The 112,764-nt window shown below is 69.4% G+C and carries 105 protein-coding genes (2 of these 105 running past the window's edge); 55 read left to right on the forward strand and 50 right to left on the reverse strand.

Translation table 11 applies throughout. The annotated features are described in order from the left end of the window. The 6 genes from glyS to glmM form a co-directional block, all read left to right on the forward strand. Positions 1–490 carry the final stretch of a glycine--tRNA ligase subunit beta gene (gene glyS / locus BLQ77_RS01060; protein WP_089954374.1) on the forward strand. It extends 1,733 nt beyond the left edge of the window, so only the last 490 of its 2,223 coding nucleotides appear in the window; the start codon falls outside the window, past its left edge; the stop codon is at positions 488–490. Between the two features lie 186 nt (positions 491–676). After that, positions 677–3,232: a putative PEP-binding protein gene (locus BLQ77_RS01065; protein ID WP_089954376.1), complete on the forward strand. Its 2,556-nt coding sequence runs from the start codon at positions 677–679 to the stop codon at positions 3,230–3,232. 164 nt (positions 3,233–3,396) lie between these two features. Then, entirely contained in the window at positions 3,397–4,032 is a 636-nt protein-coding gene (locus BLQ77_RS01070; RefSeq protein WP_040383859.1) for a cell wall hydrolase, read from the forward strand. A gap of 198 nt (positions 4,033–4,230) precedes the next feature. Further along, a complete protein-coding gene (locus tag BLQ77_RS01075; RefSeq protein WP_008885544.1) occupies positions 4,231–5,151 on the forward strand; it encodes a dihydroneopterin aldolase in 921 nt (306 codons plus the stop codon). Positions 5,152–5,199: 48 nt separating this feature from the next. Then, positions 5,200–6,210 carry a dihydropteroate synthase gene (folP, locus tag BLQ77_RS01080; RefSeq protein ID WP_089954379.1) on the forward strand — a complete coding sequence of 337 codons (1,011 nt, stop codon included), beginning with the start codon at positions 5,200–5,202 and terminating at the stop codon, positions 6,208–6,210. Further along, positions 6,200–7,543 (forward strand): phosphoglucosamine mutase, encoded by a 1,344-nt coding sequence (gene glmM / locus BLQ77_RS01085; RefSeq protein ID WP_089954383.1) that lies wholly within the window; start codon positions 6,200–6,202, stop codon positions 7,541–7,543. Before folP ends, glmM begins: the two co-directional genes overlap by 11 nt. 88 nt (positions 7,544–7,631) lie before the next feature. Here glmM and BLQ77_RS01090 read toward each other — a convergent pair whose 3' ends face one another. Together BLQ77_RS01090 and proS are read right to left on the reverse strand one after the other, a co-directional pair. Next, on the reverse strand, positions 7,632–8,270 hold the full coding sequence (locus BLQ77_RS01090; RefSeq protein WP_089954386.1) for a DUF2937 family protein: 639 nt from the start codon (positions 8,268–8,270) through the stop codon (positions 7,632–7,634). Positions 8,271–8,335: 65 nt separating this feature from the next. Then, a complete protein-coding gene (gene proS, locus BLQ77_RS01095; protein ID WP_089954389.1) occupies positions 8,336–9,679 on the reverse strand; it encodes a proline--tRNA ligase in 1,344 nt (447 codons plus the stop codon). A gap of 237 nt (positions 9,680–9,916) precedes the next feature. Here proS and BLQ77_RS01100 point away from each other — a divergent pair, with 237 nt between their 5' ends. The 5 genes from BLQ77_RS01100 (at position 9,917) to BLQ77_RS01120 (ending at position 17,160) form a co-directional block, all read left to right on the forward strand. After that, positions 9,917–10,990, forward strand: coding sequence for an AI-2E family transporter (locus tag BLQ77_RS01100; RefSeq protein WP_040383858.1), 1,074 nt, complete (start codon positions 9,917–9,919; stop codon positions 10,988–10,990). Next, entirely contained in the window at positions 10,987–11,688 is a 702-nt protein-coding gene (locus BLQ77_RS01105; protein ID WP_008884042.1) for a P-loop NTPase family protein, read from the forward strand. Before BLQ77_RS01100 ends, BLQ77_RS01105 begins: the two co-directional genes overlap by 4 nt. Positions 11,689–11,739: 51 nt before the next feature. Further along, the gene (locus BLQ77_RS01110) at positions 11,740–13,914 is read left to right on the forward strand and encodes an RNA degradosome polyphosphate kinase (RefSeq protein WP_008886243.1); all 2,175 of its coding nucleotides are present in this window, start codon (positions 11,740–11,742) and stop codon (positions 13,912–13,914) included. A gap of 284 nt (positions 13,915–14,198) precedes the next feature. Next, complete coding sequence (locus BLQ77_RS01115; protein ID WP_089954392.1) at positions 14,199–15,497, forward strand: flagellin N-terminal helical domain-containing protein; 1,299 nt, start codon at positions 14,199–14,201, stop codon at positions 15,495–15,497. 106 nt (positions 15,498–15,603) lie between these two features. After that, complete coding sequence (locus BLQ77_RS01120; protein WP_008884392.1) at positions 15,604–17,160, forward strand: Ppx/GppA family phosphatase; 1,557 nt, start codon at positions 15,604–15,606, stop codon at positions 17,158–17,160. Positions 17,161–17,179: 19 nt separating this feature from the next. On the opposite strand, the gene BLQ77_RS01125 is transcribed toward BLQ77_RS01120, so the two are convergent. Next, positions 17,180–17,602, reverse strand: coding sequence for a hypothetical protein (locus BLQ77_RS01125; RefSeq protein ID WP_089954395.1), 423 nt, complete (start codon positions 17,600–17,602; stop codon positions 17,180–17,182). A 102-nt stretch (positions 17,603–17,704) separates the two neighbouring features. Beyond that, complete coding sequence (locus BLQ77_RS01130; protein WP_089954826.1) at positions 17,705–18,808, reverse strand: THUMP domain-containing class I SAM-dependent RNA methyltransferase; 1,104 nt, start codon at positions 18,806–18,808, stop codon at positions 17,705–17,707. A gap of 153 nt (positions 18,809–18,961) precedes the next feature. Here BLQ77_RS01130 and hisF point away from each other — a divergent pair, with 153 nt between their 5' ends. Beyond that, the gene (hisF, locus tag BLQ77_RS01135) at positions 18,962–19,723 is read left to right on the forward strand and encodes an imidazole glycerol phosphate synthase subunit HisF (RefSeq protein ID WP_008883564.1); all 762 of its coding nucleotides are present in this window, start codon (positions 18,962–18,964) and stop codon (positions 19,721–19,723) included. Further along, complete coding sequence (locus BLQ77_RS01140) at positions 19,720–20,031, forward strand: phosphoribosyl-ATP diphosphatase (RefSeq protein ID WP_089954397.1); 312 nt, start codon at positions 19,720–19,722, stop codon at positions 20,029–20,031. Before hisF ends, BLQ77_RS01140 begins: the two co-directional genes overlap by 4 nt. 116 nt (positions 20,032–20,147) lie before the next feature. On the opposite strand, the gene BLQ77_RS01145 is transcribed toward BLQ77_RS01140, so the two are convergent. From BLQ77_RS01145 to BLQ77_RS01155, 3 genes are all read right to left on the reverse strand, one after another. Continuing rightward, positions 20,148–20,615, reverse strand: a complete 468-nt coding sequence (locus BLQ77_RS01145; protein WP_089954400.1) for a CoA-binding protein — start codon at positions 20,613–20,615, stop codon at positions 20,148–20,150. Positions 20,616–20,860: 245 nt separating this feature from the next. Then, positions 20,861–23,152: a xanthine dehydrogenase family protein molybdopterin-binding subunit gene (locus tag BLQ77_RS01150; RefSeq protein WP_089954403.1), complete on the reverse strand. Its 2,292-nt coding sequence runs from the start codon at positions 23,150–23,152 to the stop codon at positions 20,861–20,863. Positions 23,153–23,236: 84 nt separating this feature from the next. Further along, a complete protein-coding gene (locus tag BLQ77_RS01155; RefSeq protein WP_089954406.1) occupies positions 23,237–24,364 on the reverse strand; it encodes a type III PLP-dependent enzyme in 1,128 nt (375 codons plus the stop codon). Between the two features lie 87 nt (positions 24,365–24,451). Here BLQ77_RS01155 and BLQ77_RS01160 point away from each other — a divergent pair, with 87 nt between their 5' ends. Further along, positions 24,452–24,910 (forward strand): Lrp/AsnC family transcriptional regulator, encoded by a 459-nt coding sequence (locus BLQ77_RS01160; protein ID WP_089954408.1) that lies wholly within the window; start codon positions 24,452–24,454, stop codon positions 24,908–24,910. Positions 24,911–25,060: 150 nt separating this feature from the next. Here the strand turns inward: BLQ77_RS01160 and BLQ77_RS01165 are convergent, their stop codons facing one another. After that, complete coding sequence (locus BLQ77_RS01165; protein ID WP_446000275.1) at positions 25,061–27,052, reverse strand: hypothetical protein; 1,992 nt, start codon at positions 27,050–27,052, stop codon at positions 25,061–25,063. A gap of 141 nt (positions 27,053–27,193) precedes the next feature. On the opposite strand from BLQ77_RS01165, the gene BLQ77_RS01170 reads away from it, so the two are divergent. Then, positions 27,194–27,883, forward strand: coding sequence for a thiamine diphosphokinase (locus BLQ77_RS01170; RefSeq protein WP_040383857.1), 690 nt, complete (start codon positions 27,194–27,196; stop codon positions 27,881–27,883). On the opposite strand, the gene BLQ77_RS01175 is transcribed toward BLQ77_RS01170, so the two are convergent. Further along, positions 27,804–28,745 (reverse strand): DMT family transporter, encoded by a 942-nt coding sequence (locus BLQ77_RS01175; protein ID WP_089954411.1) that lies wholly within the window; start codon positions 28,743–28,745, stop codon positions 27,804–27,806. The two genes, BLQ77_RS01170 and BLQ77_RS01175, sit on opposite strands and share 80 nt — an antisense overlap. 239 nt (positions 28,746–28,984) lie before the next feature. Between BLQ77_RS01175 and secG the strand changes: the two genes are divergently transcribed. The 3 genes from secG to BLQ77_RS01190 all read left to right on the forward strand — a co-directional run bounded on the left by secG (position 28,985) and on the right by BLQ77_RS01190 (position 31,851). Then, positions 28,985–29,365, forward strand: a complete 381-nt coding sequence (gene secG, locus BLQ77_RS01180; RefSeq protein WP_089954414.1) for a preprotein translocase subunit SecG — start codon at positions 28,985–28,987, stop codon at positions 29,363–29,365. Between the two features lie 171 nt (positions 29,366–29,536). Then, positions 29,537–31,180 carry a CTP synthase gene (pyrG, locus tag BLQ77_RS01185; protein ID WP_008885452.1) on the forward strand — a complete coding sequence of 548 codons (1,644 nt, stop codon included), beginning with the start codon at positions 29,537–29,539 and terminating at the stop codon, positions 31,178–31,180. A 62-nt stretch (positions 31,181–31,242) separates the two neighbouring features. After that, positions 31,243–31,851, forward strand: coding sequence for a polysaccharide deacetylase family protein (locus tag BLQ77_RS01190; protein WP_089954418.1), 609 nt, complete (start codon positions 31,243–31,245; stop codon positions 31,849–31,851). 45 nt (positions 31,852–31,896) lie between these two features. Here BLQ77_RS01190 and BLQ77_RS01195 read toward each other — a convergent pair whose 3' ends face one another. After that, positions 31,897–32,727, reverse strand: coding sequence for a DUF1353 domain-containing protein (locus BLQ77_RS01195; protein ID WP_089954420.1), 831 nt, complete (start codon positions 32,725–32,727; stop codon positions 31,897–31,899). 189 nt (positions 32,728–32,916) lie between these two features. Here BLQ77_RS01195 and BLQ77_RS01200 point away from each other — a divergent pair, with 189 nt between their 5' ends. Beyond that, positions 32,917–33,102 carry a CTP synthetase gene (locus BLQ77_RS01200; protein ID WP_089954423.1) on the forward strand — a complete coding sequence of 62 codons (186 nt, stop codon included), beginning with the start codon at positions 32,917–32,919 and terminating at the stop codon, positions 33,100–33,102. On the opposite strand, the gene BLQ77_RS01205 is transcribed toward BLQ77_RS01200, so the two are convergent. Beyond that, positions 33,087–33,542 (reverse strand): low molecular weight protein-tyrosine-phosphatase, encoded by a 456-nt coding sequence (locus BLQ77_RS01205; protein WP_089954426.1) that lies wholly within the window; start codon positions 33,540–33,542, stop codon positions 33,087–33,089. The genes BLQ77_RS01200 and BLQ77_RS01205 overlap by 16 nt on opposite strands. A gap of 53 nt (positions 33,543–33,595) precedes the next feature. Between BLQ77_RS01205 and BLQ77_RS01210 the strand changes: the two genes are divergently transcribed. Next, entirely contained in the window at positions 33,596–34,285 is a 690-nt protein-coding gene (locus BLQ77_RS01210) for an NAD-dependent deacylase (protein ID WP_089954428.1), read from the forward strand. Positions 34,286–34,360: 75 nt separating this feature from the next. On the opposite strand, the gene BLQ77_RS01215 is transcribed toward BLQ77_RS01210, so the two are convergent. From BLQ77_RS01215 to meaB, 5 genes are all read right to left on the reverse strand, one after another. Next, entirely contained in the window at positions 34,361–34,825 is a 465-nt protein-coding gene (locus BLQ77_RS01215) for a copper chaperone PCu(A)C (protein WP_089954431.1), read from the reverse strand. 39 nt (positions 34,826–34,864) lie between these two features. Continuing rightward, complete coding sequence (locus tag BLQ77_RS01220; protein WP_089954434.1) at positions 34,865–35,182, reverse strand: hypothetical protein; 318 nt, start codon at positions 35,180–35,182, stop codon at positions 34,865–34,867. Positions 35,183–35,317: 135 nt separating this feature from the next. Then, positions 35,318–35,608: a 50S ribosomal protein L28 gene (rpmB, locus tag BLQ77_RS01225; protein WP_008884930.1), complete on the reverse strand. Its 291-nt coding sequence runs from the start codon at positions 35,606–35,608 to the stop codon at positions 35,318–35,320. Between the two features lie 206 nt (positions 35,609–35,814). Continuing rightward, positions 35,815–36,618 (reverse strand): alpha/beta hydrolase, encoded by an 804-nt coding sequence (locus BLQ77_RS01230; protein WP_089954437.1) that lies wholly within the window; start codon positions 36,616–36,618, stop codon positions 35,815–35,817. Then, entirely contained in the window at positions 36,615–37,604 is a 990-nt protein-coding gene (gene meaB, locus BLQ77_RS01235) for a methylmalonyl Co-A mutase-associated GTPase MeaB (RefSeq protein ID WP_008883748.1), read from the reverse strand. Before meaB ends, BLQ77_RS01230 begins: the two co-directional genes overlap by 4 nt. A 255-nt stretch (positions 37,605–37,859) precedes the next feature. On the opposite strand from meaB, the gene hrpB reads away from it, so the two are divergent. Further along, positions 37,860–40,319 (forward strand): ATP-dependent helicase HrpB, encoded by a 2,460-nt coding sequence (gene hrpB, locus BLQ77_RS01240; RefSeq protein ID WP_089954832.1) that lies wholly within the window; start codon positions 37,860–37,862, stop codon positions 40,317–40,319. Between the two features lie 85 nt (positions 40,320–40,404). On the opposite strand, the gene gnd is transcribed toward hrpB, so the two are convergent. From gnd to truA, 4 genes are all read right to left on the reverse strand, one after another. Then, complete coding sequence (gene gnd / locus BLQ77_RS01245; RefSeq protein WP_089954439.1) at positions 40,405–41,805, reverse strand: NADP-dependent phosphogluconate dehydrogenase; 1,401 nt, start codon at positions 41,803–41,805, stop codon at positions 40,405–40,407. A 200-nt stretch (positions 41,806–42,005) separates the two neighbouring features. Further along, positions 42,006–42,932, reverse strand: a complete 927-nt coding sequence (argF, locus tag BLQ77_RS01250; RefSeq protein WP_040383856.1) for an ornithine carbamoyltransferase — start codon at positions 42,930–42,932, stop codon at positions 42,006–42,008. 100 nt (positions 42,933–43,032) lie between these two features. Next, positions 43,033–44,208, reverse strand: coding sequence for an aspartate aminotransferase family protein (locus BLQ77_RS01255; protein WP_089954835.1), 1,176 nt, complete (start codon positions 44,206–44,208; stop codon positions 43,033–43,035). A gap of 256 nt (positions 44,209–44,464) precedes the next feature. After that, the gene (truA, locus tag BLQ77_RS01260) at positions 44,465–45,232 is read right to left on the reverse strand and encodes a tRNA pseudouridine(38-40) synthase TruA (RefSeq protein WP_089954442.1); all 768 of its coding nucleotides are present in this window, start codon (positions 45,230–45,232) and stop codon (positions 44,465–44,467) included. Positions 45,233–45,384: 152 nt separating this feature from the next. Here truA and BLQ77_RS01265 point away from each other — a divergent pair, with 152 nt between their 5' ends. The 6 genes from BLQ77_RS01265 to BLQ77_RS01290 all read left to right on the forward strand — a co-directional run bounded on the left by BLQ77_RS01265 (position 45,385) and on the right by BLQ77_RS01290 (position 51,172). Further along, positions 45,385–45,849 carry an NUDIX hydrolase gene (locus tag BLQ77_RS01265; RefSeq protein ID WP_008884778.1) on the forward strand — a complete coding sequence of 155 codons (465 nt, stop codon included), beginning with the start codon at positions 45,385–45,387 and terminating at the stop codon, positions 45,847–45,849. 55 nt (positions 45,850–45,904) lie between these two features. Further along, positions 45,905–47,386, forward strand: coding sequence for an inorganic phosphate transporter (locus BLQ77_RS01270; RefSeq protein ID WP_089954444.1), 1,482 nt, complete (start codon positions 45,905–45,907; stop codon positions 47,384–47,386). Positions 47,387–47,470: 84 nt separating this feature from the next. Next, on the forward strand, positions 47,471–48,898 hold the full coding sequence (locus BLQ77_RS01275; protein ID WP_089954447.1) for a YcjX family GTP-binding protein: 1,428 nt from the start codon (positions 47,471–47,473) through the stop codon (positions 48,896–48,898). Next, on the forward strand, positions 48,895–49,374 hold the full coding sequence (locus tag BLQ77_RS01280) for a GNAT family N-acetyltransferase (protein ID WP_089954450.1): 480 nt from the start codon (positions 48,895–48,897) through the stop codon (positions 49,372–49,374). The genes BLQ77_RS01275 and BLQ77_RS01280 overlap by 4 nt, the downstream gene beginning before the upstream one ends. Then, the gene (locus tag BLQ77_RS01285) at positions 49,371–50,405 is read left to right on the forward strand and encodes a YcjF family protein (RefSeq protein ID WP_089954452.1); all 1,035 of its coding nucleotides are present in this window, start codon (positions 49,371–49,373) and stop codon (positions 50,403–50,405) included. The genes BLQ77_RS01280 and BLQ77_RS01285 overlap by 4 nt, the downstream gene beginning before the upstream one ends. An 83-nt stretch (positions 50,406–50,488) precedes the next feature. After that, complete coding sequence (locus BLQ77_RS01290) at positions 50,489–51,172, forward strand: VIT1/CCC1 transporter family protein (protein WP_089954455.1); 684 nt, start codon at positions 50,489–50,491, stop codon at positions 51,170–51,172. A 27-nt stretch (positions 51,173–51,199) separates the two neighbouring features. Here the strand turns inward: BLQ77_RS01290 and BLQ77_RS01295 are convergent, their stop codons facing one another. Then, positions 51,200–51,403 (reverse strand): hypothetical protein, encoded by a 204-nt coding sequence (locus tag BLQ77_RS01295; protein WP_008885243.1) that lies wholly within the window; start codon positions 51,401–51,403, stop codon positions 51,200–51,202. Between the two features lie 318 nt (positions 51,404–51,721). Continuing rightward, entirely contained in the window at positions 51,722–52,045 is a 324-nt protein-coding gene (locus BLQ77_RS01300) for a hypothetical protein (protein WP_089954457.1), read from the reverse strand. A gap of 460 nt (positions 52,046–52,505) precedes the next feature. On the opposite strand from BLQ77_RS01300, the gene ileS reads away from it, so the two are divergent. From ileS to BLQ77_RS01315, 4 genes are all read left to right on the forward strand, one after another. Further along, positions 52,506–55,508 (forward strand): isoleucine--tRNA ligase, encoded by a 3,003-nt coding sequence (ileS, locus tag BLQ77_RS01305; protein ID WP_089954461.1) that lies wholly within the window; start codon positions 52,506–52,508, stop codon positions 55,506–55,508. Positions 55,509–55,700: 192 nt separating this feature from the next. Beyond that, the gene (locus BLQ77_RS29595) at positions 55,701–55,823 is read left to right on the forward strand and encodes a hypothetical protein (RefSeq protein ID WP_278184669.1); all 123 of its coding nucleotides are present in this window, start codon (positions 55,701–55,703) and stop codon (positions 55,821–55,823) included. A gap of 274 nt (positions 55,824–56,097) precedes the next feature. Continuing rightward, the gene (gene cobA / locus BLQ77_RS01310) at positions 56,098–56,871 is read left to right on the forward strand and encodes a uroporphyrinogen-III C-methyltransferase (protein ID WP_089954838.1); all 774 of its coding nucleotides are present in this window, start codon (positions 56,098–56,100) and stop codon (positions 56,869–56,871) included. A 120-nt stretch (positions 56,872–56,991) separates the two neighbouring features. Further along, positions 56,992–58,248 (forward strand): malonyl-CoA decarboxylase, encoded by a 1,257-nt coding sequence (locus BLQ77_RS01315; protein WP_089954464.1) that lies wholly within the window; start codon positions 56,992–56,994, stop codon positions 58,246–58,248. Positions 58,249–58,413: 165 nt separating this feature from the next. On the opposite strand, the gene ureG is transcribed toward BLQ77_RS01315, so the two are convergent. From ureG to BLQ77_RS01400, 18 genes are all read right to left on the reverse strand, one after another. Next, positions 58,414–59,046 (reverse strand): urease accessory protein UreG, encoded by a 633-nt coding sequence (gene ureG, locus BLQ77_RS01320; protein WP_089954466.1) that lies wholly within the window; start codon positions 59,044–59,046, stop codon positions 58,414–58,416. Positions 59,047–59,057: 11 nt separating this feature from the next. Then, entirely contained in the window at positions 59,058–59,693 is a 636-nt protein-coding gene (locus BLQ77_RS01325) for an urease accessory protein UreF (protein ID WP_089954469.1), read from the reverse strand. Beyond that, entirely contained in the window at positions 59,683–60,237 is a 555-nt protein-coding gene (locus tag BLQ77_RS01330) for an urease accessory protein UreE (RefSeq protein ID WP_089954471.1), read from the reverse strand. The genes BLQ77_RS01325 and BLQ77_RS01330 overlap by 11 nt, the downstream gene beginning before the upstream one ends. Before the next feature lie 136 nt (positions 60,238–60,373). Beyond that, positions 60,374–60,592, reverse strand: a complete 219-nt coding sequence (locus tag BLQ77_RS01335; protein WP_008885750.1) for a hypothetical protein — start codon at positions 60,590–60,592, stop codon at positions 60,374–60,376. A gap of 153 nt (positions 60,593–60,745) precedes the next feature. Then, positions 60,746–61,330 (reverse strand): hypothetical protein, encoded by a 585-nt coding sequence (locus BLQ77_RS01340; RefSeq protein ID WP_089954473.1) that lies wholly within the window; start codon positions 61,328–61,330, stop codon positions 60,746–60,748. A 10-nt stretch (positions 61,331–61,340) separates the two neighbouring features. Further along, positions 61,341–63,089 (reverse strand): urease subunit alpha, encoded by a 1,749-nt coding sequence (ureC, locus tag BLQ77_RS01345; protein ID WP_089954476.1) that lies wholly within the window; start codon positions 63,087–63,089, stop codon positions 61,341–61,343. Positions 63,090–63,108: 19 nt separating this feature from the next. Beyond that, positions 63,109–63,489 carry a hypothetical protein gene (locus BLQ77_RS01350; RefSeq protein WP_089954479.1) on the reverse strand — a complete coding sequence of 127 codons (381 nt, stop codon included), beginning with the start codon at positions 63,487–63,489 and terminating at the stop codon, positions 63,109–63,111. Between the two features lie 38 nt (positions 63,490–63,527). Next, the gene (locus BLQ77_RS01355) at positions 63,528–63,839 is read right to left on the reverse strand and encodes a hypothetical protein (protein ID WP_008886057.1); all 312 of its coding nucleotides are present in this window, start codon (positions 63,837–63,839) and stop codon (positions 63,528–63,530) included. Then, a complete protein-coding gene (locus BLQ77_RS01360) occupies positions 63,840–64,145 on the reverse strand; it encodes an urease subunit beta (protein ID WP_008884221.1) in 306 nt (101 codons plus the stop codon). It abuts the gene before it with no gap. Next, a complete protein-coding gene (locus BLQ77_RS28625; RefSeq protein ID WP_165616998.1) occupies positions 64,142–64,315 on the reverse strand; it encodes a hypothetical protein in 174 nt (57 codons plus the stop codon). The genes BLQ77_RS01360 and BLQ77_RS28625 overlap by 4 nt, the downstream gene beginning before the upstream one ends. 19 nt (positions 64,316–64,334) lie before the next feature. Next, the gene (locus tag BLQ77_RS01365; protein ID WP_008884617.1) at positions 64,335–64,637 is read right to left on the reverse strand and encodes an urease subunit gamma; all 303 of its coding nucleotides are present in this window, start codon (positions 64,635–64,637) and stop codon (positions 64,335–64,337) included. Between the two features lie 3 nt (positions 64,638–64,640). Next, positions 64,641–65,477, reverse strand: a complete 837-nt coding sequence (locus tag BLQ77_RS01370; RefSeq protein ID WP_089954480.1) for an urease accessory protein UreD — start codon at positions 65,475–65,477, stop codon at positions 64,641–64,643. A 108-nt stretch (positions 65,478–65,585) separates the two neighbouring features. Then, positions 65,586–66,065 carry a tRNA (N6-threonylcarbamoyladenosine(37)-N6)-methyltransferase TrmO gene (gene tsaA, locus BLQ77_RS01375; RefSeq protein WP_089954482.1) on the reverse strand — a complete coding sequence of 160 codons (480 nt, stop codon included), beginning with the start codon at positions 66,063–66,065 and terminating at the stop codon, positions 65,586–65,588. 93 nt (positions 66,066–66,158) lie between these two features. Next, entirely contained in the window at positions 66,159–67,019 is an 861-nt protein-coding gene (locus tag BLQ77_RS01380; RefSeq protein WP_089954484.1) for a 2-dehydro-3-deoxygalactonokinase, read from the reverse strand. Positions 67,020–67,088: 69 nt separating this feature from the next. Next, positions 67,089–68,078 carry a beta/alpha barrel domain-containing protein gene (locus BLQ77_RS01385; protein WP_165616999.1) on the reverse strand — a complete coding sequence of 330 codons (990 nt, stop codon included), beginning with the start codon at positions 68,076–68,078 and terminating at the stop codon, positions 67,089–67,091. A gap of 150 nt (positions 68,079–68,228) precedes the next feature. Further along, positions 68,229–69,107 carry a transglutaminase family protein gene (locus BLQ77_RS01390; protein WP_089954487.1) on the reverse strand — a complete coding sequence of 293 codons (879 nt, stop codon included), beginning with the start codon at positions 69,105–69,107 and terminating at the stop codon, positions 68,229–68,231. Positions 69,108–69,125: 18 nt separating this feature from the next. Further along, positions 69,126–71,531, reverse strand: coding sequence for a circularly permuted type 2 ATP-grasp protein (locus BLQ77_RS01395; RefSeq protein WP_089954488.1), 2,406 nt, complete (start codon positions 71,529–71,531; stop codon positions 69,126–69,128). Between the two features lie 27 nt (positions 71,532–71,558). After that, the gene (locus BLQ77_RS01400) at positions 71,559–74,990 is read right to left on the reverse strand and encodes a transglutaminase family protein (protein WP_089954490.1); all 3,432 of its coding nucleotides are present in this window, start codon (positions 74,988–74,990) and stop codon (positions 71,559–71,561) included. Between the two features lie 294 nt (positions 74,991–75,284). Between BLQ77_RS01400 and BLQ77_RS01405 the strand changes: the two genes are divergently transcribed. From BLQ77_RS01405 to pepT, 3 genes are all read left to right on the forward strand, one after another. Next, entirely contained in the window at positions 75,285–76,241 is a 957-nt protein-coding gene (locus tag BLQ77_RS01405; protein WP_207545800.1) for a helix-turn-helix domain-containing protein, read from the forward strand. 287 nt (positions 76,242–76,528) lie between these two features. Then, positions 76,529–77,731 (forward strand): MFS transporter, encoded by a 1,203-nt coding sequence (locus tag BLQ77_RS01410; RefSeq protein WP_089954491.1) that lies wholly within the window; start codon positions 76,529–76,531, stop codon positions 77,729–77,731. 72 nt (positions 77,732–77,803) lie between these two features. Then, entirely contained in the window at positions 77,804–79,048 is a 1,245-nt protein-coding gene (gene pepT, locus BLQ77_RS01415; RefSeq protein WP_089954494.1) for a peptidase T, read from the forward strand. Positions 79,049–79,087: 39 nt separating this feature from the next. On the opposite strand, the gene BLQ77_RS01420 is transcribed toward pepT, so the two are convergent. After that, positions 79,088–80,347 carry an Hsp70 family protein gene (locus BLQ77_RS01420; RefSeq protein ID WP_089954496.1) on the reverse strand — a complete coding sequence of 420 codons (1,260 nt, stop codon included), beginning with the start codon at positions 80,345–80,347 and terminating at the stop codon, positions 79,088–79,090. Between the two features lie 230 nt (positions 80,348–80,577). Here BLQ77_RS01420 and BLQ77_RS01425 point away from each other — a divergent pair, with 230 nt between their 5' ends. The 8 genes from BLQ77_RS01425 to BLQ77_RS01460 all read left to right on the forward strand — a co-directional run bounded on the left by BLQ77_RS01425 (position 80,578) and on the right by BLQ77_RS01460 (position 90,626). Beyond that, positions 80,578–82,374 (forward strand): peroxidase family protein, encoded by a 1,797-nt coding sequence (locus tag BLQ77_RS01425; RefSeq protein WP_089954499.1) that lies wholly within the window; start codon positions 80,578–80,580, stop codon positions 82,372–82,374. Further along, positions 82,371–83,216 carry a hypothetical protein gene (locus BLQ77_RS01430; RefSeq protein ID WP_089954502.1) on the forward strand — a complete coding sequence of 282 codons (846 nt, stop codon included), beginning with the start codon at positions 82,371–82,373 and terminating at the stop codon, positions 83,214–83,216. Before BLQ77_RS01425 ends, BLQ77_RS01430 begins: the two co-directional genes overlap by 4 nt. Beyond that, positions 83,213–84,547, forward strand: a complete 1,335-nt coding sequence (locus tag BLQ77_RS01435) for an NADH:flavin oxidoreductase (RefSeq protein ID WP_089954846.1) — start codon at positions 83,213–83,215, stop codon at positions 84,545–84,547. The genes BLQ77_RS01430 and BLQ77_RS01435 overlap by 4 nt, the downstream gene beginning before the upstream one ends. Further along, positions 84,544–86,043, forward strand: coding sequence for a c-type cytochrome (locus BLQ77_RS01440; RefSeq protein ID WP_089954505.1), 1,500 nt, complete (start codon positions 84,544–84,546; stop codon positions 86,041–86,043). Before BLQ77_RS01435 ends, BLQ77_RS01440 begins: the two co-directional genes overlap by 4 nt. A gap of 10 nt (positions 86,044–86,053) precedes the next feature. Continuing rightward, a complete protein-coding gene (locus tag BLQ77_RS28630; protein WP_165617000.1) occupies positions 86,054–86,473 on the forward strand; it encodes a hypothetical protein in 420 nt (139 codons plus the stop codon). A gap of 31 nt (positions 86,474–86,504) precedes the next feature. Continuing rightward, positions 86,505–88,541 (forward strand): helix-hairpin-helix domain-containing protein, encoded by a 2,037-nt coding sequence (locus tag BLQ77_RS01450; RefSeq protein WP_089954507.1) that lies wholly within the window; start codon positions 86,505–86,507, stop codon positions 88,539–88,541. Further along, a complete protein-coding gene (locus tag BLQ77_RS01455; RefSeq protein ID WP_089954510.1) occupies positions 88,541–89,407 on the forward strand; it encodes an alpha/beta fold hydrolase in 867 nt (288 codons plus the stop codon). The genes BLQ77_RS01450 and BLQ77_RS01455 overlap by 1 nt, the downstream gene beginning before the upstream one ends. Positions 89,408–89,600: 193 nt before the next feature. Beyond that, on the forward strand, positions 89,601–90,626 hold the full coding sequence (locus BLQ77_RS01460; RefSeq protein ID WP_040383851.1) for a hypothetical protein: 1,026 nt from the start codon (positions 89,601–89,603) through the stop codon (positions 90,624–90,626). 84 nt (positions 90,627–90,710) lie between these two features. On the opposite strand, the gene BLQ77_RS01465 is transcribed toward BLQ77_RS01460, so the two are convergent. The 8 genes from BLQ77_RS01465 to mutY form a co-directional block, all read right to left on the reverse strand. Continuing rightward, positions 90,711–92,129, reverse strand: a complete 1,419-nt coding sequence (locus BLQ77_RS01465; protein WP_089954513.1) for an SPOR domain-containing protein — start codon at positions 92,127–92,129, stop codon at positions 90,711–90,713. 66 nt (positions 92,130–92,195) lie between these two features. After that, positions 92,196–92,828 carry a uracil phosphoribosyltransferase gene (gene upp, locus BLQ77_RS01470; RefSeq protein ID WP_008885230.1) on the reverse strand — a complete coding sequence of 211 codons (633 nt, stop codon included), beginning with the start codon at positions 92,826–92,828 and terminating at the stop codon, positions 92,196–92,198. 128 nt (positions 92,829–92,956) lie between these two features. Next, positions 92,957–93,955 carry an adenosine deaminase gene (locus BLQ77_RS01475; protein ID WP_089954516.1) on the reverse strand — a complete coding sequence of 333 codons (999 nt, stop codon included), beginning with the start codon at positions 93,953–93,955 and terminating at the stop codon, positions 92,957–92,959. Next, positions 93,955–95,160, reverse strand: a complete 1,206-nt coding sequence (locus BLQ77_RS01480; RefSeq protein WP_089954519.1) for a phosphopentomutase — start codon at positions 95,158–95,160, stop codon at positions 93,955–93,957. Before BLQ77_RS01480 ends, BLQ77_RS01475 begins: the two co-directional genes overlap by 1 nt. Next, positions 95,157–96,446 (reverse strand): thymidine phosphorylase, encoded by a 1,290-nt coding sequence (locus tag BLQ77_RS01485; protein ID WP_008885362.1) that lies wholly within the window; start codon positions 96,444–96,446, stop codon positions 95,157–95,159. Before BLQ77_RS01485 ends, BLQ77_RS01480 begins: the two co-directional genes overlap by 4 nt. Then, positions 96,446–96,898, reverse strand: a complete 453-nt coding sequence (locus BLQ77_RS01490) for a cytidine deaminase (protein ID WP_511227839.1) — start codon at positions 96,896–96,898, stop codon at positions 96,446–96,448. Before BLQ77_RS01490 ends, BLQ77_RS01485 begins: the two co-directional genes overlap by 1 nt. A 146-nt stretch (positions 96,899–97,044) precedes the next feature. Continuing rightward, on the reverse strand, positions 97,045–98,187 hold the full coding sequence (locus BLQ77_RS01495) for an alkane 1-monooxygenase (RefSeq protein ID WP_089954525.1): 1,143 nt from the start codon (positions 98,185–98,187) through the stop codon (positions 97,045–97,047). Positions 98,188–98,310: 123 nt separating this feature from the next. After that, positions 98,311–99,357, reverse strand: a complete 1,047-nt coding sequence (mutY, locus tag BLQ77_RS01500; RefSeq protein WP_008885143.1) for an A/G-specific adenine glycosylase — start codon at positions 99,355–99,357, stop codon at positions 98,311–98,313. A gap of 84 nt (positions 99,358–99,441) precedes the next feature. Between mutY and BLQ77_RS01505 the strand changes: the two genes are divergently transcribed. The 9 genes from BLQ77_RS01505 (at position 99,442) to BLQ77_RS01545 (ending at position 108,405) form a co-directional block, all read left to right on the forward strand. After that, positions 99,442–99,951: a DUF721 domain-containing protein gene (locus BLQ77_RS01505; RefSeq protein WP_008884374.1), complete on the forward strand. Its 510-nt coding sequence runs from the start codon at positions 99,442–99,444 to the stop codon at positions 99,949–99,951. Positions 99,952–99,995: 44 nt separating this feature from the next. Beyond that, positions 99,996–100,646, forward strand: a complete 651-nt coding sequence (locus tag BLQ77_RS01510) for a DsbA family protein (protein WP_089954529.1) — start codon at positions 99,996–99,998, stop codon at positions 100,644–100,646. Then, on the forward strand, positions 100,643–101,764 hold the full coding sequence (locus BLQ77_RS01515; protein WP_089954531.1) for a CaiB/BaiF CoA transferase family protein: 1,122 nt from the start codon (positions 100,643–100,645) through the stop codon (positions 101,762–101,764). The genes BLQ77_RS01510 and BLQ77_RS01515 overlap by 4 nt, the downstream gene beginning before the upstream one ends. Positions 101,765–102,032: 268 nt before the next feature. Beyond that, on the forward strand, positions 102,033–102,707 hold the full coding sequence (locus BLQ77_RS01520; protein ID WP_089954534.1) for an SURF1 family protein: 675 nt from the start codon (positions 102,033–102,035) through the stop codon (positions 102,705–102,707). Then, complete coding sequence (thrC, locus tag BLQ77_RS01525; RefSeq protein WP_008885256.1) at positions 102,707–104,095, forward strand: threonine synthase; 1,389 nt, start codon at positions 102,707–102,709, stop codon at positions 104,093–104,095. Before BLQ77_RS01520 ends, thrC begins: the two co-directional genes overlap by 1 nt. Next, positions 104,092–105,354, forward strand: coding sequence for a M16 family metallopeptidase (locus BLQ77_RS01530; protein WP_089954537.1), 1,263 nt, complete (start codon positions 104,092–104,094; stop codon positions 105,352–105,354). Before thrC ends, BLQ77_RS01530 begins: the two co-directional genes overlap by 4 nt. Beyond that, entirely contained in the window at positions 105,354–105,938 is a 585-nt protein-coding gene (locus BLQ77_RS01535; RefSeq protein WP_008885100.1) for a GNAT family N-acetyltransferase, read from the forward strand. The genes BLQ77_RS01530 and BLQ77_RS01535 overlap by 1 nt, the downstream gene beginning before the upstream one ends. 156 nt (positions 105,939–106,094) lie before the next feature. After that, positions 106,095–106,922: an MBL fold metallo-hydrolase gene (locus tag BLQ77_RS01540; RefSeq protein WP_089954539.1), complete on the forward strand. Its 828-nt coding sequence runs from the start codon at positions 106,095–106,097 to the stop codon at positions 106,920–106,922. Positions 106,923–106,989: 67 nt separating this feature from the next. After that, positions 106,990–108,405: an FAD-binding oxidoreductase gene (locus tag BLQ77_RS01545; RefSeq protein WP_089954542.1), complete on the forward strand. Its 1,416-nt coding sequence runs from the start codon at positions 106,990–106,992 to the stop codon at positions 108,403–108,405. A 96-nt stretch (positions 108,406–108,501) separates the two neighbouring features. Here BLQ77_RS01545 and BLQ77_RS01550 read toward each other — a convergent pair whose 3' ends face one another. Beyond that, positions 108,502–109,350, reverse strand: coding sequence for a lytic transglycosylase domain-containing protein (locus tag BLQ77_RS01550; RefSeq protein ID WP_089954544.1), 849 nt, complete (start codon positions 109,348–109,350; stop codon positions 108,502–108,504). Between the two features lie 364 nt (positions 109,351–109,714). Between BLQ77_RS01550 and BLQ77_RS01555 the strand changes: the two genes are divergently transcribed. The 4 genes from BLQ77_RS01555 to BLQ77_RS01570 all read left to right on the forward strand — a co-directional run. After that, positions 109,715–109,912, forward strand: coding sequence for a Flp family type IVb pilin (locus BLQ77_RS01555; protein ID WP_008885896.1), 198 nt, complete (start codon positions 109,715–109,717; stop codon positions 109,910–109,912). Positions 109,913–110,042: 130 nt separating this feature from the next. Beyond that, positions 110,043–110,189 carry a hypothetical protein gene (locus BLQ77_RS01560; protein WP_008886205.1) on the forward strand — a complete coding sequence of 49 codons (147 nt, stop codon included), beginning with the start codon at positions 110,043–110,045 and terminating at the stop codon, positions 110,187–110,189. A gap of 229 nt (positions 110,190–110,418) precedes the next feature. Next, positions 110,419–111,279 (forward strand): Flp pilus assembly protein CpaB, encoded by an 861-nt coding sequence (cpaB, locus tag BLQ77_RS01565; protein WP_089954547.1) that lies wholly within the window; start codon positions 110,419–110,421, stop codon positions 111,277–111,279. 203 nt (positions 111,280–111,482) lie between these two features. Beyond that, positions 111,483–112,764 carry the 5' portion of a type II and III secretion system protein family protein gene (locus tag BLQ77_RS01570; protein WP_089954549.1) on the forward strand. Its footprint extends 140 nt past the window's final position, so the window shows 1,282 of its 1,422 coding nt (coding positions 1–1,282); its start codon is at positions 111,483–111,485; its stop codon lies beyond the right edge, outside the window.

A 112,764-nucleotide genomic window follows, 5' to 3' on the forward strand; every position in this document is an offset into this window, starting at 1 on the left:
GGTCTACCTCCGCGACGAGGGCATCCGCCACGATGTCATCGACGCCGTGCTGGCGATGCCGAACCGCGACGACCTCGCGCTGGTGGTAGCCCGCGCGCGGGCGCTGATGGAGGTGCTGAACACCGAGGACGGGGCGAACCTCGTGCAGGGGTTCAAGCGCGCGAACAACATCCTCACCCAGGCCGAGGAGAAGGACGGCGTCGAATACAGCTTCGGGGCAGACGTCAAGTTCGCCGAGACCGAGGAGGAGAAGGCGCTCTTCGCGGCGCTCGACACCGCCGATGCCAGCATCAAGCCGGCGATGGCCTCCGAGGAGTTCGCTGCCGCGATGACGGCGATGGCCGCGCTGCGCGGGCCCATCGACGCCTTCTTCGAGGCGGTGCAGGTGAACGCCGAGAACGCCGTGGTGCGCCGCAACCGGCTCAACCTGCTGTCGCGAATCCGCCACACCTGCCTTCAGGTCGCCGACCTCACCCGGGTCGAAGGCTAACGCGGGAGTCGCCGGAGCCCCCCGTGTTTACGGGAATTTGGCGACACAAACTCGCGTAACGGGTGAAGGGGCGCGCAACAATTGCGCGGCCCCGCCAGCGGTATTAACCTCGGCTTCGCAACTAAAGGTGATATTACGCACAGCCTTTTTGCGTTATGCTGCAGTGCGGAAAAATCAGGAATCCCCGTGCCAGACACGCTTCGACAGGACCAGGACCCGGAGGTCACGCTCATCACCCCCTCGGCGCCGATTTCGACGCCGACGCACGGGGGCCGGGCGAAGTGTCTGCAACGGCTGGTGCGGCTCGACATGCCGGTGCCGCGCACGGTGGCGCTACGCTTCGACACGGTGCACAGGATCGCCCGCGGCGCGATGCCCGACATCGACCGCATCCTCGCCGAATTCCCGCGCGGCGCCCTGCTCTGCGTGCGGCCCTCGTCCGAGGATCCGGACTGGGGCGGCCCCGGCTCGGTGCTCAATATCGGCATGAACGACGCCGCCTATGTCGAGCTTTCCGACAGTATCGGTGCCGATGCCGCGTCGTCGCTCTACCAGCGCTTCGTCATGGCCTACGCGATCCACGTGGCGCGGCTCGATCCCGACGTGTTCGAGGAAATCGACGGCACTGGTCAGGACGGGCTGAGCGAGGCGCTGCGCTGCTACGAGGAAGAGGCGGAAGAGCCCTTCCCGCAGGATCCAGCGCGGCAGCTTGCCGAGGTGCTGCGCTCGATGGCGCGCGCCTGGGACGGCACCACCGCACGGCTTCTGCGCCAGGCCAAGGGGGCGCCGGTCGATGCGGGGCTCGGGCTTATCGTGCAGCAGATGGCGCTGGGGCTCGGCATCGGCGAATGCGGCTCGGGCGTGCTGCAGCTGGTCAACTCCGAGACCGGGCTGCCGCAGATCACCGGCCGCTACCTGAGCCAGAGCCAGGGCCGCGAGGCCCTGCAGCGCGGGCAGAAGTCGCTGTTCCTCGAATGCGATCCGCGCGGCCCCTCGCTCGAGGAGATTGCGCCGGAGGCCTTCGAACAGCTCAAGCAATACGCCGCCTTCATGCGGGAAAAGCTCCGCGCCGAAATGCAGATCGAGTTCACGCTCGAGAACGGCAGCGTGCACATCCTCGACGGCGTGCGCGTCAAGCGCAGCGCCCGGGCCGCCCTGCGCATCGCCGTGCGGCTGGCCGAAGAGGGAATCATCTCGCGGCAGGAAGCGGTGATGCGGGTCGAGCCCCGCGGCCTTTCCGAACTGCTGCACCGCCAGATCGACCCCGAGGCCGAGCGTGACGTGCTCGGGCGCGGCGTCGCGGCCTCGCCCGGGGCCGCAACGGGGCGCATCGTGTTCTCCTCGTCCGAGGCGCAAGCCAGTGCCGCGCGCGGCGAGCCCTGCGTCCTCGTCCGGCGCGAGACCTCGCCCGAGGACGTGCGCGGCATGCACGCCGCCGTGGCCGTGCTGACCGAGCGCGGCGGCATAACCAGCCACGCGGCGGTGATCGGGCGCGGGCTCGGCCTGCCCTGCGTGGTGGGCGCGGTGCGCATGGGCTTCCGCCTGCACGACAAGCTCTTGCTGGCCGAGGACGGCCGCCGCTTCCGCGAAGGCGACATCATCACCGTCGACGGCAGCTCGGGACAGATCCTCGCCGGTGCGCCCAAGACCATCGAGGCGGCGCTCGACGACGCCTTCCAGACCTTCATGTCCTGGGCTGACGCCGAGCGCGACATCGGCATCCGTGCCAACGCCGACACCCCCGCCGACGCCACCACCGCGCGCAACTTCGCGGCACAGGGCATCGGGCTGTGCCGGACCGAGCACATGTTCTTCGAGGCCGAGCGCATCACGCCGATGCGCGAGATGATCTTCGCCGACAGCCCCGACGACCGGAAGGCGGCACTGGCCCGGCTGCTGCCGATGCAGCGCGCCGATTTCATCGAGCTTTTCCGCATCATGGAGGGGATGCCCGTCTGCATCCGGCTCTTCGACCCGCCGCTGCATGAATTCCTGCCCTCGGACCGCGCCGGGATGCGCGATCTGGCCGAGGCGCTGGACCTGCCGGTTTCGGACGTCACCCGCCGGGTCGAGAGCATGGGCGAATACAACCCGATGCTGGGGATGCGCGGCGTGCGTCTCGGCATCGCGGTGCCCGAGATCTACGACATGCAGGCCCGCGCCATCTTCGAGGCGACGCTCGAGGCCTCACGCGATGGGGCGCCGGTGGTGCCCGAGATCATGCTGCCGCTGGTCTCTGCCTGCCGCGAGGTCGAGCTGGTGCGTTCGCGCATCGACGCGGTGGCCGCCGCCGTGCGCCATGAGCGCGGGCGCGACTTCGACTACTCGCTCGGCGTCATGGTCGAGACCCCGCGCGCCTGTCTGCGCGCCGACGAGATTGCGCAGCACGCGCATTTCCTCTCTTTCGGCACCAACGACCTGACGCAGATGACCTACGGGCTCTCGCGCGACGACGCGGGCCGGTTCATGTCGGACTACGTGCAGCAGGGCGTCTTCCCCGAGGATCCCTTCCACCGGCTCGATGCCGAGGGCGTGGGTGAGCTCATCCGCATCGGTGTCCGACGCGGCCGGCAGGGCAATGGCGGCGTCATGCTGTCGGTCTGCGGCGAGCACGGAGGGAACCCCGAATCGATTGCCTTCTGCCGCAGCGTCGGAATCGACTACGTGAGCTGCTCGCCGTTTCGCGTTCCGGTAGCAAGGCTGGCTGCAGCACAACTCGCCATTCAGGACAAGATGGGGTAGCCCCTCACCTCTCACCCACTTCATATTGTAGGTTAGTGGTAAATTTGAGCCGGATTCTGCCGGTTCATTTTTCGTCTGCTGGACCCATAGTCACATTTTTATTAAAGACGCCCGGGTTTTGAGCGGTTTGGGGCAGCCGCACCTGGGACGTAACTGAGGGACAGATGATCAAAGCTATCGTGATAGCGCTTGCAGCGCTTTCCGTAGCCGTGCCTGCGGCTGCCGAAGTGAAACAGGATAACATCCGCCGCCTGGTCCGGTTGGAACAACGCGGATTGAAGTCCGCCCAACAGGCCCATCTCAACGGCTTGATTACCCCGGTCTCGACCGGTGCCGTGCGTGGGTTCAACTACGACAGGGCCTGGCTCGCAAGTCAACCCGAGGCAAGCGGCGGTGCGCAATTCCAGTGCCTGGCCGAGGCGCTCTATTTCGAGGCACGCGGCGAATCGCTGAAAGGCCAGTTCGCCGTCGCCGAGGTGATCCTGAACCGGGTCGACTCGCCACGCTTTCCGAACTCGGTCTGCGGCGTGATCAACCAGGGCACCGGGCGCAAGTACGCCTGCCAGTTCACCTACACCTGCGACGGCCTGCCCGAGCACATCAGCGAGCCCGCCGCATGGGACCGGGTCGCCAAGGTCGCCAAGGCGATGCTCTCGGGCGCGCCCCGGGCGCTGACCAACGGCGCGACCTTCTACCATACCCACGCGGTGCGCCCCTCGTGGTCGCGCAAGTTCACCAAGACCGCGTCGATCGGCGACCACTTCTTCTACCGCGCCGGTTACCGGGTCAGCAGCAACTGACGCCGCACGAGGGCCGGGAAGTGCCGCTTCCGGCCCTCGCGCAAGTGCTCTGCCTGCGCTATAGGCAGCGACACGCTCCGCGACGGCGGGCGGGCGCAGGGGTCTTCGGCAGACGCCAGCAGGGCCCGTCCGGCAGCTTCGGCCTTGTGCCGGCCCCGGGAAACAGACACTTGCCGATCCGCGCCGGGGGACCCTGCCATGGCCAATGAAATCCGCCTCGCCTTTGCACATCCGTCGGAGCGCGCCATCGCCACCGAGGGAGAGGCCCCGCGCGACCGGATCAGCCTGCGCGAGCACGTACGCGAGGTCGAGATCGGCGCCTTCCAGGCCGAACGCGGCCACACCCAGCGCATCCGCTTCGACATCGTGGTCGAGGTCACCCCCGCCGGCGGCCCGCTCGACGACGACGTCGACCGCATCCTGTCCTACGACCGGGTGACCGAGGCGATCGGCATCGAGCTCGCCGCCGAGCGGGTGAACCTGCTCGAGACGCTGGCCGAACGCATCGCCGAGCGCATCCTGCTCGAGCCGCAGGCGATGCGCGCCTTCGTCCGCATCGAGAAGCTCGACCGCGGGCCCGGCGCGCTTGGCGTCGAGATCGTCCGAACCCGTGGCGACTATGGCAAGCACCTGCAGGAAGTGGCGCAGCCGCGCCCGCATCCGCGCGTGCTGTACCTCTCGAACGAGGCCATCGCCTCGGACGAGCTGCCGGGCTGGATCGACCGCTACGCCTCGGAGCCCGCGCCGCTGATCCTATGCGTCGGTCTCCCCGACGTGGCGCGTCCACAAGCCTCGCACCCGCTGGCACAGCGCCGCGTCGACCTGCTCGCCATCGAGCAGAACGGCTGGCTGCTCGCCGCGCGCGACCCGCGTTGCAAGGTCGTCGCCACCCGGACCGAGCTCGACTGGGCGGTGAGGAACGGCCAGATCTGCGTCTGGGCGCCGTCGAAGATCGTGCTCGACGCGACGCAGGGCCCGTCCACGCAGCCGCGGGATTCCGTGGCGCTTGCGGCCTGGTTCGCCGGGCTGGTCGAGGCCTGCGAGCTGGTCGCCATCGGCGAAACGCCGCCCGCCGAGGTCACCGTCCCGGTCCGCACCGTAACACTCGGAAACGGGTAGGACCGCGCCCGCTTGCCAAGGAGGCAGCGGCAGGGCTACAGACCCGGTATGCGTGATTATTATCGCCCCCTGGTTCGATCCGATTTCCCCCGTCCCGACACGGCGCTGTCGCTCGCCGGGGGTCCCCGCTGGTTCACCCACGTCGCCCGGCACCGGCGCGACGGCAGCGTGACCCGGCTTGCCGCGACCGAGGTTCCGCCCGAGGCGCTGGCCCGTCTCACCGCGCGGCGGCCGTCGCTGCTCGGCCTGCCGATGGACCGGGCCCAGATCATGGGCATCCTCAACGTCACCCCCGACAGCTTCTCGGACGGCGGCAGCGACCGCAACGCCGCCGAGGCGGCCCTGCGCGGACGGCGGCTGATCAACGAGGGTGCCGACATTCTCGACATCGGCGGCGAAAGCACCCGCCCCGGCGCCCCCGAGGTGCCGAGCGGCGAGGAGATCGCCCGCACCGAGCCGGTGATCCGCGCGCTGGCGGGCGTGCCGATCTCGATCGACACCCGCAAGGCCAAGGTCGCCCGCGCCGCGGTGCGCGCCGGCGCCTCCATCGTCAACGACGTCTCGGGCCTGACCCACGATCCGGCGCTGGCCGGCTACTGCGTCGAGAACGGCCTGCCGGTCTGCGTCATGCATTCGCAGGGCGACCCCGAGACCATGCAGGACGATCCGGTCTACGAGAACGTGCTGCTCGACATCTACGATTTCCTTGAGCGGCAGGTCGACATGCTCGAGGCGCAGGGCCTGGCCCGCGGCAAGATCATCGTCGACCCGGGCATCGGCTTCGGCAAGACGCAGGCGCACAACCTCGCGCTGCTGAACGGGCTCTCGCTGTTCCACGGGATTGGCTGTCCGGTGCTGCTGGGCGTGTCCCGCAAGGGCTTCATCGGGCGCATCGGACGCGCCCCCGAGCCCGCGTCACGCGCGCCGGGCTCCATCGCCGTGGCGCTCGCCGGGATCGCGCAGGGCATCCAGATCATCAGGGTTCACGACGTGGCCGCAACCCGCCAGGCGCTCGCGCTGTGGCAGGCCGTCGAGCAGGGAGGCAAAGATGACGCGTAAGCTTTTCGGGACCGACGGGGTGCGCGGCACCGCCAACGCCTTTCCGATGACCGCCGAGATGGCGCTGATGATCGGCGCCGCCGCCGGCCGCTACTTCCGCCGCGAACGCGCCGGGGTGCACCGGGTGGTGATCGGCAAGGACACCCGGCTCTCGGGCTACATGTTCGAGAACGCGCTGACCGCGGGCCTGACCTCGACCGGCATGAGCGTGCTGCTGCTGGGCCCGGTCCCCACCCCCGCGGTGGGGCTGCTGACACCGGCGATGCGCGCCGATCTGGGCATCATGATCTCGGCCAGCCACAACCCGGCAGACGACAACGGCATCAAGTTCTTCGGCCCCGACGGGTTCAAGCTCTCGGACGAGGTCGAGGCCGAGATCGAGGCGCTGGTCGAGGCCGGCGTGCAGCCGGCGCAGGCCCACAACATCGGCCGCGCCAAGCGCATCGACGATGGCCGCTTCCGCTACATGGAGCGGGTGAAATCCACCCTGCCCCACGGCATGCGGCTCGACGGGATGAAGGTGGTGGTGGACTGCGCCAACGGCGCCGCCTACCGCACCGCCCCGGAGGTCCTGTGGGAGCTCGGCGCCGACGTGATCCCCGTGGGCACCTCGCCCAACGGCCTCAACATCAACGCCAACTGCGGCTCGACCAGGCCGCAGGCCGCCGCCGAGGCGGTGGTGGCCCATGGCGCTGACGTCGGCATCTGCCTCGACGGCGATGCCGACCGCATCATCCTCATCGACGAGACCGGCACCATCGCCGACGGCGACCAGATCATGGCGCTGATGGCCGCCCGCTGGGCCGAGGAGCAGCGCCTGCACGAGGGCACGCTGGTCGCGACCGTGATGTCGAACCTCGGGCTCGAGCGCTTCCTCGAATCGCGGGGGCTGCGGCTCCAGCGCACCAAGGTCGGCGACCGCTACGTCGTCGAGGCGATGCGTGCGCATGGCTGGAACCTTGGCGGCGAGCAGTCCGGGCACATCGTGATGACCGATTACGCCACCACCGGCGACGGTCTGATGGCGGGGCTTCAGTTCCTCTGCGAGATGGTGCGCACCGGCCAGCCCGCCTCGGACCTTGCGCGCAACTTCGCGCCGGTGCCGCAGCTGCTGAAGAACGTCCGCTTCGGCGCCGACAAGGCCCCGCTCGAGGCCGCCTCCGTACAGGGCGCCATCGCCGAGGCCGAGGCCGCGCTCACCGGCAAGGGCCGGCTGCTGATCCGCAAGTCCGGCACCGAGCCGCTGATCCGCGTGATGGCCGAGTGCGAGGACGAGGCGCTGCTGGCACAGGTCGTCGACGGCATCGTGGCCGAGGTCCAGGCCGCGGTCTGACCGCCTGCCCGGGCCGCCCCCGGCCTGCATCCCGACCGAAAAAGGCAGCCCTGCCCACCCGGGAACGGCCCCTGCCCTTCCTTTGGCCTCAAATATCCCGGGGGAGACGCGCGGAACGCGCGGCGGGGGCAGAGCCCCTCACGGCGCGCAGCGGCGTTCCGCACCGATGACGGGGCACTGGGCGGCTCAGCACCGGCTCACGGCGCCGGGCCGCGGCCCGCTTCCTGCGGCGCGGGCGGAAGGGCAGCGCCAGAAGCGACAGCACGAAGGTCAGCGCCAGCCAGCCGCTGACGAAGCCCACCCCGGCAAAGGCCAGCCCCTCGGGCGTCGTGGGCACCGCCGGGCGATAGGCCTGCCACGTCCGCTCCATGATCTCCGGGTCTCCGAAATGCCGGGCCAGTGCCACGCGCTGGAAGGCGCCGCTGCCCGCAAGCGCCTCGAGATCCGCGGCCAGCCGGTCGTGGCGGGCGATGGTCTCGGCCATGCGCTCGGCGCGGGAGGCGCCGAAATCGCCGCCGGTGGCGAGCTGGTCGAGCGCGGTGTCGCGGCCAAGACCCAGCTCCGCCGCATCCGCGTCGAAGTCGCGGATCAGCCGCGACAGCTCGTCGACCGCGCCACCGAGGCGCTGGACGTATTGCTGCGTGAATTCGGGGAACTGCGAGAACCCCACCGCACCGGTCAGCCCGGCGGCGAGGGCAACGGCCCTGATGACCATACCTGCGAACATGCCTGCCTCCTGCGGCCCTCTTGCGGGGCCGACAGGGGACAGTCTAGCGCGAATCGCGGGGCCTGTCAGGCCGCCGCGACGCCGTAGATCTCCGCGATCTTCGCGACGGCCGCCTCGGGCGGCATCTCTTCGCTCTCGCCGGTGCGGCGCGAGGTCAGCTCGACCACGCCGTTCTTGAGCCCGCGCGGGCCCACGGTGATGCGCCACGGCAGGCCGATCAGGTCCATGGTGGCGAACTTGGCGCCGGCGCGCTCGGTGGTGTCGTCGTAGAGCGGGTCCAGCCCCAGCGCGATCAGCGCCGCGTGGATCTTCTCGCAGGCGGCATCGGCCTCGGCGTCACCGGTCTTGAGGTTGACGATCCCGCAATGGAACGGGGTCACGCCCTCGGGCCAGATGATGCCCTTGTCGTCGTGGCTGGCCTCGATGATCGCGCCCAGCAGGCGCGAGACGCCGATGCCGTGCGAGCCCATGTGCACCGGCACCTGGTTGCCGTCCGCATCCGCCACGGTGGCGCCCAGCGGCTCGGAATACTTGGTGCCGAAGTAGAAGATCTGGCCGACCTCGATGCCGCGCGCCACGCGGCGGCGCTCTTCGGGGACCTGGTTGAAGACCGCCTCGTCGTGGGTCTCGTCGGTGCGGGCATAACGCGAGGTGAATTCCTCAAGCACCGCCTGACACTGCTCGCGCGAATCATAGTCGATCTCGCGGTCGCCGAACTTCAGGTCGGTGATCTGGCTGTCGTAGAACACCTCGGACTCGCCGGTTTCTGCCAGCACCAGGAACTCGTGCGTGTCGTCGCCGCCGATGGGGCCGCTGTCGGCGCGCATCGGGATCGCCTGCAGGCCCATACGCTCATAGGTGCGCAGGTACGAGACGAGGTGCCGGTTGTAGGCGTGCAGCGCGTCTTCCTTGGTGAGGTCGAAGTTGTAGCCGTCCTTCATCAGGAATTCGCGCCCGCGCATCACGCCGAAGCGCGGGCGGATCTCGTCGCGGAACTTCCACTGGATTTGGTACATAGTCAGCGGCAGGTCGCGGTAGGACGAGACGTTGGCGCGGAAGATGTCGGTAATCAGCTCTTCGGCGGTCGGCGTGAACAGCATCTCGCGGTCGTGGCGGTCGGTGATGCGCAGCATCTCGGCGCCGTAGGCGTCGTAGCGGCCGGACTCGCGCCACAGATCGGCGGACTGGATCGTCGGCATCAGCATCGGGATGTGGCCCGCGCGCTGCTGCTCCTCGTGGATGATGTTCTCGATCTTGCGGAGAACCTTGAAGCCCATCGGCAGCCAGGAGTAGATCCCGGCGCTCGCCTGCTTGATCATGCCGGCGCGCAGCATGTAGCGGTGCGAGACGATCTGCGCCTCGGCGGGCGTCTCCTTGAGAACGGGCAGGAAGTAGCGGCTCAGGCGCATCAGGGCGGGCCTCCCGGTAGAAATCAGGTCCGGAACGGCCTATGCGATGGGCCGCGCAAGAGCAAGAGCCGCATGTGTGACGGCGCGCACGCCGTTGCCCTGCCCCGCCGGCGGCGGAGGCCGCGCCGGGGCCACTGCGCAAACCGGCCACGACCACGCCCTGCAAGGCGTTCACAGCCTTGCAACCGCTGCTGCGACACGCGATGAAGGGACAGGGTCCTACGCGAAAGGCAGGAGATGGCGTTGCCGGTGCGCGCACAGCTGAAATACTGGGGCATCGCGGCCATCGCCTTTGCGGTGGTGCTGTGGTTCCTGGGCGACGTGCTGCTGCCCTTCGTGCTTGGCGGCGCGATCGCCTATTTCCTCGACCCGGTCGCCGACCGTCTCGAGCGGGCGGGCATGAGCCGCGCCATGGCCACGGGCACCATCACCATCGGTGCCGTGGTGCTCTTCGTCATCCTCGCGCTTGCGGTGGCGCCGGCGCTGGCGCGGCAGACCAGCCAGCTCATCGACACCGCGCCCGAGCTCTTCCGCCAACTCCAGAGCTTCCTGACCACGCATTTCCCCTCGATCATGGTCGAGGGCAGCCCGGTGCGCGAGACGCTGGTCTCGATCGGCGAGACCATCAAGGAGCGCGGCGCGCAGCTCTTCGATACGGTGCTGACCTCGGCGATGTCGCTGCTCAACATCCTGCTGCTCTTCGTCATCGTGCCGGTGGTGGCGGTCTACATGCTGCTCGACTGGGACAACATGGTGGCCCGCGTGGACGAGCTGCTGCCGCGCGACCACGCCCCGGTGATCCGCGGCCTCGCCCGCGAGATCGACGCGACGCTGGCGGGCTTCATCCGCGGCATGGGCTCGGTCTGCCTGATTCTCGGCACCTACTACGCCGTTACGCTGTGGCTGGTGGGGCTGAACTTCGGCCTCGTCGTCGGCGTGGTTGCGGGCATGCTCACCTTCATCCCCTATGTCGGCGCCATCGTCGGCGGCGCGCTGGCCATCGGGCTGGCGCTGTTCCAGTTCTGGGGCGACTGGGTCTGGATCGCGGTGGTGGCCGGGATCTTCTTCTTCGGCCAGTTCCTCGAGGGCAATTTCCTGACACCGAAGCTGGTGGGCGAATCCGTCGGGCTGCACCCGGTGTGGCTGATCCTCGCGCTGTCGGTGTTCGGCTCGCTCTTCGGCTTCATCGGCATGCTGGTGGCGGTGCCGCTGGCTGCGTCGCTCGGCGTCATCATGCGTTTCCTCGTGGGCCAGTACACCGACAGCAAGCTCTATCGCGGGCTGTCCGACGGGGACCATATCGGCGAATGACCGGACCGGACCAGCTTCCCCTTCCCCTGCCGGTCCGCCCCGCGCTGGGGCGTGAGGACTATTTCGTCAGCCGCTCGAACGGCCTGGCGGTGGCGCTCATGGACGACTGGCGCAACTGGCCGAATCGCAAGCTGGTGCTGGTGGGCCCGCATGGCGCCGGCAAGACCCACCTCGCGCACGTCTGGGCGGCCGAGACCGGCGCCGTGATCGTCCCCGCCAAAGGGCTCGAGACCGCCGACATTCCGGCGCTGGCCAACGGGCCGCTCTGCGTCGAGGACGTGCCCGCGATCGCCGGGGACCGCCCCGCCGAGGAGGCGCTCTTTCACCTGCACAACCTCACGCTGGCGCAGGGCCAGCCGCTGATGGTGACGGCGCAGACACCGCCGGCGCTCTGGCCGCTGGTGATTCCCGACCTCAAGAGCCGGATGGAGGGCACCCAGACCGCCACCCTGCCCAACCCGGACGACACGCTGCTGTCGGCGGTGCTGGCCAAGCTGCTGGCCGACCGGCAATGCGTGCCCGCGCCTGACGTCATCCCCTATCTCGTGCGGCACATGCCACGCAGCTTCGCGATGGCGCGCGAGCTGGTGTCGGCGCTCGACGCCCATGCCATGACGCGGCCCAAGGGCATCACCCGGGCACTTGCGCGCGAGGTCCTGTCGCGACTTGAACCGCCCCCGCCCAACTTGCCAGAATGAGCCTCGCCGACCGTCACGAATCTGTTTCAACCCTTAGCGCATAAGCCCCTCATGAGCATTGCAGATTTCCTCAAGGCCCCGATGCCCGCGCCGAGCGAGCTCGCGGAGGTCGACCTCACCGGCCCCGGCCGTTTCTACAACCGCGAACTCAGCTGGCTGGGGTTCAACTGGCGCGTCCTCGAAGAAGCCGAGAACCCGCGGGTGCCCCTGCTCGAGCGGCTGCGCTTCCTGTCGATCTCGGCGACCAACCTCGACGAGTTCTACACCGTGCGCGTCGCCGGTCTGCGCGAGCTGGCCCATGCCGGCAACACCAACCCGGCCGCCGACGGGCTGACCCCGGCCGAACAGCTCGTGCTGATCAACGAGGACGCCCGCCGCCTGATGGCGCACCAGCAGAAGGTGCTGCACACGCTCGAGGCCGAGATGGCCGCCGCCGGCATCGACATCGTGCCCACGGCCGAGCTTACCGACGAGGACCGCGCCCACGTCGAGACCGAGTTCCTGAGCCAGGTCTTTCCGGTGCTGTCGCCGCTGGCCATCGACCCGGCGCACCCGTTCCCCTTCATCGCCAACATGGGCTACTGTCTCGCGATAACGCTGGAGCGCAAGAAGGACCGCCGCTCGCGCAACGCGCTGCTGCCGATCCCGCACCAGGTCGCCCGCTTCATGGCGCTGCCCGCCCCCGACGGCCAGAACCGCTTCATCTACCTCGAGCACGTGCTGCTGCTGCACATCGAGAGCCTGTTCCCCGGCTACCGGATCAAGGATCACTTCGGCTTCCGCGTGCTGCGCGACAGCGACCTCGAAGTCGAGGAAGAGGCCGAGGATCTCGTGCGCGAGTTCGAGGTGGCGCTGAAGCGCCGCCGCCGGGGCGAGGTCGTGCGCCTCACCGTCACCACCGGCGCGCCGCAGGGCCTGCGCGACATCGTGCAGCGCGAGCTGCACGTGCAGGACGACGAGGTCATCGAGCTAGACGGCATGATCGGCATTGCCGACCTCAAGGAGCTGGTGCTCGACAACCGTCCCGACCTGCTCTGGCCCACGTTCACGCCGCGCGTGCCCGAGCGGGTGCAGGACCACGAGGGCAACATGTTCGCGGCCATCGCGCAGAAGGACATGCTGCTGCACCACCCCTACGAGACCTTCGACATGGTGGTGCGCTTCCTGCAGCAGGCGGCACTGGATCCCAACGTCGTGGCGATCAAGCAGACGCTCTACCGCACCTCGCGCAACTCGCCCATCGTCGAGGCGCTTTGCGAGGCTGCCGAGGAAGGCAAGTCGGTCACCGCGCTGGTCGAGCTCAAGGCGCGCTTCGACGAGGCTGCCAACATCCGCCAGTCGCGGCGGCTGGAGCGTTCGGGCGCCCACGTGGTCTATGGCTTCCTCGACTGGAAGACCCACGCCAAGATCAGCCAGGTGGTGCGCCGCGAGGGCGACAAGCTGGTGACCTACACCCACTGGGGCACCGGCAATTACCACCCGATCACCGCGAAGATCTACACCGACCTGTCGTTCTTCACCTGCGATGCCGCGCTTGGCCGCGACGCCGCGAAGATCTTCAATTACCTCTCGGGCTACGCCCAGCCGGAAGGGCTCGAGAAGCTGGTGATCTCGCCGCATTCGCTGAAGCCGAAGATGCTCGAGCTGATCGCCGCCGAGGCCGAGCACGCCCGTGCCGGCCGTCCCGCGAAGATCTGGCTCAAGATGAACTCGCTCATCGAGCCCGACATGATCGATGCGCTCTATGCCGCCAGCCAGGCGGGCGTCGAGATCGACTGCGTGATCCGCGGCATCTGCGGCCTCAAGCCCGGCGTGAAGGGCCTGTCCGAGAACATCCGGGTGAAGTCCATCATCGGCCGCTTCCTCGAACACTCGCGGATCATCTGCTTCGGCAACGGCCACGGGCTGCCGCACAAGAAGGCGCGGGTGTTCATCTCCTCCGCCGACTGGATGGGGCGCAACCTCAACCGCCGGGTCGAAACCGGCGTCGAAATCGAGAACCCCACGGTCAAGGCGCAGATCGTCAGCCAGGTGATGGCAGCGAATCTCGCCGACAACATGCAGAGCTGGGTCATGGAGCCCTCGGGCAAGTTCACCCGGCACCCGGTGCCCGAGGATGCGACCCCCTTCAGCTGTCACCGCTTCTTCATGGAGAACCCGTCGCTGTCGGGCCGCGGTTCGGCCGGCGCCAGCGACGTGCCCAGCCTCACGCACAGCGAGGACTGATCCTTGCGTCCCGGGCCCCTCGCAGCCCGGGATTTGCTTCCGCAGCCACCGGCTGGCGCCCAGAAACCGCCACGAAATGACCGCGGCAGCGCCCCGGTCACTTAAGCGGTTCGCAACCCCGAATTGGCAAGAGTCTAGGTCGCACTTGGGGGCAAGTGGCGCGGGCCGTGCTGTATCCCGAATTCGATACGGTCCCGCGGACCGGCTGAATCGCCGGATCGGATGCCCCTCGAGTCCGGGGCCGACCGCGCGAACGGCGCGTCCCTCCCCGAACAGGCAGACCCATGTCCAGCATCCTCACAAACGACAGCGCGTCGATCGCGCTGATGACGCTTCAGTCCATCAATTCCAACATCGCCGACGTGCAGAGCGAGATCTCGACCGGGCGCAAGGTCGCCGGGGCCGACGACAACGCCGCCGTCTGGGCCATCGCCAAGACCATGGAGGCCGACGTGCTCGGCTACCGCAAGGTCTCGGACAGCCTCGCGCTCGGAGGCTCGACCCTGAGCGTGGCGCGCAACGCGGCAGAAACGATCACCGACCTGCTCACCAAGATTAAGGGCCACGTGGTCACCGCGCAGGGCGAGAACGTCGACCGCAGCAAGATCCAGGCGAACATCGGCGCACTGCGCGACCAGATCGCCGCCGTGGTCGGTGCGGCGCAGTTCAACGGCATGAACCTCCTGCAGAACACCGAGGCCACCGAGGGCAGCGGCAGCGAGGCGGTGCTCGGCTTCCTGCAGCGCGACGCCTCCGGGGTCCGCGGCGTCGACATCGCCATCACCAAGCGCGATCTCGGCCAGGGCGCGGGGGCCATCTCGGCCTCGGGCGGGACCTATGTCGCCGCCGTCGCCAGCGCCACGCTTAACGCCACTCAGTCCGGCACGCTCAATGCCAGCGCCGTGACGGTCACTGCGGGCATGGCCTTCTCGCTCAACATCTTCGGCACCGACGCGGATGATTCGACCTTCACCCAGGCCGACCTGCGCTTCACCACCGCCGCCAGCGAGACCCGCGCCGAGATGACCAACGCGCCGATCTTCTACGTGGCGCGCGACGGCGACACGACCTCGGACGTCATGACACAGCTCGTGCGCCGGTTCGAGAGTTACGCCGCGCAGAACGACATCGACGAATCGGTGCTCTCGATGACCGCCTCGGGCAGTTCCATCAGCATAAGCTCCGGCGTCACCGACGGCACCGACACCATCGCCATGAGCCTCAACACCCTGACCGCGGACGCCGGCAACACCGTCGGCGGCGGGCTCGAGCTGCTCTCGGGCTTCGACGTCACCACCACCAGCGGCGCCTCCGACGCGCTCAGCCAGATCGAAGGGCTGCTCACCACCGCCACCGATGCCGCCGCCGGTTTCGGCTCGGACCAGAATCGGCTCGAGACCCAGACCGCCTTCAACGGCAAGCTCACCGACGCGATGCGGGCCGGTATCGGCACACTCGTGGACGCGGATCTCGAGGAAAGCTCGGCACGGCTTCAGGTCCTCCAGGTGCAGCAACAGCTTGCCATTCAGGCACTGTCGATTGCCAATGGCTCGCCACGGGCGCTTCTAGGCCTCTTCCGCTGACGCAGCAGCCGACGCGGCGGAAGCTCTGGCGGAACCCCATCGGAAGCACTTTCGCCCGACTGGGTTCGCGTGGTAGAGGAGTCGCGCAGAAAAGCCGAGGAAGCACATGGACGGACAAGGCGACTCCGCCCAGAGCGACTGGGGCCCGTTCGGGCGCCCGCTCTTCGACGATCCGCAGGCGCGGCGCTTGTCGCGCGTCGGAGTCGTGGACATCGGATCGAATTCGGTTCGGTTGGTGGTCTTCGACGGCGCGGCGCGCAGCCCGGCGTATTTCTACAATGAAAAGATCATGTGCGGCCTCGGCGCGGGCATGCCCGAGACCGGGCGCCTGAACCCCGAGGGCAAGGAACGTGCCCTTGCCGCGCTGGCGCGGTTCAACACGCTCGCCCGCGGCATGGACCTGCCGCCGCTGACCACCGTCGCGACCGCCGCAATGCGCGAGGCCGAGGACGGCCCCGCCTTCCGCGCCGAGATCGAGCAGAAGACCGGGCTCAAGGTCTGGGTCATCGACGGCGAGGAAGAGGCCCGGCTCTCGGCGCAGGGCGTGCTGCTGGGCTGGCCCGGCGCCAACGGCCTGATCTGCGACATCGGCGGCTCGTCGATGGAGCTGGCCGAGCTCTCCGACGGCCAGGTCGGGCGGCGGGTGACCTCTCCGCTGGGACCGCTGCGCTTCAAGGATCTCGAGGGCGGCAAGAAGGCCCGCGAGAAGCACATCCGCAAGAGCATGGCCAAGCTCACCGAGAAGATCGACACCACCGGCTCGCGCCTGTTCCTCGTCGGCGGCTCGTGGCGCGCCATCGCGCGCATCGACATGGAGCGGCGCAACTACCCGCTTCACGTCCTCCACGAGTACCGCATGGACACCGCCGCGGTCGAGGAAACGCTGAAGTTCATCGAACGCGCCGATCTCGAGACCCTGCGCAACGCCTGCTCGATTTCCGCCGCCCGCATGAGCCTCGTGCCCTACGCCTCCGAGGTGCTGGGCGTGCTGCTCGAGACCTACCAGCCGTCCGAGATCGCCATCTCCTCCTACGGGATCCGCGAGGGCCTGCTCTACGAGCAGATGCCGCAGATGCTGCGCGACCGCGATCCGCTGGTCGAGGCCTGCCGCTTCTCCGAGGCCAAGGACGCCCGCCTGCCCGGCTTCGGCAAGACGCTTTACAAGTTCGTGCTGCCGCTCTTCGCGACGTCCGGCGAGGCCCGGCTGCGCCTCGTCAAGGCCGCCTGCCTGCTGCACGACGTCAGCTGGCGCGCCCACCCGGACTACCGGGCGCAGACCTGCTTCGACAACGCCACCCGCGCCAACCTCGGCGGGCTCGGCCACCCCGAGCGGGTGTTCCTCGGGCTCGCCCTGCTGCACCGCTACAAGAACAAGCGCGAGGGCACCGGGTTCGAGGATTTCTACTCGCTCATCGACGAGGCGGAACAGCGCGAGGCCGAGGTGCTCGGCAAGGCGATGCGCTTCGGCTCAATGCTGTGGATGTCCGACGCCAAGAAGGAAGACGGGGCGGATCTCGACTGGAACCCCGAGACGCGCAGCCTCGTGCTTAACCTGACCGCCGAGGCGGCCCCGCTCTACGGCGAGGTGGCCGAGGCCCGGTTCAACTCTCTGGCGCGGGCGCTGGACGCGGAAGAGGTCCGGGTGGAACTGGCACCGGCCTGAGGCCGGTCGTGCGGCGACGCTAGAGTTCGATCTCGGACCCGTCGGAGGGGCTGTCGAAGGGCGACGGCGCCTCTTCCTCCTCCTCCTCGCCCGGCAACCGCTTGCGCAGGATGATGTCGCCATTGGGCAGCATCTCTGGCGGATGGTAGTCCGACCAGTCCCGCACCTTCCCCATGAGCTCGTGCAGGGCCGGCCCCATCTCCTTGGCGAAGCTGCGCAGCGCCGGCTGCATCTCGCCGGCAAGATCCTCGAGCCCGCGCAGCGCCGGGTCGAGCTCGTCCATCAGGCCGCGCAGGAACATCTCCGCCCCGCGCTTCATCAGCCCGTCTTCCTCGGCAGGCGCCTCGGTCTCGGGCGCCTCCTCGACCTGTGCGACAGCCAGGCCCGCGCCGGATCCGGCGACAAGGGCGGTGGAAAGGATCAGGGCAGCGATGCGTCTCATGCCCCCAATATAGGCGCAGAGCGTCTCCCGTTTAAGACGATTCGTCGCGCGACACGTCCGGGGGCCGCTTTCCGCCGCCCCCCCGCAACGCGCCAAGAAGGCCTAGAGCGGGTTCGTGCGATAGAGCCGGATCTTCAGCGAGCCATGTGCCACCGGCGGTCCCGGCGGCAGGAACGGCAGCCCGGTCGCGCGCGCCAGCCCCGCCTCCGGCGTCACCAGACCCACGCGCCAGCCGCGGAAACGCTCCTTGAGCACATCGCCAAGGCTCCGGTGCAACGCGTGCAGCGGCCCCGGCTTGCCGATACGCGCGCCCCAGGGCGGGTTCACGATGACCAGCCCCGGTTCCCCCTCGGGCCGCTCCAGCGCGCTCACCGGCTGGCAGGCAAACACCGCCGTGCCGTCGACGCCCGCCCGCTGCGCGTTGGCGCCCGCCATGCGCACCGCCCCCGCGTCGCGATCGTACCCCCGGAACAGCAGCCCGGTCTCGCGCCGCGCGGCACCGCGCTTCATCGCCTCCCACGCAGCCGCATCGAAGCTCGCCAGACGCTCGAAATCGAACCTACGGGTCCGCCCCGGCAACAGGCCCATGGCGATCTCCGCCGCCTCCAGCACGAAGGTGCCCGAGCCGCACATCGGGTCGATCACCGGCTCTTCGCCGGTGTACCCGCACTCGCGCAGGAACATCGCCGCCAGCGTCTCGCGCATCGGCGCCTTGCCGACCTCTTCCTTGTGCCCCCGCCGGTGCAGCGGCTCGCCCGAAGTGTCGACCGAGAAGCTCACGAGGTTCTCCTCGATCCGCACCAGAAGCCGCACCCCGTCATCGCTGACCGGCGCGCCCAGCGTCTCGGAAATCGCCCGTTCGACCCGCTCCCTGGCGGCGCCGCCGTGATAGATCCGGGACTTCCGGCTGATCGCCTCGACCCGCACGCCCTGGTCCGGGCGCAGCACCTCGCCCCACGGGAACTTGCGCGCCCGCTTGTCGAGCTGCGCGAGATGCACCGCCGGGAACCCACCGATCCGCGCCAGCACCCGCGCCGCGCCGCGCAGCACCAGGTTGGCACGCCAGACGTCGGGCCAGCCGCCGTCGAAGGCCACCCCGCCCGCATCCGGCCGCAACGGCCCGAAGCCCGCGGCCTTGGCCTCGCCCACCAGCGTCGTCTCCAGCCCCGGCGCGCAGGCCAGGAAGATCTCGAATCTCTCGTCCATCCGGCCCGAATAGCGCCTTTGGACCATCGCGACGAGTCCGTCCCTTCATCTTGCCCGACAAACTCCGGGGGAGCCGCGCAGCGGCGGGGGCAGAGCCCCCTGCCACGCCCATTCCCCCTTCCATAGCCACGGATTCCGCGCCATAAGCGGGCCATGCTCAAGACCCGCATCATACCCTGTCTCGATGTCGCCGACGGCCGCGTGGTCAAGGGCGTCAATTTCGTCGACCTGCGCGATGCGGGAGACCCCGTCGATGCCGCCCGCGCCTACGATGCCGCCGGCGCCGACGAGATCACCTTCCTCGACATCCACGCCACCCACGAAAACCGCGGCACCATGTTCGACGTGGTCACCCGCACCGCCGAGCAATGCTTCATCCCGCTCACCGTGGGCGGCGGCGTGCGCACCGTGGCGGATGTCCGGGCCCTGCTGCTCGCGGGTGCCGACAAGGTCAGCTTCAACTCCGCCGCCGTCGCCAATCCCGACGTGGTGGCCGAGGCCGCGGACCATTTCGGCTCGCAATGCATCGTGGTGGCGATCGACGCCAAGACCGTCGAACCCGGCCGCTGGGAGATCTTCACCCACGGCGGCCGCCGCCCCACCGGCATCGACGCGGTGGCGTTCGCCCGCACCGTCGCCGCCAAGGGCGCGGGCGAGATCCTGCTGACCTCGATGGACCGCGACGGCACCAAGTCCGGCTTCAATATTCCCCTCACCCGCGCCATCGCCGACGCGGTGGACGTGCCGGTGATCGCCTCCGGCGGCGTCGGCACGCTCGACCACCTGGTCGAGGGCGTGACCGAGGGCCATGCCTCGGCGGTGCTCGCCGCCTCGATCTTCCACTTCGGCGAATACTCGATCCAGCAGGCCAAGGCCCACATGGCCGCCGCCGGCATCCCGGTGAGGCCCGCATGACCCTCGAAGAGCTCGACCAGATCGTCGCCACCCGCGCCAACGCCTCGCCCGACGAGAGCTGGACCGCGAAGCTGCTCGCCAAGGGCCCCGAGAAATGCGCCGAGAAATTCGGCGAAGAGGCCATCGAGGCCATCATCGAGGCCACCAGGGGCGACCGCGACCGCCTGACCTCCGAGGCCGCCGACGTGCTCTTCCACCTGCTCGTGATGCTGCGCGCCCGCGACGTGTCTCTGGCCGAGGTCATGACCGAACTGGCGCGCCGCCAGGGGCAGTCGGGCATCGCCGAGAAGGCCTCGCGCCAGGGCTGACGGACCGCCCGAAAGGGTACAGCCCCACCTTCCAGTCCAGGTCAAGTGAATCAGCGAGCGCCCTGCGGGACGGCGGGCGGGGCGATGTTCCCGAAGGGGACGAGCGGCGCGCGTCGTCACAGCTTCGACGAGATCACCCCGGTATTGAACCCACCCATGCGCAATTCGCCGTGCAGCCGCTGGTACTCGATCTTCGGGCAGCGGTTCATCACAACGTCGATGCCCCGGGACTCGGCGCGCGCGGCGGCCTCGGCGTTCTCGACCCCGATCTGCATCCACACCGTCCGCAGCCCCGGCAGGTGCTCGAGCGCCTCATCGACCAGCGGGCCCACCGCCTCGGAACGACGGAAGAGGTCGAGCATGTCGACCTCCGGCGGAAGCTCCGCGATACTGCTGCGTACGGTCTCCCCGAAAAGCTGCGCCCCGGCATGGCCCGGGTTGACCCCGATCACGCGAAAGCCGCGCTGGCTCAGGTAGCGCGCCACGTAGTAGCTCGGGCGCACCGGGTTCAGCGACACGCCCACGACGGCGATCACCCTGGTGCGCCGCAGGATCTCTTTCAGGAAGGCATCCGAATATCTCATGCGCCCACCCTATTGCGATTCAGGGGAGGCCCGAAAGGTGCCCGATCAGCCCGGCGCAAAGAAAAAGCGCCCAAGGAAAACCTTGGGCGCAAGTGCGGAACGAGGGACAGTGAAGGCTTCGCGGAGGTTCCGTATCCGCGATCCTGATAGGGATATGGGCGCAAAAGACACAATTGGAAGCCCCCTCAAGGAAGCGTGAACAAAAATCTTGACGCCATAACGAAAAGCCGCCTTGCGGCGGCGGATCACTCCGCCGCCTGCTTCGCGCCCCCGAGCAGGCTCCAGAGCCGCATCGGCGTGAAGGGCATGTCGACCTGCCGGATGCCCAGCGGCCAGAGCGCATCCTGCACCGCGTTCGACACCGCCGCGAGCGCACCGACGGTGCCCGCCTCGCCGCAGCCCTTCATCCCCATCGGGTTGCCGGTCGAGGGCACGGGCTCCACGTCGAACTTGATCCACGGCATGTCATAGGCGCGCGGCAGGGCGTAATCCATGAAGGTCGCCGACAGCAGCTGGCCATCCTCGTCGAACACCGTCTGCTCGCAAAGCGCCTGCCCCAGCCCCTGCGCGACACCGCCATGGACCTGCCCCTCGGCCAGCATCGGGTTGATGAGGTTTCCGAAATCGTCGACGACGGTGTATTTCACCACCTCCGCCACGCCGGTCTCGCGGTCGATCTCAATCTCGGCAAAATGCGCCCCGTTGGGATAGGAGCGCGCCTGGATCTTGTCGCGCACCGACCAGGTCAGCAGGTCCTCGCGCCCCTTTTCCCGCGCCAGCGCCGCGGTCTCGAGCATGGTCGGCGTCAGGTTCGAGCCCTCGGCCCGGAACCGCTCGTCGTCGAAGCGCACCTCGCCGGGCTCCACCCCCATCTCCTCGGCGAGGAAGGCCGAGAAGCCCTCGACCATCGCCGCAACCGCGGTGAGCGTCACGTTGGCCTGCGTCGTCACCGAGCGCGAGCCGCCGGTGCCGCCGCCCTGCGCGATCAGGTCGCTGTCGCCCTGCACGAAGACGATCTTGTCGAAGGGAATGCCGGTGTGGTCGCTCAGGAACTTGGCGAACACCGTCTCGTGCCCCTGCCCGTTCGACTGGGTGCCCACGTAGATCCGCGCGCCGCCGTCCTCGGTGAACTCGACCTTCACCCCCTCGGACGGGTCGCCGAGGATGGATTCGATGTAGAAGCACAGTCCCAGCCCGCGCAGCTTGCCCTCGGCCTCGCTGGCCGCCCGCCGCGCCGCGAAGCCCGCAACGTCGGCATCCGCGATGGCGTGGTCGAGCACCCGCGGGAAATCGCCCACGTCATAGGTCTCGCCGGTGACCGTGGTGTAGGGGAACTCCTTGACGAAGTTGATCTTGCGCAGCTCGATCGGGTCGATGCCGAGGTCCCGCGCCGCGCGGTCCATGACTCGCTCGATGACGTAGATCGCCTCCGGACGCCCCGCGCCGCGGTAGGCGTCGACCTGTGTGGTGTTGGTGTAGATGCCCTCGACCCGCATCCACGCGGTCGGGATGTCGTAGGTGCCGGTCAGCACCTTGGCGAAGAGCAGCGTCTGGATCGGCTGACCGAAGCCCGAGTTGTAGGCCCCGAGGTTGCAGATCGTGTGGATACGATAGCCGAGGATCCGGTGCCCCTCGTCGAAGGCCAGCTCGGCCATGGTCACCAGATCGCGCCCGGCGTGGTCCGAGAGCATCCCCTCGGTGCGCTCCGAATACCAGCGCACAGGACGGCCCAGCACACGCGCGGCCTGCGCCACGCAGAAATACTCGGGGTAGGACGCCGCCTTCATGCCGAAGCCACCACCCACGTCGGGGTTGGTGATGCGCACGTCCGCCTCGTCGAGCCCCATGGCCTGCGCCAGCTCGCCCTTCATGTCCCAGACGCCCTGCCCGTTGAAGGCCAGGTGGATCCGCGAGCCGTCCCATTCGGCGAAACAACCGCGCCCTTCCATGGCGTTCACGATGACCCGGTTGTCGCCGACCTCGAGCCGCACCACCCGCGCGGCCCTGGCAAAGGCCTCCTCGGTCGCCGCCTCGTCGCCCATGCCCCAGTCGAAGGCGCGGTTGTCCGGCGCCTCGGCGTGGATGGTCTCGCCACCGGCGCAAAGCTCCACGTGGGCAGGCAGCTCGTCGTAGTCGAGCTCGATGAGCTCGGCCGCGTCCTTGGCCTGCTGCATGGTCTCGGCAACGATCAGCGCCACCGGCTCGCCGACGTGGCGCAGCCGACCGCGCGCAAGGACCGGGCGCTCGGGATCGGCGCCCTGCGTGCCGTCACGGTTCGGCACCACGGTCGCGGCCATGCGTACGTCCATGCCCGCAGCGAGCAGGTCGTCCACGGTCAGCACCAGCGCCACGCCCTCGGCCTCGCGCGCCGCGCTCACGTCGAGCGTGCCGATGACCGCATGGGCGACGGGCGAGCGGAACATGTAGGCGTGCAGCGCACCCTCGGGCGCGATGTCATCCACGTAGCGTCCATGGCCGGTGAGGAACCGCACGTCCTCGCTCCGCTTCATCGCCTGGCTCTTGCCGAACTTTTCCATGCTGGGTCCCCTGCGCCTCGCTTGTCCTGTGCGCGGGACTGTAAGGAGCATGCTGGCGGTGTCCAGCGCCGCCAGCGGGAATTCTCAGCAGGCAGTGGTCATGCGGATGATCCTGCGCGCTCCGTAGCCGTTGAAGCCCGTGACCAGCGCACGCGAATAGGCGCCCATGCCCTCGAAGACGATGAAGTCGTCCTCGCGGATGCCCTCGGGCAGCGCCACCGGATCGGGCAGCCGGTCGAGGCTGTCGCAGGTCGGGCCGAAGACGATGCGTCCGCGGAAGGCCCCGCCGCGCGGCAGGCCCTCGGGCGTCACCACCCGCAGCCGGCCCATCGGTCCGAGATCGCGCCATTCCGCCATGCCGCCGTAGATGCCGTCGTTGAGGAACACCGCTGCGTCCTCGACCGCCTTGACCCGCAGCGCCAGCAAGAAGGCCTCGGCGCAAAGCCCGCGCCCCGGCTCGCAGACCAGCCGTGGCGGCACGTCGAAGGCGGCGCGGGTGGTCTCGGCGATGGTGCGGAAGATGGCGTCGAGGTCGGGATGCCCCTCGCCCCGGTCCGACGGGAAGCCGCCGCCCACGTTCAGCCGGTGCAGCGTGACGCCGGCGGCGCGGGCGATTTCCGCCGCCGCCTGAATATAGCGCGCCCAGGGCTCGGGGGTGCGGCACTGGGTGCCCGGGTGGAAGGTCAGCGAGGGCACGAAGCCCATCTCGACCACCCGCTCCAGCAACTCCTGCGCCAGCCGCGGCTCGGCGCCGAACTTGGCCCCGAAATCATAGGCAGCACCGGTCACCGGCAGCTTCAGCCGCACCGCGATCTCGGTGCCCTTCGGCAGGCGCGACAGCTTCTCGAGCTCGCGCATCCGGTCCACCGACCAGGACACGCAGCCATGCGCCAGACCGGCGTCGATCTCGGCCTCCGAGCGGACCGGGTTGTGATAGTGCAGCACCGCGTCGGGACAATGCGCCCGCACCAGCGCCATCTCTGCGGGCGAGGCGACGTCGAAGGCGCGGATGCCCGCGGCAACAAGCCCGTCGAGCATCTCGGGCGCCGGGTTGGCCTTGACCGCGTAGGTCACCAGACCGGGGAACCCCCTGCGGAACCGCTCGGTCACCTGCGCCAGCCGGACCGGGCAGAAGAAGAACACCGGATCGTCCGGCCGCCTGCGGGACAACCATGCCTCGGGCGAGGGTAGCAGGGTCTGCTCGATCCCCATATGTCGATACCTCCTGTTTGCGCTCCCCCAAGTATGGGCCGCTTTTCGCTCGCTTTCGCCCGGCGGATCGGTCAATCTGAGGGGCACATGAAACAGATCAACGACATAACCTCACAGATCGACGAGACCGATCGGGCGCTCGTGGCGCTGCTGTCTGCCAATGCGCGCATGCCCGTGGCCGATCTTGCGCGGCGGCTGGGGCTTGCCCGCACCACGGTGCAGGCGCGGATCGAGCGGCTGGTGCTGCGCGGTGCCATCGCGGGCTTCACCATCCGCCGCGGCGCCGCCCTGCAGGAGGCGATCCGCGCCACGGTACTGGTTTGCATCGAGCCTCGCGCGCAGGCGGACGTGCTGTCGCGGCTGAAGCTGATGCCCACGGTCGAATCGGTGCACACGACCTCGGGGCGGGTCGATCTGATGGTGGTGGTCTGCGCCAGCTCGACCGCCGAGCTGGACGCGGCGCTCGACCGGATCGCCGAGGCGCGGGGCGTGAAGAGCTCCGAGAGCCTCATCCACCTGACGACCAAGCTCGACCGCCGGGCCTGATCGCTGTTCGGAGCGATCACGCCCTTGCCGGTTGTCCGATCGAACCCCAACCGACACCTCTGTCACGACGCACAACCCGACCCGTAGTTATGACGAAAGAAAAACGGCGGGCGCCTGCGCACCCGCCGTGCTGTCGGTCTGGTGAGGCCGTCAGCCCGCGGCGCGGGCGTCGGGCTTGAAGCTGATCCGTTCCGAAGCGGTGAAGCGGCCGCCGCGGGTCTTCTCGATCTTGCCCTCGCGGAGGAGCTGGCCAAAGGTCCGAAGCCGGTCTTCGCGGCTCGACTCGGTCAGCTCTGCCTGGCGGACCTTCGTCATCAGCTGCGGGCGCGAGAACTGCTCGCGGCGCTCGACGAAAGACATGTAGGCAGCCGCCGCCTCGAGCAGCTCGGAGAGGTCTGTCGCGCCGACGTTCTCGGCATAGGTCGCGAAGCCGCTGTCGACATCGTCGTCCTGCAGGCTGTCATCCTCGAAGTCCGAGAGCTTGACGCGGCGCGGCACTGGTGCGGCCGCACTGCTGTCGACGCGCTGCTCGGCCACCAGCTTGAGCGGCGCCGGGCGGCCTTGATCCGCCGGACGCTCGGTGTGGCTTGCGGGTGCGTCGGGACGGCGGGGGCGTACCACGTCGGCAAGATCCTCACGGTAGGGCTGCATGCCCTCGGCGGCGTCCTTCTTGCGGCCCAGCAGCTTGTCGGCGCGGGTGGCGGCGACGGCGGCGCGCAGATGCGCGATGGCGCTGCGGCGGCGGTTGCCCTCGGGCTCGCGCATCTGGGTGTTGGTCTCGTCGAGGATGCGCGAGGCGTCGGTGTCGCCCACTCTGTTCTCGGTGAGCATGACCCGGCCCGGGCTCGCGAGCTTGACCGCCTTGCGCACGCCCTCGTCGGTGAGGCGCTCGGCGTCGGCCACGGCGGCGGCGATCACCGCTGCCCCATGCGCGTCGACGGCATCGTCATCTTCGTCCTCGTAGAACTCGTCGAACTCGTCTTCGAAGGCCTCCGAGAACTCCTCGTCGTCCCACTCGGCCTCGGCGGCCTCGCTGCGGGCGGCCGGCTCGGGCTGCACCTCGTCGTCATCGTCCCAGGCGGCGTCGAAGTCGGCTTCGAGCTCGGCCCGCACGGCGGCAAGCTCGCGGGCGAGGTCATCCTCGTCCTCGGCGCTGAGGCTGCTCACGGTGTCGGCGCCGCTTTGGCCCGGCACTTCCTCGAGCACGCCGGCGGCGACGGCAGTGTCGAAGCTCGCGCGCTTGACCTTGACCACGCGGGCGCGGCGCAGGGGCGGCGCGGCTTCGGGCGCGACCGGCTTCACGGGCTCTGGCGCGACGAGCGTCTCGTCCTCGTCGAAGCTGTCGCCGAAATCCATGCCCGCGAGCGTGTCCGCGAAAAGGCGATCATCGGAGTCCGAGATCGCCTCGGGCAGCTCCTCGACCACCGGAGCCAGAGACCCGAGCATCGCGGAAACCGCGCCGGTGTCCTCGTCCTCGGTGAACTCGTCCTCGCCACCGGCGTCGGTCGACACGGCGGAAGTGGGGCGCGACGCCCCCTCGGCGACAACGGCCCTGATGCGGCGCAGCTTGGCAGCAACGCTCTCGGGGTCGTTCAGCGGAGCGGAGGGCGCAGCCGTCGCGGCGACCACCGGCCCTGCGAGTGTGAAGCTGCCCTCGGCGGCAGGCGCATCCTGTGCGGCCACGACCGGCGCCTCGGCGGCCTTGGAGGTGTGCTCTTCGACGACCGCGACCGGCTCTGTTGTGACGGCGGTCTGGACGACCTCGACCTCATCGGCCCCGGCGTTCGTCGCGACGGCCTCTTCCGCCACCTCGGCCGGCGCTTCCCCATGCGCGGGGCACGCGGCGGCCGGGCGGGCGGCGAGGGCCGCGCCCATGGCTCCGACCGAGGCGCCGTTGCCGCCGTACGGGTTGCGCAGAGTCAGATGCCCCTCCCCCGCTTCGGAGGCCAGCTGCGCCGTGAGAAGTTCGGCGGCGAGCTCCGGGTCGAACCGGGGCGGCTCGGCTCCGAAGAAGCGGTCCTCGTGCACCACGCCGCGGAAGAAATGCGTGGTGTCCTTGACCACGCCGAGCGGATCATCGAACCCCTCCGCCGTGCAGGAGAAGGTGCCGTAGGAGACCGTCAGGATTTTGCTCGAACTCACCATGTGCTGCTCACTTTCGATCGGACTTCAACCGAGTATGTACCATGTTTACCAAGACCAAAGCCGATCAAATCTTAGGTAAACACAGTATCATTTCATGTTCGGATTGTGTCCTGTTTCGCGAAAAGCCATTAATTCGCCATGAATGACGGTCTCGTTTCCCATCCCGGCCCTGTTCTCCTCGTCGGAGGCGGCAAAAGCGACCCAGATCAGCTTCGGGAGCTGCTCGACACCTGCGCCCTGCGGGTGGCGGCCGATGGCGGTGCCGAAACGCTGCTTGCGCTCGGCGTCATGCCGGATGCGGTGATCGGGGACCTGGATTCCCTCACCGACGTGTCGCGCGCCCGCATCCCGGCGGAGCGCGTGCATCACATACCCGAGCAGAACAGCACCGATTTCGACAAGTGCCTGAGCAACATCACCGCGCCGCTGGTCTACGGGACGGGCTTCCTCGGGCCGCGGGTCGATCACCAGCTTGCCGGGCTCACGGTGCTGGCGAACCGGCCCGACCGGCGCTGCATCCTGCTGGGCGAGGAAGACGTCATCGCGCTGGCGCCGCCCGAGATCGAGCTCTCACTGCCTGTGGCGACGCGGCTGTCTCTCTATCCTCTGGCGGCCATGCGGGGCGAAAGCGAGGGGCTGCGCTGGCCGCTCGACGGCATCGAGTTTGCGCCCGCCCGGCGCGTGGGAACGTCGAACGAGACCAGCGAGACGCGGGTCCGCCTGCGCTTCGACGCGCCGGCGATGCTGATCATTCTGCCGGTGGAGTCGACACCTGCGCTGTCGCGAGGGCTGCTTTCTGCGCCCGCGACGTGGCCCGCTCACGCATGAGGATATAGAGCCCTGCCGCGATGGTGACGCAGATGCCCACCGTCGCGAGGGGATTCGGGAGGTCACCGAAGATCATGAAGCCGAGCGCGGTCGCGACCGGTATCTCGAGATACTGCATCGGCGCCAGCGTCGCGCCCGGAGCGTAGCGCAGCGACCAGGTCATCAGCAGATGCGCCAGCGTGCCGAGCAGGCCGATGGTGAGCAGCAGGCCCCAGGTCGAGGGGTCGAGGGAATCGCCGGCGAGGTTGGTCAGCCGTTGGCCCGGAAGCAACAGCAGCATGACCCCGATGACCAGCACCGCGATGCTGCCCGAGATCGCCTGAAGCGAAACCGCGTCGATGTCGCGCGAGATCTGCCGGGTGGTGAGCATGAAGAGCGAGAAATTCAGCGCCACGCCGAGCGGCAGCAGCGCCGGCCAGCCGACGTTCTGGAAGGCGGGCTGAACGACCAAGAGCGTGCCGATGAACCCGACGGCGCAGGCGATCATCCGGCGCCAGCCGACCTCTTCCCCCAGCACGTAATGGCCGAGCAGAAGCATAAGAAACGGCATGATAAAGGCGATGGCCACCGCATCGGCCAGCGGCAGGTAGAGCAGCGCGGTGAACATCATGCCGATCCCGAGGATGTGCATGAGCGTGCGCAGCAGGATGATCCAGAACACCTTGGACCGCACGCGGAAGCTGCGGCCCGTGAGGACCATGATGGGGATCAGGACAAGCGCCTGCACCCCGAAACGGACAAGCACGAGTTCCGCCAACGGGACCTTCCCTCCGAGGAGTTTCGCAACCGCATCGGCAAGCGGCGCAACGATGCAAAAACCAAGCATCAACGTGATGCCGAGAAGGGGCTTGTCATGTTTCATGAGGCGAGCGTAGCCGCGGCCGCACAACCGGGCAAGACACTACTTTTGTTATTTTTGGAATATATTATTGCAACCCATACGTGCGTCCGCGCCCTTCCCCTGCGTGACGCACACGCCGCTTACCGGCCGTCCCGAGGCCGCGCCGCGCGACGCCGGGGCACCGGCATCCATTGCCGGGTTGCGCCGCTGCGCCGCTTCCCCTACATAGCCCGCCAGAACCGCAGGATCCGGAACTCTCCATGCAGAACGTCATTCTCATCGTTCATCTTCTCCTCGCGCTCTCGCTGATCGGGGTCGTGCTGCTGCAGCGCTCCGAAGGGGGCGGGCTCGGCATGGGTGGTGGCGGTGGCGCGATGAGCCAGCGCGCAGCGGCTACCGCGCTCGGAAAGATCACCTGGATTCTTGCCATCTGCTTCATCGCCACGTCGCTCACGCTGACGATCCTGGCGGCGCAGGATGCCTCGGGCGTCTCCGTCATGGACCGCCTCACCGGCGGCGCGCCCGCGGCCGAAGAGCCCAGCACGCCCGGCGAAATCGACACCGATTCCCTGCTTCCGCCGCCCTCCGCGAGCGGCCGCGAGACCTCGCCGGACGCACCGCTCGTGCCTCGCGCCGACTGAGGCACGCACGCAACACCATAGCTTGAGGGCCGCGCCCGAAGCCGCAACAGCATCTTGCGGTCGTCTGGACTTGTTTGCGCGAATCTCTTATAGATGGACTCCCGTGATGCTGCGGTCCTGACGGGCCGTGGGTGTTCTGAAATTGAGACAAATTCACGGGGTCGCGCCACCATGGCACGTTTCATCTTCATCACCGGCGGTGTGGTTTCTTCGCTCGGCAAGGGTCTGGCCTCTGCCGCACTCGGTGCCTTGTTGCAGGCACGCGGCTTTTCGGTCCGGCTTCGCAAGCTTGACCCCTACCTGAACGTCGATCCGGGCACGATGTCGCCCTTCGAGCACGGCGAGGTCTTCGTGACCGACGACGGTGCCGAGACCGACCTCGACCTCGGACACTACGAGCGCTTCACGGGCGTCGCGGCCCGCAGGACCGATTCCATCTCGTCGGGCCGGATCTACATGAACGTGCTCGAAAAGGAGCGCCGCGGCGACTACCTCGGCAAGACCATCCAGGTCATTCCGCACGTCACCAACGAGATCAAGGATTTCATCTCGATCGGCGAGGATGAGGTCGACTTCATGCTCTGCGAGATCGGCGGCACCGTCGGCGACATCGAGGGCCTGCCCTTCTTCGAGGCGATCCGCCAGTTCGCGCAGGACAAGCCGCGCGGCCAGTGCATCTTCATGCACCTGACGCTGCTGCCCTACATCAAGGCCTCTGGCGAGCTGAAGACCAAGCCGACCCAGCACTCGGTGAAGGAGCTGCGCTCCATCGGTCTCGCGCCCGACATCCTCGTGTGCCGCTCGGAAGGCCCGATCCCGCAGAAGGAACGCGAGAAGCTCGCGCTGTTCTGCAACGTGCGCCCGGACAGCGTAATCGCTGCGCAGGACCTTACGTCGATCTACGATGCGCCGCTGGCCTATCACCGCGAGGGGCTCGACCAGGCGGTTCTGGACGCCTTCCAGATCACCCCGGCCCCGCGTCCCACGCTCGACAAGTGGGAAGACGTGTCCGAGCGCATCCACAACCCCGAGGGCGAGGTCAACGTCGCCATCGTCGGCAAGTACACGCAGCTCGAGGACGCCTACAAATCCATCGCCGAGGCGCTGACCCATGGCGGCATCGCCAACCGGGTGAAGGTCAAGCTGAACTGGGTCGACGCAGAGCTCTTCGAGCGCGAGGACCCGGCCCCCTACCTCGAGAACTACGACGCGATCCTCGTGCCCGGTGGCTTCGGCGAGCGCGGCACCGAGGGCAAGATCAAGGCCGCCAAGTTCGCGCGCGAGCACAAGGTGCCCTATCTCGGCATCTGCCTCGGCATGCAGATGGCCGTCATCGAGGCCGCCCGCAACGTCGCGGGCGTCAAGAAGGCCGGCTCCGAGGAGTTCGACCACGAGAAGGGCGAGAAGCGCTTCGAGCCGGTGGTCTACCACCTCAAGGAGTGGGTGCAGGGCAACCAGCGGGTCAACCGCTCGGTCGCCGACGACAAGGGCGGCACCATGCGCCTCGGCGCCTATGACGCGGTGCTGACCGAGGGCTCGAAGGTGGCGAACGTCTACGGCACCACCACCATCGACGAGCGCCACCGTCACCGCTACGAGGTCGACATCAAGTACCGCGATGCGCTCGAGAAGGGCGGGCTCTGCTTCTCCGGCATGTCGCCCGATGGCCGCCTGCCCGAGATCATCGAGTGGCCCGACCACCCGTGGTTCATCGGCGTGCAGTTCCACCCCGAGCTGAAGTCCAAACCCTTCGACCCGCACCCGCTGTTCAAGGACTTCGTCCGCGCAGCGAAAGAGGTCAGCCGGCTCGTGTAATTGGTGAGGGGCTGTAGATGTGATACACATCCGGTTGTGCGATCTGGCAACCGGAGTGTCACATGCCCCAGCCCCCGGTCACGAAACCTGTCTACCGTGCCGCCGGCGGCCGCACGGTGTGGGTCACGCTCGACGACGGTCCGCATCCCAGCCGCACCTCGCAGATCCTGTCGGCGCTTGGGCGCCACGGGGTCAAGGCGGTGTTCTTCGTGGTCGGCACCAACGCCAAGGCACAGCCGTCGCTGCTGCGTGACATCTCGGGCGCCGGTCACCTGATCGGCAACCACACCTGGGACCACCCCGATCTCTCCAGGCTCTCGGCCTCGGCGGTCCGTGACCAACTCGAGCGCACCCGTGACGTGATCGCCCAGTACCCGGGCGGCACGACGCTGTTCCGCCCGCCCTACGGCGCCCATAACGCCACGGTCGACAAGGTGGTGTCGCAGCTCGGCTACCGCTCGATCCTGTGGTCGGTGGACACGCTGGACTGGAACAAGTCCTACAAGCCCGACAAGTGGATCCAGCACGGGCTCGACCAGATCCGCAACCGGACCTCGAGCCTCGTGCTGGCGCATGACATCCAGAAGACCACGGCGGCGCATTTCGACGCCTTCCTGTCACGCATATCAGCGCTGTCGAAGACCGCCTTCGGAGCGCCGCAGGACATCTGACGCCGGACCGGCCGGAACGCGGCAAGCGCCCCGGCCGGCACCATGTCAGCGCGGTTCGAAGATCTCCGGCAGGTCGGTCTGGTCGGGCACCTCCGGCTCGCCCTCGACCTCGCCCTCGGGCTCGTAATCGATCTCGATGTCCTGTTCCGACCGGCCCTCGCCGCCGCCCTGCCGCTCGTTGTCGGGGTTCAGGCTGGGGAAGATGTTGGGATACTGCCGGATGATCCGCTTCTCGAGCCGCTCGAGGTAGAGGATCAGCTCCGAGAGCGTCGGATCGTTCTTCTCGACATAGGACTTGGCGTCGCGCATCGCTTGCTGCATCGCCGGCGGCGGCACGGCGGCCATGCTATAGTAGTAGTTCCAGCGCGGTCCGCCGAGCCAGACCGCCGCGAACATGACCTGCGCTCGCGGCTTGGCGGTGCCACCGGCGACCAGCGCGTCGTAGAACATGCGGTGCACATCCTGCCAGCGGCCGTTGTGGTACATCGCCCCGCCCTCGTTCCCGACGCCGCAATAGGCGTCGTGCACGGCGCCTGCGTTGACGTATTCCGGGGCGGTGGGATTGCCGACGATGGACACGAAGATCGCGGGGATCGAGGCGCCATCGGTGAGCGTGCCCGACGGTGCCAGCCATTCCCGGTTCTGCGCGTCCCGAAAGTGCAGCGTCTCCACCACCGGGTAGAAGGTGTAGGGCCGCTTTGGCAGGGTTACTGGTCGCGACCGGTCGACCTTCAGCGGGCTGTTTTCGTAGGAGCAGGTGGGCCGCGTCGTGCAATTCACATCCGAGAGCGTCCGGACCTCGTTCACGTCCTGCATGGTGGGGGTGCAGGCCGTGAGCGCCAGCAATAGCCCGGCAGCCATCTTGTATCTGGTCATGTCAATTCCTGAGGTTCTAAAAAACGGGTCGCGCAATCATGGGGAGAGAATTGCGACAGGCGCCAATTGACCCCGAACCGGCCCGGAAGTCAATTTCCCATGTCAGGCCGTGCGATTGACCCATGTCAAGAAACACATTCCATACCAGTGATATGGAAAAGTTGCGAACGCCCCTTCGGAGAGACCGACATGCTCAGACTTGCAGGCATTCTCTACTCGATGATCGCCACAACCCTTGCGGGCAGCCTCGTGGTCGCGACCCTCGTCACCGGCTACGACACGCTGGCGCCGATCCTGATCGCGGCCGCCGCCGGCGCGCTCGCGGCATTGCCCGTCACGTGGCTCGTGACGCGGGCGATCTATTCGGAGAGCTGATCCAGCAGGCCACGCGCCGCGGTCTCGATCAGGTCGAGCGCCCCGTCGAAATCGCGGGTGTAGTAGGGGTCGGGCACTTCGGTCGCGCCAGTCGTCGGCGCGTAGTCGGTGAAGAGCCGCAGCGTGGCGCGGCCAGCCTCCGGCTGCATCCGTCGCAGATGCGCGAAGTTCTTGTCGTCCATGGCGAGGATCAGGTCGTAGCGCTCGAAATCCGCGCGCTGCACCTGCCGGGCCCGGAGCGGCGACAGGTCGTAGCCGCGCGCCTTCGCCGCCTCCTGCATCGGCCCATAGGGCGGCTCTCCCACGTGCCAGTCACCGGTCCCGGCGCTGTCGATCTCCAGCGCCACGCCGCGCGCCTCGGCCATACGTCGCAGCACGCCCTCGGCCGAGGGCGAGCGGCAGATATTGCCGAGACAGACGAAGAGGATACTCTGGGCCATCGGGGCACCTCCTTTTGCCCCGAGCCTAGCCTCTGAGAGAAGAAGGGAAAAGCATGGCCGGAAAGATCGTGGTCCTCACCGGTGCGGGGATCTCTGCCGAAAGCGGGCTGGGCACCTTCCGCGACGAGGGCGGGCTCTGGGCGAAGCACCGCATCGAGGACGTGGCCACGCCCGAGGGCTTCGCCCGCGATCCCGCGCTCGTCCACCGCTTCTACAACGCCCGGCGGATCCAGGCGGCGGAGGCCCTGCCCAACGCCGCCCACGAGGCGCTGGCGCGGCTGCAGCGCGACTGGCCCGGCGAGGTGGTCATCGTGACCCAGAACGTCGACGGCCTGCACGAGAAGGCCGGCGCCACGGCGATCCACATGCACGGCGAGCTGTCCTCGGCGCTCTGCTACCGCTGCGGCCACCGCTGGCCCTCTCCGCCCGAGATGGCCCCGGGCGAGCCTTGCCCCGCCTGTCACGCCCGCGCCGGGCGGCCCGACATCGTCTGGTTCGGAGAGATGCCCTACCACATGGACGAGATCGCCGACCACCTTCAGACCTGCGATTTATTCGCCTCGATCGGCACCTCGGGGCAGGTCTACCCGGCGGCGGGTTTCGTGCAAGAGGCGGCCTATGCCGGCGCCCGCACCATCGAGCTCAACCTCGCGGACAGCGAGATCAGCCGTGCCTTCGAGGATCACCGCGTCGGCCCCGCCAGCCGCGTCGTGCCGCAGTGGGTGGCCGAGCTTCTGGCCTGACGCCCTCCCCCGTCAGCAATGCAGAGGCCGCGCGCGGATCCCCGCACGCGGCCCCTCGTCCGGCTGTGAGCCGACTCAGTTGCTCATGGCGCCGTGGCTGCCGTGCTCGGGCTTGCGCTCGAGATCGACGGGGATCTCGACCTCGACGTCGCCGGCCTTCTCGAAGCTCAGCGTCACCGCGACCGTGCTGCCCTGCTCGAAGGGCGCGGTGAGCCCCATGAACATGACGTGGTCGCCGCCGCGCTGCAGCGTGTGCTCGCCCTGCGCGGGGATCACGAAGCCCTCCTCGACGTGGACCATCTTCATGACGCCGTTGCCGTCGTCCTTGTGGGTGTGCAGCTCGACCTTGGCCGCCGCATCCGAGGTGGCCGACACCAGGCGGTCGTCCTCGTCGCCGCTGTTGGCGATCACCATGAAGGCGGCACCGGTCTTGGCGCCGGGCATGGCGCTGCGGGCATAGGCCTCCTGCACCGTGATGTCGGCAAGCGCAGGCATGGCAAGGGCCAGCGACGCGGCGCCGGCGAGAATCAGGGATTTCATGTTGTCGTTCCTTTGTTCGATCTGGTTGTCCGGATGGGGTCAGATCGACGTCGGCGGCCCCCGCGCCTGCGGTGCCGGGCTGCGCTGCCCCTCGGTCCGCAGCGCCACGGCAACGGGCACGACGGGCACCCAGCGCTCGGCCCGAGCGGCGGGCTCCCAGCCGGAATCGAGGCCGGAGAACAGCGTCAGAAGCCCGTCGGGACAGACATGCACCTGGCTCACCGGCTGGCCGTTCTCGTCCACCAGCACCGTGACCAGCCCGAGGCCCGAGCAGATCACCAGCTGCCCCGCGGGCGCGGGCTGGGCGCGCGCCACGGCCATCTGGTAGCCGGTCAGGGCCAGCACCAGGGCAAACAAAAATGCGGTCAGAGGATATCTTTTCCGGGGCATCAGCCAAGAATTAGGCAGATCATCCCGTAATGTCACGTGACAAAAGGAAACAGCCCCGGCGCGAACGGCGCCGAGGCTGTTGATAACTCTGTGGAGAGCGAATCAGGCCTTGGCGGCCTGTGCCTTCGCGATCTCTTTCTTGAGCTTCAGAGCGTTGGTGCTGAGCTCGGTGTCCTTGGCCTTGGCCAGGAACTTGTCGAGACCACCGCGGTGATCCACCGAACGAAGAGCCGACGCGGAGATGCGCAGCTTGACGCCGCGGCCGAGGGTCTCGGACTGCAGCGTCACATCGTTCAGGTTCGGCAGGAAACGCCGCTTGGTCTTGTTGTTGGCGTGGCTCACGTTATGACCCGTCATCGGGCCTTTGCCGGTCAGTTCGCATACGCGCGACATGGGTCCATCCTCATTGTCTCGGGGCGGGAAACCGACTGGCTGGCAGCGCGGGCCGATCATTCCGCCAATATCAAAGGGCGCCACAGTGGCGCCCGGAATCTGGTCGGGCTTCTCTAGCTCCAAGCCCAAACCGCGTCAACCCTTTCGTCGAAAGCCCTTGCGGCAACGACTTCGGGGACATCCGGGCCGCCCTCATGGCATCGGGCTCAGCCCTTGTCCACCACCGGAATCACCTCTCCTGCCCACGCGGCGAAGCGCCCGGCCAGCGCCTCGCGCCCGTGCCGCGCCGCGACCCGGCCCATGTGCAGGTGATAGCTCGGCGACACCCGCCGCGCGGCCCTGTGCAACGCGATCAGCGCCTCCGGCCGGGCCTCGCCCTGCGCCAGCGCCGCCTGCATCGCGGGAAAGGCCCCGCCCTGCCGCAGCACCCGGGTCGGCGGGTGGCCTCCGCCCGCCAGCCGGCAGATTCGCAACCCCGGGAAAAACGCCTGCGCCATCCGCGCATGGGCGAGGTCGTTGGCGACGAACGGATCGCACAGCACCACGCCCCGCAGCCCGCGCGCCCCGTGCGTGGCGAGATCCCCGAGCGCCGGGTCGAAGTTCCGCGCCTCCGCGCGGTAGCGCAGGTCGAAGGGCACCACCTTGGGGGCAATCGACACCTGCGGCGCCACCGCGATCACCTGCGACATCCGCAGCGCTCCGGAGAATCGCAACGCCCCGTAGCCGCCCATCGAGAAGCCCATCGACACCACCCGGCGGAATCGCCCCGCGAGCGCCCGCAACGCCGCCTCCAGCGCCACGGTCTCGGCATTGACGAACCAGTCGTTCCACAGGCTCTGGATGTGAAGATGCGCATAGCCCCGCGCGGTGAAGGCCCGGACCGGCCGCGCCAGCTCGAAACTGCCGGGCACGCCCACCCGTTGCCGGAAGCTCACGAAGAGCCGCTTGCGGTCCGGCCTGAACAGGTCCGCGCGCAGCAGGGCCCCGTCGAAGAGCCGCTCGCCCCTCATGCCGGGGCGGATTCTCCCAGGTAGGTCTCGAGCAGGTCCTCGGCCGCCACCGCGGCGCTGATCTCGCCCGCCTCGACCTGCTGTGCGAGCGCCGCCATGGCCCCCTTCACCGGTTCCCGCCGCAGCCGCGCCAGCAGCCCCTCGCGCACCTCCGCCTCGAACCAGAACCGCGCCTGTTCGGCCCGGCGGCCGGCGAAATGCCCGGTCTCGCGGCGCCACTCGGCCAGCGCCGTCATCTCGTCCCAGGCCCGGTCGAGCCCGTGTTCCTCGACCGCCGAGACGGTAAGCGCCTTGGGGTAGCCCTCCGGATCCTGCGGACGCTTGCGCAGCAGCCGCAGGGCGCCGGCGTAATCCGCGCAGGTGCGGGTGGCGGTGCTCTTGAGCTCGCCGTCGGCCTTGTTCACGAGGATGATGTCCGCCGTCTCCATGATGCCGCGCTTCACCCCCTGCAGCTCGTCGCCCCCGGCGGGCGCCAGCAGCAGCAGGAACAGGTCCGACATCTCCGCCACCACGGTCTCGGACTGGCCCACGCCCACGGTCTCGATGAGGATGACGTCGAAGCCCGCCGCCTCGCAAAGATCGATCGCCTCGCGGGTGCGCCGCGCCACCCCGCCCAGGTGCGACTGCGACGGTGAGGGCCGGATGAAGGCGCCCGGATCGCGGCTCAGCCGCTCCATGCGGGTCTTGTCTCCAAGGATCGACCCGCCCGACCGCGCCGAGCTCGGATCCACTGCCAGCACCGCGACCTTCAGCCCCTGCGCGGTCAGCATCATCCCAAAAGCCTCGATGAAGGTCGACTTGCCGACCCCCGGCGTGCCCGAGAGCCCGACCCGCAGCGCCTCGCGCCCCTGTCCGCGCAGTCCCTCGATCAGTTCGCGCGCCTGCGCCCGGTGATCCGCCCGCCCGCTCTCCACCAGCGTGATCGCCCGCGCCAGCGCGCGCCGCTCACCCTTCAGGATGCGTTCCGACAGATCCGCGATGTCCATACCGTCTCTCCACCCGTTGACGCCCCCGAATTGACCCGCAGCGCCCCCCGATGTCCACCCCGTTTCCGGGACCGCGCCGCGCCCGCCCTTCATCTTGCCGGGTAAACTCCGGGGGTGAGGCCGCAGGCCGAGGGGGCAGCGCCCCCTTTCACCCCCGCCACCGGCACCACGCCCCTCCCGACCCACCACACCGACCAGACCACCGACAAAGCCACCCCTCTCGACGCCACGCCCGCCATCGCGCATAACCCCGCCATGACCCGCCTGCCCATCGACGACGCCCTGCCTTCGCTCATCGCCGCGCTTCGTACGCGGGGCCGTGCCGTGCTGCAGGCGCCGCCGGGCGCCGGCAAGACCACGCGGGTGCCGCTTGCGATGCTCGACGCAGGGCTCACCACCGACAGGATCGTCATGCTCGAACCCCGACGCCTCGCCGCACGGGCGGCGGCGCAGCGCATGGCAGAGACGCTGGGCGAGGCCCCGGGCGAGACCGTCGGCTACCGCATCCGCGGCGAGGCCAAGGTCTCGGACGCAACCCGGATCGAGGTGGTGACCGAGGGCATCCTCACCCGCATGATCCAGTCCGACCCGGCGCTCACCGGCGTCGGCGCGGTGGTCTTCGACGAATTCCACGAACGCTCGCTCAACGCCGATCTCGGCCTCGCCCTCTGCCTCGAGATCGCCGGCGCCCTGCGCGACGACCTGCTGCTGCTGGCGATGTCCGCCACCCTCGACGCGGAGCCCGTGGCCGAGCTGATGGACGCGCCCATCGTCACCTCCGAGGGACGCGCCTTCCCGGTCGAGACCCGCTGGCTCGACGCCACGCTGCCGAAACAGCGCCGCTTCGAGGAGGCGATGGCCGATCTCGTCGCCCGCGCCGCCTCCGAGACCGAGGGCGGCATCCTCGCCTTCCTGCCCGGCGAGGGCGAGATCCGCCGCACCGAGGCGCTGCTCCGCAAGCGCCTGCCGCCGCAGGTGCGCGTCCACACCCTCTTCGGCGCCATGGAGTTCGCCGCGCAACGCGCCGCGATCCGCCCCGAGACCGAGCGCGGGGTGCGCAAGCTGGTGCTCGCCACCTCCATCGCCGAGACCTCGCTCACCATCGAGGACATCCGCGTGGTGGTCGACGGCGGCCGCGCCCGGCGCGCCCGCTTCGACCCGGGCTCCGGCATGTCCCGGCTGGTGACCGAGCGGGTCACCCGCGCCGAGGCCACTCAGCGCGCCGGTCGGGCCGGACGGGTCGCCCCGGGCACCGCCTACCGGCTGTGGACCAAGGGCGAGGAAGGCGCGATGCTGCCCTACCCGCCCGCCGAGATCGAAAGCGCCGACCTCGCCGGGCTGGCACTGGAGCTGGCGCTCTGGGGTGCACAGCCCTCGGAGCTGCCCTTCCTCAGCGCTCCGGGCGCGGGCGCGCTGGCCGAGGCGCAGGCGCTGCTCACCATGCTGGGCGCGCTCGACGAAACCGGACGGATCACCGAGCATGGCAAGATCCTCGCCAGGCTGCCGCTGCATCCGCGTCTGGGCCACATGCTGACGCTGGCGGGACCGCGCGCCGCGGATCTCGCCGCACTGCTGGCGGATCGCGACCCGCTGGTTGGGGCGCCCACGGATCTTGCGCTGCGGCTCGAGGCGATGACCGACCTGCGCCGCTTTGCCGAGAGCCGCCCGCACCAGGTCAACCGCGCCGCGCTCGAGCGCATCCGAACCGAGGCCAGACGCCTGCGCCGGCAGGCCCCGCGCGACGCCGGCCGCGGCTACGGGGACCTCGGACCCGCCGCCATGGCGGCGCTGGCCTACCCCGACCGCATCGGTCTGCGCCGCAAGGGCGACGCGCCGCGCTTCCAGCTCTCGGGCGGCAAGGGCGCGGTGCTCGAGCCGTCGGACCCGCTCGCCTCGGCCCGGCTGATCGTGGTGACCGACACCGACGGCGACCCGCGCGAGGCCCGCATCCGGCAGGCGGTCCAGATCACCGAGAGTGAGCTGCGCGACCTCTTCCCCGAGACGATCCGCTGGCAGGACAGCTGCCACTGGTCCAAACGCGACCGCCGCGTCGTGGCGCGACAGCAGGAAAGGCTCGGCGCCATCGCGCTCGACGACCGCGCGTGGAAGGATGCCCCGTCCGAGGCCATGGCCCGCGCCATGCTCGAAGGCGTGCGCGAGCTCGGCCTGTCCCTGACCGACGCCGCGCGGCGCTTCTGCGCCCGGGCCGAGATCGGGCGCGAGGGCGGGCTCGACCTGCCCGACATGCGCGAGCCCGCGCTGCTCGAGACGCTCGAGGACTGGCTGCTGCCCTATATCGAGGGCGTGAGGAGTGCCGAGGGCTGGAAGCGCTTCGATCCGCTGCCCGCGCTGCGCGCGCGTCTTGACTGGGCGCAGCAGCAGGCGCTCGATGCAGCGGTGCCGGGCAAGTTCACCACCCCGCTCGGGCGCGAGATCGCCATCGACTATTCCGGAGAGCACCCGGAGATCGCGCTGCGCCTGCAGGAGATGTTCGGCCAGCGCACCCATCCGATGGTGGGGCGCAGGCCGCTGCGGGTCACGCTGCTCTCGCCCGCCCGGCGCCCGGTGCAGACCACCATGGACCTGCCCGGTTTCTGGGAGGGCTCCTACGCCGACGTGCGCAAGGACATGAAAGTGCAGTACCCGCGCCACCCCTGGCCCGAGGACCCGCGCGAAGCGGACCCGACCCTGCGCGCCAAGCCCCGGGGGCAGTGAGGGGCGCTGCCCCTCTGCGGCTTTCGCCGCATTCACCCCGGGATATTTTCGGCCAATAGAAGCTGCGGACGAGGCGCGGGGTGGCTCAGTCCCACCACGGCCCGTGCGGGCGATCCTCGCCGTCGACGCGGTCAAACCCGTGCCGCCCGAAGAAGTCGCGCTGCGCCTGGATGAGGTTTGCCGTGCCCTCGGGGCGGCGCATGGTGTCCCAGAACGCCAGCGCCGAGGCCAGCACCGGCAGCGGGAAACCCGCCGCGACCGAGGCCGCGACGACACGGCGCAGTGCCGGGATACCCGCCTCGAAGATCGCCCCGAAGCGCGGCGCCAGCACCAGCTGGTCGAGCGGCGGGCCCTCGCGGAAGGCCTCCGAGATGTCGTCGAGCAGCTTGGCGCGGATGATGCAGCCGGCCCGCCAGACCTCGGCGACGCGGGCGAAGTCGAGCTCCCAGGCGAATTCCTCCGAGGCGGCGGCCAGGATGCGGAAGCCCTGCGCATATTCCAGCACCCGCGCCGAAAGAAGCGCCGTCTCCAGCAGCTCCGGATCGAGCTCCAGCGTCTCGCGCCCATCGCCGAACGCGTCGCCCAGGGCACTGCGCAGATCCTTCTCGGAGGACCACGCCCGCGCCGCCACGGCGCCCTCGATCATGGTGGCGGACTGGCCGAGCCGCACGGCCTCGATCGCAGTCCAGCGCCCGGTGCCCTTCTGCCCGGCGACGTCGAGGATCGCATCCACCATGACGCCGTCGCCAAGCGGATCCTGCGCCCGCAGCACCTTGGCAGTGATCTCGTAGAGGTAGCTGCCGAGAGGGCCGTCGTTCCAGGCCTCGAAACGGTCCGCGACCTGCTCCGGCGACAGGCCCGTGCCATGGCGCAGCAGGTCATAGACCTCGGCGATCATCTGCATGTCGGCGTATTCGATGCCGTTGTGAACGGTCTTGACGAAATGCCCGGCGCCGTCGGGGCCCATGCGGCCGACGCAAGGGTCCTCGCCGAAACGCGCGGCGATGGGCTCGAGCAGCGGCTGCAGCCCCGCCCAGCTTTCCTCAGAGCCGCCGAACATCATCGAGGGTCCATGGCGCGCGCCGTCCTCGCCGCCCGAGACGCCAAGTCCCACGAAATGCATGCCATGCTCGGCAAGACGTGCAGCGCGGCGGCGGGTGTCGTGGAAATCCGCGTTGCCCGCATCAATCACCGTGTCGCCCGCGTCGAGCAGCGGAATGACCTCGTCGAGCAGCGCATCGAGCGGCCCGGTCGAGGGGATCATCGCCAGCAGCAGGCGCGGCCTCGGCAGCGCCGCCACCAGCGCCGGCAGATCGGGCGCCGTGGTGACATCGCCGGCGAGCGGCTCGGCGCGCTGCGCGAAGGCTCCGATCGGCTCGTCGCTGCGGTTCGAGACCGCAATCGGCACGCCCTTTTCCGCCATGTTCAGCGCCAGTGCCGAGCCCATCGTGCCCAGCCCGTAAATCCCGATCCGAGGTGCCGCCATCACTGTCTCCCGTGTTCAGCCACGGAGCAATGGTAGCGGCAACAAGCGCGGGAGCAATGCGCCCCTCTGCACAGCCGCGGTGCGGCGGCTCGGAGCACGGCTCCCCTCGTTCATCTTGCCCCTAAACTCCGGGGAGCGCGAGGGGCTGGCCCCTCGCAGGCCCGGCGCCGGCCACACGGGCGCCGCCGGGGCATAGGCGCTCAGCCCTCCACGCACCAGCGCATGATCGCCTTCTGGGCGTGCAGCCGGTTCTCGGCCTCGTCCCAGATCACCGATTGCGGGCCGTCCATGACCTCGGAGGTCACTTCCTCGCCGCGGTGCGCCGGCAGGCAGTGCATGAAAAGCGCATCCTTGCCCGCGGCCTCCATCAGCGCCTCGTTGACCTGGTAGGGGCGCAGCATGTTGTGGCGCCGCTCGCGGGCGGATTGCGCGTCGTGCATCGACACCCAGGTGTCCGCCACCACCAGATCCGCGCCCTCGACCGCCTTGAACGGATCGCGCTCGATGGTGACCGCGGCGCCCGCCTGCCGGGCAAGCCCAACGAACTCCATCTCGGGGTCGAGCTGGACCGGGCCGGTGAAGGTCAGATCGAACCCGAACTGCCCGGCGGCGTGCAGGAACGAGGCGCAGACGTTGTTGCCGTCGCCGCACCAGACCACCTTCTTGCCCTCGATCGGGCCGCGGTGCTCTTCGAAGGTCATCACGTCGGCCATGATCTGGCAGGGGTGGGTGCGGTCCGTCAGGCCGTTGATCACCGGCACGGAGGCGTATTCCGCCATCTCGATCAGGACGCTCTCGTCGAAGGTCCGGATCATGATCATGTCGACGAAGCGCGACATCACGCGGGCGGTGTCGGCGATGGTCTCGCCGTGGCCGAGCTGCATGTCGCTGCCCGAGAGCACCATGGTCTGACCGCCCATCTGGCGCACGCCCACGTCGAAGGAGGTGCGGGTCCGGGTCGAGGGCTTCTCGAAGATCAGCGCGACCATGTGGTCCTTGAGCGGCAGATCGTCGTCGAGCGCCGCCCGGCGCCGGCCGCTGCGGGCGTTCTTGATGTCCTTGGCGCTGTCGATGATCGACCTGAGCGCCGCCTTGTCGGTTTTGTGGATGTCGAGGAAATGGTTCATTCTATTGTTCTTCTTGTCTGGCGGGGCGGAGGGGCGCTGCCCCTCTGGGCGCTTCGCGCCCATTCACCCCGGAGTTTTCTCGGCAAGATGAAGGACCGGGTCAGGCCGCTTCGAGCGAGGCCGCGGCGAGATCGAGGCGCGTGACGGCCTCGGCGATCTCGTCGTCGGAGATGGTCAGGGCGGGAAGCAGGCGCACCACGTTGTCGGCGGCGGGCACGGTGATCACCAGCGCGTTGTAGCCGGCCTTCACCAGGTCCGCGGGCGCGATCCTGCACTTGAGCCCGATCATCAGGCCCGAGCCACGGACCTCCTCGAAGACCTCCGGATGAGCCGCGACCAGCCCCTCGAGCTTCTGGCGCAGGAGGCCCGCCTTGCGGTTGACCTCGGCGAGGAACTCGGGATCGGCGACGTGGTCCATCACCGCGCAGCCGACGGCACAGCCCAGCGGGTTGCCGCCGTAGGTCGAGCCGTGGGTGCCCACGGTCATCCCCGAGGCGGCCTCTTCGGTGGCCAGCACCGCGCCCAGCGGGAAGCCCCCGCCGATGCCCTTGGCGACCATCATGATGTCCGGGGTGACCCCGGCCCATTCATGCGCGAAGAGACGCCCCGTGCGACCCATGCCGCACTGCACCTCGTCGAGGATCAGCAGGCAGCCCTTGTCGTCGCAGAGCGCGCGCAGGGCCTTCAGCTCGTCGTCGGGCATCGGGCGGATGCCGCCTTCGCCCTGCACCGGCTCGATCAGCACGGCGGCGGTGTTGTCGTCGATGGCGGCCTCGAGCCCGGCCATGTCGCGCCACTCGAGGTGCTTGAACCCCGGCAGCAGCGGGCCGAAGCCCTTGACCATCTTCTCGGACCCGGCGGCGGCGATGCCTGCCGAGGAGCGGCCGTGGAACGAGCCCGAGAAGGCGATGATGTCGGTCTTGTCGGGCTGGCCCTTCTCGTACCAGTACTTGCGCGCCATCTTCACCGCGAGCTCGCAGGCCTCGGTGCCGGAGTTGGTGAAGAACACGGTGTCGGCGAAGCTCGACGCGACCAGCTTGTCGGCCAGCGCCTGCTGCTGCGGGATCTCGTAGAGGTTCGACACGTGCCAGAGGTTCTGCGCCTGGTCGGTCAGCGCCTTGACCAGCGCGGGATGGGCGTGGCCGAGCGCGTTCACCGCGATGCCGCTGCCGAGATCGAGGAAGCGTCGGCCGTCCTCCTCCACGAGCCAGGAGCCTTCGCCCTTCACGAAATGCAGGGGAGCGCGGGAATAGGTCGGCAGGACGGACGGGATCATCAGCATATCCTCGGTGAATGAGGCCCGATTGGTGCCAAGGGCATGGGGCCAAGTCAAGTTTGCAGGGATGGTTTGGGGGTGTTGGACGGGCGACCGGAACGATCCGGCGTGCGACAAGGCGCCTTCCCGGATCGGGGAGGCGTCTGGAAGAGCGTTCAGGCTCGTCGGATTCGGGTCGCGTGCGTCATGGTTGCGCTGATAGCGGGCTTTGGCCGTCGCGCAAAGGGTTTTCTTGACCGAAGGTCAGGAGGGCGGCTCAGCAGAACGGATCGTCGGGGTAGCCCACGCCGGTGAGGTAGAGCCCGTCGGGCGGGCAGACCGGCCCGCAGGCGGCGCGGTCGCGGGCCTCGAGCGCGTGCTTCACGTCCTCGGGCGCCCAGGAACCTGCCCCCACCCGTTCCAGCGTGCCGACGATGGAGCGGACCTGGTTGTGCAGGAAGCTGCGGGCACGCAGGTGGACGCGATACTCGGGGCCGGCGCCGGTATCGCATTCCTCGATGCGGATCTCGTCCAGCGTCTTCACCGGCGACGCCGCCTGGCACATGGTCGAGCGGAAGGTGGTGAAGTCGTGCAGCCCGAGCAGGTGGGCGGCGCCCTCCTGCATGGCGCCGAGATCGAGCGGGTTCATCACCCGCCAGACCTGCCCGGCCTCAAGCGTCGCGGGCGCGCGGCGTGCCAGCAGGCGGAAGGTGTAGCGCCGCTCGACCGCCGAGAAGCGCGCATGCCAGTCGTCGGCCACGGCGGCGCAGGCGCGGATCGCGACGGGGGCCGGTTTCAGGTGGAAGTTCAGCGCCTCGGACAGGCGGAACGGGTCCCAGGCCTTGGCCATGTCGCAATGCGCCACCTGCCCGCGCGCGTGCACGCCGGCGTCGGTCCGCCCGGCGGCGGCGATGGTGTGCTCGCGCGGCTCGAGCCGGGCGAGCGCGGCCTCGATCGCCCCCTGCACCGAGGGCTGGTCGGCCTGTCTCTGCCAGCCCGCGAAGGGGCCGCCATCATATTCCACGAGAAGCGCGTATCTGGGCATGTCCGTCCCAATACCCAAGCAGCGTGTTTGCCACAATGCCGCAATGTTCTTTGCCCACCCCTTGCCTCGCCGGGCGTTTGTAACATTTTAATGAATACCGCCGACCATGATCCCGCCCACCGCAACCCGACCGCAAAGTCCGCATCCGCCCCATGATCTCGACCGTCTTCAAGAGCTACATCGCCCCCATGCTGCGCCGCCCTCCGCGGTTCCAGATCGCGGCCCTGTGCCATCGAAACGGCCAGGACGGGCCCGAAGTTCTGCTGATCACCTCACGCGACACGCATCGCTGGATCCTGCCCAAGGGCTGGCCGATGTATGACACCGATGCCGGGGGTGCGGCGGTGCAGGAAGCTTGGGAAGAGGCCGGCGTCGAGATCTGCGAGGGCGACCGGCCCCGGCGCATCGGACGCTACCGCTACGACAAGGTGATGGAGGGCGGTTTGCCCGTCGCCACTGACGTCGACGTCTACGCGGTCGAAGTCCGGCGCCTGCACGACAGCTACCCGGAAGTCGGTCAGCGCGAACGGCGCTGGCTCTCTCCCCTTGCAGCGGCGGAGATGGTAGACGAAGACGAGTTGAAGGACCTGCTTCGCAACCTCCCCGACCTGCTGTAGCGCATGTACCCGGGCTGAGCGCGGCACGCGGTCAGGGGCTCCGGGAACAGGCAAGGTGGCAGGTCACAACAGCGCGCCAGAATGGAAGGCTCTCGATCAGGATCTCGGCCGCTTCTCGCGGCTCGAGGCGGCGACCATGTATGCCGCGCGCCCGCTGGTGGGCGTCGGCATCAGCCTTGCCTTCGTCACCATCGCCACGCTGGCGGCGCTGATCCTGACGGGCGGCGAGCCGGGAAGCCTCGCGGTCGTGGCCGCCGCAGCCTTCGGCGCCTACATGGCGCTCAACATCGGGGCCAACGACGTCGCCAACAACATGGGCCCGGCGGTGGGCGCGCGGGCGCTGCCGATGCTCGGCGCCATCGCCATCGCGGCGGTCTGCGAGAGCGCCGGTGCGCTGCTGGCGGGCGGAAACGTGGTTCGCACCATCGCCCATGACATCGTCGACCCCGCGACCGTGACCGACAAGCTGGTCTTCGTGCGCGGGATGCTGGCGGCGCTGCTCGCCGCGTCGGTCTGGATCAACATCGCCACATGGATCGGCGCGCCGGTCTCGACCACCCACGCGGTGGTGGGCGGCGTGGTGGGCGCGGGCGTGGTCTCGGTGGGCGCGGCGGCGGTCAACTGGTCCACGGTCGGGCTCATCGCGACAAGCTGGACCTTCTCCCCGCTCCTGGGGGCGCTGGTCGCGGTGGCGATGCTCGCCTTCATCGAGTGGCGCATCGTGCAGGTCGAGGACAAGATCGCCGCCGCCCGGCGCTGGGTGCCGCTGCTGATCGGGCTGATGGCCGGAGCCTTCACCACCTACCTCACCGACCGGGCGCTCTCGCATCTCGTCGACATCACCTTCGGGCAGTCGCTGCTGGCAGGCGTCGCGGTCGGTTGCGTGACGAGTGCCATCGCGGTGCCCTTCGTGCGGAAACAGTCCGCGGGGCTCGAGAACCGCAACCGCTCGCTCAAGACGCTGTTCCGCCTGCCGCTGGTGGCCTCGGCCGGACTGCTCTCCTTTGCGCACGGAGCCAACGACGTCGCCAACGCGGTCGGGCCGCTGGCCGCCGTGGTCTACATCCACAGCCACGCACCCACGACCGGTGATGTGGCGATGCCGCCCTGGGTGCTGCTGATCGGCGCGCTCGGCATCTCGTTCGGGCTCGTGCTCTTCGGGCCCAAGCTGATCGGCATGGTCGGCAGCCAGATCACGAAACTGAACCCGATGCGCGCCTATTGCGTGGCGCTTTCCACCGCGGTGACGGTGATCGCCGCCTCGGGCGCAGGCCTCCCGGTGAGCTCGACCCACATCGCCGTGGGCAGCGTCTTCGGGGTGGGCTTTTTCCGCGAGTGGTACCAGAACCACCGGTCGAGCAAGCAGCAGAGCGCGCGCAAGGACACCCGCACCATGGCCCCGCAGGAGCGGACCCGGCGACGGCTGGTGCGGCGCTCGCATTTCCTGACCATCGTCGCGGCCTGGGTGATCACCGTTCCGGCGGCGGCGCTGCTTGCGGCCATCAACGTCTGGCTGCTGCAGCAGGTGGCTTTCTGAGCGCCGCTCTGGCAACCGCGCCGCCCCGGCTCTAGATAGAGAGAGCGCGCGAGCAGACGAGACGGGCAGAGGAAGAGGCAGACATTGGTCATCGGAACCATCGCCGACACGATTACCAGAAGCGTCGAGAGCGTGACCGACACGTTGACGTCCCCCTTCACCGAACCGGTGATCCGGCTCGGGGTCACCGGGCTGGCACGGGCAGGGAAGACGGTGTTCATCACCTCGCTGGTGGCCAACCTTCTGGACCGCGGCCGCATGCCGCAGCTGGTGGCCGAGGCCGAGGGCCGGATCCTCGCGGCCTACCTGCAGCCGCAGCCCGACGACACCATGCCGCGCTTCGACTACGAGACCCATCTCGGCGCGCTCACCGCCCATGTGCCGCACTGGCCGGACAGCACCCGCGCCGTGTCGCAGCTGCGCCTGTCGCTGAAGCTGCGCCCCACCGGCCTGCTGGCGGGGGTCTCCGGGGCCCGCAAGATCCACCTCGACATCGTCGACTACCCCGGCGAATGGCTGCTCGACCTGCGGCTGATGGACAAGAGCTACACCGAGTGGGCCGAGGAGACGCTGGCGCGCATCGCCACCCGTCCCGGCGGCGCCGATTACGTCGCCATGGCCCGCGCCGAGGACAGCGCCCGCCGCTTCGAGGAGCCCCGCGCCAAGGCGCTGGCGGCGCGCTACACCGAGGCGCTCCACATGGCCCGCAACGCCGGTTTCTCCGACTGCACCCCGGGCCGCTTCCTGCTGCCGGGCGAGAAGGAGGGCAGCCCCGCGCTGACCTTCGCGCCCCTGCCCCGCATCGACCAGCCGCCGCGGCAGTCGCTCTGGCGCGAGATGGAGCGCCGCTTCGAGGCCTACAAGGCGCAGATCGTGAAACCGTTCTTCCGCGACCACTTCAGCCGCATCGACCGGCAGGTGGTGCTGGTGGATGCGCTCGGGGCCATCCACTCGGGCCCCGCGGCGATGGAGGACCTGCGCCGCACCATGGCCGAGATCCTCGGCGCCTTCCGCCCCGGCGGCAACGCCTTCCTCAGCCAGCTGCTGCGCGGGCGGCGGGTCGAGAAGATCCTGTTTGCGGCGACCAAGGCCGACCACCTGCACCACGCCCAGCACGGGCGCCTGACCGCGATCATGGAGGCGCTGACCCGCGATGCCCGCGACCGCGCGCGCTTTGCCGGGGCCGAGACCGGCGCCATGGCCATCGCCGCGCTGCGCGCCACGGTCGAGCAGGCGCTGCCCCACAACGGCCGCCAGCTCGACTGCGTACGCGGCACGTTGCTGCAGGATGACGGCACGCGCGGGCGCGAGGCCGCGTTCTACCCCGGCGAGTTGCCCGAGGACCCCGGCCGCCTGCTGGGGCCCGCCCGCGACGGCGCCGAGCGCTGGCTCGACGGCGATTACGCGATCATGCGCTTCGCCCCGGCGGCGCTCACCCTGAAGCCCGGCGAGGGCCCGCCCCACATCCGCCTCGACCGCGCCGCGCAGTTCCTGTTCGGAGACCGGCTGTGACGCCCCGGCTGCGCCCGGCGCGCCCCACCGACGCCGGCAGGCTTGGCGCGATGATGTCCGACGCGGCGACGGAGCGGCCGTGGAAACCGCGTCTTCACAGTGGCGCCGAGGACATTGCCCATGCCGGCCAGATGATCGACGCGGGCTGGGTCACCGTGGCCGAGGATGACGCGGACGGCGCGCTGCTGGGCTTCCTCGCACGCGAGGACGTCTACGTGCATGCGCTCTTCATCGCCCCGGCAGCGCAGGGCACGGGCATCGGCCGGGCGCTGATGGCCGAGGCGCAGCGTCACTGTCCCACGCTCGAGCTCTGGACCTTCGAGGCCAACCACGGCGCGCAGCGCTTCTACGAGCGCGCGGGCTTTACCGTCGTCGGACGCAGCGACGGCTCGCAGAACGACGAGGGCCTGCCCGACATCCATTACCGCTGGCATGCCCCCGCCCGCGACGGCAGCGAAAGCGAGATCCGCCCATGACCGACGATCCCGACCGCAAGGGCCGCAGCGGCCCGGTGCTCTTCGAACTCGAGGACGACAGCGCCCCTGCATCGCCCGCCGAGGCGCCGCCTGTGCCCGAGCCCGAGACCCAGCCCACCCTGCCCGAGGGCCGCGCCATGGCGACCGCCGCGGCGCTGGCTGCCCGCCGACCGTCGCGGCTGGCCCGCTGGTTCTGGGCGCTGCTCGGGACGCTCGTCTCGACGCTGATTTCGGTCGCCGCATGGCGCTTCGTCACCGATCTTATCGCCTCGGTGCCGCTGCTGGGCTACGCGGTGACCGCGCTCATGGTGCTGTTCCTGCTGGTAATCCTGCTGATCGTCATCAAGGAACTGGCCGCGCTGTCGCGCCTGTCGCGGGTCGATGCGCTGCACCGGGCGGCCACGGCGGCGCTGGCCGACGACGATCTCGCCGCCGCCCGCGCGGTGACCGGCAAGCTGACGGCGCTTTACGCCGGGCGCGACGACACCCGCTGGGGGCGCGAGCGGATGCGCGACCGGGGGCCCGAGATCTTCGACGCACAGGGCGTGATCGGCCTTGCCGAGACCGAGCTGCTAGCACCGCTCGACGCCGCCGCCCGGCGCGAGGTCGAGGCCGCGGCCCGGCAGGTGGCCACCGTCACCGCGCTGGTGCCGCTGGCACTGGCGGACGTGGCCGCGGCGCTGGGGTCGAACCTGCGGATGATCCGCCGCATCGCCGACATCTACGGCGGCCGTTCCGGCACGCTCGGCAGCTGGCGCCTGATCCGCGCCGTCATGTCCCACCTCGTGGCGACCGGCGCCGTTGCGGTGGGCGACGACATGCTCGAGCCGATCCTCGGCGGCGGGCTGCTCGGCAAGCTGTCGCGGCGCTTCGGCGAGGGGCTGGTCAACGGCGCGCTCACCGCCCGGGTCGGCGTCGCCGCCATGGAGGTCTGCCGCCCCCTGCCCTTTGCCACCACCAGGCGTCCCTCGGCGCGGTCGGTGGTGCGCACGGCGCTGTCGGGGCTGGTCAGGACCTCGGACCGGGACTGAACCGCACGCGCCCGCGCGGCGTTTGATCCATCTCATTCCCGCCCGCCGCCGCCTGCGCCATGGTCGCCGCAGAGAGGCGAGCCATGACCCAAGCCAGCCCTGCAAAACCCGATGGCCACGGCCATCTCCGCGACATCATCTACGGGGCGCTCGACGGCTCCGTCACCACCTTTGCCATCGTCGCGGGCGTGGCGGGGGCCGGGCTCGACCCGTTCGTGATCCTCGCGCTCGGTTTCGCCAACCTCTTTGCCGACGGCTTCTCGATGGCGGCGGGCAACTACTCGGGCACCAAGGCCGAGCTCGACGACCTCAACCGGCTGCGGCGGCTCGAGGCGGAGCGCATCGCCCGCGACCCGTCCGGCGTGCGGGCGGAACTGCACGACATCCTCGCCGCCAAGGGGCTCTCCGACGACACGCTCGAGGCCGCGACGGGGCAGATCGCCCGGGTCCCGCGCCACAGTCTCGCGATGATCCTCGATGGCACCCACGGGCTGGCAGCCGCGGATCCGCACCCGCTGAAGGCGGCCTTCGCCACCTTCGGCGCCTTCCTCGCGGCGGGGCTGGTGCCGCTGCTGCCCTTCATCCTGGACGTGCCCGAGGCCTTCCCCGTGGCCGCGGTGCTTACGCTCGCCACCTTCTTCGCCATCGGCGCCTACAAGAGCCGCTGGTCGCTGGCGAGCTGGTGGCGGTCCGGGGTCGAGACCACGCTCATCGGCGGGCTCGCGGCGACGATCGCCTACGCGGTGGGGGTGATCTTCACGCTCTGAGAGATCCGGGAGGGTCGCAAGGCCAAGTCAGTGCAGCTCGATGGCCTGCGCCTCGATCGGGGACTCGAGGCTGTCGCGGGTCGTGCTGACCGCATCGACCCCCACCAGCGCGCCGAGCACGAGCAGCACAGCGAACACGAGGATCGCGGCACGGTCGAGCTTGCGGAGATCGGCAGCCGCAAAGCTCTCGTGGGGCGGCGTGCCCTTCAGGTCTTCCTGGAATCGGGTCATGGCAGCACTTGAAAGATGGGTTAACAGACTTCGGTTCTCTGCCTGCGTTTCGGGGGCCTGTCGCGCTTTATTCCGAAGGCCCTGGCGGTTGGGCGGCGCTTCGCCCAATGCGTGCAGAGGTTGCGCTGTTTCTCGCCGCTTCACCTTTCAGGCATGATTACGCCGGAGGCGACGGGCGCCTCCGGCGTGCTTGGATCGGGCGTGGCGTCCCTTGCTTTTCTGACCTCTCCGCCCCCGTCCGCGTCCTCCGTGAGTGATGGCGGGGTGTGCCGGGGATATGACCCGGTCGGGGGCGGCGTATGGCCGGACCGCGTACGGTTACTCGGCCGGCGCGGCGGGGACTGCGGGCTCTGCGCCTTCGTCGGTCATCGGAGCGGTGGTGGTGTCGGCAGGCGCTGCGGCATCGGGTGCGACGCCGGTGGTGCCGGCCTCGGGGACCGTCTCGGTCGCGGTTGCCGGTGCCGGGTTCTCGACGGCGTCGTCGCCGCCCATGAAGCTGACACCGATGACGAGACCGATGATCACCAGCACGGCCACCACAAGGCCGGTGACGGTCCCGCGCGAGCGGGTGCTGGTTGCCATGTTCATCTGCGGGTCGGCCCGCAGGTTCGAGCGACGCTCTTCTTCGTTGTAATAGGCCATGTCGGACCTCCTTGTCCGTGGGTTCACGAGGTTCGTTGGTCTGGGGCGCCACCTCCTGCAGCGCCTTCGATACCCAGTGAACCACGACCGCTGGGACCCGGTTGCATCCCCCCCGCGCTGGACGCGCTTTCTGGCAGAAGACTGCCGGATGCTGCATCTGCGATGCGCCAATCCCCGCCGCGCCGCATTGCGGCATCGCGGGAACCGGCGGGAGAGCGCCTGAAGTCCCGCCCGATCCGGGGATTTCCGCCCATTCCGTCACCTGCCCCGCGTCGCTTGCAGGCACTGGACCATCGCGAGTCGCAAGCCTATAAGGCCGCTCATGATGGGCCGTTTCGAGATCATCATTCGAATTACATGCCCGGCGCTCTGACCACACGAGCCGCCGGGACAAGGCGTATGAACCACCGCGCCGACCGAACATTCCCATGCCACGAATAAAGAACCGGGACCGCAGATCATGTGCGCCGAAACGCCTGACCAGATGCCTGACTACAAGGACACGCTGAACCTCCCCAAGACCGACTTCCCGATGCGCGCGGGCCTGCCCCAGCGCGAACCGGCGTGGCTCGACCGCTGGGCGAAACTCGGCGTCTACGACCGCCTGCGCGAGAAAGCCGAGGGTCGCCCCCCCTTCACGCTGCACGACGGCCCGCCGTATGCGAACGGCCACCTGCACATCGGCCACGCGCTGAACAAGACGATCAAGGACATGATCGTCCGGTCGCACCAGATGATGGGCCACGAGGCGCGCTACGTCCCCGGCTGGGACTGCCACGGCCTGCCCATCGAGTGGAAGATCGAGGAGCAGTACCGCGCCAAGGGCCTGGACAAGGACGACGTGCCGGTCATCGACTTCCGGCAGGAATGCCGCAAGTTCGCCGAGGGCTGGGTCGACATCCAGCGCGAGGAGTTCAAGCGTCTCGGCATCACCGGCAACTGGGCCGATCCCTACCTGACCATGAACTTCCACGCCGAGCGCGTGATCGCCGAGGAGTTCATGAAGTTCCTGATGACCGGCACGCTCTACCAGGGCTCGAAGCCGGTCATGTGGTCGCCGGTCGAGCAGACCGCGCTGGCCGAGGCCGAGGTCGAGTACCATGACAAGGAAAGCTTCACCATCTGGGTGAAGTTCAAGGTTACCGACTTCGACTCGCCGGAAGCCGACCGCCCGAGCGAAGAGGAAAGCAGCGAGTCGCGCCACGCCGTCGCCAAGGCGGTGGAAGAGGTGCGCGAGAAGTTCCTCGGCGCCTACGTGGTGATCTGGACCACCACGCCCTGGACCATCCCGTCGAACAAGGCGGTCGTCTTCGGCGCGGACTACCAGTACGGGCTCTACGAGATCACCGACACCCCGGACGAGTGCTGGGCTTCGAAGGGCGAGCGCTACATCCTTGCCGACAAGCTTGCGGCACAGACCTTTGCCCGGGCACGGCTCGAGGAAGGCCAGTGGACGCGCGTGTCGGACGTGACGCCGCAGCAGCTCGCCGCCATGAGCCTGCAGCACCCGCTGGCCGGGGCCGAGGGCTCGGACGGCGAGTGGGACCAGCCCCGCGACTTCCGCGCCGCCGATTTCGTCACCGACGAGGAAGGCACCGGCTTCGTGCACTGCGCCCCCTCGCACGGAATGGAGGAATTCGAGCTCTACCGCGATCTCGGGATGCTCGAGCAGGTCATCACCTACAACGTGATGGAGGACGGCTCCTTCCGCGCCGACCTGCCGTTCTTCGGCGGCAAGATGATCCTCAAGCCCAACGGCAAGGAAGGCGACGCCAACAAGATGGTGATCGACAAGCTCGCCGAGGTCGGCGGCCTGCTGGCGCGCGGCAAGATCAAGCACTCCTACCCGCACTCGTGGCGCTCCAAGGCGCCGGTGATCTACCGCAACACCCCGCAGTGGTTCGCCTCGATCGACCGCGCCGTGGGCGACGGGCAGGACACCTACGGCACCACCATCCGCGAGCGCGCGCTGCGGTCCATCGACGAGCTGGTGAAGTTCACCCCGCAGTCGGGCCGCAACCGTCTCTATTCGATGATCGAGGCGCGCCCTGACTGGGTGCTGTCGCGCCAGCGCGCCTGGGGCGTGCCGCTGACCTGCTTCGTGAAGAAGGGCGCCCTGCCCACGGACGAGGGCTTCCTGCTGCGCGACCCCGAGGTCAACGCCCGCATCTGCGAGGCCTTCGAGTCCGAGGGCGCCGACTGCTGGTACGCCGAGGGCGCCAAGGAACGCTTCCTCGGCGACGGCTACGACGCCGCCGAGTGGGAGCAGGTGTTCGACGTGCTCGACGTCTGGTTCGACAGTGGCTCGACCCATGCCTTCGTGCTGCGTGACCGAGCCGACGGCACCGAGGACGGAATCGCAGACGTCTACATGGAAGGCACCGACCAGCACCGCGGCTGGTTCCACTCCTCCATGCTGCAGGCCTGCGGCACCATGGGCCGCGCGCCCTACCGCAACGTGGTGACCCACGGCTTCACGCTGGACGAGAAGGGCAACAAGATGTCCAAGTCGCTCGGCAACACCATCGTCCCCGAAGAGGTGGTGAAGCAGTACGGCGCCGACATCCTGCGGCTCTGGGTGGCCCAGACCGACTACACCGCCGACCAGCGGATCGGGCCGGAGATCCTCAAGGGCGTGGCCGACAGCTACCGCCGCCTGCGCAACACGATGCGCTTCATGCTGGGCGCGCTGGGGCACTTCTCCGAGGCCGACCGGGTCGAACCCGCCGACATGCCCGAGCTCGAGCGCTGGGTGCTGCACCGTCTCGCCGAGCTCGACGCGAAGGTGCAGGAGGGCTACCGGAGCTACGACTTCCAGTCGGTGTTCCAGTCGGTCTTCACCTTCTGCACCGTGGACCTGTCGGCCTTCTACTTCGACATCCGCAAGGACGCGCTCTACTGCGACGGCGACACCGCCCGGCGCCGCGCGGCCCGCACGGTCATGGACCTGCTGTTCCACCGCCTGACCACCTGGCTGGCGCCGATCCTCGTCTTCACCATGGAAGACGTCTGGCTCGACCGCTTCCCCGGCGACGAGAGCTCGGTGCACCTCGTGGACTTCCCCGAGACGCCCGCCGCATGGCGCGACGAGGCGCTGGCCGAGAAGTGGTCCAAGGTCCGCGCTGCCCGCCGTGCCGTCACCGCGGCGCTCGAGATCCAGCGCACCGACAAGGTGATCGGCGCCTCGCTCGAGGCCGCACCGGTGGTCCATGTCGACGACGCCGACATGCTGGCGGCGCTGAAGTCGGTCGCCTTCGATGACCTCTGCATCACCTCGGGCATCGCGCTCACTGCCGACCCGGCACCGCAGGAAGCCTTCCGAATGGCCGAAGTGCCGGGCGTGGGCGTGGTCTTCGAGAAGGCGGACGGCAACAAGTGCCAGCGCTGCTGGAAGATCCTGCCGGACGTGGGCACCCATTCCCACGCCGCCACCTGCGCCCGCTGCGACGAGGCGCTGGCCTGATACCCGTTCTGATCCGAGCGGTCATGTCACACCATAACGGGCGCCCACGCGGGCGCCCGGGCCCTCGGCGCGAGGCATTTTACTTGAAAATGCAAGTAAATTGACCAGTCGCCCCGCGCTTGCTTGCAGCGCCCGGAAACGTACCGGAACGGCCCCCAGGCGAAGGGCGATTCCGGCCGTGGGGAGGATTGAATGAATCGACGCAACCCGATGACGCTGGCGCTGCCCTGCCCCCCGCCGCTCGAATACGGCGAACTCGCCATTCTGCGCGCCGATGCGGAGGGCCGGGTCAGCATCGGGCGCCGCCGCGACTGATCCGGGCGATCCCCGCGGTCCTGCCCGCAAAACGCGCATCCGTCGGCCCAGGAACCCGCTGCAAGGGCTCTTGCTAGCCGGTAGCCGCAAAAACCTGTTGATCGAATCCCCGACCCGCGCTTTTGCTCGCTCCATTGCGGCAACGGCGCCGCAACAGTCTCCCGAACGTCCGGGACCGATGAGCAAAGCTGCTCGATCCGTCGCATCTATCGCTGCGACGCATCGGCGGCTTTTTTTGTTTTTGGCACTCATGTTCTGCATGGAGACGGACCAGATGACCCAGCAAGACCTCCAGTCGCGCAAAGCCGGCCACATCGCCCTCGTGGGCGCCGGGCCCGGTGCGCGGGACCTTCTCACCCTGCGTGCGCTCGAGCGCATCCAATGCGCCGACGTGCTGCTTTACGACCGGCTCGTCGACCCCGAGATCATGGAGCTTGCCTCGCCGCGGGCCGAGCGCATCTACGTCGGCAAGGAGGTGGGGCGCTGCGCCTGGCCTCAGGGCCGCATCGACCGGCTGATCGTGGCCAAGGCCAGGCTCGGGCTGCGCGTCGTGCGGCTGAAATCCGGCGACCCGTCGATCTTCGGGCGCGCCTGCGAAGAGATAGCCGCCGCCCGCGCCTCCGGCATCGAGGTCGAGATCGTGCCCGGCATCACCGCCGCCTCCGCCGCCGCAGCCTCCATCTGCCATCCACTCACGGAGCGTGGCGAGACGGATACCTTCGCGGTGACCACCGGCACCTGCCGCCCCGGCGACGCCAACCCCGACCGCGCCCGGCTTGCGCACCCGGGCACCTCGATGGCCTTCTACATGGCGGTGGAACGTGCCGCGGTGGTGCGCGACGACCTCATCGGCGCCGGCGCCCCGGCGGAATGCCCGGTCGAGATCGTGGCCTCGGTCAGTACCCCGCAGGAGCGCCACGTCAGCACCACCCTGGGCGCGCTGGCCGAGACCATCGCGGCCGAGGGCATCCGCAACCCGGCGATCCTTTTCGTGCGCTATCCCAAGTCGCTGGCGCGGGCGATCCGGGGCATCTCGGCCGTCGCCTGAGCGACCCACCGCCGCAGTGCAGCGATTCCCCGGCGCGCTCGGCTTGATTTCCCGCGCACGGAGGCCGACCTTTGTGGAGACGCGGCCGCCGCCCCGGCCGCCCCAACGGGAGGCCGGAACATGACCTTGCTCGCGGATCTGCTGTCCACCGTCTTCGAACGCCGCACCCGGATCGGGCCGATCCTGCGGCGCGACCCGCGCAGCACCGACGCGCTGATCGCCGACCTGATGGGGACGACCTCCGAGACCGCCGCGCTGGCGCTCGCCCGCCGCGTGCTGCAGCGCTACGCCGAGATGGACGACGCTTCACGGCTGGCGCTGTTCCGGCACATCGCCGAGGCCTACGACCTCGATCCCGCGGCGCTGCGGGCGGCGCTGGATGCCTACGAGGCCGCGCCCTCGGGGGCCAGCTACCGCGCCTTCACCCACGCCACCGAGGCGCCCCGGCAGGCGCTGATCCGGCAGTTGAACCAGGTTCCGGGCGGCACCGAGCGGCTGGTGCAGATGCGCGCCGACCTGCTGCGGCTGGGCGTCGACGATCCGGCGCTTCAGGCGCTCGATCTCGATTTCCGCAACCTCTTCCGGTCGTGGTTCAACCGCGGCTTCCTCGTGCTGCGGCCGATCAGCTGGGAGAGCCCCGCGCATATCCTCGAGAAGATCATCGCCTACGAGGCGGTGCACACGATCCAGTCCTGGGACGACCTGCGCCGCCGCCTGCAACCGGCCGACCGGCGCTGCTTTGCCTTCTTCCACCCGGCGATGCCCGACGAGCCGCTGATCTTCGTCGAGGTGGCGCTCTCGCGCGGGACGCCGGGCTCCATCCAGGCGCTGCTGGCCGAGGACCGCACCCCGGGCAGCGCCGAAGTGGCCGATACCGCAGTGTTCTACTCGATCTCGAACTGCCAGCCGGGGCTGGCCGGGATCTCGTTCGGCAACTCGCTGATCAAGCAGGTGGTCTCGGACCTCGCCGCCGAACTGCCGGGGCTCAAGACCTTCGTCACGCTGTCGCCGATCCCCGGCCTCGTGCGCTGGCTCGAGCGGCAGGGCATCCGCTACGAACCGCGCGACGGCAAGGCCATGGCGGGGCACGCCGCCCATTACCTGCTGAACGCCAAGCGCGCCGACGGCCAGCCCGTCGACCCGGTGGCGCGCTTCCACCTCGGCAACGGCGCCATGGTGCAGGCGGTGCATGCCGGTGCCGACATCTCGGAGAACGGGCTGCGGCAATCCGGCGGGGTGATGGTCAACTACCTCTACGATCTCGGCAAGGTCGAGAAGTACCACGACCGCTACGCGGAGCTGCGCGAGGTGAAGGCCGCCCAGCCGGTCCGCGCCCTCAGCACCGCCCGCGAGAAATCCACCGGCGCAGGAGCCTGACGGACACGGGAAAGACGCTCTTCGGCAGGCCTTTTGCGAAACATACAGGGCGCGACAGACCCTTCCCGCCCCTCACCGCTGCAGCCGTCCTGGTGTTGGTGTCGCGCGGATGCGCCCCCGCCGACCGGGGAATGCCCGCATCCGCGCCAGCGCGGCGAGCGGCGGTTATTCCGCCGCGTCCACCAGCGGCAGTCCCCCGATCCGGGCCAGCAGCGAGACGATCTCGTCGATGCCCTTGCCGTGGCGCAGCTGCGCGAAGACGAAGGGCCGCCCGGCGCGCATCCGCGTGGCGTCGCGCTCCATCACCTCGAGCGAGGCGCCCACGTAGGGCGCGAGGTCGGTCTTGTTGATGACGAGGATGTCGGACTTGGTGATGGCGGGGCCGCCCTTGCGCGGGATCTCCTCGCCCGCGGCCACGTCGATCACGTAGATCGTCACGTCCGCGAGCTCGGGCGAGAAGGTGGCCGAGAGGTTGTCGCCGCCGCTCTCGATCAGCACGAGGTCCAGGTCCGGGTGCGCCGCGTTCAGCTCGGCGATGGCGGCGAGGTTGATCGAGGCATCCTCGCGGATCGCGGTGTGCGGACAGCCCCCGGTCTCCACCCCCTTGATGCGGTCGAGCGGCAGCACCTGCTGGCGCATCAGCTCCTCGGCGTCCTCGCGGGTGTAGATGTCGTTGGTGACCACCGCCATCGACAGCCGGTCGCGCAGCGCCCGCGCCAGCGCCGCGGTCAGCGTGGTCTTGCCGGCACCGACAGGGCCGCCGAGGCCGACGCGCAGGGGTCCGTTGGGGGATGCCATGTTTGCCTCCGTTAAGATCTGAAGAGCCGCGAATAGAGCATGTCATGCCGCTGGCTTGCAATGTCGATGAGGGGCGCGAAGCCGCCGATCTGGTCGAGGTCCGCGCCCTGCGCCTGATCCGCCAGCACCGCGCAGAGCGGCGACAGCGCCTGCACCACGCGCTGCCCGTCGGTCTGCCCGAGCGGGATCAGCCGCACGCCCGCAGCGGCGAGGTTGGAGGCGAAGGCCTGCAGGTAGAGCCGCAGCGCGTCGCCCAGCGGCAGTTCCAGCGCCGCGACGGCGAGCCCCACCGCCACCGGGTAGGGCGCGGGCGGGATCTCGATGCCCCAGACGCCCGAGACCGTGGCCGCAAAGGCGCTGCCCTGCTGCCCGGTCTCGAGCCGCCGCTCGGCGGAGGGCGAGAGCGCCAGCCCCAGCTCGGTCAGCTCTGCAGCGTCGCCGCCCTGCGCCGCATGGGCGAGCAGCACCGCGTCGGACCAGCCGGCCCCGTGCCGCAGCACCGTCTCGAGCCAGTCCCGGAGATCGGTCGCGTCGCGCACCCGCCCCTCCTGCACCGCGGTCTCGAGCCCGTGCGAATAGGCGAAGGCGCCCACGGGGAAGGCGGGCGAGAAGAGCTGGTGCAGCGTCAGCGCCGCGTCAGTGGTCATGGCTGTGCGGCAGGTGCCCGTGCGCGTGGGAATGGCTGTGCGAATGGCCGCCGCCGTCGCTGTGCGTGTGCGAGTCCGGCCCGTGCGAATGGCTGTGATCGTGGCCATGGGTGCGACCGTGGCCATAGGCGCCGCCCTCGGGGGTGAAGGGCTCGTCAACCTCGGTCACCGTGGCGCCGATGCGCTCGAGCATGTCGCGGATCACGTGGTCGCGCTGGATCAGCAGCCGGTCGGGCTCGATCTGGCAGGGCGTGTGGCGGTTGCCGATGTGCCATGCGATGCGCGGCAGGTCGGCACCGGTCACCGCCAGCAGCGGCTCGACCGCGGCCCGCACCGCCACCAGAGAGCCGTCACCGAGGCGGAAGGCATCGCCCTCGTCGAGACTTTCGGTATGGGCGAGATCGACCAGGAACCCGGCACCGGTGCCCGCCGTCAGCACCTTGCGGCGCAGGAAGCGGTCCTCGTAGGACAGCGTCACCGTATCGGCGGCGTCGCTCCAATGGCCTTTGCGGGCGATCTCGTGCGCAGTGGGGAGGCTGGTCATGTCCGGTCCTTTGGTCCTGCGGGACCGGCGAACACGGTCCCGGAAACGAAGAAGGCCACGCCCCGGACGATACCGGGCGCGTGGCCTTGATGATATGCACCGGCCCGCGCGCGAAGGCACGCGGGAAAACCGGGGCTCAGAGGTAGTACACGTCGTGGAAGACGTGACGCACGATGTCTTCGCGGCGCAGGCCCTTGGCGGCGAGTTCTGCATCCGACAGACGCTGCAGCGCTTCCACGCGACGCAGGCGCGGGTTTGCTTCGCCGATCGCGACGATCGCATCGCCGAAGCCGGCGAGGATGCGCGAAAGCAGGGGTGCGTTTTCGTGACGATGAGATGCGCTCAGAAATGCCATGGGAAACCTTCCTTTGTTGGCTCAGGTCCCCTCCCGTGCTCGATAGGTAAGGCATTCTGTCCGAAGCATCAAATGCTGCATCTGCAAACTCGGGTTTCTGCAGGTGCATAACTCGAAAATCGTTCAATGTTAAACAAATAAGGGGTTCGGCGCTCATCGCACCGCCTCGATGGCGGTGTAGACATAGTGATCCTCGCCGTGCGCATGGCTGGATTGCACCAGATAGGACAGTCCGAGCGCGGGAATCCAGTTCACGTAGTCGGTTACCTCATAGAGATCCGGGCTGTAGGTCTGGCGAACTTGAATCATGTCGTAGCTGCAACGCCCCAGCCCGATGCGGGTCAGCGGGCCGAAGCTGTAGCTCTGATGCTCCTGCTCGGAATAGCCCGCCTCCTCGACGGTGACGTCCACGGTCCAGTCGGTCTCGGGCGCGGGTTCGGGCATCTCGGCGCTGGTCATGGGGAAGTCGAAATGGATCTGCGTCTCGGGCAGCACCTCGCCATCTGCGAGCGCCACGTTGTCGAGCACGTAGAGCCCCTGTCCCAGCAGCGCCTCGCTCCCCTCTTCGCCGCTGAGATAGGTCGAGCGTACCACGTCGTCGCTGACACGGCGGAACAGCTCGGTGTCGCCGCCGAGCGTGTAGAGCAGGATGCCCCGGTCGAGGTCCGCCGCGGTCGGGCAGACGGCCTGCGCCGCCGCCGGAAAGACCAGGAGAGGGGCGATGAGCGCGGCCCGCACGGTGTCGCGCCTAGTAGAGGAAGTACCGCTGCGCCATCGGCAGCTCTTTCGCCGGCTCGCAGGTGAGCAGCTCGCCATTGGCGCGCACCTCATAGGTCTCGGGATTCACCTCGACCTCGGGAGTGGCATTGTTCAACATCAAATCTTTCTTGCCGATGCCCCGCGTGTTTTTCACCGCCAGCGTCTGCTTGGCCAGCCCGAGCGCGCCGCCGATGCCGTCCGCCTGCGCCGCTTCGGAAACGAAGATCACCGCCGAGTGCTCGACCGAGCGGCCGTAGGCGCCCCACATGGGCCGCGAATAGACCGGCTGCGGCGTCGGGATCGAGGCGTTGGGATCCCCCATCTGGGCACAGACGATGGTGCCGCCCATGAGCACCATCTCGGGTTTCACGCCGAAGAAGGCGGGCGACCAGAGCACCAGATCGGCGCGCTTGCCGACCTCGATGGAGCCGATGTGCTGGCTGATGCCATGCGCGATGGCCGGGTTGATGGTGTATTTCGCGATGTAGCGGCGCACCCGGAAATTGTCGTTCTCGCCGGTTTCCTCGGACAGGCGCCCGCGCTGCTTCTTCATCTTGTCGGCGGTTTGCCACGTCCGGATGATGACTTCGCCCACCCGGCCCATGGCCTGGCTGTCGGACGCGATGATCGAGAAGGCGCCCATGTCGTGCAGGATGTCCTCGGCGGCGATGGTCTCGCGCCGGATGCGGCTTTCGGCGAAGGCCACGTCCTCGGGGATCGACTTGTCGAGGTGGTGGCACACCATGAGCATGTCGAGATGCTCTTCCAGCGTGTTCACCGTGTAGGGGCGCGTCGGGTTGGTCGAACTCGGAAGCACGAACTCCTCGCCGCAGATCTTGATGATGTCCGGCGCATGGCCACCGCCCGCGCCCTCGGTGTGGAAGGCGTGGATGGTGCGGCCCTTCATCGCCGCGACCGTGTTCTCGACGAAGCCCGACTCGTTGAGCGTGTCGGTGTGGATCATCACCTGCACATCCATGGCGTCGGCGACGCTCAGGCAGTTGTCGATGGCGGCAGGCGTGGTGCCCCAGTCCTCGTGCAGCTTGAGGCAGCAGGCCCCGGCGCGGATCTGCTCTTCGAGCGGGGCCGGTAGCGAGGCGTTCCCCTTGCCCGCGAAGGCGAGGTTCATCGGGAAGGCGTCGGCCGCCTGCATCATCCGCCCGAGATGCCACGGCCCCGGCGTGCAGGTGGTGGCGAGCGTGCCATGCGCGGGCCCGGTGCCGCCGCCGAGCATCGTGGTCAGGCCCGAGTGCAGCGCGTCCTCGATCTGCTGCGGACAGATGAAGTGGATGTGGCTGTCCATGCCGCCGGCAGTGAGGATCCGGCCCTCGCCCGCGATGGCCTCGGTGCCCGGACCCACGACGATGTTCACGCCGGGCTGGGTGTCGGGGTTGCCGGCCTTGCCGATCATGTGGATGCGGCCGTCGCGCAGGCCCACATCGGCCTTGTAGATGCCGGTGTGGTCGACGATCAGCGCGTTGGTGATGACGGTGTCGACGGCGCCCTCGGCGCGCGTCGCCTGGGCCTGGCCCATGCCGTCGCGGATCACCTTGCCGCCGCCGAACTTCACCTCTTCACCGTAGACGCCGGCGTTGGCCCCCGAGGCGAGCCCAACTGCCTCGGCGGTCAGGTCACGCTCGACCTCGATGATGAGGTCGGTGTCGGCAAGCCGCAGACGGTCGCCCGTGGTGGGGCCGAACATGGCGGCATAATCGGCCCGGGAAATCCTGGCTGGCATATCGGCTCTTCCTTGTCTGTCAAACCGGCGTTTTGTCGTCGCCGTCGGAGGCAGGCGCGGGCGACATCTCGGTCGGCACCGTCGCACCCCGGTGCCGGCGCAGCTTGGAGCTGCTGTCGGTCGAGGGAACGGCCTTGAGCAGCGCCACGCGACCGGCACGCGGGCGCGGCAGCGGGCGGGTGACCGCCCCCGCCAGCGCCATCGGGCCGCAGATGCCCATGGTCACCGGCGCGGACATCCGCGTCGGCATCGGCAGGGGCGTACGCAGCCCCCACATCGCCTTCTGTTGCTGGAGGCCGGCCTCGAACAGCACCTGGGCGACGCGCATCTGCGCCCCCATGATCTGCGTTCCCATCTGCAGCGCCGCAACGCTCCAGTCCAGCGGGGTCAGGGGAAACATCGGCCGTCCTCCTCCTTGGTCAGATCCCTGTCTCGCCGTCAGAACGGCAGGTTCGGCCCACGCCGCGCGAGCCGCCTGCGGTTCGACCGCGCCTTGCGCTCGAGCGGTCCGGACCAGGCGTCGAGCACCCGGTTCGGCGCGGCCCCGCCCATCGCGGCGCGGCTCGCCCCCATCCAGCTCTGCATGAGCGCGGGGCCCTTCTCGTAGACCATCTGCACCGCCTCCGAGGACGGTACCGACCAGACCCCGCCGAACCCCATGGTCCGGTAGGCGATCACCTGCTGCGCCTCTGTGGCGAGAGACACCATGCGCAGCATGCTCCGCTGCCACCCCAGAATTTCGTCAAACATTCATAGTGCTCCCATGACCTTTTGGTTGAATCCGTAGATCCGCCGCGCGCCTGCAATCGGGATCAGCGCGACTTCGCGGCGCTGACCCGGCTCGAACCGAACGGCGGTGCCCGCCGCAATGTCGAGCCGGAGTCCCATCGCCGCCTCGCGGTCGAAATCGAGGGCGGGGTTGGTTTCGGCGAAATGGTAGTGCGAGCCGACCTGCACGGGCCGATCGCCGGTATTCGCGACCATCAGTGTGACAACCTCGCGGCCCGCATTCAGTTCCAGATCCCCGTCGCCGGGAAAGAGCTCGCCCGGGATCATGCCTCGGCCTTCAGCCGCTTGAGGATCATCCGTCCGCCCAGCGTCGCCACGCCGAGGAACGCCACCGTCGACAGCCAGAGCGCCCCGTCATGGGGATGCACGTGCGGAGCGGTGCCGGAATGGGCCATCGCGGGGCCTGCGAGCAGGACCAGGGGAGCGGCGAGTTTCAAGCGAAATCCTCCTGTTGGATCAGCGGATCGGGTTGTGAACGGTGACGAGCTTGGTACCGTCGGGAAAGGTCGCCTCGACCTGGACCTCGTGAATCATCTCGGGCACGCCTTCCATGCACTGACCGGCGGTGATGACCTGCGCCCCGGCCTCCATCATCTCGGCGACGCTGCGCCCGTCGCGCGCGCCCTCGACCACCGCGTCGGTGATCAGCGCCACCGCCTCGGGGTAGTTCAGCTTCACGCCGCGGCTCAGGCGTTTGCGGGCCACTTCGGCGGCCATGGCGACAAGAAGCTTGTCCTTTTCGCGGGGGGTCAGTTGCATCGGTCAGATCATCCAGGGTCGTGGCAGGTCTGCGCCGCTCAGTCGGCGCAGGACAGGGGCAAGGTGGCCTCGCAGCGCGAAACCGTCAACGGAAACCAGACGCATGAGCAGCAGATCCTCGGAAATGGCCGAGACCCCAGCCGTTTCCGGCAGCATCGCGCGCAGCGGATCGCGCATTGCGGCGGCACCAGGGGCGGCGTGGACCACCGTGGCCATCGCCCCGGCCCCGCCCGCCACGTGGGCCTGTGCCAGCGTCGCCGCGGCGTCGCCGTCGAGCCGCAGCCGGTCGGCGAGCACCAGCCGCCCGTCCACCCGGACGTCGATACGGTCGCACAGCCGCAGGTCGTGCAGCACCTCGCCCATGGCGTGGCGCCCGAAGATCAGCGCCTCGCAGGCGATGAGCCGAGCGTCGCGGGCCATCCCGACCGACAGCCGCCGGTCGAGCGCCGCACCCTCGAAGAGGATGGTCTCCTGCGGCAACCAGTCGAGCCGTGCGCCGGGCTCGAGCGTCAGCCGTGTGTCGACCCGCCCGGTTTCGCCCGGCAGCGCGCGGTAGATGCGCTCGGCCGCCTGCGTGGTCATCACCAGGTGGGCATTCTCCTGCGCGCGGGCCTCGATCTCGAAGGCGTCGCCGCCGGTCACCCCGCCGGAGCTGTTGAGATAGACCGCCTGAAGCGCGTCTTTCGCCCGTGGAAACAGCAGCTTGGAGCTGCCGGACATGTGCAGGTCGGCAATCGCCGTGCGGTCGGCGCGGGCCTTCGCACCCAGACGGGCGCGGCCGCGGGCGCGCTGCGCCGCGATGGTCGGCGCGCCTGTCATCTCGGACCTGTCGTACGGCATCTGCCCGGTCTCCTTCGCAGCGAAGATCCGACGGCGGAGGCGCAACCGCAAGCCGGTCGCCGCCTTTCTGCCCGCGCGACGTGCATTACCACGGATTTTGCCCGGTTTTCAGGCACCTGCTGTCGGATCCGGCCGCTTCGCATGATCGCAGCGCGCCGGCTTGAGGTCGATGAGCGGCGTGCCGTCAAGGCAGTCGAGCCCGCGCACCACCAGCACCGTCCCCTCGCGCCGCACGAGCCTCACCACCGAGGTGCCGATAGGGTTGGGCCGGTTGGGCGAGCGCAGGCTGAAGGTGCCGCGCAGGTCACCGCTGCCGCGCGGGCTCTGGGTCAGCAGGTCACGGCGCGAGCGGTCGAGCCAGTAGAGCAGTTCGATGGTCTCCGAGCGGTCGATGCCGTCGAGCGCGGGCTCGAGCTCCGGGATCAGCTCGACGCGGCATTCGGGGCCGTCGAGGCTGCCTTGCCGGGGACAGTCGGCGCGCTCGAGGAACGGCGTGCGAATGCGGCCGATGAAGCGCAGCCAGGCGTCCTGCGCCGGCGGCAGTTCGACCGTGGTTTCGCCCGGCCTGAGCTCTGCGTCCTGAGCCATCGCGACCCTCCCCCTGCTTGTCCGGTATCTCCGGTGTCCCGCGCGGGCCGAGCCTAGCCCTTCTCGCGCGGATTGCCCATGGCGCCCACGCGCCTAGGTGCCCTTATAGGCGGCCTTCAGCCCCTCGAGCGCCAGCCGCGTCCCGTCCGCTAGCACCACCGGCACCGCCTGCGCGGCGAGCGCGGCGTGCCACGGGCGGGCGGCGTTGGCCTCGTCCACCAGCGCGACGCTCTGGCCAAGCCAATAAGGCTTGGCGGCGGCAAGCTCCATCCCGAGCAAGAGGCCAAGCGCGCGCGAGCTGGCCGCAGCCGGGTCGAGCCCGGCGAGGCGAAGTTCGGCCAGCACCGTCGCGAGATCGCCGGCAACCCCCGCCGGGCGGCCCATGGCGTGGTCGACGGCCTCGAGGAAGGCGGCCTCGTCCCAGTCGCCGGCAAGCCCCTCCAGATCGCGCAGCATCGCGAAGAGCGCGCCGGTGAGGAAGCTGCGGAAGCTGACGATCTCGCCTGCGCTCACGTGTACCCAGCGGGTCTGGCGCGGGCCGGGCAGGCAGAGCACGCCGTCGAACCGGGGGTTCAGCGCGACGAAGCCCGCGACGCGCGTCTCCTCGCCTTCCAGCAGGTCGACGGGCTTCTGCTGGGCGACGCCGGGCAGCCGCAGGAGGCCCTGAGCGGCCTGGGCCGCGTCGCGAAGCGGCGGCTTGCAGGGCACGGCGGGGGCGGGCATCTGACCGGCACCGCTGACCAGCACCGGAACATCTGCGGGCCGGCCGGGCAGCAGACGGTCGAGCGCCGCGGCGAGGTCGTCGGTGGCACCAAGGCCCTCGCCACTTTCGACTTTGGCCAGCACGGTGCCGCCCCGCGACAATGCCCAAGCGCGCAGCGTCGCGGGTGTCCGCTCTGCCGCGACCCAGCTGACCGAGGCCCAGTCCAGGGCATTTGCATCGGTTCGGTTCATCGCCTGTCTCCCTTTCGCGGCGAGAGGTAGACGCCGGGAAAGACCCGCGCAACCCCTGCCCCGGTCGGGTCAGGCGGCGCGGTCGGTGTGAGCCTTGAGCAGCGGGCAGGTCAGTTCCGCGTCGTCCTGCAGCGCGCGGTTCGGGGTCAGCCCCTCGCGCCGCAGGTCGTCGTGGTAGGCCTTGACCGCCTCGAACGAGGACATGCCCTCGCGCACGATCCGGCGCATGGCGGCGAGCATCAGCACCGGATCCTCGCAGACAAAGCTCTCGCGGCTAAAACTGGCGAGCCGCGCGCCATGCTTCTCGGCCTGCGCGAGACGTTCGAGGCAATCGCGGGTGGTGCCGCCCGCGCAGCTGGTGATGCCGACCACGAGCTTGGCGGGATGCCAGTTCGCGAGCTCCTCCATGGAGGCGGGGCCGTGGTAGTCGACCTCGATGAACACCGGTCGCTCGCGTCGCGCGATCCCCGCGAGGCTGCGGATCAGGATGTCGTTGCGATAGGCGGCGTAGTCGACATCGCCGGTATCGATGCGGAACGACGGATCGGAGAGCTGCAGGAAATGCCGGATCCCCACCCGGTTGGCGAGGTCGCGGAAGTCGGAATAGGCCTGCAGCGTGGCATGGTCCTGCACCGGGTCGTTGTAGAAGGTCAGCCCGTAGAGCCCAAGGTTCGACACCGGCTTCACCGCGTCGAGCCGGGACGAGCGGAAGGGCAGCGCCGGATAGGCCGGATAGGCGCCGCCGCGAACGCGCCAGCGGTCGGTCGGATCGTTGAGCCGCACCGCCGGCGTCACGCTCGAATGGCTGTAGGCGCCGCTTTCGGCCAGCATCTCGGCGGTGGAGAGCGACGTCAGCACGACGTCGGCCTGATCGCTTTCGATGACCCGCTTCACGTCGGCGCGGTAGGCGGCGAGCGGCCTTGGCCTGCCCTGCGCATCGACGCCCGTCGCCGAGCAGCCGCGCAGCAGGTCCGCGTCCTTGCCGAAGGTCATGATGAAATCACGTGGGCCGTAGTTGCCCGAGGTGATGTTGGCCAGTTTCTCGTCGATCCGTCTCATGCCACGCCACCTTGCCGCGCCCTGCCCGGAACCGGGCCCCGCCCCGCAGGCGTCATGCCCGCGAAGCGCGCGACAGGATCCCGCCGTCAGCGGCAGCGCGTCGCGCAGGCGCATTTTAGGGTCAGAGACCTTTAGCGAAGGTAAACCTGTTCAGACCGGGATCACGTCGACCTGGTGCGTGGTCTCGTGCGAGCCCTCCGAACGCAGAGAGCCCTTGGCCGGTGCCACGTCGGAATAGTCCCGGCCGATGGCGACGGTCACGTGGTCGGTGCCGGCACGGATGGCGTTGGTGGGGTCGAACTCGACCCAGCCGACCTCGCCGCCGACCCAGGCCCGGACCCAGGCGTGCATGGCGTCCGCGCCTTCGAGCCGCGCCTGCCCTTCGGGCGGGATGGTGCGCAGGAAGCCCGAGACATAACCCGCAGGGATCCCCAGGGACCGCAGCGCGGTGATCATCACGTGGCTGATGTCCTGGCAGACGCCGCGGCGGGCCCGGAACGCCTCGATCGGGGTGGTGGTGACTTCGGTGGCTTCGGGGTCGAAGTCGAAGGCCTCGTTGAGCGCGAGACTCACCGCGTCCGCCGCCGCCAGCGTGGACATGCCCCTCTCGATGCAGTCGCGGGCAAAGGCGGCGATCTCGGGCTCGTGGCGCAGCCGGGGCGAGGCGCCGAGGAAATGGTGCGGGCTGTCGGCGGCGATGCTCTGGATCTGCACGACCTCGGCGGCAAGCGCGCCGAGCCCGCAGGACAGATCCAGCCCTCCGGCGGGCCGGTGCCGCCGCACCCGCCCCTCGAAGCGGAAGTCGATCTCGGAGAGACGCCGCTCGTGCGCCACCTCGGTGACCGGGTTGCCGAAGAAGTCGAGGTCGTCGAGCCGGTAGTCCGGCGCCGGATCGGTGGTCACCACACCGTAGAGCAGCTGCTGGTCCGGAAGGTTGCGCGGCAGCATCCGCAGCAGCGCCCGGTGCGCCGCGGCCGGGCTGTCGTAGACATAGCTGATCTTGAGCTTGATGTCGTAGGTCTGGCTCATGTCGGGCTCATACGCGGCTCAGCTCAGGTACTGCGCGGTCAGCGCCTCGGAGATCGCCCCGAGCTCGCGCCGCAGGCGGGTCAGGCGGCGGGTGTAGATCAGTTCGGGCGTGGCGACGGCGAGCGAGGTCTGCAGCGTCAGGATGCGCCGCGACGCCTCGCCCATCTGGGTGAGGCCGGCCATCTCGGCGAGCTTCTCTTCCTCTTCGCGCAGCCGGTCGAGCTGGAACAGGATCGAGCGCGGGTTGTCGCGGTCGAGCGCCAGCAGGTCGATCACCGTGTTGCGGTTGCTCTCGACCGAGTAGCGGCGGCGGTGGGTCATCACGCTGTCGCCGATCTCGACCGAGACGTCGAAGCCGCCGTCGCTGGCCTCGGGGTCGGCGAAGACCGAGAGCACTGCCGCCATGTGGTCGGCGCGCTCGAGCGCCCGGCCCATGGTCAGGAAGCGCCAGCCGAGGAAGCGGAACATGTTGTCGTGCACGAGGCCCGCGAAGCCGGCGGTCTTGCGCAGCAGCACGCTCATGGCGCGGGCGGCGTCGTCGCCCTGCTGGACCTTGGTAGCGAGCTCGTGGGCGGATTCCGAGAGGTCGTTGAGCGCGTTCCAGCCATCCGTGGAGAAGCGGTCGCGCACCTTGCCGGCGCAATGCAGCGCGGCGTCGAACTGGTGCAGAAGCGTGGGCGGCACTGCGGCATCGGGGTCGAGCCCGTAGCCCTCGAGGAACACGCTCAGCGCATCCACCAGCGGCACGGCACGGCGGCCGTGCTCTTCGAGCCGCAGGTGGTAGGCGCGCAGCACCCGCACGTTGCCCTCGGCGCGCTCGACGTAGCGGCCGAGCCAGAACATGTTGTCGGCGGCGCGCGCGGGCAGCAGCCCCGGCATCCGCCGCAGGAAGGGACCGGTGTCGGTCTGGGTCAGCGTGTCGCGCGCCACCGGCTCGTCCGCCATCACCCAGACGTCGGCCACCGAGCCGCCGGCCTGCATCGCAAGCGCCGTGGGATCGCCGCTCTGGCCGATGCGGGCGTAGCCGCCGGGCATCACCGTCCAGCCCTCGGGCGTGCGGGTGGCGAAGACCCGCACCACCATCGGGCGCGGCGTCAGCCTGCCATGCGACATCGCGGGCGTGGTCGAGAGCGTCACTGCCTCCTGCCCGACCAGCGAGGCGCCCTCGCGGCCGATCCAGTCGGAGACCGGAGCCTGCGCGGTGCCGCGGAAACGCCCGCCCAGCGCGGTGGTGGCGTCGATGTCGAAGGGCAGCTTGGTCGACAGCGCCGGGCCGATCATCATGCGCTCGAGGTTCTCGAGCACGTAGGCGCGCTCGGCCGGCTGGCCGCACCACCACGTGGCGATGTTGGGAAGCTTCAGCGGCTCGCCCATCAGGTGGCGGCAGATGCGCGGCAGGAAGGCCATCAGCGCCCGTGCCTCGAGCACGCCGGAGCCAAGGCAGTTGACCATGTCGACCGCCCCGGAGCGCAGCGCCGAGACCATGCCGGGGGTGCCCAGCGCCGAGGTCTCGTCAAGCTCCAGCGGATCGGCGAAGCGCGAGTCGAGGCGCCGCCAGAGCACCGAGACCGGCTCGGGCCCGTTGATCGTGCGCACGGTGAGACGTCCGTCGCGCACCGTCAGGTCCTCGCATTCCAGCAGCAGGAAGCCGAGGTAGCGGGCGATGTAGGCGTGCTCGTAATAGGTGTCGGTGTGCTGGCCCGGGGTCAGGATCGCGACCCGTCCGCCGTGGTCCCCGCGCATGCCGTTCATCGCGTCGCGGAAGCCGCGGAAGAAGCCGGCGAGCCGCTCGACATTGCTCCTGGGGAAGACGTCGTGGAACACCCGGCTCGTGGCCATGCGGTTTTCCAGCGCGAAACCGGCCCCCGAGGGCGCCTGCGTGCGGTCGCCCAGAACGAACCACGTGCCATCGGGCGAGCGGCCGATCTCGAAGGCGAGGAAATGCAGGAAGTTGCCCGAGCGCGGCCGCATGCCCACCATCGGGCGCAGCCATTCCGGGTTCTGCGCGATCAGGTCCGCCGGCAGGAAGCCGTCGCGCACGAGGTCGCCGCGGCCATAGAGGTCGGCCATGACGCGCTCGAGCAGCTCGGCGCGCTGCACGATGCCCTCGGCAAGGCCATCCCATTCGGAGCGGTCGATGATCACCGGCAGGTGGCTCAGCGGCCAGTCGCGCACGGTGGAATCGTCGCCGGAGTATTGCCGGAAGTAGACCCCGGTGTCGTGCAGGTACTGGTCGCCGCGGGCGAAGGCGCGGGCGAGCTTCTCGGTGCTCTGCCCGGCAAGGTAGCGCATCAGCGGCGCCCACACGGGCCGCAGGGACCCGTCGGGACGCTTCAGTTCGTCGGCCACGCCCTCGAGCGGGGCGTAGCCGGCGAGAAACCGCGTCAGCGCATCGGGCGCGATGGTCTTCGCCTTGTCGTCCACACTCTCTCCGACATCAGGAACACGACATCAAAGCCCGGTCATCCTCCGCAGATCCAGCGTCATCGGAAACTCGGGATGCGGCTGCTCGGGAAGGGGCCAGTAAGACCCCGGCGTATGACCCATCTTCTCGAATCGCGCAAGACGGCGCGCATCGGCCTCGTTGGTGTTGACCGGGAAGGTGTCGTAGTTGCGCCCGCCCGGATGCGCCACGTGATAGGTGCAGCCGCCGAGCGCCCGCCCGGTCCAGGTGTCGAAGATGTCGAACACAAGCGGCGCGTTCACCGGCAGCGTCGGGTGCAGCGCCTCGGCCGGCTGCCACGCCTTGAAACGCACCCCACCCACCGAGACACCGCTGGCGTTGGTCGCGGTCAGCGGCACCGGTCGGCGGTTGCAGGTGACGATGTAGCGCTCGGGGTCCATGGCGGTCAGCTGCACCTGCATGCGCTCGACCGAGCTGTCGGTATAGCGCACGGTGCCGCCGATGGCGCCGCGCTCGCCCAGCACATGCCAGGGCTCGAGCGCCTGGTTGAGCTGAAGATGCACACCCTCGTAGTCGACCTCGCCCGCGAAGGGGAAGCGGAACTCCTTCTGCGCCTCGTACCAGTCGCTGCGGAAGTCGAAGCCATGGCTGCGCAGGTCGCGCAGCACCTCGAGGAAGTCCTCCCACACGAAGTAGGGCAGCATGAAGCGGTCGTGCAGCGTGGTGCCCCAGCGCACCGGGCGGCCCTGCACCGGCGACTTCCAGAACCGCGCCAGCAGCGCCCGGATCAGCACCTGCTGGGCAAGGCTCATCTTGGCGTCGGGCGGCATCTCGAAGCCGCGGAACTCGACCAGACCGAGCCGCCCGGTGGGACCGTCGGGCGAGAACAGCTTGTCGATGCAGATCTCCGCCCGGTGGGTGTTGCCGGTGACGTCGATCAGCATGTTGCGCAGCAGCCGGTCGGTGAGCCACGGCTGCGGCGGCTCGCCCTGCCCCGGCGCCGGGAAATGCGAGAGCGCGATCTCGAGCTCGTAGAGGCTGTCGTGCCGGGCCTCGTCGATGCGCGGCGCCTGCGAGGTCGGGCCGATGAAGAGCCCCGAGAACAGGTAGCTGAGCGACGGGTGCCGCAGCCAGTAGAGGATCAGCGAGCGCATCAGGTCGGGGCGCCGCAGGAACGGGCTGTCGAGCGTCGTTGCCCCGCCCACCACCACGTGGTTGCCGCCGCCGGTGCCGGTGTGCTTGCCGTCGATCATGAACTTGTCGGTGCCGAGGCGGCTCTGCCGGGCCTCCTCGTAGACCGCCGCAGTGATCGACTTGCAGTCCTCCCAGCTGTGGGCCGGGTGCACGTTCACCTCGATCACGCCCGGATCGGGCGCCACGCGGATCACGTTCATGCGGCTGTCGTGCGGCGGCGTGTAGCCCTCGATGTGGATCGGCAGGCCGAGCTCTTCGGCGGTTTCCTCGGCGGTGGCGAGCAGCTCGAGATAGTCCTCGAGATCCTCGACCGGCGGCATGAAGAGGCAGAGCCGCCCGTCGCGCGGCTCGATGGCGATGGCGGTGCGGACCTGACCGCCCGCCGGATCGACGCCCTGCTCCATGACCTTCTGTCGGTGCCCGGCGTCGCGCGCCTCGCTCACCGGCTGGGCATGGCCCGGCGTGACCTCGGGCAGCATCTCGGCCTGTTCGCGGGCGATCTGCGCCTCTTCGCGGGCGATCTTCTCAAGCTCGTCCATCAGCAGCCGGCGCTTCTCGGCGCGGTCGGCGTGGAAGTCGGGCAGCGCCTGCACCGGGACCGAGGGATCCGTCGGGTAGACATAGGGATAGGCCGAGGGCGGGATGTAGGGCAGCGAGCCCAACGGCAGGCGGAAGCCCACCGGGCTGTCGCCGGGGATCAGAAACAGATGACCGCGCCGGGTCTTCCAGTGCTCGGAGCGCCAGCGCATCGAGGGCGTATGCTTGCTCTGCCACATGCGCTGGAGCGGCAGCACGAAGCCCGCCGCGGTATCCAGCCCGCGCGAGAACACCCGTGCGATGCGGGCGCGGGCCTCGGGGTCCTTGAGCTTGTTGTCCTCGGGGGTGACGTTCGACGGCAGGTCCGCCTCCTTGAGGATCCAGTCGACCGGATCCTCGAAAGTCGGGTGCACGTAATCCGCGCCGAGCCCGAGGTTCTCGGCGAAGGTCGACAGGAAGCGGTCGGCCTGCTCGGCATCGGCGCCATGCGCGCCCTCCTTCGCCACGAGGTCCGAGTTCTTCCAGATCGGCAGCCCGTCGCGGCGCCAGTAGAGCGAGAAGGTCCACCGCGGCAGGGTCTCGCCCGGGTACCACTTGCCCTGTCCGTAATGCAGAAAACCGCCCGGCGCGAAGCGGTCGCGCAAGCGCCGGATCAGCGTGTCGGCCCGGCTGCGCTTGGTCGGACCCACGGCGGCGGTGTTCCACTCGGCGCTCTCGAAATCGTCGATCGAGACGAAGGTGGGCTCACCGCCCATGGTGAGCCGCATGTCCTGCTCGGCGATGGTCGCGTCAACCTTGTGGCCGAGCGCGTCGAGCGCCTCCCACGCCTCGTCCGAGAACGGCTTGGTGATGCGCGGATGCTCGGCGGTGCGTGTCACCGTCATGTCGAAGTCGAAAGACACGTGCGGGTTGCCCGCCGCCGAGAAGCCGCCGGTAATCGGGGCGGCGGTGCGGTAATGCGGCGTGGCAGCCAGCGGGATATGGCTCTCGCCGGTCAGCAGGCCAGACGTCGGGTCGAGCCCGATCCAGCCGGCACCGGGCAGGAAGACCTCGCACCAGGCGTGCAGGTCGGTGAAGTCGTGATCGGTGCCCGAGGGCCCGTCGAGCGCCTGCAGGTCGGGCTTGAGCTGAATCAGGTAGCCCGAGCAGAACCGCGCCGCGAAACCGAGATTGCGCAGGATCTGCACCAGCAGCCACGAGGTGTCCCGGCACGAGCCGCGCTTGTGCTGCAGAGTCTCTTCGGGGGTCTGCACGCCGGGCTCCATCCGCACGATGTAGTCGATGTGCTTCTGGAGCTTCATGTTGATGTCGACGAGGAAATCGACGGTGCCGGTCGTCTCGCGCGGGATGCCTTCCATGTAGGCGGCAAGATGCGGGCCCATCGGCTCGGGCTCGCGGTAGATCAGCAGGTCGTCGCGGAATTCCTCGGGATACTCGAACGGCCACTCCTGCCCCTCTTCGTCCACGAAGAAGTCGAAGGGGTTGTAGACCGTCATGTCGGCGACGAGATCGACCTCGATCTTGAACTCCGTCACCGGCTCGGGGAACACGTAGCGCGCCAGCCAGTTGCCGTAGGGGTCCTGCTGGTGATTCACGAAGTGCCCCTCGGGCGACACCTTGAGCGAGTGTGAGATCACCCGGGTCCGCGAATGCGGCGCCGGGCGCAGCCGGATCAGCTGGGGCCCAAGCGTGACCGGACGATCATACTTGTAATGGGTCAGGTGATGGATGCTTGCCGTGATCGCCATGAATGATGTCCGCACAGTGAGAAATTGGGGCTCTTGCCGTCACTTGAGCCCGGAAGCCATGGACTTGTAAAGTCCGGGACACCGAACTCGCGCGCCGAGGGCGCGTCAGGGCCGCCGCAATGCCAAGCGCTTGCGCAGCCACCGGCCTGCAGGGCGCCCGCCTCGTCCATTGGTCGCATAGTCGCCGGCGTCCGCACGGTTGTAGGGTGTCCGGATCAGGACCAAAGGCACCCTTGCCCGGATGGCGGCACCCGGTCCGTGACCCCACATCGACCCATATCGAGGAGAGCGCCGATGACACCCGCCGCCCACCACATCGACAAGGTCATGCGCACGGCCTCCAGCGACGCCGCCGCCGCGCGGTCCTCCCTCGCCGCCTCGTGGCGGCGCTCGCTGGAGCACTACGGGCTGGACCCGGCGCAGCGCAGCGCCGGCGCACGACTGGACGGCACCGCGCTGCGGCACGGGCGCGACCGGCTGGGCGCGCTGCTCGCCATCGCCGTGCCGAAGCTCGACCAGCTCTTCGGGCTGGTCGGCGGTTCGGGCTGCGGCGTGCTGCTGACGGATGAGCACGGCATCGTGCTCGACCAGCGCCGCAACGACGCGGATGCGGCGGCCTTCGGCGACTGGGGCCTCGTGCCCGGTGCCGACTGGAGCGAGGCCGCCGAGGGCACCAACGGCATCGGCACCTGCCTTGCCGACCGGCGCCGGGTGACGATCCACCGCGGCGACCACTTCCTTGCCCGCAACATCGGCATGAGCTGCATCGACGCGCCGATCTTCGGTCCCGACGGCGGCGTCGCCGCGGCGCTCGACGTCTCGTCCGCCCGCACCGACCAGACCGAGGGGCTGAACCGGCTGATCGCCGCAACCGTCTCGCAGACCGCCCGCGCCATCGAGGCCGATTTCTTCCGCGCCAGCTTTCCCGGCGCCCGCATCGTGGTCGGCGGCAGCGACGACATGGAGGCCTCGGCCCTGCTCGCCATCGACGCCGACGACCTTGTGGTCGGCGCGACCCGCGCCGCCCGCAAGGCCTTCGGGCTCGAGGCCAGGGGCGCGCTGAAACCGCTGCCCGCCGCCGATCTCTTCGGCCGCGACGATGGCCCGGGCGGCTTCGAACGGGCCGAGCGGGCGGCGCTGGTGCGGGCGCTGGCCCGTGCCGACGGCAACGCCAGCCAGGCAGCGCGGGCGCTCGGGATCGGGCGCGCGACGCTCTACCGCCGGATGAAGCGGCTGGGGCTCGGCGCCTGACCATTCGCCGGACCTGAGACGCAGCCCCACCGGCGGAGCGCCCGACAAAGCGGCACCGCCGGTGTTTTCGCGTCCCGAACCGCCCGTTCCGGCGTGCATGTCCCCGCGCCCGCCGCTACCGTCCGCCCGATCCCGGGGGCGCGCCCGCCGCCGCCCGCGACAGCGTTCCGGCCCGAGCCGCGGCCATCTCGCCCCGCGGCGGGCCCCGTCCGGACGCGCATGAAGACCTCCGCGGGCCGGACGCAGCCCCCGAGCTGCCTTCGCACGTTCAAGACAGGAAGACCTGCATGACCACGACCGAGCAGACGACCGAAAGCGTCCGCGGCGCGCTGCCCTTTGCCACCGCCGCCTTCGCCTTCCTCGTCACCATGATGGGCACCACCATGCCCACGCCGATCTACGCCTTCTACATGCAGGCCTACGGACTGTCGCAGCTCTGGGTGACGGTGATCTACGCGATCTATGCGGGCGGCGTGGTGGCGGCGCTGCTGATCACCGGCACGTGGTCCGACCAGATCGGGCGCAAGCCGCCGCTCTTCGCGGGCCTCGCCTTCGCGCTGGCCAGCAGCCTGCTCTTTGCCGTCTCGCACGGGCTCGGCCCGATCCTGCTGGCGCGGCTCCTGTCCGGGCTATCGGCCGGGATCTTCGCCAGCACCGCCACGGCGATGATCATGGACCTCGTGCCGCTGGGGCGCGAGAAGCTCGGCGTGCTGACCGCCACCGCGGCGAACATGGGCGGGCTCGGGCTGGGGCCGATGCTCGCGGGCGTGGTGGCGAACGGCGCGGCGGCACCGATGGTGACGCCCTACCTCATCCACGTCGCCCTGCTTTGCATCGCGGGCCTGCTGCTCGTGACCGTGCCGGAATCCGTCGCTCGGGTCGCCCGCCCGGACCTGTCGCCGCAGCGCCCCGCCCTCCCGCGCGAGGTGGTGCCGGCCTTCATCCCCGCCGCCCTTCTGGCGCTGGCGGCGTTCATGGTGGCGGGGTTCTACTCGGCGGTGGTGCCGGGCTTCCTGTCGAAGGTCATGGGCCTGCACAGCCCCGCGCTCATCGGCGTGCTCACCGGGTTCTTCTTCATCTGCTCGACGCTGGGACAGGCCCTGGCAACGCACCTGCCCGCCCGCGGCCAGCTCGGCCAGTCCTGCGCCATGCTCATCGTCGGCGTCGGCACAGTCGCGGTGGCCTTCCAGGGCGAGTGGCTGGCGCTGCTGACGCTGGGCACGCTGATCACCGGCATGGGCCACGGCTTCGTCTTCCGCAGCGGGCTCGGCGCTCTTGGACAGGCCGCTCCGGCGCACCGGCGGGGCGGGGTCATCGCGCTCTATTTCGTCGTCTGCTACCTCGCCATCTCGGTGCCGGTGATCGGCGTGGGCCTGCTGAGCGCGGCCCTGCCCCTGAAGCCCGTCAGCGTGGGCTTCGCGGCGCTGTCTGTCGCGTTCAGCTTCGCCGCGCTGCTCTGGCTGCGGCGCGGTGCGGTCGCGAGGCCGTGACCCCAGGTCGTTTCCCATCCGCTTGACTTCCCCCACGAGCGCCGCCCTTCTCGGCGGCGAAAGGCAGGACCCATGACACACACATTCGATCAGGAACTCGAGGACCGCCTCGTCCGCTACGCCGCCATCGACAGCCAGAGCGACGCGGATTCGCCCAGCTCGCCCAGCACCGAGATCCAGTTCGGCATGCTGCGCCTGCTGGAGCAGGAGCTTGGCGAGATCGGCGCCAAGGACGTGCAGGTCACCGAGTACGGCGCCGTGCTCGCCACCATCCCCGGCACCACCGAAGGGCCGACCGTCGGCCTGCTCGCCCATGTCGACACCGCGCCGCAGTTCAACGCCACGGGCGTGAAGCCGAGGGTCGTGAAGGGCTACAACGGCGGCGAGATCACCTACCCCGACGACCCCGCGCTGGTGCTGTCGCCCGAGGAATACCCCTATCTCGCCGAGAAGCGCGGCCATGACATCGTCACCGCCTCGGGCACCACGCTGCTCGGCGCCGACGACAAGGCCGGGGTCGCGATCATCATGACGGCGGCGCGCCACCTGCTCGCCAACCCCGGGATCCCGCACGGGCCGGTGCGCATCGCCTTCACCCCCGACGAGGAGATCGGCCGCGGCGTCGATCCGAAGCTGCCCGCCGATCTCGGCGCGGATTTCGCCTACACCTTCGACGGCGGCCGCGTCGGCGAGATCGAGTACGAGACCTTCTCGGCCGATGGTGCCGAGGTGCGGATCACCGGCGTTTCGATCCACCCGGGCTTTGCCAAGGGCAAGATGGTCAACGCCATCCACCTCGCCTCGCGCATCGTCGAGATCCTGCCGCAGGCGACCATGACGCCCGAGGTGACCGACGGGCTCGAGGGCTTCGTGCACGCAACCGAAATGACCGGTGGCTCGTCCGAGATGAAGATCAAGTTCATCATCCGCGACTTCGAACGCGAGGGCCTCGCGGCCAAGGGCGAGATGCTGCGGCAGGTCTGTGCCGCGGTGCAGGCCACCGAGCCGCGCGCCACGATCACCTGCGAGATCCGCCCGCAGTACCGCAACATGCGCTACTGGCTCGAAGAGGACATGACGCCGGTGGACCTCGCCCGCGACGCCTGCCGCGATCTGGGTCTCGAGCCGGTCTCCGTCCCGATCCGCGGCGGCACCGACGGCTCGCGCCTGACCGAGATGGGGGTGCCGACGCCGAACCTCTTCACCGGCATGCAGAACATCCACGGTCCGCTGGAATGGATCTCGGTGCAGGACATGGCAAAAGCCACCGACCTGTGCCTGACCCTGCTCGGCAAGGCCGCCACGGCGCGTCGCTGACCTCCCCCCCTCGCGCGGCGGATCGCGGCGCGGGGGCCCTTAGCGGGCCGCAGCTGTCGCCGGGGACCCGCCCGCGGCGATGGCCAGCCCGTCGACGATGGCGGTGAAGGCATTCTCGGTGCGGATCGCGGCGCCGGGGAAACGTGCGCGCATCTCGTCGCCCACAAAGCGCATCAGGCTCGAGCCGCCGACCAGCACCACGTCCTCGACCTGCGCAGGCGTCAGCCCCGCCAGCGTCATCGTCTCGGCCGCCGCCTCGCCCAGCGCGGTGCGGTGGCTTGCAAGCGCCTGCCCGAGATCCTCCTGCGTCAGCCCGGCCGACAGACCCATTTCCACCACGTCGAGCAGGATGCGCCCCGCCGGTCCCTGACCGTTGGCGGCGATCTTGCCGCGTTCCACGGCAAAGGCGATCTGGTGGCCGGTCTCGTGCTCGAGCACCGAGCGGAACCGCTCGAGCCGCTCGGGCTCGACCGCCATGCGCGCCATGTCGGCGGCCAGTCGGCGCGTCTCGGGCGCGTAGAGGAACGGGATCTTGGCCCAGCTCGCGAGATCGACGAAGGGCGCGCGCGGGACCGGCAGGCGCCCATCGCCCATTTCGCGGCGCAGCTCGCCGCCCAGCCCCAGCAAGGGCATCACATGCGCCAGCGACAGCGCCTGGTCGAAATCCGTGCCGCCCAGCCGGATGCCGTGGCTGGCAAGGATCTCGACCCGCCCACCCTCGGCCCGGAACAGCGAGAAATCCGACGTGCCGCCGCCGATGTCGACGATCAGCCCGACCCGGCCCGAGGGCCCCGACCTGTGGCTGGCGATGGCCGCGGCCTCGGGCTCGGCGAGGAACTCCACCGCCTCGAACCCGGCGGCGAGATAGCAGGCCCGCAGGTCCGCCTCGGCCTGCGCGTCCTTCTCCGGATCGGCGGTGTGGAAATGCACCGGCCGCCCGGAGAGCGCGCGGCGCAGGGTCAGCCCGGTCGCCGCCTCGGAGCGCACGCGCAGCTCGGCAAGAAAGGCCGCGATGATGTCCGCAAGGGTCTGGCGCCTGCCGCCGATCAGCCGCTTTTCGTGCAGGAGCGGCAGGCCGAGGACGCTCTTGAGGGCGCGCATGTAGCGCCCCTCCTCGCCCGAGATCAGCGCCTCGCCGGCCGAGGCCCCGATGCGCATCCGGTTGCTGCCCTCGGGGAAGAACACCGCCGTCGGCAGCGTGTCGTTGCCCCGTTCCAGCGGCACGCGGTAGACGCCGGCGCCGTGCGGCAGAGCCACCGCCGAGTTCGATGTGCCGAAGTCTATCGCTAGCGTGATCATGCCGGACCGCCCTGTTCGAGAAAGCCGCCGTGATAGGCAAGCGCCGCCACGCTGGCAAGGCGTTTACCCCTGTCTCGACCCCGGCTTGGCTCCAACCTGACCCGGGCATCGCCGGGCCGCCGCGGGCCCGCGCGACCGCGCCAACGGTTCGGGTGACGGCGAGCTTTGGAGACTCACCCAGAACGTGTTAGGGTGTGGTATTTTTCGCGCCCATATTGATCGGAAGCGACATGTCATTGCTCGGAACGCTCGCCCGCGCGACGGAATCCCGCCGTGTCTGGTTCAAATTCCCCTTCGTGCCCGCGATCATGATCATTCTCGGCCACCGCGAGAACCTGCGGCAGGGCAACCTCATCGACCTCGAGACCAAACCGCCCACGCCCAAGCCGGTTGACGACCCGGTGAACTTCCGCACCGCCGATGGCAGCTACAACGACCTCGGCGCGCCCTGGATGGGCATGGCCGGCACGCGCTTCGGTCGCAACGTGAAGCCCGAGGCGGCGTTCGGCGAGACCGGCGAGGCGCTGCGGACCCCCTCTCCCCGTCTGGTGTCGAACCGGCTTCTGGCGCGCGGCGACTTTACCCCGGTGCCGCATCTCAACGTACTGGCGGCGGCGTGGATCCAGTTCATGGTGCACGACTGGCTGTCGCACGGGTCGAACGACAAGGACCGGCTGCACGACATCCCGCTCCCCGAGGGCGACGACTGGGACGGCCCGATGAAGGTGCCCGCCACCACGCTCTCGCCCGCCGGAGACGGCGACGCCGGGCGCCCCCCCGCCTACACCAATGCCGAGACCCACTGGTGGGACGCCAGCCAGATCTACGGCTCGAGCGCCGAGCGGCTGGCCATGGTGCGCACCGGCTCGGGCACCGAGGTTCGGTCCGACGGCACGCTGGCGCTGGACGAGCGCGGCCTGCTGCCCATCGACAGCCCCTCGGGCGTGGCCGACCTCGAGCTGAGCGGTGTCAACGGCAACTGGTGGATCGGGCTTTCGGTGCTGCACACGCTCTTCGTGCGCGAGCACAATGCCGTGGTGGCGCGACTCAGGGTCGATTATCCGACCGCCTCCGGGGAATGGCTCTTCGGCAAGGCGCGGCTCGTGGTTTCGGCGCTGCTGGCCAAGATCCACACGGTGGAATGGACGCCCGCGCTGATGGACAGCCCGGTCGGACGCATGGCCATGCGGGGCAACTTCTGGGGCCTGATCGGCGAGCGTGCCACCGTCGCCAACGGGCGTTTCTCGGAAAGCGAGGTGGTCAACGGCATCCCCGGCTCGCCCGCCGATCACCACGGTGCGCCCTATGCGATGACCGAGGAATTCGCCGCGGTCTACAGGCTGCACTCGCTGATGCCCGACGACTACGATTTCCGCCGCGCCGCCGATGACAGCCCGGTCTTGAAGACCGACCTTGCCGGCGTCAGCCACGGTGCCGCGCACCGGCTCTACCGCGAACTCGGGTTCGACGACGTGCTCTACTCGCTCTGCACCGAGCACCCGGGCGCGCTGGTGCTGCACAACTTTCCCAGGGGCCTGCGCAACCTGCACCGCGAGAACGGCCGGATGGTCGACCTTGCCGCCATCGACATCCTGCGCGACCGCGAGCGCGGTGTGCCGCGCTTTGCCGAGTTCCGGCGGCAGATCGGCATGTCCGTGCCGCAGACCTTCGGGGACATCACCTCGAACCCCGAATGGGCGGCGGAACTGCGCGACGTCTACGGCACCGTCGACAAGGTCGACCTGCTGGTCGGCACGCTGGCGGAATCGCAGTCCGCCCGAGGCCAGCCGCCGCGCTTCGGCTTCTCGGACACCGCCTTCCGCATCTTCATCCTGATGGCCTCGCGCCGGCTCAAGTCCGACCGTTTCTTCACCGAGGATTTCCGCCCCGAGATCTACACCGACGCGGGCTACCAGTGGGTCCTGCGCAACTCGATGCGCAGCGTGGTCGAACGCCACTGCCCCGGCCTGGCCCATGCCTTCGGCGACGCCCGCAACATGTTCTTTCCCTGGACGCGCGCGTCATGAGGGTGCCCGGGCTCATCGACATCGTCACCGTGCGCGACCCCGCCGCGCTGCGGGCGATGGCGGCGGACCCGAGGCTCGACCGGCCGCAGACCGGGCGCGGACCGCTTCTCAACCGGCTGATCGCGCGGCTCGCCCGCGACACGCTCAAGGCCGACAATCACCTTCTGCCGAGCGGCCGCGCCCATGGCGACCACCGCCGCCACGACCTGCGCGCGGCGCTTTCGGCCCGGCTCACGGCACCGGGGCTGGAGGCGGCGCTGGACGGGCCGGTGCGCGACGCCGCAGTCTACGTGGCGGGCGGCGCGGGCGATCCGCTGCGGCTGGCGCAGGGGCTGCTGGGCCCGGTGCTGATCGACGGCTTCACCCCCAGCGACGACACCGTCGCGGCAGCAGCCACCATCGGCAGGCCGCTGAGCGGCGGCACGGGGCAGCAGGTGCTCGACTGGCTCACCGGGCGCTCGCGGCGGGCCCGCAAGCTGCTTTACGGTGCGGCCAACGGCGACCTGAACGCGGTGCACGCCATCGGCATCGCGTCGCAGAACCTTGCCGCCAGCCTCGATGCGATGCGCGCTGCCGGGGCTGCCACCCCCGCCGCCAAGATGCTTGCCCATGCCATGATCGCGCCCAAGAGGGTCCTGCGGCAGGGCACCGCCCCCGCGGAAACGCTGGGCGGGCCGGTGCGCGCCGGCACGCTGGTGCTGCTCTCGGTCGAGGATGCCACGAGGCGCACGCTCGACCCGCGCGTCGCCTTCCTGCGCGATGCCTGGAGCGGCTGCCCGGCGCATGGCTTCGTGCCCGCGCTCCTGCGGCGGATATGGACCGAGGCCGGGGGCGCGTCATGACCAAAGACGATCCGATCTTCGAGCCGCTGACCTTCCGCAGCCTCACGGTCAAGAACCGAATCTTCCGCTCGAACATCTCGGGCCGCTTCGACAACGAGGACGGCTCGCTCACCCAGACCCGGATCAACTGGGAATGCCGCTTCGCCGCCGGCGGGGCGGGCGCGGTGATCTCGTCCTATGTGCCGGTGCGCATGGACGGGCGCATCATCGCGGGCTACGCCACCATCCATCGCGACGACTTCATCCCCGCCTGGGCCAAGCTCGGCGAGGCGGTGCGGGCCCACGGCGCGCGCTACATCCTCCAGCTCAGCCATTCCGGCCGGCAGATGGACCTGCCGGGCGTGCACAACATGCAACGGGCGTCGCCCTCGCCCACCTCGGCGCCCGAGACCCTGCACGGCTTTCTCACGCAGGCGATGTCCACCGGGCAGGTCCGGCAGATGGTGCGCGATTTCGCCCGCGCCGCGTGGCGCGCCCGCGAGGCCGGACTCGACGGCATCGAGTTGCACGCCGCCAACGGCTATCTCTTCACCCAGTTCCTGAGCTCGGCCATCAACGACCGCAAGGACGCCTACGGCGGCGGGCTGCGCAATCGCGCCCGCTTTCTGCTCGAGGTCATCGCCGCGATCCGCGAGACCGTCGGCCGCGAGTTCCACCTGCAGGTCAAGCTCTCGGCCACCGACCACAACAACGTCATCCCGTGGGAGGGCCGCGGCAACACCGTCGCCGACACCATCAAGGTGGCGCAATGGTGCGAGGCCATGGGCGCCGATGCCCTGCACATCTCGACCGGCTCGCTCTTTCCGCACCCGCTGAACCCGCCGGGGGACCTGCCGCTCGACCTGCTTGCGATCGCCTACGACGCGATGATCTCGAGCGGCATCCACGGCTTCCGCAACTTCCTGCTGTTCCGCTATCCGGCGCTGCGGCCGATCTTCCGCTGGATCTGGTTCCGCATGAAGGCGGGCCGCCCGGTGCAGGGCGTCGGGCTCGACGAGGCACGGATGATCCGCGAGGCAGTGACGATCCCGGTGATCTCGACCGGCGGCTGGCAGAGCGCCACCGCGATTCGCGATGCCCTGACCAAGGTCGACGCGGTGTCGATCGCCCGCTCGCTCGTCGCCAACCCCGATTTGCCGCAGCACTGGGCCGCCGGAAACGACCTGCCGCCCCGCCCCTGCACCTATTGCAACAAGTGCCTCGTCGGGGCGCCCAAGCTGCCGATGGGCTGCCACGAGCTGTCGCGCTTCCCCTCGCGCGAGTCGATGATCGACCAGCTGATGGAGGTCTACGCCACCAAGCCCGTCCTCCGCATCCCGGAGGCGCGATGACCTATCACAGCGCCGTCGAAGCCGAACTCGCCCGCCGCCGCCGTCTCTGGCGGCCCCTGCTGGTGCTTGTGCTGATCGTATTGCTGGCGGTGGTGGTGCTGGGCATCGCGGTGGTGCTGCGCGTGCTGCCCTCGGGCACGCCCCATTACCGCTCGGAGGATGCGCATTTCCGCCATGGCTCGATCGGGGCCGAGCCAGAGTCCGGCATCCCCTACAAGGTCTGGATGGCGCTGCCCGAGCTCTTCCCCGAGCGCTTCGCGCCGCAGGGCGACTACTCGGCCTTTGGCTTCCTCTATGACGGTGAGACGCTTCCGGTGGGCATCTCGCGCCGCACCGTGAGCGGCGTCGAGCTGGTCTGGTTCAACTGCGCCGTCTGCCACACCGGCACCGTGCGCGCCAACGCCGAGGCCGCGCCCGAGCTGATCTCGGGGATGCCCGCGCAGCAGCTCGACCTGCATGGCTTCACCCGCTTCATCCTCGACGCCGCCACCGATCCGCGGGTCTCGCCCGAGAGCCTGCGCGCCGCAATGCGCGACAGCGGCAACGCGCTCGGCCCAGTCGAGGCCCTGATCTGGCGCTTCGCCGTCTTCCCGCGGCTGCGCGAGGGCATGATCGACCGCGCCGCACGGCTGTCGCCGCTGCTCGACCGCCAGCCCGCGTGGGGGCCGGGCCGGGTCGACACGTTCAACCCCTACAAGGTGCTGGCCTTCCGCCAGCACGCACGCGAGCTGACCGAGGGCGAGGTGGTCGGCGCCTCGGACTTCCCGTCGATCTTCCTGCAGGGCCCGCGCGAGGGGATGCAGCTGCACTGGGACGGCAACAACACCAGCCTCGCCGAGCGCAACCTCTCGGCGGCGCTCGGGGCCGGGGTCACGCCCGCCACCGCCGATCATCCGGCCATCGAGCGCATCGCCCGCTGGCTGCGCGAGCTGCCTCCACCGCCAAGCCCGCACCGCCCCGACCCCGCCGCCGTGGACCGGGGCCGCGCGGTCTATGCCCGCGACTGCGCCGGATGCCACGGCCGGCAGGGCGACGACGGCTATGTCTTCGAGGGCGCCCGGCTGGGCACCGTCGAGCCGCTCGCCAACGTGGGCACCGACCGCGCGAGGCTCGACAGCTACACCCAGAGCTTCCGGGATGCGCAGGTGCGCGAACTTTTCAAAGGCACGCCCCACGCGTTCCGCAACTTCACCAAGACCGACGGCTACGCCAACGCGCCGCTCGACGGGCTCTGGCTGCGCGGGCCCTACCTGCACAACGGCTCGGTGCCGACGCTGGCCGACCTGCTGGCCCCTCCCGAGGCGCGCCCGCCCCGCTTCCGCCGGGGCGGCGACGTCATCGACCCGCAGGGCGGCTTCGTCTCGCCCCCCTGCGATGGCGGGCCCGGCTGCTTCGACACCGCCCTGCGCGGCAATTCCAACGCCGGGCATCTCTGGGGGACGGGGCTGCCCGTCCCCGAGAAATCCGACCTTCTCGCCTATCTTCTGACCTTCTGAGGAGCCCGCCATGAGCACCCTATCCATCGGCTGGACACAGGCAGACGCCCATCGGTCCCTGACCCGCTTCCGCCGGCTGCTGGCGGTGAACCTCGCCCTGCAATCGCTGGTCGCCCTGCTCTGCGTCCTCGCCCCCTCCTGCGGCGCCTGGATCACCGGCATCGAGCCGTCGCTGGCGCGGCCGCTGCTGCCGGTCTGGGGCGGGCTGGTGCTGCTGGTCTCGGCGCTGCAGGTGCTGGCATGGCTCGACCCGGTCCGGCAGCGGTTCCAGGTGGCGATCGCGCTGGCGGGGCGGGTGCTGATGGCGCTGATCTACCTCTGCCTCGGCTGGCAGTTCTGGCGCTTCGCGATCTTCGACGCGGGCTTCGCGCTGGCGCTGGGGATGCTTTTCCACCGCGCCCTGATCGCCGAGATACAGACCCGGACCTGACCGCCGGGCCAAGCGAAGGAGGGCCAGCACAATGAACGGAACCCCCAACAAGCGCGCCGCCGTGGTGATCGGGGTCAGCACCTCTGCGGGCCTGACGCCACTCGTGTCGGCCCCGTCAAGCGCCAGCGAGATCGGCGACTGGCTGCGGCAGCTCGAGCCCGGCTACGACGTCACGGTCATCACCGACAAGGACGGCACCCCCGTCACCCGCAAGCAGATCTTCGACGCCGTCTCGCACTACCTGACGCCCACGCGCTACGAGATGCTGGTGATCTACTACATCGGTCACGGCCTCTTCCAGAACGCCAGCGACGTCTGGATGCTGAGCGGCGCCCCCGGAGATCCCGCGGAATGCGTGAACTTCGACGAGAGCCGGGATTCCGCCAAGTTCTGCGGGGTCAAGAACGTGGTCTTCGTCTCGGACGCGTGCCGCTCGCTGCCCGCCACGCTGGGGCAGGCGCGGCTGCAGCCGAGCAGCATCTTCCCCTTTCTCGACCGCTTCCCGCGCCCGACCGGCGAAATCGACTATTTCTGCGCCACCGCCGAGGGGCTCCCGGCCTACGAGGGCACCATCGAGGGCACGCGCCAGTCCTTCCTGACCCACGCCATCCGCGCCGCCTACCGCACGCCGCGCCCGAACATGCTGCGGGTGGTGGATTACGACGGCAAGGCCCGGCAGGTGGTGCCGAACCGGGCGCTCAAGGCCTTCCTGCGCGACACCATCACCGAGACGCTGAGCGACGTCGACTTCACCAAGATCCAGCCGGTGGAGGTCAACGTGGTCGCGGACGACGACGTGTTCATGGCGGTCCCCGATCCCGCGCCGCCCGTCCCGCCGACGCCCGAGGCGCCGCTGCCGCGCGGCACCCCGCAGCCGGCGGGAGCCGCGAAGCCCGATGGTCCGGCCCCCGCCGGCGTCGCACCGGGGCTCTTCCGCAGCCGCCCGAAGACGGTCGACGACCTGACCAAGATCCATGGCATCGGCAGGGTGATGCGCGACCGCCTGCAGGCGCTCGGCGTCTACCGCTTCGCGCAGATTGCCGAATGGGAGGCGCCCGAGATCGACTGGGTCGCCGCCCGGCTGCGCGGCTACCGCGGCCGGATCGACCTTGACGACTGGGTCGCACAGGCGCGCAACCTGACGGCAGCGCCCGCCGCCCCGCCCGAATACCGCGAGCCGCAAGAGATCGTGCGCCGCGCCCTCACCGGACAGCCGGTGGTGCCCGGGGCACCGATGGCCACGGCACTCTCGGAAGACATGCGCGCCCGGATGCCCGACGCAAGGGTGCAGAGCTTCGAGACCGAAACCGGCTTCACCCTCAGCGGCGCCAAGATCCGCAAGGTCGCGGTGTCGCAGCACCCGATGGGCGGGGGCCGTGCCGAACGCGCCCCCGAGAAGGTCTCGGGCACGGATCTCGGCGTGATCCGGGTCTATCCCAACGGCCCCGCCGGTCAGATCGCCATCCGCCTCGCCGACGGGCGCTGCCTGCTGGTGCCGTTCCTGCAAGGCTACATCGGCCACATTCACATGGAGCCCTCGGGCATGGCGGCGCTCTCCTACGTGCCCAGCATCTACTCCCCCCGCTCGGCACAGCTCGGCGGACAGCGCCCCGAGCTCGACACGCTGCGTGCCGCCGCGACGCTGGCGCTGGACGAGCGCCGCTTCGACGCGGGCGCGGCCGCCCGCGGAAACGGCCTTGCGAATGCGATCCGCACCGGCGGCATCATCGACCCGGTGCTCGGGCTTTACGCGGCCTACGCCTATTCCGACGCCAGCCAGGATGACCTAATCCCCGGGCTCTCGAGCGAGATCGTGGCCGACCTTGCCGCCGATCTCTTCGACGTGCGGCTTCTGTCGCATCGCAGGTGGACCGAGGCCGGGCTGCCGCCGGTGGTGCCCGCCTGCCCGCTGCTGACCCGCGGCTGGAACCTGCTGCCCTCGCGCGGCGCCACGCTGGCGCCCGCCCTGCAGGAGGCCGGTGCCCATCTGACCAACGCGCTCTGGACCACCTTCGGCCCCGAGGCCTCGGGGCCGATCTTCGACGCCATTCAGAAAGGAGAGATCTGATGAGGATCCTGTTCGTTCACGGCCGCGCGCAGGGCGGCAAGAGCTCGGCCTCGCTGCTGGCCGAATGGCGCAAGGCGCTGGACCGGGGGCTGGGCTCGGCGGCGCTGTCGCTACCGGGATCGGTGAGCTTCGACCAGCCGTTCTACGGCGACACGCTCGACGACTTCGTCACCCGCGCCAAACTGCCCTCGACGCAGGAGCTGGTGCAGATGGGCCCCGGGCAGGATCAGGGCTACGAGCTCTTCGCCCAGTCGGTGCTGCAGGAGATGAGCACCAGCGCCGAGATCTCCGAGACCGAGATCCGCCAGCAGATGCCCGAGGGCGAGCTGCAGGAAATGGGGCCGCAGAACTGGGAATGGGTGCAGGCGCTGGTGCAGGTCATCGACGGGCACTGGCCGGCGATCTCGGGCGTGACGATCGAGAAGTTCCTGACCGACGTCTACCTCTACCTCGACAAGCCCGCGGTGCGGAAGACGATCGACGGCATCGTCGAGGCGGCGCTGACCGACCAGCCGACGGTGGTGGTGGGCCACTCGCTGGGCAGCGTCGTGGCCTACAACGTGCTGGTGAAGCACGCCCCACGCATGAAGCTGGCGGGCTTCCTGACCATCGGCTCGCCGCTGGGGATCAAGGCGATCACCGCGCTTCTCGGGCTGCCGCGCAACCCCGCCGCCGGGCGCTGGGTGAACGCCTACGACAAGCGCGACATCGTGGCGCTGAACCCGCTGAACGCCAAGCACTTCCCAGTGGCGCCGCCGGTCTCGAACTTCTCCGGCGTGCGCAACCACACCGACAACCGCCACGGCATCGCGGGCTACCTCGACGATCCCACGGTGGCCAGGCAACTGGTGGCCTTCGCGACCTGACGGCCTGGGGCGCTGGCGTTCGGGCGATGGTTCCGACGGTCGGAGCCGGGCGGTCTGCCGCCCCTCCCAAAGCCCCGCGAGGGCCCCGCTCCGACGCCCCGCAACCTGACCGAAAACCGCCGCGAGGTCACCGCATTGCCGTTCTGCACGACCCCATGCTACTGTGCCGCGAAATGAGGCAGAGCAGCCCCGGATGACGGCACTCAAACAGTATCAAAGACTGGAAGCGTCAGGACTCTGGCGGCCCGAGCCGGCTGCCCAGAGGCGCGAGGTGATCGTGTCCCTTGGCGATGCCTCGCTGACCATTTCCGAGTTCTCCGGACGCGCGCTGGCGCACTGGTCCCTGCCTGCCGTGCGCCGCGCCAACCGCGGCCAGACCCCCGCCATCTACCACCCCGACGGCGACCCCGGCGAGACGCTGGAACTGGCCGAGGACGAAAGCACGATGATCGACGCCATCGAGCGCCTGCTGCGCGCGATCGAGCGTCGCCGTCCCCGTCCGGGCAAGCTTCGGCTCTACCTGCTCGGCGCCTTTGCCGCCATCGTCGTGGGCGGCGGGATCTTCTGGCTGCCCGACGCGCTGCTCGAACACGCGCGCCGCGTGGTCCCCATGGCCAAGCGCGAGGCCATCGGCGAGGCGCTCCTGACCCGGGTGACGCGGGTCTCCGGGCAGGCCTGCATGTCCGACGATGCCCGCCTGCCGCTGCGCAACCTTGCGGGGCGGGTGCTGGGCGGCGACCGGACCGACGATCTCGTGGTGCTGCCCGGCGGCGTGCGCGACACGGCGCACCTGCCCGGCGGGCTGATCCTGATGAACCGCGCGCTGATCGAGGATTACGAGGATCCCGACATCGCTGCCGGCTACATCCTCGTCGAGGCGCTGCGGGCAAAGCAGGCCGATCCGCTGGGCGAGCTGCTCGATTACGCCGGGCTCTGGTCGGCGCTGCGGCTCCTGACCACCGGCAACCTTCCCGACAGCGCCATGGATTCCTATGCCGAAACGCTGCTCACCCGCCGTCCCGAGCCGCTGCCCGAGGCAGCCCTGCTCGGCGCCTTCGACGCGGCGGACCTGCGCAGCACGCCCTACGCCTTCGCGGTGGACATCACCGGCGAGAGCACGCTGCACCTGATCGAGGCCGACCCGCACGCGGGCGACGCCAGCCAGCCGGTGCTTTCGGATGCCGACTGGGTGCGGTTGCAGGGCATCTGCGGCGGCTGAGCTCCGGCCGGGAAGACCCCCGCCGAGGCGGGTGCCGGGCGGGGGCGGATCGGTCTGGGGGCGGCTCCGCGGAAGCCTCTTATCTCAGCGGATATAGGCCTGCACGTAGCCCGTGGCCTGAACCCGGTTCAGCGCGCCCTGCAGCGCGGTGCTGCTGGCGTAGGGCCCCACGAGCACCCGGCGCGCCTGCGTGTCAGTGCCAACCGGAGCGTAGCGCACCGGCAGCCCGGCACCGCGCAGCCGCCGGGCGGCGGCGTCGGCTTTGGCGTGGGTGGTGAAGAGCCCGATCTCGACATAGCGCGCCGAGGTGGCCTTCGGCGCCGCGGCCTTGCGCGGTTCGGAGCGTGAGGACATCGCCGGCTGGCGGTGGGCCGATGCGGGCGCCCCCCGGTCCGACCTGGGCTGCGCGACGGGCGCGGGCACCCGGGCGTCGGCGGAATAGACGATCACCGGATCGCGCGCCGGAACGCGGCGCAGCGACATGTCGTTGACCCGCGGCACGGTGTTGGTCCAGCGCTGCTGGGTGGCGTAGTAGCCCCCGACCGTCTGCCACGCGCGGTAGGGGTTGAGGCGGTCATCCTCCCAGGCCGGACGATACCCCGGCGGCACCACCGGCGGCACCTCGGAGCGTGCTTCCCATACGTGCTTCGGCACGATGCGGGCTTCGGGATGCGCGCGCGGATCCGCGGCGACCAAGGCCACGGGGTCGTCGTCGCTGTCGATCTCGAGGCGGCTCTCGTCCCAGTGCCCCTGCCCGTTGCCGTAGTTGTGGTAGACGTTCTTGCCGCTGGTCGGCGCCTCGCCGCGACGGACTTCCGAGACGAAGGGGCTGTCCTGCGGCCCGCAGCGTACATCGCGGCCGTTGCGCTGAATGGTGCCGGTGAAGCCCGCCGGACAGGTCTGCCCCGGCGCAACCTTGACCACCCGCTGGGTGGGCGCGGGCGCAGGTGCGGGTACGCGGCTGACCACGGTGGCAGGCGGCGGCGCCGAGGGCGGCTTCGAGGCCGGGGCCTTGACCACCCGCTTGGGCGCGGTGGCGGGTTTCGAGGCCACGGTCTCCATCGGTTTGCGGGTGGAGGTGCGGCTCGGGGCCGGCGCGGGCTTGCGCGCGCGCGCCGTGGCCTTGGGCGCCGTGGCCGCGGGCTTCGACGCGGGGCTTGCGGCAGGTTTCGGAGCCGGGGTCGGGGTCGCCGCGGGCTTCGGTTCCGGCGTGGCGACCGGCGCGGGCGCGGCCGCCGTGCGCGACTTGCCCAGCGACGGCGCGTAGCCGCAGACCTGCTCGCGGTCGCGGGTCACCCGCGGCACCCAGATCACCGCATCGTCGAAGCCGGCGCGCACGAAAACGCAGCCACGGCTGTCGACGTACTGGGTCGCCGAGTAGCTCGCGGGAGGAAGCTCCGCCGGACTGTCGATGGTCTCGATGCCCTGGGCCAGGGCAGGCCCGGTGGCGATGCTCGCACACACCGAGGTCATGGCGAAGATCGCCAGTGTTTTCAATCGCATGGCTGCCCTCACAGATACGGAGGAAGCATGCCTCATACACCGAAGCCTGTAAAGCGCCCGGATCGCCTACTTGGTGCCGAACATGCGGTCTCCCGCATCCCCTAGTCCCGGGACGATGTAGCCCTTCTCGTTCAGGTGGTCGTCGAGCGAGGCGGTCACGATCGGCACGTCCGGGTGCGCCTCTTCCATCCGCGCCACGCCCTCGGGCGCCGCCAGCAGGCAGAGGAAGCGGATGTCCTTGGCGCCGGCCTCTTTCATCAGGTCCACCGCAGCAACCGAGGAATTGCCCGTCGCGAGCATCGGGTCGACGAGGATGACGGTGCGGTCCTCGAGCTTCTTGGGCACCTTGAAGTAGTATTGCACCGGCTTCAGCGTTTCCTCGTCGCGGTAGAGACCGACGAAGCCCACGCGCGCGGCGGGCACCAGCTCGAGAATGCCGTCGAGCAGGCCGTTGCCGGCACGCAGGATCGAGACCAGCACCAGCTTCTTGCCCTCGATCACCGGCGCGTCCATCTCGCAGAGCGGCGTCTCGATCTTCTTGGTGGTCACCGGCAGCGCGTGGGTGACCTCGTAGGCCAGCAGCAGGCTGATCTCGCGCAGGAGCTGGCGGAAGGAGGCGGTCGAGGTGTCCTTCTCGCGCATCAGGGTCAGCTTGTGCTGAACCAGCGGGTGATCGACGACGGTAAGATGCTGTTTCATGGCCCCGGTGCTCCTCTCGCGTGTGTTGCCTACCTCATTAGCCGCGGGCGTGCGGCCCCGCAACGACAAGGGACGCCCTGCAGCCGATGCGACACGCCCGATGCCGCGATGCCGGGCAGCGCCGCCGTTCAGCCGAGCCGCTTGAGCAGCGCCGCGCGGGTGTCCTCGTCGCAGAACGCCGCCTCGGCCGAGGTCCGGGCGATCTGGGCGAACACCTCCTCGTCCCAGCCGAAGGTCTTGGCCAGCCGCTCGTATTCGTCGGCCATGGTGGTGTGGAAGAACGGCGGATCGTCGGTCGCGACGGTGACCTTCACCCCCCTTTCGCGCAGCCTCTCAATCGGATGCGCCGAGAGCCTCGGGTAAACCCCGAGCGTCACGTTGGAACCCGGGCAGACCTCGAGAACAATCCCGTTCTCTACAAGTTTATCCACAAGCGCGAGATCTTCGATGGCACGCACCCCGTGACCGATGCGCTCGACCCTCAGATCGTCCAGCGCGTCGGAAATCTCGCGCGGGCCGCGCCATTCGCCGGCGTGCGAGGTCAGCCGCAGCCCGGCCTCGCGCGCCATGTCGAAGCTGTAGGCGAAGTCCTTCTGGCTGCCGCGGTTCTCGTCGCCCGCCATGCCGAAGCCCACCAGCCAGTCGCCCGCGGTCTCGGCCGCGCAGAGCGCCGCGCGCTTCGCCCGCTCGGGCCCGAAGTGCCGCACGCAGGTCACGATGCCGCGCAGGGTGATGCCCATCGTCCTCTCGGCGGCCTCCGACGCCTCGCGCATGGCGTGCAGGTATTCGCGCCACGCGCCCAGGTCGCCACCGCCGCAGAAATCGGGCGAGAGGAAGGTCTCCGAATAGATCACGCCGCTTTCGGCGCTCTTCTCGAGCACCGCGAGGGTGAGCCGCGCGTAGTCGTCGGGGCTGCGCAGAACCGAGGTCGCGGCCTCGTAAATCGTTAAGAAATGGTTAAAATCCGTGTAGGCGTAGCTGCCGTCCTCGGCGAAGACCCCGTCGAGCCGGACGGATTTCTCCTGCCCCAGGCCACGGATGAAGGCCGGCGGCGCGGCGCCTTCGAGATGCAGGTGCAGCTCGACCTTGGGCAGCGCCCGCAGCGCCGCGATGCGTTCCTCGTCCATCACAGGAAGCTTCTCCCCGACCCCGATGATTCAACTTGAAGATGCGCGGCGATGCTCGCCGCCACGTCGGCGAAGACCACATGCCCCAGCGCGCCCGCGCCCCGGCCTGCGACCAGCACCGGCACCCGTTCGCGGGTGTGATCGGTGCCGGTCCAGCTCGGATCGTTGCCGTGATCCGCAGTCACCAGCAGGATGTCGTCTTTGCGCAAGCGCGGCAGCAGGCGGCCAAGTTCGGCGTCGAACCACTCGAGCGCCCTCGCGTAGCCCGATATGTCGCGACGGTGCCCGTAAAGGCTGTCGAACTCGACGAAATTGGCAAATGTCAACGCGCCGTCCACGGAGTTATCCACAAGGTCGCCCAGATGCTGCATGAGCTGCGCGTCATCGCCTTTGTGCAAGTGGTCGATCCCCTCCATCGAGAAGATGTCGCCGATCTTGCCGACCGCATGCACCTCGCGCCCCGCATCCTGCGCCCAGTTGGGCAGGATCGGACGCGGCGGCCGGATGGCGTAGTCGTGGCGGTTGCCGGTGCGCCGGAAGCTGCCCTCGGCTCCCACGAAGGGCCGCGCGATCACCCGCCCCACCTTCATCTCGTGCAGCATGGGGGCCACGCGCTCGCAGAGATCCAGCAGCCGCGTGAGACCGAAGCTCTCTTCATGGGCGGCGATCTGGAAGACGCTGTCGGCGGAGGTGTAGCAGATCGGCCAGCCGGTCCGCAGGTGCTCGGGCCCGAAGCGGTCCAGCATCACCGTGCCCGAGCCGTGGCAATTGGCCAGCGTGCCCTCGGTGCCCGCGATCTCGCGCACCCGCGCCAGCAGCGCCTCGGGAAAGACCGGCTGCGCGACGGGGAAGTAGTGCCAGTCCCACGGCACCGGCAGCCCGGCGAGTTCCCAGTGGCCCGAGGGCGTGTCCTTCCCGCGCGAGCTCTCGGTCGCGGCACCCCAGAGCCCCTGCGGCGCGGCCCCCAGCCCCGGCGGCAGGGTGCCGCTGGCAAGCTCCACCGCGCGCCCCAGCCCGAGCCCGTCGAGCACCGGCAGGCGCAGCGGACCGCTGCGGCCGTCTTCGGCCTCGCCCCGGGCGCAGGCCTCGGCGATGTGCAGCACGGTGTTGGCCCCTGTGTCGGGCACGCCGTCGTTGAAATAGGATCCCGCGTCCGGTGCGCCGCCGATGCCGACGGAATCGATCACCACGAGAAACGCCCTCATCCGATGCGCTCCCGGATCAGCGGCCCCGCCACCGCGGGCGCGCCCAGCGCGATGGCACGGGTCACCACCTGCGCCGCGGCCTCGGCCTGGTCCTCGCGGGCGGCGTGCACGCGGGCGAGCGGCTCGCCCTTCTCGACCCGCTGGCCCAGCCGCACCACGTCCGAGAGCCCCACGGCAGGGTCGATCATGTCGGTCTCGACTGTGCGGCCACCTCCCATGTGCACCACCGCAAGCCCCAGCGCCTCGCCGTCGATCGCCGCAACATGGCCCGCCTCGGGCGCCGGGATCTCGCGGATCACCGTCGCCTCGGGCAGGTAACGGCCCCAGTCCTCGACGAAATTGTGCGGCCCTCCGAGCCCGTAGATCATCCGGCCCATGTGCTCGGCGGCGGCGCCCGAGGCCAGCGCCTCGCACAGCCGGGCCTCGGCCTCCCTGATGCCCGCGCCCTCGAGCAGCGGCGTGCCCAGCGCCAGTGTCAGCTCGTGCAGCGGCCCCTCTTCGCGCCCGGTCAGCACCCGCATCGCCGCATCGACCTCGAGCGCGTTGCCCAGCGCCGCGGCGATCGGCTGGTTCATGTCGGTGACGAAGGCGGTGGTGGGACAACCCGCCGCGTTGGCAGTCGAGACCAGCGCCCCGGCCAGCGCACGGGCCTCGGCGTCGGTCTTCATGAAAGCGCCGGAGCCCACCTTGACGTCGAGCACCAGCCCCTCGAGCCCCGCGGCCAGCTTCTTCGACAGGATCGACGAGGTGATGAGATCGAGGCTCTCGACCGTGGCGGTCACGTCGCGCACCGCGTAGAGACGGCGGTCGGCGGGGGCGATCCCGGCCGAGGCCGAGACGATGGCGCAACCCGCCTCCTTCACCACGCGCCGGAACTTCGCCTCGTCCGGGGCGACGGCGTAGCCGGGGATGGCATCGAGCTTGTCGAGCGTGCCACCGGTGTGGCCGAGCCCGCGGCCCGAGATCATCGGGACATAGGCGCCGCAGGCGGCCAGCGCGGGGGCCAGCACCAGCGAGACGCAGTCGCCAACACCGCCGGTGGAATGCTTGTCGAGCACCGGCCCGTCGAGATCCCAGCGCAGCACGTGGCCCGAATCCCGCATCGCCAGAGTCAGCGCCACGCGGTTCTCCTCCGAGAGCCCGCGCAGGCAAACGCCCATGGCAAAGGCTCCGGCCTGGGCCGCGCTCACGCTGCCATCGGCCAGCCCCGTCGCGAACCACCGCAGCCCGTCGGTCGCCGGTTCCTCTCCGCGCCTCAGCGCTGCGATGACGTCGCGCGCATCCATCACACCCGGTCCATGTCGTCCGGACGGAAGGCGCCGGGCAGAAGCTCGCCCACGGTGGTCTCGAGCACCTCGCCCGAGACCGTGGCAAGGATCACCTTCGTCTCGGCCCGCGCGAACTCCGAGAGCTTCTGGCGGCAGCCGCCGCAGGGCGGCACCGGGCGCGGGCTGTCGGCGATGACATAGGCCTCGACGATCTCGGTCTCGCCCGCGGCCACCATGGCCGCGATGGCGCCGGCCTCCGCGCAGGTGCCCTCGGGATAGGCCGCGTTCTCGACGTTGCAGCCGGCGTGCACCGTGCCGGAGGGTGTGCGCACCGCGGCCCCCACCTTGAACCGGGAATAGGGCACGTAGGCATTCTCGCGCACCGCCCGCGCCGCTTTTTCGAGTTCCATGACGCTCTCCTGCTGCCTGCTCGGAGATCCATTTTTGAAATCCCCCCGCCCGGATTGCAAGAGCCGCGCCGCTGGCACCGGCCGGCCTGCCTCCGGCGGGGATATTTGGGGCCACTGGAAACCGGGAGCCGCGCCCAGCCCTTCCAGTGGCTCAAAATATCCCGGGGGAGTCTCCGACAGGAGACGGGGGCAGCGCCCCCTCCGCGCTATCGGTCCGCGCCGGGCATCGGGGTCTCTGCCCTGTTGTAGGGTTTCCAGTCTGCGATGTCGGGATAGCGCGCCCGGCGCCAGGCCCGGACCTTCGGGTTCATGATCCGGCGCCAGACCGGCGGCACCATCGCCGCCATGGTCATGATCGGGTAGCCGTAGGGCAGCTGCGGGGCCTCGTCCTCGGCGTAGGTCTGCAAGAGCGGGAAGCGGCGCTCGGGCTTGTAGTGGTGGTCCGAATGGCGCTGCAGGTTGATCAGCAGCCAGTTGGTGGCGGTGTGGGCCGAGTTCCACGAATGGTGCGGCTTCACGTGCTCGTAGCGCCCGCCGCCCAGATGGCGGCGGGTCAGCGCGTAATGTTCGACGTAGTTGGTGAGCTCGAGCTGCCAGATCGCCACCCCGGCCTGAACCGCGAAGAACAGCAGCCCGGTCCAGCCGCCGAGCAGGACCGCCAGCAGCAGCATGGCAAGTTGCAGCGCTACGTATTTCCAGAACGGGTTGCGCCGGTGCCACCACGGCAGTCCGCGGCGGCGCAGCAGCCCGGCCTCGGCGCGGAAGGCAGAGGCCGGGCATTCGCGCAGCACCCTTGGATAGTAGCGGTGGAAGCCCTCGTTGTAGTGCGCCGTCACCGCGTCGCGCGGGGTGCCGACCCAGAGGTGGTGCACCAGCAGGTGCTCGGAGCGGAAATGCGAATAGAGCACCATCGCCAGCAGCCAGTCCGCGAGATGCCGCTCGAGCCGGTTGCGCTGGTGCATGAGCTCATGGCTGTAGACGATGCCGACCGAGCCGCTCATGACGCCCGTGCCGAACATGACGCCGAAAAGCTCCCAGCCGCCAAGGTGGTGGCTTTGCGCCACGTAGAAGATCAGCGAGAACAGCGTCACGAACTGCACCGGCGCCCAGAGGATCACCCCGGCGCGGTACCAGCGCAGATGGCGTTCCTCGGTCTGCGGGTCGGCGTTCTGCTCGTTGAGCCCGAGCGCCGCGTCGAGCGCCGAGAACAGGTACCACGTTGCGAGCGGCGTGAGCAGCACCCACAGCCCGCCCTGCACCGCCCCCACCCAGACCAGCGGCGGCAGGATGTAGGTCAGCCAGAAGGGCATCACCGCAGTGACGCGGGCGAGCTTGTCGGTGGGGATCATCGTCGCTCTCCGTTCGGACCGGACGAAGAGGCAGATCGCCCTGCCCTCGCCGCCCGCGCCGCGCAGCTTAGCGGCGCCCGCGTCCCGGCGCCACGGCGGGAACGTCGCGGCGTGGGCCCAGGCTCAGCTGCCGCGGGCAAGGTCGAAGGCCTTGCGCATCACCGTCGGCAGGTCCGAGGGGCTGAACGCGGGCAGCTCGACGAACTCGCCGCGGCTCGGGACACGCTCCATCGGCACCAGCGCGGTCTTCACCGTCAGGCGCAGGTGGAAATGTGTGAAGGTGTGCCGCGCCTCCTCGGGCAGGGTCTTCCACTCGGCACGGATCGGCGGCGCCTCCTCGGGCGCCTCGTTCCACTCGCTGCCGGGCCAGCCAAGCATGCCGCCGAGCAGCCCCTTGTCCGGGCGACGCTCGAGCAGCCACGCGCCATCGACCCGGCGCGCGAGATAGGCGATACCCAGGCGTACCGGCTTGCGCTTCTTCGGCACCTTCTTCGGCAGCTCGGCGGCGGTGCCCGCGTCCCATGCGGCGCAGGAGGGCCGCCACGGGCAGAGCCCGCAGGCCGGATTGCGCGGCGTGCAGATCGTGGCGCCGAGATCCATCACCGCCTGCGCGTAGCAGCCCGGGCGCTCGTCGGGGGTGAGCGCCGCCGCGTAGCCCGTCAGCACGGGCTTTGCATCGGGCAACGGCGTGTGCTCGTCGTGCAGCCGCGCCATCACCCGCTCGACGTTGCCGTCCACCACCGTCGCCGGCAGGTCATAGGCGATCGCCGCGACCGCCCCCGCGGTGTAGGGCCCGACGCCGGGCAGCTGCAGCAGCGCTTCCTGGCTGTCGGGGAAGACCCCGCCATGCTCCGAGGCCACGACCCGCGCGCATTTCAGCAGGTTGCGGGCACGGGCGTAGTATCCGAGCCCGGCCCAGGCGGCCATGACGTCGGCATCCTCGGCGGCAGCGAGGTCCGACACCGTGGGCCAGCGCGCGGTAAACGCCTCGAAATAGGGCTTCACCGCCGGGACGGTGGTCTGCTGGAGCATGATCTCGGACAGCCAGACCCGATAGGGATCGGGGCGCACCCCCGCCGCACGGGCCCGCGGGCCGATCCGCCACGGCAGGTCCCTGGCATGCCGGTCGTACCATTCCAGCAGGTCCTCGGCACGGGCAGCTTCACGCACGACTGACTTTCCCTTGATTGAACGATTCCGGGCTGGCGCCCGCGACAGCGCCCACTAGAATAGCGCCGACGAGAGGGATTCAAGATGCAACGGCGCAGCACCACGACCTACGGTTTCGCCCAGACCGGCGGACTTCTCAAGAACAGCATCCGCCGCGCCAGCGAAAGCCGCGGCTTCGCCCAGTCCCGCGTCCTGACCCATTGGGAGGAAATCGCGGGCAGCGACATGGCCGCGATCTCGCGCCCGGTCGAGATCAGCTATTCCCGCGGCGGCATGGGGGCCACGCTCACCCTGCTGACCACCGGCGCCAACGCCCCCCTGCTCGAGATGCGCAAGGAAGAGCTGCGCGAGCGGGTGAACGGCATCTACGGCTACAACGCCATCGCCCGCATCCGCGTCACCCAGACCGCCGCCACCGGCTTCGCCGAGGGCCGCGTCGCCTTCGAGCACCGTCCCGCGGCCAAGCCCGAGACCGCGCCGCGCCCCGAGGCCCTGGACGAGGCCCATCGCGCCACCCAGGGCATCGGCGACGACAGCCTGCGGCAGGCGCTTGAACGTCTCGGTGCCAACGTCATAACCAGATCACAACGCTGACCATCTCCCGCGACAGGAAGATCATGCTGAAAGAAGGAAGACCGATGAAGCGTATCCTGACCACTGCGGCCCTCGCGGCCGTGCTCGCCGCCGGCGGCAGCTGGGTTCTCAGCCCCTCCGCCCAGCCCCCCCTCGGCGCCGCCGGCGCGCAGGAGGCCGCCTCGCCGGTGGTGGACATGACCCTCGGTCAGGCCGACGCGCCGGTCGAGATCATCGAGTACGGCTCGTTCACCTGCCCGCACTGCGCCGCGTTCGAAGAGACCGTATTCCCGCAGATCAAGGAAAACTACATCGATACCGGCAAGGTGAAGTTCACTTTCCGCGAGGCGTATTTCAACAAGTACGACATGTGGGCCTCGCTGATGGCGCGCTGCGGCGGCGAGATGAAGTACTTCGGCATCGTCGACATGATCTACTCGACCCAGAACGAGTGGGCCCGGCAAAGCTCCGAGCAGGGCGTCGCCGACGCGATCCGCAAGATGGGCCTGCAGGCTGGCATCGGCCAGGAAGAGCTCGACGCCTGCATGCAGGACGGCGAGCAGCTGAAGGCGCTGGTCGCATGGTACCAGGGCAACGTCGAGAAGGACGGGTTCAACTCGACCCCGTCGTTCATTGTCGACGGCGAGCTGCACAGCAACATGCCCTACGACGAGTTCTCCAAGCTCCTCGACGAACGGTACGAAGCGGCACAATGACCTCGGCACCTCGCGGCCCCCTCGAAGGGGTCAGGGTCATCGAACTGGCCCGGATTCTGGCTGGCCCCTGGGCCGGCCAGATCCTGAGCGACCTCGGCGCCGAGGTCATCAAGATCGAAGCCGACCGCGGCGACGACACCCGCAAGTGGGGCCCGCCCTTCATCGACCGCGGAGACGAGCGCTCCGCGGCGTATTTCCATTGCTGCAACCGGGGCAAGCACTCGGTGGTGGTGGACATCTCGACTCCCGAGGGTCAGGCGCAGATCCGCGAGATGGTGCAGGACGCCGACATCCTGATCGAGAACTTCAAGGTCGGCGGGCTTGCCAAGTACGGGCTCGATTTCGCCTCGCTGGCGCAGGTGAACCCCGGGCTGATCTACTGCTCGATCACCGGCTTCGGGCAGGATGGCCCCTACGCCCACCGCGCGGGCTACGACTACATCATCCAGGGCATGTCGGGCTTCATGTCGATCACCGGCAATCCCGACGGCCAGCCGCAGCGCACCGGGGTAGCGATCACCGACCTCTTCACCGGGCTCTACTCGGTGTCGGGCATCCTCGCGGCGCTGCACCAGAAGCAGCGCACCGGCAAGGGCCAGCACGTGGACATGGCGCTGCTCGACTGCGCCGTCGCGGCGACCGCGAACCAGGCGATGAACTACCTCGCCACCGGCGAGGCCCCGGGGCGGACGGGCAACTACCACCCGAACCTCACTCCCTACCAGGTCTTCGACTGCTCGGACGGCTACATCATCATCGCGACCGGCAACGACCCGCAGTACCAACGCCTGTGCCGGCTGCTGGGGCTCGACGATCTTGCCGAGCACCCGGACTACCTGACCAACGCCGACCGTATCGCCAACCGCACCGCGCTCGAGGCGCAGCTGATGGCGGAGACCCGCAACTGGTCCAAAGCCGACCTGCTGGCCGGATGCGAGCGCGAGGGCATCCCCGCGGGCCCGATCAACGATCTCTCCGAGGTCATGGCCGATCCGCAGGTGCAGGCGCGCGGCATGCAGATCTCGCCCGAGGGCGTGCCCGGCGTGCGCTCGCCGTTCAAGTTCTCGGACGCCGAGCTCTGCCTCGACCGGGCCTCGCCGAAACTCGGCGACGGCTGACACGGCACGGCACGGGGGCCCCGCCCCCGTCCCTGCCTTCGGGCCCGGAGGACACCGCGAGCAAGGCGCTCCCGGTTTCCTCTGGCCCGAAATATCCCCGCCGAAGGCAGGCCGGACCGTGCCGCCCGGGGCATCATCGCCCTATCGGCACTGTGGCATCGCCGGCCCCATCCGGCGCGTCACGGCGGGCGCCCCCGAATCCCGCCTTGCTCCCCCCTGCCCCCACACGATAAAGCAACCCGCACCAATCACCTCGTGTGGAGCCCGCGTGACCCGTTACCTCGCCCCCCTGCTCTTCGGCCTGATCGGCGCCGGCATCCTCGTCGCGCTTGGTCTGTGGCAGATGCAGCGGCTCGAGTGGAAACAGGCCGTGCTGGCCGAGATCGAGAGCCGCATCTCGGGCGCGCCCGAGCCCCTGCCCACGATGATCTCCCCCGAGGAGCAACGCTATCAGCCGGTGGAGCTCGACGGCGAGATCCTGCCCGGCGAGGTCCGGGTACTCGTGAGCCAGAAGCAGATCGGCGCCGGCTACCGCATCGTCTCGCCCTTCCGCACCGGAGACCGGCTGGTGCTGCTCGACCGCGGCTTCACCGCCGACGCGTTCAAGGACGCCTCGCGGCGCACCGGCCCCGCCCATGTGACCGGCAACCTGCACTGGCCCGACGACCGCAACTCGGCCACGCCCGAGAACGACACCAAGGCCAACATCTGGTTCGCCCGGGACATCGGCGCCATGGCCGAGACGCTCGGCACCGAGCCGCTTCTCGTCATCGCCCGCAGCGTCGCGCCCGGCGACCCGAACATCGACCCGCTGCCGGTGGACACCGGCGGCATTCCGAACGATCACCTGCAATATGCCATCACATGGTTTTCACTCGCCGTGGTGTGGCTGATCATGACCGCCTATTACATTGCGCGGCTACGAAAGACCGGAGAGACCTGATGCGCTACATCTCGACCCGCGGACAGGCGCCCGCGCTGAGCTTCGAAGAAGCGATGCTGTCCGGGCTCGCCCGCGACGGCGGGCTCTACGTGCCCGAGACGGTCCCGACCATGTCCGCGGACGACATCCGCGCCCTGCACGGGCTGAGCTACGAGGAAACCGCGTTCCGCGTGATGCGGCCCTTCGTGGGCGACGGCTTCACCGACGAGACTCTCGGCGATCTCATCACCAGGGCCTACGCGGGCTTCGGCCACAACGCCCGCGCACCGTTGGTGCAGCTGGCACCGGGGCACTTCCTGCTCGAGCTGTTCCACGGGCCGACGCTGGCGTTCAAGGACTTCGCCATGCAGCTCATCGGCCAGCTCTTCGAGGAGGCGCTGACCCGTCGCGGCGAGCGCGTCACCATCGTCGGCGCCACCTCCGGCGACACCGGCTCGGCGGCGATCGAGGCTTTCAAGGGGCTCGACGCGGTCGACGTGTTCATCCTCTACCCGCACGGCCGGGTGTCCGAAGTGCAGCGCCGCCAGATGACCACGCCGACCGAGGCCAACGTGCATGCGCTTGCGATGGACGGTCACTTCGACGACTGCCAGGCCAAGCTCAAGGACATGTTCAACGACTTCACCTTCCGTGACGAGGTGCGGCTGGCGGGCGTGAACTCGATCAACTGGGCGCGGGTGCTGGCGCAGGTGGTCTACTACTTCTCCTCCGCCGTGTCGCTGGGCGCGCCCGACCGCGCCGTCAGCTTCACCGTGCCCACCGGCAATTTCGGCGACATCTTCGCGGGCTACATCGCCAAGAAGATGGGCCTGCCCATCGACCGGCTGGTGGTCGCCACCAACCAGAACGACATCCTGCACCGCTGCCTGTCCTCGGGCGACTACCGTACCTCGGAAGTGCACCCGTCGATCTCGCCCTCCATGGACATCCAGGTCAGCTCGAACTTCGAGCGCGCACTCTTCGATGCCTACGGCCGCGACGGCTCGGCCGTGGCGCAGCTGATGGCCGAGCTCAAGGCCGGCGGCTTCAACGTGAGCCAGGGCGCGCTGCAGGCGCTGCGCGAGCATTTCGAGAGCGGCCGCGCCTCGGAGGACGAGACCCTCGCCACGATCCGCAAGGCGCAGCAGACCATGGGCGAGCTGCTCTGCCCGCACTCCGCCATCGGCGTGAAGGTGGCCGACGAGCACCGCGTCGCCGGTACGCCGATGATCACCCTCGCCACCGCCCATCCGGCCAAGTTCCCCGACGCGGTGGAACAGGCCAGCGGCATCCGCCCGCCGCTGCCCGCCCGCATGGCCGACCTCTTCGACCGCCCCGAGCGCGTGACCCGCGTGCCCAACGACCTCGCGGCCCTCGAAACCCTCATCCGGGAGCGTATTGTAAAGTGACCGTGGAACAGACGACCCTCAAGAACGGCCTCCGCATCGTCAGCGAGCGCATGGACGGGCTGCAATCGGCCTCGCTCGGTATCTGGGTGACCGCAGGCGGCCGCAACGAACGTGTCGAGCAGAACGGCATCGCGCATTTCCTCGAGCACATGGCGTTCAAGGGCACCAAGACCCGCAGCGCCCTGCAGATCGCCGAGGCCATCGAGGACGTGGGCGGCTACATCAACGCCTACACCTCGCGCGAGGTGACCGCCTACTACGCCCGCGTGCTCGAGAACGACACGCCGCTGGCGATGGACGTGATCGGCGACATCCTGATGAACCCGGTCTTCGACACCCGCGAGATCGAGACCGAGCGCCACGTCATCCTGCAGGAGATCGGACAGGCGCTCGACACGCCCGACGACGTGATCTTCGACTGGCTGCAGGAGCGTGCCTACCAGAACCAGCCGCTCGGCCGCACCATCCTCGGAGAGGCCGCCAACGTGAAGGCCTTCGGCCGCGAGGACCTCGAGACCTTCGTGACCGAGCATTACGGCCCCGAGCAGATGATCCTCTCGGCCGCCGGTGCCGTCGACCACGGCGCGCTGGTCAAGCAGGCCGAGGCGCTGTTCGGCGGGCTGTCGTCGCGCAAATCGAACGCCCCCGAGGGCGCCCGCTTCACCGGTGGCGAGACCCGCCACGAGAAGGCGCTCGAACAGGCGCATTTCGCGCTGGCCTTCGAGGGTCCGGGCTACAGCGACCCCGCCTTCTACGCGGCGCAGATTTACGCCATCGCGCTTGGCGGCGGCATGTCCTCGCGCCTGTTCCAGGAGATCCGCGAGAAGCGCGGCCTGTGCTACACGATCTTCGCGCAGACCGGCGCCTATGCCGACACCGGGCTCACCACGATCTACGCCGGTACCAGCGGCGAGGAACTGGGCGAGCTTGCCGGCATCACCATCGACGAGATGAAGCGCGCCGCTGAGGACATGAGCCCCGAAGAGGTCGCCCGTGCCCGCGCACAGATGAAGGCCGGGCTGCTGATGGGGCTGGAAAGCTCGTCGTCGCGGGGCGAGCGCATGGCGCGGATGGTGCAGATCTGGGGCGAGGTTCCCGCCATCGAGGAAACCGTCGCCCGCATCGACAACGTCACCACCGGCGACGTCCGGGTGTTCGCCGAACAGGCGGCCTCGAGCGCGCCCGCGGCACTGGCACTCTACGGGCCGGTGAGCGGCGCTCCCGGTCTCGAGGCGTTGCAGGCCCGACGGGCGGCGTGATGCTCGGACGACGGCGCAGACTTCGGCTCGACACCGAACGGCTGGTGCTGCGCCCGCCGCAGCACGGCGATTTCAACGCGTGGATGTCCCTGCGCATGGAAAGCCGGGCCTACCTGACGCCGTGGGAACCCTCCTGGGCGCCCGACCATTTGACCCGTAGGGCCTTCACCAACCGGGTCTACTGGGCCAACCGCTCGATCGCGGGCGGCACCGCGGTGCCGCTCTTCGTGTTCCGACGCGACGACGAGCAGCTTCTGGGCGCCATCACCCTCGACAACATCCGCCGCGGCCCGGCGCAGTCGGGGGTGCTCGGCTACTGGACCGGCCAGCCCTACGCCCGGCACGGCTACATGCGCGAGACCATCGCCGCGCTTGTCCACCACGCCTTCGAGCGGCTGGACCTCAGCCGCATCGAGGCCGCCTGCCTGCCCGAGAACGTCGCCTCGCGCGGGCTGCTCGAAAGCTCCGGCTTCAAGTACGAGGGCGTGGCGCAGAGCTACCTCCAGATCAATGGACGCTGGCGCACCCACGTGCTCTACGCCGCGCTGCGCATGGACCGGCGCGGCAAGACGCAGGTCGGCTGATCCCGCGCCACGCGCTACGACAAACGCCCGGGCATTGATCTTTCCGGCGCCAACGCATCGGTGACACACGCCCGCTGGCGTGGCCTCACGGAAATGTCAGTCCGCGCGCCGCGGATCGCTGTCAGGCTCTGTCCCATGCCCAAGGGAGAGCCGACCATGCCGCGCGCCGCCATCGCCGCCGTCACCGCCCTAGCCCTCGCCTCCCTGCCGCTCGAGGCGCAGGAAAGCCGCAGGCCGTCCCATTGCATCGCCATCGCCGACGCCGATCCGGGTCTGCAGTACGTGCACAAGGCCGCGTGGACCGAGCCGGTTCCCGACTACTCGGTGCGCATCCACTACGTCTCGCACGCGAGCTTCCTGCTTCAGACGCCGGGCGGGCTGAACGTGGTGACCGATTTCACCGGCTTCACAGGCACCGCGCCGCTGATTCCCGACGTCGTCACCATGAACCACGCCCACGGCACCCACTGGACTGCCAATCCCGATCCGGCGATTCCCCATGTCCTGCCCGGCTGGGGCGACTTCGGCGAGGGCATCGAGCATCACCTCGATCTTGGCGAGATGCTGGTGCGCAACGTCTCCACCGACATCCGCTCGTCCATGGGCGGGGTCGAGGAGAAAGGCAATTCGATCTTCGTCTTCGAGGTCGAGGGCCTGTGCATCGGCCATCTCGGCCACCTGCATCACGAGCCCAACGACGCGCAATACGCCGCGCTCGGGCGGCTCGACGTGCTGATGGTGCCGGTGGACGGCGGCTACACCATGGCGCTCGACGCAATGGTCCGGGTGGTAGAGCGGCTGCGCAGCTCGATCATCATCCCGATGCACTGGTTCTCGGGCAACTCGCTGAGCCATTTCCTCGACGACGTCTCGGGCACCTTCGCCATCGACCGGCGCGGCGGACCCGAGCTGGTCGTGAGCCTGCGCGACCTGCCGCCGCGCCCGACGGTGGTGGTGCTCGAACCCGAGTGGCTGCGCGAGTAGACCGCCCCTCGCCCGCCCTTGGCTTCGCCGCGATTTGCGACCATCGTGCGCCGCGAGAGGAGCCCTCATGACCCTGAATCCCGCCGACGACGCCTTTGCCGAAACCCTCGCCGCCGAGCTGCCCGACAACAGCCTGCGCCGGGCCGAGCCGCGCTATCTCGAAGAGCCACGCGGGCGCTGGCACGGCAGCTCGGGCTGGGTCGCCCTGCCCCGCAGTGCCGACGAGGCGGCGCGGATCCTTCGCGCCTGCAACGCCGCGCGGGTGGGGGTCGTGCCGTTCGGCGGCGGCACCGGGCTGGTCGGCGGACAGGTCGCCCCCGATACGCCCGCGCCGCTGATCGTGTCGCTCCAGCGGATGAGCGCGATCCGGGCGGTCTATCCGCAGGAGAACGTGCTGGTGGCCGAGGCGGGCGCGGTGCTGGCCTCGGTGCAGGAGGCCGCGCGCGAGGCCGGGCGGCTGTTCCCGCTGTCGCTCGCCTCCGAGGGCACGGCGCGGATCGGCGGGCTGCTGTCGACGAACGCCGGCGGGGTCAACGTGCTGCGCTACGGCAATGCCCGCGACCAGGTTCTGGGGCTCGAGGCGGTGCTGCCCGATGGCACGGTCTGGAACGGGCTGAAGCGGCTGCGCAAGGACAACACCGGTTACGACCTGCGGCACCTGCTGCTTGGCGCCGAGGGCACGCTCGGGCTGATCACCGCGGCGTCGCTGAAACTGGCCCCGGTGCCGGCGTCCGTGGGCACGGCGTTCTTCACCGTGGAAAGCCCGGCGGCGGCGCTGGCGCTTCTGGCGCTGGCCCGCGACCAGCTCGGCGAGGGCATCAGCGCCTTCGAACTGATCTCGCGGCAGGGGCTCGACTTCCTGACCGAGAAGCTGCCCGAGGTGCGCCAGCCCTGGCCCGCGGCGCCGGAATGGTGCGTGCTGATCGAGCTCGGCCTCGCGCGCGGGCTCGACCCGGCGAGTGCGCTCGAGACGCTGTTCGAGACGGCGCTGGATGAAGAGCTGGTGAGCGACGCCATCGTCGCCCAGTCCGAGCAGCAGCGCACCGAATTCTGGGCGGTGCGCGAGCGCATTCCCGAGGGCAACAAGGCCATCGGCGCAATCTCGTCGCACGACATCTCGGTGCCGCTGGGGGCCATCCCCGAGTTCATCGAGCGCGGCGCGCCGCTGATCGCCGGGCTGGGCGACTTCCGCATCAACTGCTTCGGGCACCTCGGCGACGGCAACCTGCATTACAACGTCTTTCCCGCCCCCGGGAAACGCCGCGAGGATCATGTGAACCAGCGCGAGGAGATCAAGCGCACGGTGCATGACCTCGTCCACGCCTATGGCGGTTCGGTGAGCGCCGAGCACGGCATCGGGCGTCTCAAGGTCGAGGATCTCGAGCGCTATGGCGATCCGGCGAAGCTGGCGGCAATGCGGGCGATCAAGGCGGCGCTTGACCCTGCGGGGATCATGAACCCCGGCGCGGTGCTGCGCGGCTGAGGTCGTCGGGGGCGCTGCCCCCGTCGCGCCTTGCGCGACTCCCCCGGGATATTTCGGGCCATTGGAAACCGCGGGCATCCGCGGGGCGGTCGCGCGTCAGTTCGAGGCGATGCGGAAGACGCAGCCGTCCGAGATCAGCTCGGGCTGGGTCAGGCAGAGCCCGCGCGCCACGCTGAAGGCGGCGAGCACCTTGGGCACGTAATCGCGGGTCTCGGCATAGGGTGGGACACCGTCGTGGCGGGGAATCGCGTTCTCGCCCGCGTTGTAGCCCGCCAGCACCATGATCGGGTCGCCATCGAAGGTCTGCATCAGGAAGTCGAGGAAGGCGACGCCGCCCCGGATGCTCTGCACCGGATCGAAGGCGTCGCTGACGCCGAAGCGCGCGGCGGTGGCGGGCATCAGCTGCATCAGCCCCTGCGCGCCGGCGCCGCTTACCGCGTTCGCCCGGCCGCCGGATTCGACCGACATCACCGCCAGCGCCAGCGCCGGCGACACCCGCGTGCCGACCGTGGCGCGGAGCAGCGCGGCGCCATGGGCCTTGGCCATGGTCTGGAGGTCCTGCAGTCTCGGCGCCGCCACGCCCCGCCCCTGCGGCGGGTTCGACAGCTTGATGAGCGCGGGCTCGAGCCGCCCCGGGCCGCTGGCGGCAAGCGCGGGCGAGACCACGTCCCAGAACCAGCCGTAGGAGCCGCCGCCGGTTGCGCGGCCCGCAGGCGCCGGCAGAGCGCCGTCACGCGCCACGGGCGGCGGGGCGGCCACGACCGGGGTGACCGGCGCGGGTTCGATCTGGACGGTGATGCGCTTCTTGGTGCCGGGCTTCGGCGGCGTCACGCGCTTGGCGGTGAACTCCGGAAAGGCCGGCGGCTTGTCGGCCCGCGCCCCGCCGGCACAGACACCGGGGAGCGAAACGGCCAGCAGCGCCGTGACACCCAGTCTTCGGAACATCGCTCGACCTGCCTCTGGCCTGTTGTCCGGTTGTTATGGCCCATAGTCTGACACAAAGCCCGGTTTCCCCCAACATCGTCGCCATAATGTCCCCCCGGGCCGTGCCATTTTCGCCGAAAACAGCCTTCACTGGCGGCTTGTGGAAAGAAAGTTCAGAAATTTATCGTGCAGGAACAGACAATTGAAACGAAACATGCCGGAAGATGGCGGGGCACCAAAAACACTCCGATTGCGCCCAAATCGTGCCTGATTCCGGGGGCTAAATCTCTTCATACCGCGACGGAACGGGGCAATGAGAGAGGCCCACATCGGATCGAAGCGGTGACGTGAGCCACACAAGACACATCATTCCACGGAGAGAGACATGCTGAACTTCATCAAAACCTTCCGCAACGACGAAGACGGTGCCGTGACGGTTGACTGGGTCGTGCTGACCGCAGCCGTGGTCGCAATGGCGATCGGCGCCTACACCACCATCGCCGACAACTCGGAGGCCATGATCACTGCAGCCGGCGGCGCAGTCGCAGCCGAGCAGGTCGAGCTCTTCGGCGCCACGCAGTAATTCCGGCCCAGGTTTTTCCACCGGGTCGGCGGCGACCGGCCCGGTGGACAACCATCTGAAGCGCGTCAGTCATGAGGTCGCAAACATGGTTCGGGTTTTCAGGAATTTTCTTCGGAGCGACTCCGGGGCAGTGACCGTTGACTGGGTCGTGCTGACGGCATCGGTGGTCTTCATGGCCGCCATCTCGTTCTACCAGATCCGCGACAGCAGCGGGAGCATGGAAGAGGCCACAGCCTCGGCGCTTGCCGCGGAACAGACCAGTCTCTTTCCCGAGTAACCGCCGGTTCCGGATCGTACCGAGGGCCCGCCTCGTCCTCGAGGCGGCCTTATCGTTTTTCGCCTCGCGATCCAGCCCACGGCGAACCCAGGCGGTCGCCGCGACACGCGACACGCGCCGCGAAAAAGCCCGTGAGGGGCCGGAATTGGCCACAATCCCCGGCTAACAACGAGATTTGAGCGCGCCAAGGAACCGTGGCGCCCACGGCAACAACCCGCGAGGTAAGAACATGCGACTGGTATTCGGACTCGTACTGATCGCGGGCCTCGGCCTCGCAGGCTTTGCCGTTCATCTGGCGCAGAAGCAGTTCGGCGCCTACCAGAATGCCCTGCAGCAGGAGCGGGCGAAGGCGGTGAAGGCCGTGCCCACCCGGATGATCTACGTGACGACCCAGGCCGTGCCGACCGGAGAGGTGCTCCGCAAGGAGTACGTCAAGCTGGCGCCCTGGCCGCAGGAGATCCTGCCCGAGGGCGTCTTCGACGAGACCAATCCGCCGTTTGCCGACGGCGAAGCCCCGCGCGTCGTGACCCGCGCCATGGACAAGTTCGAGGCGGTTCTGACCACCAGGATCAGCGAACCCGGCGGCGATGCCGGCCTGACGACGCGGCTCGAGCGCGGACAGCGTGCCTTTGCCATCAAGGTCGACGTGACCTCGGGCGTGTCCGGCTTCCTGCGCCCCGGCGACCGGGTCGACGTCTACTGGACCGGCAAGATGCCCGGCACCGACGCCAACCTGCCGCGCGGCGAGGTCACCAAGCTGATCGAGACCGCGGTGAAGCTCATCGCCATCGACCAGACCGCCGAGATCGAGAATTCGGACGCCACCATCGCGCGTACCGTCACCGTCGCGGTCAGCCCGCAGCAGGTCGCGGGCCTCGCGCAGGCCCAGAGCACCGGACGGCTGTCGCTGTCGCTGCTCGCCGCCAACGACGACAGCATCGCCGAGGCCATCGAGGTCGACCAGCGCACCCTGCTCGGCATCCGGACCGTCGAGCGCAAGGTCGAGGTCGAGGCCGCCGAGCGGGTCTGCACCACCCGGGTGCGCCGCGGCTCGGAGGTCGTCAACATTCCCATCCCCTGCACGAATTGAGTTCTTTCAAACGTTTGACCGGGGGCGCCGTGCGGCGCCCCCGTTGTCGTCCGCGCGGGGTTCCTATCGCGATGTTGCGATATATCCACATAGGGGCTGCGTCGGAAACCTCTGTTTATTGCAATAAAACCTGAACTCGCGCAGTCTTTGGAAAAATGCAGGCGACAGATCTGCAACCGAGGCGACGTCGAAAGGCAGGTCACATGAGACTCAACAAGTACCTCAAGGCTGCCCTGATCGGCTTGGCCCTGACCGCGGGCCCGCTTGTCGAAGACGCCCGTGCCGACAACCTCCGCGTGGTCCGGACCGGCACCGAAAGCGTGCTGAACGTGCCTATGAACCGCGCCGTGGTGGTCGAGAGCGACGAGCCCTTCGCCGAGCTGTCCATCGCCAACCCCGCCATCGCCGACATCTCGTCGCTCTCCGAACGCACGATCTACGTGCTCGGCAAGACGCCCGGGACCACAACGCTGACGATTCTCGACGGCAACGGCCGCCTGATCACCAACGTCGACGTCCGGGTCGCGGCGGATGTGACCGAGTTCAAGGAACGTCTGCGCCAGATCCTTCCCGGCGAATCCATCGAGGTGCGCACCGCCAATGACGGCATCGTGCTGTCGGGCACCGTCTCGAGCGCCCAGAAACTGCAGCGCGCGCTCGATCTCGCGCAGCGCTACGCGCCCGAGCGGGTCTCGAACCTGATGACCGTGGGCGGCGTGCAGCAGGTCATGCTGAAGGTGCGCTTCGCCGAGATGCAGCGCTCGGTCTCCAAGAACCTGCGCTCGTCGCTGTCGATCGGCGGCCCGATCTTCGGCGAGGACGAGATCACCATCGGCTCGGAAACCGGCACCTGGCTCAATTCGGGCAATAGCTACGGCGACGCCGTGACCGTGGCCGACGGCACCGAGGGCGCGCTGCTGCTCGGCTTCAACGGCGCCATCGAGGTGGGCATCCTGCTCGAGGCGCTCGAGAGCAAGGGCATGGTGCGGACGCTGGCGGAGCCGAACCTGACCGCCCTCTCCGGGCAGGAAGCCAAGTTCCTCGCCGGCGGCGAATACCCGGTGCCGGTCTCGCAGGAGGATGGCAAGCTCAGCGTCACCTACAAGCCGTTCGGCGTCGAGCTGAACTTCGTGCCCACGGTCATCGACGGCGACCTCATCAACCTGCAGCTCGAAGCGGCGGTCTCGTCCATCGACAGCTCGAACGGCATCACCACCGACGCGATCAGCATCGACGCCTTCCGCCGGCGCGAGACCTCAACAACCGTCGAGATGCGCGACGGCGAGAGCTTTGCCATAGCGGGCCTGCTTCAGGACGACTTCCGCGACGTGAACGGTCAGGTGCCGTGGATCGGCGACATCCCGGTCCTGGGCGCGCTGTTTCGCAGCGCCGAGTACGAGCGCCAGCAGTCCGAGCTCGTGATCATCGTGACGCCGCACCTCGTGACGCCGACCCGCGGCGAGGCGCTGGCCCTGCCCACCGACC

It is taken from the genome of Salipiger thiooxidans (genome assembly GCF_900102075.1).
Taxonomy (GTDB): Bacteria; Pseudomonadota; Alphaproteobacteria; order Rhodobacterales; family Rhodobacteraceae; genus Salipiger; species Salipiger thiooxidans.

What these genes read in the sequence shown, in the direction of transcription:
- BLQ77_RS01070 (WP_040383859.1), top strand. Translation starts at nt 3,397, where the DNA reads ATGATCAAAGCTATCGTGATAGCGCTTGCAGCGCTTTCCGTAGCCGTG.
- BLQ77_RS01075 (WP_008885544.1), top strand. Translation starts at nt 4,231, where the DNA reads ATGGCCAATGAAATCCGCCTCGCCTTTGCACATCCGTCGGAGCGCGCC.
- folP (WP_089954379.1), top strand. Translation starts at nt 5,200, where the DNA reads ATGCGTGATTATTATCGCCCCCTGGTTCGATCCGATTTCCCCCGTCCC.
- glmM (WP_089954383.1), top strand. Translation starts at nt 6,200, where the DNA reads ATGACGCGTAAGCTTTTCGGGACCGACGGGGTGCGCGGCACCGCCAAC.
- BLQ77_RS01090 (WP_089954386.1), bottom strand. Translation starts at nt 8,270, where the DNA reads ATGTTCGCAGGTATGGTCATCAGGGCCGTTGCCCTCGCCGCCGGGCTG.
- proS (WP_089954389.1), bottom strand. Translation starts at nt 9,679, where the DNA reads ATGCGCCTGAGCCGCTACTTCCTGCCCGTTCTCAAGGAGACGCCCGCC.
- BLQ77_RS01100 (WP_040383858.1), top strand. Translation starts at nt 9,917, where the DNA reads ATGGCGTTGCCGGTGCGCGCACAGCTGAAATACTGGGGCATCGCGGCC.
- BLQ77_RS01105 (WP_008884042.1), top strand. Translation starts at nt 10,987, where the DNA reads ATGACCGGACCGGACCAGCTTCCCCTTCCCCTGCCGGTCCGCCCCGCG.
- BLQ77_RS01110 (WP_008886243.1), top strand. Translation starts at nt 11,740, where the DNA reads ATGAGCATTGCAGATTTCCTCAAGGCCCCGATGCCCGCGCCGAGCGAG.
- BLQ77_RS01115 (WP_089954392.1), top strand. Translation starts at nt 14,199, where the DNA reads ATGTCCAGCATCCTCACAAACGACAGCGCGTCGATCGCGCTGATGACG.
- BLQ77_RS01120 (WP_008884392.1), top strand. Translation starts at nt 15,604, where the DNA reads ATGGACGGACAAGGCGACTCCGCCCAGAGCGACTGGGGCCCGTTCGGG.
- BLQ77_RS01125 (WP_089954395.1), bottom strand. Translation starts at nt 17,602, where the DNA reads ATGAGACGCATCGCTGCCCTGATCCTTTCCACCGCCCTTGTCGCCGGA.
- BLQ77_RS01130 (WP_089954826.1), bottom strand. Translation starts at nt 18,808, where the DNA reads ATGGACGAGAGATTCGAGATCTTCCTGGCCTGCGCGCCGGGGCTGGAG.
- hisF (WP_008883564.1), top strand. Translation starts at nt 18,962, where the DNA reads ATGCTCAAGACCCGCATCATACCCTGTCTCGATGTCGCCGACGGCCGC.
- BLQ77_RS01140 (WP_089954397.1), top strand. Translation starts at nt 19,720, where the DNA reads ATGACCCTCGAAGAGCTCGACCAGATCGTCGCCACCCGCGCCAACGCC.
- BLQ77_RS01145 (WP_089954400.1), bottom strand. Translation starts at nt 20,615, where the DNA reads ATGAGATATTCGGATGCCTTCCTGAAAGAGATCCTGCGGCGCACCAGG.
- BLQ77_RS01150 (WP_089954403.1), bottom strand. Translation starts at nt 23,152, where the DNA reads ATGGAAAAGTTCGGCAAGAGCCAGGCGATGAAGCGGAGCGAGGACGTG.
- BLQ77_RS01155 (WP_089954406.1), bottom strand. Translation starts at nt 24,364, where the DNA reads ATGGGGATCGAGCAGACCCTGCTACCCTCGCCCGAGGCATGGTTGTCC.
- BLQ77_RS01160 (WP_089954408.1), top strand. Translation starts at nt 24,452, where the DNA reads ATGAAACAGATCAACGACATAACCTCACAGATCGACGAGACCGATCGG.
- BLQ77_RS01170 (WP_040383857.1), top strand. Translation starts at nt 27,194, where the DNA reads ATGAATGACGGTCTCGTTTCCCATCCCGGCCCTGTTCTCCTCGTCGGA.
- BLQ77_RS01175 (WP_089954411.1), bottom strand. Translation starts at nt 28,745, where the DNA reads ATGAAACATGACAAGCCCCTTCTCGGCATCACGTTGATGCTTGGTTTT.
- secG (WP_089954414.1), top strand. Translation starts at nt 28,985, where the DNA reads ATGCAGAACGTCATTCTCATCGTTCATCTTCTCCTCGCGCTCTCGCTG.
- pyrG (WP_008885452.1), top strand. Translation starts at nt 29,537, where the DNA reads ATGGCACGTTTCATCTTCATCACCGGCGGTGTGGTTTCTTCGCTCGGC.
- BLQ77_RS01190 (WP_089954418.1), top strand. Translation starts at nt 31,243, where the DNA reads ATGCCCCAGCCCCCGGTCACGAAACCTGTCTACCGTGCCGCCGGCGGC.
- BLQ77_RS01195 (WP_089954420.1), bottom strand. Translation starts at nt 32,727, where the DNA reads ATGACCAGATACAAGATGGCTGCCGGGCTATTGCTGGCGCTCACGGCC.
- BLQ77_RS01200 (WP_089954423.1), top strand. Translation starts at nt 32,917, where the DNA reads ATGCTCAGACTTGCAGGCATTCTCTACTCGATGATCGCCACAACCCTT.
- BLQ77_RS01205 (WP_089954426.1), bottom strand. Translation starts at nt 33,542, where the DNA reads ATGGCCCAGAGTATCCTCTTCGTCTGTCTCGGCAATATCTGCCGCTCG.
- BLQ77_RS01210 (WP_089954428.1), top strand. Translation starts at nt 33,596, where the DNA reads ATGGCCGGAAAGATCGTGGTCCTCACCGGTGCGGGGATCTCTGCCGAA.
- BLQ77_RS01215 (WP_089954431.1), bottom strand. Translation starts at nt 34,825, where the DNA reads ATGAAATCCCTGATTCTCGCCGGCGCCGCGTCGCTGGCCCTTGCCATG.
- rpmB (WP_008884930.1), bottom strand. Translation starts at nt 35,608, where the DNA reads ATGTCGCGCGTATGCGAACTGACCGGCAAAGGCCCGATGACGGGTCAT.
- BLQ77_RS01230 (WP_089954437.1), bottom strand. Translation starts at nt 36,618, where the DNA reads ATGAGGGGCGAGCGGCTCTTCGACGGGGCCCTGCTGCGCGCGGACCTG.
- meaB (WP_008883748.1), bottom strand. Translation starts at nt 37,604, where the DNA reads ATGGACATCGCGGATCTGTCGGAACGCATCCTGAAGGGTGAGCGGCGC.
- hrpB (WP_089954832.1), top strand. Translation starts at nt 37,860, where the DNA reads ATGACCCGCCTGCCCATCGACGACGCCCTGCCTTCGCTCATCGCCGCG.
- gnd (WP_089954439.1), bottom strand. Translation starts at nt 41,805, where the DNA reads ATGGCGGCACCTCGGATCGGGATTTACGGGCTGGGCACGATGGGCTCG.
- argF (WP_040383856.1), bottom strand. Translation starts at nt 42,932, where the DNA reads ATGAACCATTTCCTCGACATCCACAAAACCGACAAGGCGGCGCTCAGG.
- BLQ77_RS01255 (WP_089954835.1), bottom strand. Translation starts at nt 44,208, where the DNA reads ATGATCCCGTCCGTCCTGCCGACCTATTCCCGCGCTCCCCTGCATTTC.
- truA (WP_089954442.1), bottom strand. Translation starts at nt 45,232, where the DNA reads ATGCCCAGATACGCGCTTCTCGTGGAATATGATGGCGGCCCCTTCGCG.
- BLQ77_RS01265 (WP_008884778.1), top strand. Translation starts at nt 45,385, where the DNA reads ATGATCTCGACCGTCTTCAAGAGCTACATCGCCCCCATGCTGCGCCGC.
- BLQ77_RS01285 (WP_089954452.1), top strand. Translation starts at nt 49,371, where the DNA reads ATGACCGACGATCCCGACCGCAAGGGCCGCAGCGGCCCGGTGCTCTTC.
- BLQ77_RS01290 (WP_089954455.1), top strand. Translation starts at nt 50,489, where the DNA reads ATGACCCAAGCCAGCCCTGCAAAACCCGATGGCCACGGCCATCTCCGC.
- BLQ77_RS01295 (WP_008885243.1), bottom strand. Translation starts at nt 51,403, where the DNA reads ATGACCCGATTCCAGGAAGACCTGAAGGGCACGCCGCCCCACGAGAGC.
- BLQ77_RS01300 (WP_089954457.1), bottom strand. Translation starts at nt 52,045, where the DNA reads ATGGCCTATTACAACGAAGAAGAGCGTCGCTCGAACCTGCGGGCCGAC.
- ileS (WP_089954461.1), top strand. Translation starts at nt 52,506, where the DNA reads ATGTGCGCCGAAACGCCTGACCAGATGCCTGACTACAAGGACACGCTG.
- BLQ77_RS29595 (WP_278184669.1), top strand. Translation starts at nt 55,701, where the DNA reads ATGAATCGACGCAACCCGATGACGCTGGCGCTGCCCTGCCCCCCGCCG.
- cobA (WP_089954838.1), top strand. Translation starts at nt 56,098, where the DNA reads ATGACCCAGCAAGACCTCCAGTCGCGCAAAGCCGGCCACATCGCCCTC.
- BLQ77_RS01315 (WP_089954464.1), top strand. Translation starts at nt 56,992, where the DNA reads ATGACCTTGCTCGCGGATCTGCTGTCCACCGTCTTCGAACGCCGCACC.
- ureG (WP_089954466.1), bottom strand. Translation starts at nt 59,046, where the DNA reads ATGGCATCCCCCAACGGACCCCTGCGCGTCGGCCTCGGCGGCCCTGTC.
- BLQ77_RS01325 (WP_089954469.1), bottom strand. Translation starts at nt 59,693, where the DNA reads ATGACCACTGACGCGGCGCTGACGCTGCACCAGCTCTTCTCGCCCGCC.
- BLQ77_RS01330 (WP_089954471.1), bottom strand. Translation starts at nt 60,237, where the DNA reads ATGACCAGCCTCCCCACTGCGCACGAGATCGCCCGCAAAGGCCATTGG.
- BLQ77_RS01335 (WP_008885750.1), bottom strand. Translation starts at nt 60,592, where the DNA reads ATGGCATTTCTGAGCGCATCTCATCGTCACGAAAACGCACCCCTGCTT.
- ureC (WP_089954476.1), bottom strand. Translation starts at nt 63,089, where the DNA reads ATGCCAGCCAGGATTTCCCGGGCCGATTATGCCGCCATGTTCGGCCCC.
- BLQ77_RS01350 (WP_089954479.1), bottom strand. Translation starts at nt 63,489, where the DNA reads ATGTTTCCCCTGACCCCGCTGGACTGGAGCGTTGCGGCGCTGCAGATG.
- BLQ77_RS01355 (WP_008886057.1), bottom strand. Translation starts at nt 63,839, where the DNA reads ATGTTTGACGAAATTCTGGGGTGGCAGCGGAGCATGCTGCGCATGGTG.
- BLQ77_RS01360 (WP_008884221.1), bottom strand. Translation starts at nt 64,145, where the DNA reads ATGATCCCGGGCGAGCTCTTTCCCGGCGACGGGGATCTGGAACTGAAT.
- BLQ77_RS01365 (WP_008884617.1), bottom strand. Translation starts at nt 64,637, where the DNA reads ATGCAACTGACCCCCCGCGAAAAGGACAAGCTTCTTGTCGCCATGGCC.
- BLQ77_RS01370 (WP_089954480.1), bottom strand. Translation starts at nt 65,477, where the DNA reads ATGCCGTACGACAGGTCCGAGATGACAGGCGCGCCGACCATCGCGGCG.
- tsaA (WP_089954482.1), bottom strand. Translation starts at nt 66,065, where the DNA reads ATGGCTCAGGACGCAGAGCTCAGGCCGGGCGAAACCACGGTCGAACTG.
- BLQ77_RS01380 (WP_089954484.1), bottom strand. Translation starts at nt 67,019, where the DNA reads ATGAACCGAACCGATGCAAATGCCCTGGACTGGGCCTCGGTCAGCTGG.
- BLQ77_RS01385 (WP_165616999.1), bottom strand. Translation starts at nt 68,078, where the DNA reads ATGAGACGGATCGACGAGAAACTGGCCAACATCACCTCGGGCAACTAC.
- BLQ77_RS01390 (WP_089954487.1), bottom strand. Translation starts at nt 69,107, where the DNA reads ATGAGCCAGACCTACGACATCAAGCTCAAGATCAGCTATGTCTACGAC.
- BLQ77_RS01400 (WP_089954490.1), bottom strand. Translation starts at nt 74,990, where the DNA reads ATGGCGATCACGGCAAGCATCCATCACCTGACCCATTACAAGTATGAT.
- BLQ77_RS01405 (WP_207545800.1), top strand. Translation starts at nt 75,285, where the DNA reads ATGACACCCGCCGCCCACCACATCGACAAGGTCATGCGCACGGCCTCC.
- BLQ77_RS01410 (WP_089954491.1), top strand. Translation starts at nt 76,529, where the DNA reads ATGACCACGACCGAGCAGACGACCGAAAGCGTCCGCGGCGCGCTGCCC.
- pepT (WP_089954494.1), top strand. Translation starts at nt 77,804, where the DNA reads ATGACACACACATTCGATCAGGAACTCGAGGACCGCCTCGTCCGCTAC.
- BLQ77_RS01420 (WP_089954496.1), bottom strand. Translation starts at nt 80,347, where the DNA reads ATGATCACGCTAGCGATAGACTTCGGCACATCGAACTCGGCGGTGGCT.
- BLQ77_RS01425 (WP_089954499.1), top strand. Translation starts at nt 80,578, where the DNA reads ATGTCATTGCTCGGAACGCTCGCCCGCGCGACGGAATCCCGCCGTGTC.
- BLQ77_RS01430 (WP_089954502.1), top strand. Translation starts at nt 82,371, where the DNA reads ATGAGGGTGCCCGGGCTCATCGACATCGTCACCGTGCGCGACCCCGCC.
- BLQ77_RS01435 (WP_089954846.1), top strand. Translation starts at nt 83,213, where the DNA reads ATGACCAAAGACGATCCGATCTTCGAGCCGCTGACCTTCCGCAGCCTC.
- BLQ77_RS01440 (WP_089954505.1), top strand. Translation starts at nt 84,544, where the DNA reads ATGACCTATCACAGCGCCGTCGAAGCCGAACTCGCCCGCCGCCGCCGT.
- BLQ77_RS28630 (WP_165617000.1), top strand. Translation starts at nt 86,054, where the DNA reads ATGAGCACCCTATCCATCGGCTGGACACAGGCAGACGCCCATCGGTCC.
- BLQ77_RS01450 (WP_089954507.1), top strand. Translation starts at nt 86,505, where the DNA reads ATGAACGGAACCCCCAACAAGCGCGCCGCCGTGGTGATCGGGGTCAGC.
- BLQ77_RS01455 (WP_089954510.1), top strand. Translation starts at nt 88,541, where the DNA reads ATGAGGATCCTGTTCGTTCACGGCCGCGCGCAGGGCGGCAAGAGCTCG.
- BLQ77_RS01460 (WP_040383851.1), top strand. Translation starts at nt 89,601, where the DNA reads ATGACGGCACTCAAACAGTATCAAAGACTGGAAGCGTCAGGACTCTGG.
- BLQ77_RS01465 (WP_089954513.1), bottom strand. Translation starts at nt 92,129, where the DNA reads ATGCGATTGAAAACACTGGCGATCTTCGCCATGACCTCGGTGTGTGCG.
- upp (WP_008885230.1), bottom strand. Translation starts at nt 92,828, where the DNA reads ATGAAACAGCATCTTACCGTCGTCGATCACCCGCTGGTTCAGCACAAG.
- BLQ77_RS01475 (WP_089954516.1), bottom strand. Translation starts at nt 93,955, where the DNA reads ATGGACGAGGAACGCATCGCGGCGCTGCGGGCGCTGCCCAAGGTCGAG.
- BLQ77_RS01480 (WP_089954519.1), bottom strand. Translation starts at nt 95,160, where the DNA reads ATGAGGGCGTTTCTCGTGGTGATCGATTCCGTCGGCATCGGCGGCGCA.
- BLQ77_RS01485 (WP_008885362.1), bottom strand. Translation starts at nt 96,446, where the DNA reads ATGGATGCGCGCGACGTCATCGCAGCGCTGAGGCGCGGAGAGGAACCG.
- BLQ77_RS01495 (WP_089954525.1), bottom strand. Translation starts at nt 98,187, where the DNA reads ATGATCCCCACCGACAAGCTCGCCCGCGTCACTGCGGTGATGCCCTTC.
- BLQ77_RS01505 (WP_008884374.1), top strand. Translation starts at nt 99,442, where the DNA reads ATGCAACGGCGCAGCACCACGACCTACGGTTTCGCCCAGACCGGCGGA.
- BLQ77_RS01510 (WP_089954529.1), top strand. Translation starts at nt 99,996, where the DNA reads ATGAAGCGTATCCTGACCACTGCGGCCCTCGCGGCCGTGCTCGCCGCC.
- BLQ77_RS01515 (WP_089954531.1), top strand. Translation starts at nt 100,643, where the DNA reads ATGACCTCGGCACCTCGCGGCCCCCTCGAAGGGGTCAGGGTCATCGAA.
- thrC (WP_008885256.1), top strand. Translation starts at nt 102,707, where the DNA reads ATGCGCTACATCTCGACCCGCGGACAGGCGCCCGCGCTGAGCTTCGAA.
- BLQ77_RS01535 (WP_008885100.1), top strand. Translation starts at nt 105,354, where the DNA reads ATGCTCGGACGACGGCGCAGACTTCGGCTCGACACCGAACGGCTGGTG.
- BLQ77_RS01540 (WP_089954539.1), top strand. Translation starts at nt 106,095, where the DNA reads ATGCCGCGCGCCGCCATCGCCGCCGTCACCGCCCTAGCCCTCGCCTCC.
- BLQ77_RS01545 (WP_089954542.1), top strand. Translation starts at nt 106,990, where the DNA reads ATGACCCTGAATCCCGCCGACGACGCCTTTGCCGAAACCCTCGCCGCC.
- BLQ77_RS01550 (WP_089954544.1), bottom strand. Translation starts at nt 109,350, where the DNA reads ATGTTCCGAAGACTGGGTGTCACGGCGCTGCTGGCCGTTTCGCTCCCC.
- BLQ77_RS01555 (WP_008885896.1), top strand. Translation starts at nt 109,715, where the DNA reads ATGCTGAACTTCATCAAAACCTTCCGCAACGACGAAGACGGTGCCGTG.
- cpaB (WP_089954547.1), top strand. Translation starts at nt 110,419, where the DNA reads ATGCGACTGGTATTCGGACTCGTACTGATCGCGGGCCTCGGCCTCGCA.